Annotated in this window: 79 protein-coding genes and 1 pseudogene; 38 read left to right on the top strand and 42 right to left on the bottom strand. The window is 68.4% G+C overall.

Going from position 1 to position 81,101, the window contains the following annotated elements:
• From B0W80_RS16030 to B0W80_RS16020, 3 genes and pseudogenes are all read left to right on the top strand, one after another.
• Window positions 1-650 (top strand): annotated as a pseudogene (locus B0W80_RS16030) (oxidoreductase); the annotation flags it as partial.
• Between the two features lie 247 nt (window positions 651-897).
• Window positions 898-3,198, top strand: coding sequence for a catecholate siderophore receptor Fiu (locus B0W80_RS16025; protein WP_077000150.1), 2,301 nt, complete (start codon window positions 898-900; stop codon window positions 3,196-3,198).
• A 91-nt stretch (window positions 3,199-3,289) separates the two neighbouring features.
• A complete protein-coding gene (locus B0W80_RS16020) occupies window positions 3,290-3,970 on the top strand; it encodes a Fe2+-dependent dioxygenase (RefSeq protein ID WP_077000149.1) in 681 nt (226 codons plus the stop codon).
• 12 nt (window positions 3,971-3,982) lie between these two features.
• Here the strand turns inward: B0W80_RS16020 and B0W80_RS16015 are convergent, their stop codons facing one another.
• From B0W80_RS16015 to B0W80_RS16005, 3 genes are all read right to left on the bottom strand, one after another.
• The gene (locus tag B0W80_RS16015) at window positions 3,983-4,816 is read right to left on the bottom strand and encodes a metallophosphoesterase (RefSeq protein ID WP_077000148.1); all 834 of its coding nucleotides are present in this window, start codon (window positions 4,814-4,816) and stop codon (window positions 3,983-3,985) included.
• Window positions 4,813-5,805 (bottom strand): diacylglycerol kinase family protein, encoded by a 993-nt coding sequence (locus B0W80_RS16010; protein ID WP_077000147.1) that lies wholly within the window; start codon window positions 5,803-5,805, stop codon window positions 4,813-4,815. The genes B0W80_RS16015 and B0W80_RS16010 overlap by 4 nt, the downstream gene beginning before the upstream one ends.
• Before the next feature lie 116 nt (window positions 5,806-5,921).
• Complete coding sequence (locus B0W80_RS16005; protein WP_077000146.1) at window positions 5,922-6,602, bottom strand: alpha/beta family hydrolase; 681 nt, start codon at window positions 6,600-6,602, stop codon at window positions 5,922-5,924.
• Between the two features lie 177 nt (window positions 6,603-6,779).
• On the opposite strand from B0W80_RS16005, the gene xdhA reads away from it, so the two are divergent.
• From xdhA to B0W80_RS15965, 8 genes are all read left to right on the top strand, one after another.
• On the top strand, window positions 6,780-8,393 hold the full coding sequence (gene xdhA, locus B0W80_RS16000; RefSeq protein WP_077000145.1) for a xanthine dehydrogenase small subunit: 1,614 nt from the start codon (window positions 6,780-6,782) through the stop codon (window positions 8,391-8,393).
• A 2-nt stretch (window positions 8,394-8,395) separates the two neighbouring features.
• On the top strand, window positions 8,396-10,822 hold the full coding sequence (xdhB, locus tag B0W80_RS15995) for a xanthine dehydrogenase molybdopterin binding subunit (RefSeq protein ID WP_077000144.1): 2,427 nt from the start codon (window positions 8,396-8,398) through the stop codon (window positions 10,820-10,822).
• A gap of 61 nt (window positions 10,823-10,883) precedes the next feature.
• The gene (locus B0W80_RS15990; protein ID WP_077000143.1) at window positions 10,884-11,837 is read left to right on the top strand and encodes a LysR family transcriptional regulator; all 954 of its coding nucleotides are present in this window, start codon (window positions 10,884-10,886) and stop codon (window positions 11,835-11,837) included.
• 96 nt (window positions 11,838-11,933) lie between these two features.
• Window positions 11,934-13,277 carry an NCS2 family permease gene (locus B0W80_RS15985; protein WP_077000161.1) on the top strand — a complete coding sequence of 448 codons (1,344 nt, stop codon included), beginning with the start codon at window positions 11,934-11,936 and terminating at the stop codon, window positions 13,275-13,277.
• Window positions 13,278-13,364: 87 nt separating this feature from the next.
• Window positions 13,365-14,921, top strand: a complete 1,557-nt coding sequence (locus B0W80_RS15980) for an ABC transporter ATP-binding protein (protein ID WP_077000142.1) — start codon at window positions 13,365-13,367, stop codon at window positions 14,919-14,921.
• The gene (locus B0W80_RS15975) at window positions 14,914-16,068 is read left to right on the top strand and encodes an ABC transporter permease (RefSeq protein WP_077000141.1); all 1,155 of its coding nucleotides are present in this window, start codon (window positions 14,914-14,916) and stop codon (window positions 16,066-16,068) included. The genes B0W80_RS15980 and B0W80_RS15975 overlap by 8 nt, the downstream gene beginning before the upstream one ends.
• On the top strand, window positions 16,068-16,988 hold the full coding sequence (locus tag B0W80_RS15970; protein WP_077000140.1) for an ABC transporter permease: 921 nt from the start codon (window positions 16,068-16,070) through the stop codon (window positions 16,986-16,988). Before B0W80_RS15975 ends, B0W80_RS15970 begins: the two co-directional genes overlap by 1 nt.
• A gap of 64 nt (window positions 16,989-17,052) precedes the next feature.
• Window positions 17,053-18,219, top strand: coding sequence for a BMP family ABC transporter substrate-binding protein (locus B0W80_RS15965; protein WP_077000139.1), 1,167 nt, complete (start codon window positions 17,053-17,055; stop codon window positions 18,217-18,219).
• A 64-nt stretch (window positions 18,220-18,283) separates the two neighbouring features.
• Here the strand turns inward: B0W80_RS15965 and B0W80_RS15960 are convergent, their stop codons facing one another.
• On the bottom strand, window positions 18,284-20,434 hold the full coding sequence (locus B0W80_RS15960) for a bifunctional diguanylate cyclase/phosphodiesterase (RefSeq protein ID WP_077000138.1): 2,151 nt from the start codon (window positions 20,432-20,434) through the stop codon (window positions 18,284-18,286).
• A 125-nt stretch (window positions 20,435-20,559) separates the two neighbouring features.
• On the opposite strand from B0W80_RS15960, the gene B0W80_RS15955 reads away from it, so the two are divergent.
• Both B0W80_RS15955 and B0W80_RS15950 read left to right on the top strand, forming a co-directional pair.
• On the top strand, window positions 20,560-21,552 hold the full coding sequence (locus B0W80_RS15955) for an aromatic ring-hydroxylating dioxygenase subunit alpha (protein WP_077000137.1): 993 nt from the start codon (window positions 20,560-20,562) through the stop codon (window positions 21,550-21,552).
• A gap of 2 nt (window positions 21,553-21,554) precedes the next feature.
• Window positions 21,555-22,607, top strand: coding sequence for an adenosine deaminase (locus B0W80_RS15950; RefSeq protein ID WP_077000136.1), 1,053 nt, complete (start codon window positions 21,555-21,557; stop codon window positions 22,605-22,607).
• 19 nt (window positions 22,608-22,626) lie between these two features.
• On the opposite strand, the gene B0W80_RS15945 is transcribed toward B0W80_RS15950, so the two are convergent.
• A complete protein-coding gene (locus B0W80_RS15945; protein WP_179106942.1) occupies window positions 22,627-23,622 on the bottom strand; it encodes a helix-turn-helix domain-containing protein in 996 nt (331 codons plus the stop codon).
• Window positions 23,623-23,763: 141 nt separating this feature from the next.
• Here B0W80_RS15945 and B0W80_RS15940 point away from each other — a divergent pair, with 141 nt between their 5' ends.
• On the top strand, window positions 23,764-24,441 hold the full coding sequence (locus tag B0W80_RS15940; protein ID WP_256856595.1) for a hypothetical protein: 678 nt from the start codon (window positions 23,764-23,766) through the stop codon (window positions 24,439-24,441).
• A gap of 29 nt (window positions 24,442-24,470) precedes the next feature.
• On the opposite strand, the gene B0W80_RS15935 is transcribed toward B0W80_RS15940, so the two are convergent.
• Window positions 24,471-25,091, bottom strand: a complete 621-nt coding sequence (locus B0W80_RS15935; protein ID WP_077000134.1) for a pyridoxamine 5'-phosphate oxidase family protein — start codon at window positions 25,089-25,091, stop codon at window positions 24,471-24,473.
• The gene (locus B0W80_RS15930; RefSeq protein ID WP_077000133.1) at window positions 25,088-26,266 is read right to left on the bottom strand and encodes an MFS transporter; all 1,179 of its coding nucleotides are present in this window, start codon (window positions 26,264-26,266) and stop codon (window positions 25,088-25,090) included. The genes B0W80_RS15935 and B0W80_RS15930 overlap by 4 nt, the downstream gene beginning before the upstream one ends.
• An 80-nt stretch (window positions 26,267-26,346) precedes the next feature.
• On the opposite strand from B0W80_RS15930, the gene B0W80_RS15925 reads away from it, so the two are divergent.
• On the top strand, window positions 26,347-27,276 hold the full coding sequence (locus B0W80_RS15925; protein ID WP_077000159.1) for a LysR substrate-binding domain-containing protein: 930 nt from the start codon (window positions 26,347-26,349) through the stop codon (window positions 27,274-27,276).
• On the opposite strand, the gene B0W80_RS15920 is transcribed toward B0W80_RS15925, so the two are convergent.
• A complete protein-coding gene (locus B0W80_RS15920) occupies window positions 27,273-27,956 on the bottom strand; it encodes a GntR family transcriptional regulator (protein ID WP_077000132.1) in 684 nt (227 codons plus the stop codon). The two genes, B0W80_RS15925 and B0W80_RS15920, sit on opposite strands and share 4 nt — an antisense overlap.
• Before the next feature lie 126 nt (window positions 27,957-28,082).
• Between B0W80_RS15920 and B0W80_RS15915 the strand changes: the two genes are divergently transcribed.
• The 4 genes from B0W80_RS15915 to B0W80_RS15900 are packed head-to-tail and all read left to right on the top strand — an operon-like array spanning window position 28,083 to window position 32,866.
• A complete protein-coding gene (locus tag B0W80_RS15915) occupies window positions 28,083-29,090 on the top strand; it encodes a tripartite tricarboxylate transporter substrate binding protein (RefSeq protein ID WP_077000131.1) in 1,008 nt (335 codons plus the stop codon).
• A gap of 10 nt (window positions 29,091-29,100) precedes the next feature.
• Window positions 29,101-30,792, top strand: a complete 1,692-nt coding sequence (locus B0W80_RS15910) for a thiamine pyrophosphate-binding protein (protein ID WP_077000130.1) — start codon at window positions 29,101-29,103, stop codon at window positions 30,790-30,792.
• Window positions 30,789-32,435 (top strand): GMC family oxidoreductase, encoded by a 1,647-nt coding sequence (locus tag B0W80_RS15905; protein WP_077000129.1) that lies wholly within the window; start codon window positions 30,789-30,791, stop codon window positions 32,433-32,435. The genes B0W80_RS15910 and B0W80_RS15905 overlap by 4 nt, the downstream gene beginning before the upstream one ends.
• 14 nt (window positions 32,436-32,449) lie before the next feature.
• A complete protein-coding gene (locus B0W80_RS15900; protein ID WP_077000128.1) occupies window positions 32,450-32,866 on the top strand; it encodes a carboxymuconolactone decarboxylase family protein in 417 nt (138 codons plus the stop codon).
• Window positions 32,867-32,879: 13 nt separating this feature from the next.
• Here the strand turns inward: B0W80_RS15900 and B0W80_RS15895 are convergent, their stop codons facing one another.
• Window positions 32,880-33,263 (bottom strand): hypothetical protein, encoded by a 384-nt coding sequence (locus B0W80_RS15895; protein ID WP_077000127.1) that lies wholly within the window; start codon window positions 33,261-33,263, stop codon window positions 32,880-32,882.
• A gap of 335 nt (window positions 33,264-33,598) precedes the next feature.
• Here B0W80_RS15895 and B0W80_RS15890 point away from each other — a divergent pair, with 335 nt between their 5' ends.
• Window positions 33,599-34,435, top strand: coding sequence for an EamA family transporter (locus B0W80_RS15890; protein WP_077000126.1), 837 nt, complete (start codon window positions 33,599-33,601; stop codon window positions 34,433-34,435).
• 109 nt (window positions 34,436-34,544) lie between these two features.
• Entirely contained in the window at window positions 34,545-35,636 is a 1,092-nt protein-coding gene (locus B0W80_RS15885; RefSeq protein ID WP_077000125.1) for a BMP family ABC transporter substrate-binding protein, read from the top strand.
• Between the two features lie 18 nt (window positions 35,637-35,654).
• Here B0W80_RS15885 and B0W80_RS15880 read toward each other — a convergent pair whose 3' ends face one another.
• Both B0W80_RS15880 and B0W80_RS15875 read right to left on the bottom strand, forming a co-directional pair.
• Complete coding sequence (locus B0W80_RS15880; protein WP_077000124.1) at window positions 35,655-36,317, bottom strand: hypothetical protein; 663 nt, start codon at window positions 36,315-36,317, stop codon at window positions 35,655-35,657.
• The gene (locus tag B0W80_RS15875) at window positions 36,314-37,459 is read right to left on the bottom strand and encodes a glycosyltransferase family 1 protein (RefSeq protein ID WP_077000123.1); all 1,146 of its coding nucleotides are present in this window, start codon (window positions 37,457-37,459) and stop codon (window positions 36,314-36,316) included. Before B0W80_RS15875 ends, B0W80_RS15880 begins: the two co-directional genes overlap by 4 nt.
• Before the next feature lie 182 nt (window positions 37,460-37,641).
• On the opposite strand from B0W80_RS15875, the gene guaD reads away from it, so the two are divergent.
• The 5 genes from guaD to B0W80_RS15850 all read left to right on the top strand — a co-directional run bounded on the left by guaD (window position 37,642) and on the right by B0W80_RS15850 (window position 42,493).
• Window positions 37,642-38,931, top strand: coding sequence for a guanine deaminase (guaD, locus tag B0W80_RS15870; protein ID WP_077000122.1), 1,290 nt, complete (start codon window positions 37,642-37,644; stop codon window positions 38,929-38,931).
• Window positions 38,932-39,007: 76 nt separating this feature from the next.
• Entirely contained in the window at window positions 39,008-39,574 is a 567-nt protein-coding gene (dcd, locus tag B0W80_RS15865; protein ID WP_077000121.1) for a dCTP deaminase, read from the top strand.
• A 124-nt stretch (window positions 39,575-39,698) separates the two neighbouring features.
• The gene (locus B0W80_RS15860) at window positions 39,699-39,956 is read left to right on the top strand and encodes a hypothetical protein (protein WP_143684648.1); all 258 of its coding nucleotides are present in this window, start codon (window positions 39,699-39,701) and stop codon (window positions 39,954-39,956) included.
• 49 nt (window positions 39,957-40,005) lie between these two features.
• Window positions 40,006-40,887, top strand: a complete 882-nt coding sequence (locus B0W80_RS15855) for a neutral zinc metallopeptidase (RefSeq protein ID WP_077000119.1) — start codon at window positions 40,006-40,008, stop codon at window positions 40,885-40,887.
• Between the two features lie 139 nt (window positions 40,888-41,026).
• The gene (locus B0W80_RS15850) at window positions 41,027-42,493 is read left to right on the top strand and encodes a DEAD/DEAH box helicase (RefSeq protein WP_077000118.1); all 1,467 of its coding nucleotides are present in this window, start codon (window positions 41,027-41,029) and stop codon (window positions 42,491-42,493) included.
• A gap of 21 nt (window positions 42,494-42,514) precedes the next feature.
• Here the strand turns inward: B0W80_RS15850 and B0W80_RS15845 are convergent, their stop codons facing one another.
• Entirely contained in the window at window positions 42,515-43,357 is an 843-nt protein-coding gene (locus tag B0W80_RS15845) for a symmetrical bis(5'-nucleosyl)-tetraphosphatase (RefSeq protein WP_077000117.1), read from the bottom strand.
• Between the two features lie 23 nt (window positions 43,358-43,380).
• Here B0W80_RS15845 and B0W80_RS15840 point away from each other — a divergent pair, with 23 nt between their 5' ends.
• Window positions 43,381-44,697 (top strand): hemolysin family protein, encoded by a 1,317-nt coding sequence (locus tag B0W80_RS15840; RefSeq protein ID WP_077000116.1) that lies wholly within the window; start codon window positions 43,381-43,383, stop codon window positions 44,695-44,697.
• Between the two features lie 13 nt (window positions 44,698-44,710).
• On the opposite strand, the gene B0W80_RS15835 is transcribed toward B0W80_RS15840, so the two are convergent.
• The 5 genes from B0W80_RS15835 to B0W80_RS15815 are packed head-to-tail and all read right to left on the bottom strand — an operon-like array spanning window position 44,711 to window position 49,598.
• The gene (locus tag B0W80_RS15835) at window positions 44,711-46,048 is read right to left on the bottom strand and encodes an adenylosuccinate synthetase (protein ID WP_077000115.1); all 1,338 of its coding nucleotides are present in this window, start codon (window positions 46,046-46,048) and stop codon (window positions 44,711-44,713) included.
• 45 nt (window positions 46,049-46,093) lie between these two features.
• Window positions 46,094-47,071: a hypothetical protein gene (locus B0W80_RS15830; protein ID WP_077000114.1), complete on the bottom strand. Its 978-nt coding sequence runs from the start codon at window positions 47,069-47,071 to the stop codon at window positions 46,094-46,096.
• 39 nt (window positions 47,072-47,110) lie between these two features.
• Entirely contained in the window at window positions 47,111-48,082 is a 972-nt protein-coding gene (locus B0W80_RS15825) for a serine/threonine protein kinase (protein ID WP_077000113.1), read from the bottom strand.
• Window positions 48,083-48,112: 30 nt separating this feature from the next.
• On the bottom strand, window positions 48,113-48,601 hold the full coding sequence (locus tag B0W80_RS15820; RefSeq protein WP_077000158.1) for a thermonuclease family protein: 489 nt from the start codon (window positions 48,599-48,601) through the stop codon (window positions 48,113-48,115).
• A gap of 19 nt (window positions 48,602-48,620) precedes the next feature.
• Window positions 48,621-49,598, bottom strand: coding sequence for a LysR substrate-binding domain-containing protein (locus B0W80_RS15815; protein ID WP_077000112.1), 978 nt, complete (start codon window positions 49,596-49,598; stop codon window positions 48,621-48,623).
• 98 nt (window positions 49,599-49,696) lie between these two features.
• Here B0W80_RS15815 and B0W80_RS15810 point away from each other — a divergent pair, with 98 nt between their 5' ends.
• The 3 genes from B0W80_RS15810 to B0W80_RS15800 all read left to right on the top strand — a co-directional run bounded on the left by B0W80_RS15810 (window position 49,697) and on the right by B0W80_RS15800 (window position 52,442).
• Entirely contained in the window at window positions 49,697-50,686 is a 990-nt protein-coding gene (locus B0W80_RS15810; protein ID WP_256856594.1) for a tripartite tricarboxylate transporter substrate binding protein, read from the top strand.
• Window positions 50,687-50,712: 26 nt separating this feature from the next.
• Window positions 50,713-51,702 carry an alpha/beta hydrolase gene (locus B0W80_RS15805; RefSeq protein WP_077000111.1) on the top strand — a complete coding sequence of 330 codons (990 nt, stop codon included), beginning with the start codon at window positions 50,713-50,715 and terminating at the stop codon, window positions 51,700-51,702.
• Between the two features lie 92 nt (window positions 51,703-51,794).
• Window positions 51,795-52,442, top strand: a complete 648-nt coding sequence (locus B0W80_RS15800) for a hypothetical protein (protein WP_077000110.1) — start codon at window positions 51,795-51,797, stop codon at window positions 52,440-52,442.
• 15 nt (window positions 52,443-52,457) lie between these two features.
• Here the strand turns inward: B0W80_RS15800 and dmpH are convergent, their stop codons facing one another.
• The 14 genes from dmpH to B0W80_RS15730 all read right to left on the bottom strand — a co-directional run bounded on the left by dmpH (window position 52,458) and on the right by B0W80_RS15730 (window position 64,532).
• Window positions 52,458-53,246 (bottom strand): 2-oxo-3-hexenedioate decarboxylase, encoded by a 789-nt coding sequence (dmpH, locus tag B0W80_RS15795; protein WP_077000109.1) that lies wholly within the window; start codon window positions 53,244-53,246, stop codon window positions 52,458-52,460.
• Window positions 53,243-54,304: a 4-hydroxy-2-oxovalerate aldolase gene (dmpG, locus tag B0W80_RS15790; protein WP_077000108.1), complete on the bottom strand. Its 1,062-nt coding sequence runs from the start codon at window positions 54,302-54,304 to the stop codon at window positions 53,243-53,245. The genes dmpH and dmpG overlap by 4 nt, the downstream gene beginning before the upstream one ends.
• A gap of 9 nt (window positions 54,305-54,313) precedes the next feature.
• A complete protein-coding gene (locus tag B0W80_RS15785) occupies window positions 54,314-55,228 on the bottom strand; it encodes an acetaldehyde dehydrogenase (acetylating) (protein WP_077000107.1) in 915 nt (304 codons plus the stop codon).
• A gap of 13 nt (window positions 55,229-55,241) precedes the next feature.
• Window positions 55,242-56,024, bottom strand: coding sequence for a 2-oxopent-4-enoate hydratase (dmpE, locus tag B0W80_RS15780; protein ID WP_077000106.1), 783 nt, complete (start codon window positions 56,022-56,024; stop codon window positions 55,242-55,244).
• 24 nt (window positions 56,025-56,048) lie between these two features.
• Complete coding sequence (locus B0W80_RS15775) at window positions 56,049-56,873, bottom strand: alpha/beta fold hydrolase (protein WP_077000105.1); 825 nt, start codon at window positions 56,871-56,873, stop codon at window positions 56,049-56,051.
• A gap of 10 nt (window positions 56,874-56,883) precedes the next feature.
• Window positions 56,884-58,338: a 2-hydroxymuconic semialdehyde dehydrogenase gene (locus tag B0W80_RS15770; RefSeq protein ID WP_077000104.1), complete on the bottom strand. Its 1,455-nt coding sequence runs from the start codon at window positions 58,336-58,338 to the stop codon at window positions 56,884-56,886.
• 10 nt (window positions 58,339-58,348) lie between these two features.
• On the bottom strand, window positions 58,349-59,281 hold the full coding sequence (locus tag B0W80_RS15765) for a catechol 2,3-dioxygenase (protein WP_077000103.1): 933 nt from the start codon (window positions 59,279-59,281) through the stop codon (window positions 58,349-58,351).
• A 32-nt stretch (window positions 59,282-59,313) separates the two neighbouring features.
• Window positions 59,314-59,673 (bottom strand): 2Fe-2S iron-sulfur cluster binding domain-containing protein, encoded by a 360-nt coding sequence (locus tag B0W80_RS15760; protein WP_077000102.1) that lies wholly within the window; start codon window positions 59,671-59,673, stop codon window positions 59,314-59,316.
• Window positions 59,674-59,683: 10 nt separating this feature from the next.
• Entirely contained in the window at window positions 59,684-60,742 is a 1,059-nt protein-coding gene (locus B0W80_RS15755; protein ID WP_077000101.1) for an NADH:ubiquinone reductase (Na(+)-transporting) subunit F, read from the bottom strand.
• A 17-nt stretch (window positions 60,743-60,759) separates the two neighbouring features.
• Window positions 60,760-61,122: a phenol hydroxylase subunit P4 gene (locus tag B0W80_RS15750; protein WP_077000100.1), complete on the bottom strand. Its 363-nt coding sequence runs from the start codon at window positions 61,120-61,122 to the stop codon at window positions 60,760-60,762.
• Between the two features lie 167 nt (window positions 61,123-61,289).
• Complete coding sequence (locus B0W80_RS15745; RefSeq protein WP_077000156.1) at window positions 61,290-62,849, bottom strand: aromatic/alkene/methane monooxygenase hydroxylase/oxygenase subunit alpha; 1,560 nt, start codon at window positions 62,847-62,849, stop codon at window positions 61,290-61,292.
• A 23-nt stretch (window positions 62,850-62,872) separates the two neighbouring features.
• Window positions 62,873-63,172, bottom strand: a complete 300-nt coding sequence (locus B0W80_RS15740; protein WP_077000099.1) for an MmoB/DmpM family protein — start codon at window positions 63,170-63,172, stop codon at window positions 62,873-62,875.
• Between the two features lie 28 nt (window positions 63,173-63,200).
• Window positions 63,201-64,214, bottom strand: a complete 1,014-nt coding sequence (locus tag B0W80_RS15735) for an aromatic/alkene monooxygenase hydroxylase subunit beta (protein WP_077000098.1) — start codon at window positions 64,212-64,214, stop codon at window positions 63,201-63,203.
• Between the two features lie 39 nt (window positions 64,215-64,253).
• Window positions 64,254-64,532 carry a phenol hydroxylase subunit gene (locus tag B0W80_RS15730; RefSeq protein ID WP_256856593.1) on the bottom strand — a complete coding sequence of 93 codons (279 nt, stop codon included), beginning with the start codon at window positions 64,530-64,532 and terminating at the stop codon, window positions 64,254-64,256.
• 219 nt (window positions 64,533-64,751) lie between these two features.
• Between B0W80_RS15730 and B0W80_RS15725 the strand changes: the two genes are divergently transcribed.
• Window positions 64,752-65,894, top strand: coding sequence for a hypothetical protein (locus B0W80_RS15725; protein ID WP_077000097.1), 1,143 nt, complete (start codon window positions 64,752-64,754; stop codon window positions 65,892-65,894).
• Between the two features lie 22 nt (window positions 65,895-65,916).
• Window positions 65,917-66,840, top strand: coding sequence for a LysR family transcriptional regulator (locus B0W80_RS15720; RefSeq protein ID WP_077000096.1), 924 nt, complete (start codon window positions 65,917-65,919; stop codon window positions 66,838-66,840).
• Window positions 66,841-66,849: 9 nt separating this feature from the next.
• Here the strand turns inward: B0W80_RS15720 and B0W80_RS15715 are convergent, their stop codons facing one another.
• Complete coding sequence (locus B0W80_RS15715) at window positions 66,850-68,337, bottom strand: PLP-dependent aminotransferase family protein (protein WP_083745436.1); 1,488 nt, start codon at window positions 68,335-68,337, stop codon at window positions 66,850-66,852.
• 197 nt (window positions 68,338-68,534) lie between these two features.
• Between B0W80_RS15715 and B0W80_RS15710 the strand changes: the two genes are divergently transcribed.
• Together B0W80_RS15710 and B0W80_RS15705 are read left to right on the top strand one after the other, a co-directional pair.
• Window positions 68,535-69,146, top strand: coding sequence for a LysE family translocator (locus B0W80_RS15710; RefSeq protein ID WP_077000095.1), 612 nt, complete (start codon window positions 68,535-68,537; stop codon window positions 69,144-69,146).
• Between the two features lie 75 nt (window positions 69,147-69,221).
• Window positions 69,222-69,665, top strand: a complete 444-nt coding sequence (locus tag B0W80_RS15705) for a GFA family protein (protein ID WP_077000094.1) — start codon at window positions 69,222-69,224, stop codon at window positions 69,663-69,665.
• A gap of 4 nt (window positions 69,666-69,669) precedes the next feature.
• Here B0W80_RS15705 and B0W80_RS15700 read toward each other — a convergent pair whose 3' ends face one another.
• Window positions 69,670-71,373: a sigma-54-dependent Fis family transcriptional regulator gene (locus B0W80_RS15700; RefSeq protein WP_256856592.1), complete on the bottom strand. Its 1,704-nt coding sequence runs from the start codon at window positions 71,371-71,373 to the stop codon at window positions 69,670-69,672.
• Between the two features lie 145 nt (window positions 71,374-71,518).
• Between B0W80_RS15700 and B0W80_RS15695 the strand changes: the two genes are divergently transcribed.
• Window positions 71,519-72,565 carry a helix-turn-helix domain-containing protein gene (locus tag B0W80_RS15695; RefSeq protein WP_179106941.1) on the top strand — a complete coding sequence of 349 codons (1,047 nt, stop codon included), beginning with the start codon at window positions 71,519-71,521 and terminating at the stop codon, window positions 72,563-72,565.
• 24 nt (window positions 72,566-72,589) lie between these two features.
• On the opposite strand, the gene B0W80_RS15690 is transcribed toward B0W80_RS15695, so the two are convergent.
• Window positions 72,590-73,081 (bottom strand): hypothetical protein, encoded by a 492-nt coding sequence (locus B0W80_RS15690; RefSeq protein WP_077000092.1) that lies wholly within the window; start codon window positions 73,079-73,081, stop codon window positions 72,590-72,592.
• Between the two features lie 251 nt (window positions 73,082-73,332).
• Between B0W80_RS15690 and B0W80_RS15685 the strand changes: the two genes are divergently transcribed.
• Both B0W80_RS15685 and B0W80_RS15680 read left to right on the top strand, forming a co-directional pair.
• On the top strand, window positions 73,333-73,662 hold the full coding sequence (locus B0W80_RS15685) for a GCG_CRPN prefix-to-repeats domain-containing protein (RefSeq protein ID WP_179106940.1): 330 nt from the start codon (window positions 73,333-73,335) through the stop codon (window positions 73,660-73,662).
• A gap of 2 nt (window positions 73,663-73,664) precedes the next feature.
• Window positions 73,665-74,192, top strand: a complete 528-nt coding sequence (locus B0W80_RS15680) for a cupin domain-containing protein (protein ID WP_077000091.1) — start codon at window positions 73,665-73,667, stop codon at window positions 74,190-74,192.
• Window positions 74,193-74,203: 11 nt separating this feature from the next.
• Here B0W80_RS15680 and B0W80_RS15675 read toward each other — a convergent pair whose 3' ends face one another.
• Both B0W80_RS15675 and B0W80_RS35500 read right to left on the bottom strand, forming a co-directional pair.
• Window positions 74,204-75,391: a lipase family protein gene (locus B0W80_RS15675; RefSeq protein ID WP_077000090.1), complete on the bottom strand. Its 1,188-nt coding sequence runs from the start codon at window positions 75,389-75,391 to the stop codon at window positions 74,204-74,206.
• Window positions 75,388-75,552 carry a hypothetical protein gene (locus B0W80_RS35500; RefSeq protein ID WP_179106939.1) on the bottom strand — a complete coding sequence of 55 codons (165 nt, stop codon included), beginning with the start codon at window positions 75,550-75,552 and terminating at the stop codon, window positions 75,388-75,390. The genes B0W80_RS15675 and B0W80_RS35500 overlap by 4 nt, the downstream gene beginning before the upstream one ends.
• A 304-nt stretch (window positions 75,553-75,856) precedes the next feature.
• Here B0W80_RS35500 and B0W80_RS15670 point away from each other — a divergent pair, with 304 nt between their 5' ends.
• Complete coding sequence (locus tag B0W80_RS15670) at window positions 75,857-76,894, top strand: helix-turn-helix domain-containing protein (RefSeq protein ID WP_077000089.1); 1,038 nt, start codon at window positions 75,857-75,859, stop codon at window positions 76,892-76,894.
• 133 nt (window positions 76,895-77,027) lie between these two features.
• On the opposite strand, the gene B0W80_RS15665 is transcribed toward B0W80_RS15670, so the two are convergent.
• From B0W80_RS15665 to B0W80_RS34455, 6 genes are all read right to left on the bottom strand, one after another.
• On the bottom strand, window positions 77,028-77,372 hold the full coding sequence (locus B0W80_RS15665) for a hypothetical protein (protein WP_143684647.1): 345 nt from the start codon (window positions 77,370-77,372) through the stop codon (window positions 77,028-77,030).
• 190 nt (window positions 77,373-77,562) lie between these two features.
• Window positions 77,563-77,796 (bottom strand): hypothetical protein, encoded by a 234-nt coding sequence (locus B0W80_RS34950; protein ID WP_143684646.1) that lies wholly within the window; start codon window positions 77,794-77,796, stop codon window positions 77,563-77,565.
• A gap of 88 nt (window positions 77,797-77,884) precedes the next feature.
• Window positions 77,885-78,226, bottom strand: coding sequence for a hypothetical protein (locus tag B0W80_RS35495; protein WP_179106938.1), 342 nt, complete (start codon window positions 78,224-78,226; stop codon window positions 77,885-77,887).
• Between the two features lie 209 nt (window positions 78,227-78,435).
• Entirely contained in the window at window positions 78,436-78,780 is a 345-nt protein-coding gene (locus B0W80_RS34945; protein ID WP_143684645.1) for a hypothetical protein, read from the bottom strand.
• Between the two features lie 737 nt (window positions 78,781-79,517).
• Window positions 79,518-79,862, bottom strand: coding sequence for a hypothetical protein (locus B0W80_RS34940; RefSeq protein WP_143684644.1), 345 nt, complete (start codon window positions 79,860-79,862; stop codon window positions 79,518-79,520).
• A 9-nt stretch (window positions 79,863-79,871) separates the two neighbouring features.
• On the bottom strand, window positions 79,872-81,101 hold a 1,230-nt coding region (locus B0W80_RS34455), incomplete at its 5' end, for a VENN motif pre-toxin domain-containing protein (RefSeq protein WP_218668908.1).

Raw genomic sequence — 81,101 nt, 5'->3', positions numbered from 1 at the left:
ACTTGGTGCAGGTCGCGCTGGCCGGCGATCCGCAACGCCCGCGCGACTACTCCATCTCGTCCATCCCCGCCGATGGCGAAGTGGAGCTGCTGGTGCGGCAGGAGCGGCATGCGGACGGCACGCTGGGTGCTGCGTCCGGACTGCTCACCGCGACCCTCGTGCCAGGCGAAACGGTGGCGCTGCGCGTGCGGACGCATGCCAACTTTCGCCTCAACGGCAATGCGCGGCTGCCGCTGATCCTGATCGGCAACGGCACCGGGCTGGCCGGCCTGCGCAGTCACCTGCGCGAGCGCATCCCGCTTGGGCAGCACGACAACTGGCTGATCTTCGGCGAGCGCAGCGCGAGGCACGACTTCCTGTACCGCGACGAGCTCGAAGGCTGGCTGGCCGATGGCGCGCTCGCCCGCCTGGACATGGTGTTTTCGCGCGACGAGGAATCGCTGCACGGCGAACGCCGCTACGTGCAGCACAGGGTGCTGCAGGCCGCCGACGAGGTGAAGGCCTGGGTCGAGCGCGGCGCCGCGGTCTACGTCTGCGGCAGTCTACAGAACATGGCGGGCAGCGTCGACGCGGCGCTTCGGCAGGTGATCGGCACCGATCGCTTACTCGAAATCACCGCCGCCGGGCGCTATCGGCGCGACGTTTACTGAGTTTTTTCGCGCCTTTTCGGCAATTACGCACGGAATCGTTGCAGTCCTACAACGGACCGCAAGGAAGTGCATGCCGAACGTGAATGGTGTGTGAACTTTGTTATTGATAGTCGTTATCATTTGCGTCTCGTTCGCACATCCGCTGCGAATGGACTCACCCAGCCACTCCGGCCCCCTCTGCAACGAGGCGCGCAGCGCGGACCCGCCAGTGAAGTTCCCGTTTTTCTAAAACCCGGAGGAATCCTTCATGGCGTTCATCAAGAGCCGCAAGCACGCAGTCGCGCGCGGCATTCAGCCCCTGGGCACCGCTGCCGCGGCTGCCACCCTGGTCGCGTTCACATTGCCGGTCGCGGCACAGACGCCGCCCAGCTCTGGCACCACGCTGCGCGAAGTGCAGGTCGAATCGACGTCCGAGAGCTTCAAGGCCGACCAGGCCTCGTCGCCCAAGTTCACCGCGCCCCTGGTGGACACGCCGCAGACCATCACGGTCATCAAGAAGGAAGTGCTGCAGGAGCAGGGCGCCACCACGCTGACCGAAGCCTTGCGCAACACCCCCGGCATCACCTTCCAGATGGGTGAGAACGGCAACACGAGCACGGGCGACGCCGTGTTCCTGCGCGGCTTCGACACCTCCGGCAGCATCTTCATCGACGGCGCGCGCGACGTCGGCACCGTGACCCGCGACATGTACAACGTCGAGTCGGTCGAAGTGGTGAAGGGCCCGGCCAGCGCCGACATCGGCCGCACCGCGCCCACCGGCTACATCAACCTGGTCAGCAAGGTGCCGCTGGCGGAGAACTTCTTCGCCGGCTACGTCGGCATCGGCAGCGGCGACTACAAGCGAAGCACCATCGACATCAACCGCGTGCTCAACGAGTCGGGCAGCATGGCCTTCCGCCTGAACGCGATGGTGCAGGACAGCGGCGTCGCCGGCCGCGACTACGTCAAGAACAAGGGCTGGGCCGTCGCACCGTCGATCGCTTTCGGCCTGAACACGCCCACGCGCGTCATCCTGCAATACCAGCACGTCGACCAGAAGAACCGTCCCGACGGCGGCATCCCGACCGTCGGGCTCGACGGCTACTACCTCGCACAGCTGTCGGCGCGCGGCGGCAACGGCCCGATGCCCGACACCCGCAACTACTACGGCTACCTGTCGGACCACGACGACGTCAAGGGTGACATGTTCACCGCCCGCGTCGAGCACGACTTCGGCGATGGCGTCCGGTTGCGCAACCTGACCCGCTGGGGCCGCACGGAGCAGGACCTCGTGCTGACCGCGCCGTTCAGCAACGGCCTGCTCACGCCCAACGTGTTCAACCCGCTGACCTGGTCCACCCGCGTGATCCCGCAGGGCAAGCTGCAGCGCAACGAGATCCTGACCAACCACACCAACGTGACGGCCGAACTGGCCACCGGCTCGGTCAAGCACTCGCTGAGCGCCGGCATCGAACTCACGCGTGAAGAGCAGGACAACGGCACCCTGGCCGGCGTGTTCAACGCCGGCAACAGCCAGCTCGTGAGCGGCGCCTTCCAGGCCTACACCAACCTTTACCTGCCGAGCATCTACCGGCCCATCGTGCCGGTGCTGCCGACCGGCGCCTCCGTCGAAGGCAAGACCTCGAGCGCGGCGCTCTACGTGTTCGACACGATGAAGTTCAACGAGCAATGGCAGCTGACCGGCGGCCTGCGCGCAGAGCACTACCGCACCAGCTTCTTCAGCCTGAACGCGCCGACCACCATCGGCGGCGCGCAGACCGCGACCTCGCAGTCGAAGTCCGACACGCTGATCACCGGCAAGGTCGGGCTGGTCTACAAGCCCGCGCCGAACGGCAGCGTCTACGCCGCCTACGCCACCGGCGCGCAGCCTCCGGGCGGCAACTTCGCCTTCCAGACCACGGCCACGACGAGCATCAACAACCTGAACCTGGACCCGCAGAAGGCCAAGACGGCCGAAGTGGGCACCAAGTGGGACGTGATGGGCGGCCGCCTCGCGCTGGCAGGCGCCTTGTTCCGCACCACCAACGAGAACGAGCAGGTGCAGGTCGACAGCTTCGGCAACTTCGAGCAGTACGGCAAGACGCGCGTGCAAGGTGCCGAGCTGAGCGCCGTGGGCCAGATCACGCCGGCATGGCAGGTCATCGCGGGCCTCGCGCACATCAAGACCGAGATCCTCGAAGGCGCGCGCACCAGCACCACGCAGCAGGGCGCGCAGATCCGCTACTCGCCGAAGAACACGGCCACGCTGTGGACCAGCTACAAGTTCCCCTTCGGCGTGACGGTCGGCGGCGGCCTGCGCTACGTGTCGACGCAGCAGCGCGCGACCACCAACGCGCTGTCGACGGCCACGACCTTCTTCCCCGAGATCCCGAGCTACACGGTGTTCGACGCGATGATCGGCTACGAGGTCAACAAGAACGTGACGGTGCAGCTCAACCTGTACAACCTGAGCGACAAGTTCTACCTGGCGCGCGTCAACAACGCCGGCAACCGCCTGGTGATGGGCACGCCGCGCTCGGCCGTGCTGTCGGCGAACTTCAAGTTCTAGGCACCTGATCCGCTGCCGCCCGCGTGGGCGGTGCGACACTTCGAAGCTCGGCCGCGAGGCCGGGCTTCGTTTTTTGTGGAGACGCTTCCAGATGATGCTTCATGTCCCCGGCGTCCTGAGTGCCGAGCAGGTGCGGGAGATGCGGGCCGCGCTCGATGCGGCGGACTGGGTGGACGGCCGCGAAACGGTGGGCCCGCAGGGCGCGCAGGTCAAGCACAACCGGCAGTTGCCCGAGCTCTCGCCGGTCGGCCGTGAACTCGGCAAGACCGTTCTCGCGGCCCTGTCGAAGAACCCGCTGTTCTTCTCGGCCGCACTGCCGCTGCGCTTCGTGCCGCCGCTCTTCAATCGCTACGAGGGCGGCGAGAACTACGGTCTGCACATCGACGGCTCGGTGCGCTCGGTGCCCTTCACCAACGCGCAGCTGCGCACCGACCTGTCGTGCACGCTGTTCCTCTGCGAGCCGGAGGAATACGACGGCGGCGACCTGGAGGTGGTCGACACCTACGGCACGCACGAGGTCAAGCTGCCCGCGGGCGATCTCATCCTCTATCCGTCGAGCAGCCTGCACCGCGTGCACCCGGTGACGCGCGGCGCGCGCATCAGTTCGTTCTTCTGGCTGCAGAGCATGGTGCGCGACGACCAGCGCCGCAGCATGCTCTTCGACCTGGACCAGGCCATTCAAAAGCTGCGCGCCCGCTTGGGCGATGCGGAAGAAACCGTCGCGCTGACCGGGCACTATCACAACCTCTTGAGGATGTGGTCCGAGGTCTGATGCCGACCCGGCTCAGGCCGTCGCCGCATCGGGCTGCGCCGCATCGCCCAGCGGCAGCGTGTGCACGCGAGCACAGCGAAACGCGCCGTTGCGCATGCCGTAGTCCCACTGCTCCACGATGCAGCGGCGTTCGCTGCCCTGCGCCGAAAAACGGACCAGGTTCACCGAATTCGGCGCATCCGCCCGCAGCCGGGTCGACAGCGCCGTGCCCGCCTGCACGCACCACATCGGCCGCTCCAGCGCGAACTGCTCGTGCAGGGGCAGCACGAAGGGCAGGTGGATGTGCCCGCCGAGCACCAGGTCGGCGCCGGCGCGGCCCCAAGCGCGCACGGCCGGTGCGCGGCCGATCAGCAGGTTCTTGTGGTCTTCCTCGCGTGTGACCGCCACGGGCTGGTGCACCACCACGATCCGCAGTTTCTCGGGCCCGCTTCTGGCCAGCCGCCGCGCGACGCGCGCAGCCTGCGCTGCCGACACCGCGCCGTTCTCGTGCCGGTACCAGCGCGTGGTGTTGACGCCGATCATCAGCACGCCCGGCGCCTCCACCACCGGCTCCAGCTCGTTGCCGAAGGCCTGCCGGTAGCGCGCATAGGGTGCCAGAGTGCGGGTGAGCAGGGCGATCAACGGGATGTCGTGGTTGCCAGGCACCGTCAGCATCTGCGGCACGGCCAGCTTGTCGACGAAGGCGCGTGCCCGCGCGAACTGGCGGCGCGTGGCGCGCTGCGTGATGTCGCCCGACAGCACCGCCGCGCAGGGCCGCTCGGCCTCCACCAGCGCAGCCAGGGCGCGGGCCACGCCGGGCTGCTCGGTGCCGAAGTGCGGGTCGGACCAGTGCAGAAGGCATTTCACCGGCGCGCATCCCCTTCTTCGCCCGGCCGCGGCTTGACCAGCCACAGCGGCTCGGGCGCCACGCGGAAGTGCAGCGGCATCGCCATGCGCTGCACCTCGCCGTCGGTCGCGACCTTGGCGCGCCGCCGGCCCGGCCGCGCAGGGCTGACCGACATCGCGCGAAAGGACACGTGCATCACATCGTCGGCCTCGCCCAGCCGGGCCATCGCGCCGTGCAGCATCAGCCTGAACATCGACAGCCGGCCGACCGGCTTCAGCGCGATGGCGGCGAGCTCGCCCTGTTCGACCGCCTCGGGCCGCGGCATGCCGACCTGCTCGAGCTGCAGCGCGTTGTTGCCGACGAAGAGCGTGGGCGTGCGCACCAGCCGCTCTTCGCCGCGCACGTGGATGCGCAGGTCCCAGCCTGGATGGCGGCGCATCGCGGTCACAAATGCCGCCCACAAGGCTACCCAGCGGCTGCGGCCGTAGCGCGACTTGTAGACCTCGCGGTCTTCCAGCACGCGTGCGTACAGGCCCAGGCTGGCGTTGACCAGGAACACGCGCTCGTTCACCAGCCCGACCTGCACCGGCACCGGTGGCGCACGCAGCAGCACGGCCAACGCGCCCGCGGTGTCGGTAGGAATGGCGTGCGTGCGGCCGAAATAGTTGAAGGTGCCCTGCGGCAGCACGCCGAGCGCGCAGCCGCTGCCCAGCACCTGCTGTACCACCGCGTTGATCGTGCCGTCGCCCCCCGCGGCCACCACCAGCCCGGATTCGGCGCGCGCGGCAGCGACGGCCTCGCGGATCTGCTCGGTGAGCTTCGCCGGACGCGTGATCTCGAACATGCGGTAGTCGCGGCCCTGCTCGGCGCAGGCCTGGGCGATGGCCGCGCGAACGGCATCGGCGCGGCCGCGGCCGGAACGGACATTGAAGACGATGAAGAGCTTCGATCCTTCGTGCGAGCAGCAGGTCGACGTCGGGACGGAAGGCGGGCGGGTGGCTGTGAACACGGAGTCCGACCTTAGCCGCGCGGGCACGCCTTCGCAATCCGCGAAGGCCGACGCGTGCCGCCGCCGAATGCCTACAGGGCGCCTACGTGGCGTCTATGGGGCGACCTTCGATCGGCTCAGGCAGGGATCCAGGCCGCGATGCCGTCCAGCAGCTCTTGCAGCACCTCCGCATCGGTGCGGCCCGAGCGGCGCAGCACGTGGAAGGCGTGGTCCGCCTCCGCGATCTCGACCAGCGTGGCCGTGGTGCCCAGCTTCGACACCACGGTGCGCAGGTGGCCGATTTCGGCCAGTTCGTCGCGCGTGCCCTGCACGAAGAGCATCGGCACGCGCACCTCGGCCAGGTGGTCGGCGCGCTTGGTGGCCGGCGGCCCGGCCGGATGCAGCGGGAAGCCCACGAACACCAGCCCCTTCACGCCCGGCAGCGGCTGCAGCGCCTGGGCCTGCGATGTCATGCGCCCGCCGAAGGACTTGCCGCCCGCATAGAGCGGCAGCGCACCGAAGCGCTGCGCCGCCTGGGCCGCGGCAGCCCGCACGGTGGCGTGGGCCACGGGCGGTGGATCGGGCCGCTTCTTGCCCAGCTCCATCGACGGAAACTGGTAGCGCAGCGTGGCGATGCCGCGCGCCGCCAGCCCGTCGGCCACCGCGGCCATGAAGGCATGCCGCATGCCCGCGCCCGCGCCGTGGCCGAAGACATAGCAGGCGCGAGGCTCCGGTGGCGCCTGCACCAGGCCGGACACCGCCGCCTGCTCGCCGACGGCGAAGCGGATTTCCTGGATTTCCGTCGTGCTCGAACTCATGCCGTCTCCGAAAAAAGGTGCCGAACGGGCTGCAAGACCCCTCGAAGCAAGGGTTAACCCGGGCGTTATATAGCAACCCCACATAGGCCGTATGGGCACGTCCGTATGCATTCCGGCCCGTAAAGGAATAACTTCGCAGGCACGATTTTTGATCGCCACGAATACCGCCCCACGAGCATGAGCATGACACCGAGCACCCAACCCATCCGCTTTTTTCACCGCGGCCGGATCGTCGACGTGAGCGGCGTGCACCCGACGCGCTCGGTGCTCGACTGGCTGCGCGAGGACGTGCGCTGCACCGGCACCAAGGAAGGCTGCAACGAAGGCGACTGCGGCGCCTGCACCGTGGTCATCGGCGAACTGGCCGATCCCGGCGAGAAGGGCGCGGTGGGCGGGCTGCGGCTTCAGACCGTGAACGCCTGCATCCAGTTCATGCCGACGCTGCACGGCAAGGCGCTGTTCACCGTCGAAGACCTCAAGGCGCAGTGCACCCGCCACCGCGAGAAGGCGCCGCGCGAAAAGCAGAGCACCATCCAGCTGCACCCGGTGCAGCAGGCGCTGGTGGACTGTCACGGCTCGCAGTGCGGCTTCTGCACGCCCGGCTTCGTGATGTCTCTGTGGTCCACCTACGAGCACCACCAGGACGCCGGCACCCAACCCAGCCGCCAGCAACTGGCCGACGACCTGTCGGGCAACCTGTGCCGCTGCACCGGCTACCGGCCGATCCTCGACGCGGGCCAGCGCATGTTCGACCTGCCCGCGGTGCGACTGGACACCGAGCCGGTGGTGCTGGCGCTGACCAGCCTCAAGCACGAAGCCGCCTTCGAATACACCGCGCCGCTGGGGCAGCGCGTCGACCACTTCCATGCGCCGACCACGCTGGCCCAACTGGCCGCGCTGCGCGAGGCCAAGCCTGCTGCGCAGCTGCTGTCCGGCTCCACCGACGTGGGCCTGTGGGTCAACAAGCAGTTCCGCGACCTGGGCGACATCATCTACGTGGGTGACGTGGCCGAGATGAAGGTCGTGGAAGAGCGCGGCCAAGGTGCGAACGGCGAGCTCTACATCGGCGCGGGCGCCTCGCTCGAGAACGCCTTCAGCGCGCTCGCCAAGCGCGTGCCCAGCCTCACCGACCTGTGGCTGCGCTTCGCCTCGCCGCCCATCCGCAACGCCGGCACCATGGGCGGCAACGTGGCCAACGGCTCGCCCATCGGCGATTCGCCGCCCGTGCTGATGTCGCTGGACGCGCAGATCGAGCTGCGCCTGGGCGAGCGCGTGCGCCGCATGCCGCTGCCCGACTTCTACGTCGACTACATGAAGAACAAGCTGGAGCCCGGCGAGTTCGTGCAAGGCATGGCGGTGCCGCTGGCCGCGATGAAGCGCCAGGTGCGCGCATACAAGATCAGCAAGCGCTTCGACTGCGACATCTCGGCCCTGTGCGCGGGCTTCGCGATCGAGCTCGACGGCGACACGGTGAAGGAAGTGCGGCTGGCCTTCGGCGGCATGGCCGCCATCGTCAAGCGCGGCGCGCAGGCCGAGGCCGCGCTGCTCGGCAAGCCCTGGACGCAGGCCAGCGTCAACGCCGCCAAGCTCGCGCTCGCGCAGGACTTCAAGCCCATGACCGACATGCGCGCCAGCGCCGACTACCGCCTGCTGGTGGCGCAGAACCTGCTGCAGCGCCTGTGGCTGGAAACGCGCGCCAAAGACCCGCTGCCGCTGGAAGCCACCAGCGTCTGGAGCGTCATGCCGCACGTCACCGCGGCGTCCGGCGCAGTCGAAGCCGAAGGAGTCTGACCATGAACAAGCCCCTCGATCCCGCACTGCTCCAATCGGCCGAAGCCTTCGCCGACTACCTGAAGAACGCCGCCGCGCGCATCGACGTGAACGCCGAGGCCAAGGCCCACGGCGACGGCGCCCGCGTGGGCATCAGCCGGCCGCACGAATCGGCCCATCTGCACGTGGCCGGCGAGGCCACCTACATCGACGACATCCCCGAGCTGGCCGGCACGCTGCACTGCGCGCTGGGCCTGTCGCCGGTGGCCAACGGCCGGCTGAAGGACATGAAGCTCGAAGCCATCAGCGCCATGCCGGGCGTGGTGGCCGTGCTCACCGCGGCCGACATCCCGGGCACGAACGACTGCGGCTCGATCATCCACGACGACCCGATCCTGTGCAGCGGCGACATCCGCTACCTGGGCCAGCCGGTGTTCGCGGTGATCGCCGAGACGCGCGACGCCGCGCGCCGCGCCGCGGCCCGCGCCAAGGACGCGCTGGACATCGAAGCCGCGCCGCCGGTCATCACGCCCGAGGAGGCGCATGCCAAGGGCCAGTACGTGCTGCCGCCCATGCACCTGGTGCGCAGCACCAACGAAGGCGGCGCGCAGGCCGCCATCGCCAAGGCGCCGCACAGGCTCAAGTCCACGCTCAACGTCGGCGGGCAGGAGCAGTTCTACCTCGAAGGCCAGATCAGCTACGCCATTCCGAAGGAGGGCGGATCGATGCACGTGCATTGCTCCACCCAGCACCCGAGCGAGATGCAGCACCTGGTGGCGCATGCGCTGCACCTGCATGCGAACCAGGTGCAGGTCGAATGCCGCCGCATGGGCGGTGGCTTCGGCGGCAAGGAATCGCAGTCGGGCCTGTTCGCCTGCGTGGCGGCGGTGGCGGCCAACAAGCTGCAGCGCCCCATCAAGCTGCGGCTGGACCGCGACGACGACTTCATGATCACGGGCCGCCGCCACTGCTTCTGGTACGAGTACGAGGTGGGCTTCGACGACGAGGGCCGCATCCTCGGCGCCGAGATCACCATGGTTTCGCGCGCCGGCCACTCGGCCGACCTGTCCGGCCCGGTGATGACCCGCGCGCTGTGCCACTTCGACAACGCCTACTGGCTGCCCGACGTGTCCATGCACGGCTACTCCGGCCGCACCAACACGCAGAGCAACACGGCCTTCCGCGGTTTCGGCGGCCCGCAGGGCGCCATCGCGATCGAGAACATCATGGACTCGGTGGCCCGCGAGCTGGGCCGCGACCCGCTCGACGTGCGGCGCGTCAACTTCTACGGCAAGACGGAGAACAACGTCACGCCCTACCGCCAGACCGTCACCGACAACATCGTCCACGAGCTGGTCGCCGAGTTGGAAGACACCAGCGCCTACCGCGCCCGGCGCGAGGAAATCGCCGCCTTCAACACGACCAGCCCGGTGCTCAAGCGCGGCATCGCGCTGGCGCCGCTCAAGTTCGGCATCTCCTTCAACGTCAAGCACTTCAACCAGGCCGGTGCGCTGGTTCACGTCTACACCGACGGCTCGATCCTGGTGAACCACGGCGGCACGGAGATGGGGCAGGGCCTCAACACCAAGGTGGCGCAGGTGGTGGCGCACGAACTGGGCGTGAGCTTCGAGAGCGTGCGCGTCACCGCCACCGACACGCAGAAGGTCGCCAACACCTCGGCCACCGCGGCATCGACCGGCGCCGACCTCAACGGCAAGGCCGCACAGGATGCGGCGCGGCAGATCCGCGAACGGCTGGCCATCTGCGCCGCCACGCGCCACGGCGGCAAGCCGGAAGAAGTGCGCTTCGCCAACGACAAGGTGTTCGTGAACGGCCGCACCTTCCCCTTCAGCACGCTGGTCGGCGAGGCGTACCTCGACCGCGTGCAGCTCTGGTCCGACGGCTTCTACGCCACGCCGGGCCTGAGCTGGGACAAGGACAAGATGCAAGGGCGTCCCTTCTTCTACTACGCCTACGGCGCCGCCGTGAGCGAGGTGATCGTCGACACGCTGACCGGCGAATGGAAGCTGCTGCGCGCCGACATCCTGCACGACGCCGGCAAGTCGCTGAACCCGGCGGTCGACATCGGCCAGGTCGAAGGCGCCTTCATCCAGGGCATGGGCTGGCTCACCACCGAAGAACTGGTGTGGCACCCCAAGACCGGGTTGCTGACCACGCACGCGCCCAGCACCTACAAGATCCCGACGGCCAACGACTGCCCGCCGGTCTTCAACGTGCGGCTGTTCGAAGGCCAGAACTTCGAGGACTCGATCCACCGCAGCAAGGCGGTGGGCGAGCCGCCGCTCTTGCTGCCCTTCTCGGTGTTCTTCGCCATCCGCGACGCGGTGTCGGCGGTGGGGGACCACAAGGCCGATCCGCCGCTGCAGGCGCCGGCCACCAGCGAGTCGATCCTGCGCGCCGTGACGGCGGTGCAGAACGCCGCGAACTGAGAGCCTTGTATGTGAGCAGCGCTGTATAACTGCCCGCAAATTCGCAACCAGCGGGCAGTTCATGAGAGACCAAGCGCTCCTCGACAAGATCGACCTCCACCTCATTCGGGTACTTCACACCGTGCTGACCGACCGAAGCGTCTCGCGCGCAGCCATACGCCTGGGCATGTACCAGCCGGCCGTCTCGGCCGCGCTGAAGCGCCTGCGCGAGCTGTCGGGCGACCCGTTGCTGGTGCGCTCGGGCTCCGGCATGGTGCCGACCGATGCGGGGCTGCGCATGATCGATCCGGCGGCCAGCATCCTGCGGGCGGCGGAGATGCTGTTCTCGGACGCGCGCGGCTTCGATCCGCAGACCGCGCAGACCACCTTCCGCGTGGCCGCGTCGGACTACCTCGACCCGCTGTTCCTGCCGATGCTGGTGGCGCAGGTCAAGGCGCAGGCGCCGCTGTGCAGCATCGAGATCCATGCGCTGTCGTCCGATTCGGACTACCACGCGCACCTGTCGCTGGGCCAGGTCGACCTGGTCATCGGCAACTGGCTCAAGCCGCCGGAAGACCTGCACATGGCACGGCTCTTCGGCGACGAGATCGTCTGCATGGTCAACAAGGACCACCCCGCGGTGCGCCGCGGCTGGGACCTGGAGAGCTGGCTCGCTGCCGAGCACGTGGCGCCCACGCCGCTGCACCCCGGTGCGCGCGGCATCATCGACCAGATGCTCGACGAGATGGGCCGGCAGCGCCACATCACGGCGCGCTGCGCGCACTTCGGGCTGATCCCGGACATGGTCGCCTCGAGCCTGCTGGTGCTCACCACCGGCCGCCAGTACTGCGAGCGCTTCGCCGAACGGCTGCCGGTCGCGATCCTGCCGTGCCCGGTAGAGATGCCGCGGCTCATGTACTACCAGCTGTGGCACGAGCGCACGCATTCCTCCAGCTCCGCGCGCTGGCTGCGCGAGCGGACCAAATCGGTGGCGGCCTCGCTGAGGCCCGCCGCTTCCTCGACCGGCTCCGGATAGCCGTCCCTTCCCACCTCGCGCCCGGCGTCGCGAATTTCCGACACAACGCCAGTTTGAGAACTACTCGGAGACAACGCGATGAACCGTACAGAGCAGATGCTCGGGATGCCCGAGCACGATACACAGCAGCGGCCCGCGACCGGCTTGGCAGAACGCCTGTTCAAGCTCAGGGAGCACAACACCACGGTACGCACCGAAATCGTGGCAGGGCTCACCACCTTCTTGACGATGGCCTACATCATCTTCGTCAACCCGTCGATCCTGGGCGACGCGGGCATGCCCAAGGACGCCGTCTTCGTCGCCACCTGCCTGATCGCGGCGCTGGGCACCGGGATCATGGCCTTCTATGCCAACTACCCGATCGCGCTGGCGCCGGGCATGGGGCTCAACGCCTACTTCGCCTACGTGGTGGTGCTCCAGATGGGCTTCACCTGGCAGGCGGCGCTGGGCGCCGTGTTCGTGTCGGGTTGCCTGTTCCTGCTGGTCACGGTGTTCCGCTTGCGGGAGCTGATCATCAAGGGCATTCCGCAGTCGATACGGCTGGCCATCACGGTGGGCATCGGCCTCTTCCTGGCGATCATCGCGCTCAAGAGCGCGGGCATCGTCGCACCGTCGAAGGCCACCTACGTGACGCTGGGCGACCTGCACACGCCGCAGGCGGTGCTGGCCGTGATCGGCTTCTTCCTGATCGTGGTGCTCGACCGCCTGAAAGTGCCGGGCGCCATCCTGATCGGCATCGTGACGGTGACGGTGCTGTCCTTCTTCTTCGCCGGCAACACCTTCCACGGCATCTTCGCCGCGCCCCCCTCGATCGCGCCCACCTTCCTGCAGCTGGACATCAAGGCCGCGCTGACGGGCGGCATCCTCAACGTGATCCTGGTGTTCTTCCTGGTCGAGCTGTTCGACGCCACCGGCACGCTGATGGGCGTGGCGCGCCGCGCCGGGCTGCTGGTGCCGGGCCGCATGGAGCGGCTCAACAAATCGTTGTTGGCCGACAGCGGCGCGATCTTCGCGGGCTCGCTGCTGGGCACCTCCAGCACCACGGCCTACGTCGAGAGCGCGGCCGGCGTGCAAGCCGGCGGCCGCACCGGCCTCACCGCGTTGACGGTGGCGGTGCTGTTCCTGGCCGCACTGGCGATCTCGCCGCTGGCCGGCGCCGTGCCGGCCTATGCGACCGCGCCCGCCTTGTTCTTCGTGGCATGCCTCATGCTCAGGGACATCACCGAACTCGATTGGGACGACACCACCGAAGTGATTCCGGCCGCGGTGACCGCGCTGGCCATGCCCTTCACCTACTCGATCGCCAACGGCCTGGCCTTCGGCTTCATCACCTATGCGGTGCTCAAGCTGTTCACCGGGCGCGCCAAGCAGGTGCACTGGATGGTCTGGCTGATCGGCGGTGTGTTCCTTTTCAAGTTCATCTACATCGGCGGACATTGACGGACTGACGACACAATCGAAGCGACCGCCCCGGTGATGGCCGGGGACGGTTCAGGGCGATTCCGAACCCAGAGGCCAGGCATAGGCATGACAATCCACAGACTCCAGCTATCGAATATCACCAAGCGCTACCCCTCGGTCGTCGCCAACAGCGACGTCTCCTTGGTGGTGGCGCCCGGCGAGACCCACGCCGTGCTCGGCGAAAACGGCGCCGGCAAGTCCACGCTGATGAAGATCATCTACGGCTCGGTCAAGCCGGACGAAGGCAGCGTGATGTTCGACGGCCAGCCCGTCACCGTGCGCAACCCGCAGGAGGCGAGGGCGCTGGGCATCAGCATGGTGTTCCAGCACTTCAGCCTGTTCGACACGCTGACCGTGGCCGAGAACGTCTGGCTCGGGCTGGACAAGAGCCTGTCGCTGGCCGAAGTGACGCGACGCATCTCGGCCAAGGCCGGCGAATACGGACTCGACATCGACCCCTCGCGCCCGGTCCACACGCTGTCGGTGGGCGAGATGCAGCGGGTCGAGATCATCCGTGCCCTGCTGACCGACCCCAAGCTGCTGATCCTCGACGAGCCCACCTCGGTGCTGACCCCGCAGGCCGTCACCAAGCTCTTCGTGGTGCTCAAGAAGCTGGCCTCCGAAGGCTGCAGCATCCTCTACATCAGCCACAAGCTGCACGAGATCCGCGAGCTGTGCAACGCCTGCACGGTCCTGCGCGGCGGCAAGGTCACGGGCGTGTGCAACCCGCGCGAGGAAAGCAACGAGTCGCTGTCACGCCTGATGATCGGCGCGGAGCCGCCGCCGCTGCAGCACCGGCCGGTGCATGCGGGCGACGTGGCGCTGCGCGTCAAGGCGCTGTCGCTGGCGCGCGAGGACCAGTTCGGCGTCGACCTCGACGCCGTGTCGCTCGACGTGCGCGCGGGCGAGGTGGTGGGCATCGCCGGCGTGTCGGGCAACGGCCAGAAGGAACTGCTCTACGCGCTCTCGGGCGAAGACACGCGTGCCGAGGCCGGCATGATCGAGATCTTCGGCCAGGCGGCCGCGCGCTTCCGTCCGCGCAAGCGGCGCACGCTGGGCCTGCACTTCGTGCCCGAGGAACGCCTGGGCCGCGGCGCCGTGCCCACGCTGAGCCTGTCGCACAACATGCTGCTGACGCGCAGCAATGCGGTGGGGCAGGGCGGCTGGATCCGCACCGGCGCGCTGCAGCAGCACGCGGCGAAGATCATCGAGCGCTTCAAGGTCAAGGCCGGCGGCCCCGGTGCCGCGGCGCGCTCGCTGTCGGGCGGCAACCTGCAGAAGTTCATCGTCGGCCGCGAGATCGATGCGAACCCGAAGATCTTCGTCGTCTCGCAACCCACCTGGGGCGTGGACGTGGGCGCCGCGGCGCTGATCCGCGGCGAGATCCTGGCGCTGCGCGATGCCGGCTGCGCCGTGCTCGTGGTCAGCGAAGAACTCGACGAGCTGTTCGAGATCAGCGACCGGCTGCACGTGATCGCCAAGGGCCGGCTGTCGCCCTCGGTCGACCGCGCCGCCGCCACCGTGCCGCAGATCGGCGAGTGGATGAGCGGCCTGTGGGACGGCCATGCCGGAGCAGGCCACGCCGGCCAAGCCAAGAAGAACGAGGAGGTCGCCCATGCTTAAGCTCGAACCCCGCCCACAGCTGTCGCGCTTCTGGAGCTACGGCTCGCCGATCCTGGCGCTGCTGATCACGGTGCTGATCGGCATGGCGCTGTTCTCCGCGCTCGGCAAGGACCCGGTGAAGGGTCTGCTCGTCTTCTTCTGGGAGCCGATCAAGAGCGGCTATGCGATCGGCGAGCTGATGGTCAAGGCCACGCCGCTGCTGATCATCGCGCTGGGCCTGGCCGTGTGCTTTCGCTCGAACGTGTGGAACATCGGCGCCGAAGGGCAGTTCGTGTTCGGGGCCATCGCCGCGGGCGGCGTGGCGCTGATGGCCGACAAGACCACCGGGCCGTGGATCGTCGCCGCCATCCTGCTCGCGGGCATCCTGGGCGGCATGGTGTGGGCCGGCATCGTGGCGCTGCTGCGCGACAAGTTCAACGCGAGCGAGATCCTCGTCAGCCTGATGCTGGTGTACGTGGCCACGCTGCTGCTGGGCTACATGGTCTACGGGCCGTGGAAAGACCCGCTGGGCTACAACTTTCCGCAGACCAAGACCTTCGAGGCGGTGACGCAGATTCCGCGGCTCATGAAGGGCTCGCGCGTGACCATCGGCCTGGTGATCGCGCTGGTCGGCGCCGCTGCGCTGTGGGTGTTCCTGTTCCGCACGCGGGCCGGTTTCGCGCAGCAGGTCGGCGGGCTGGCGCCGGCGGCGGCCCGCTACGCGGGCTTCTCGGCGCGGCGTGCGATCTGGATCGCGCTGCTGACCTCGGGCGGCGCGGCTGGCCTGGCCGGGGCGCTCGAGGTGGCCGGCCCGATCGGCCAGCTCACGCCCTACGTGCCGGCCGGCTACGGCTTCGCGGCCATCATCGTGGCCTTCGTCGGGCGGCTGCATCCGGTGGGCATGATCTTCTCGGCCATCCTCATGAGCATGTTCTACATCGGCGGTGAGCTGGCGCAGTCGCGGCTGGGGCTGCCGAAGTCGCTGACCGGCGTGTTCCAGGGGCTGCTGCTCTTCACGCTGCTGGCCTGCGACACGCTGATCGCCTATCGCATCCGGCGCAAGGCCGCGGCGAAGGCGGCTGCGGCGCCTGCAGGTACTTCGTCGCTGCAAGCCAGCACGCCTTTGACGGCACCTGTTGCCGCACGCGCCACCGAGGGAGCACTCTGATGGAAAGCTACGCACTCCTGCTGGGTTCGACCCTCAGCGCCGGCACCGTGCTCGCGATCGCGGCGCTGGGCCTGCTGATCAACGAGAAGGCCGGCATCGTCAACCTCGGCGCCGAGGGCATGATGCTGTGCGCCGCGATCGCCGGCTTCGCCACCGTGGTGACCACGCACAACATGTGGCTGGGCTTCGCGGCAGGCATGGCGGCCGGTGCGCTGCTGGCGGCCTTCTTCGGCGTGCTGGTGATCTGGCTCAACACCAACCAGTACGCGACCGGCCTGGCGCTCAGCCTCTTCGGCGTGGGATTCTCGGCCTTCGCAGGCATCCGCTTCGTGCAGGCCAAGCTGCCAGAAAGCACCAGCTATGCGCTGCCGGTGCTGGGCGACATTCCGCTGGTCGGGCCGGCGCTGTTCCGCCATCACCCGATGGTGTACTTCGCGGTGCTGCTCACCATCGGCCTGATCTGGTTCCTTTACAAGACGCGCGCGGGCCTGGTGCTGCGCTCGGTGGGCGAATCGCCCGAGTCCTCGCATGCGCTCGGCTACCCGGTGCGGCGCATCCGTTTCCTGGCGGTGATCGCGGGCGGCGCGCTGTGCGGGCTGTCCGGGGCCTACCTGTCGACCGTGTACACGCCGCTGTGGGTCGAGGGCATGGTGGCCGGCCGCGGCTGGATCGCGCTGGCGCTCACCACCTTCGCCACCTGGCGGCCGGTGCGCGTGCTGCTGGGCGCCTACCTGTTCGGCGGCGTGTCGATGCTGGGCTTCCACCTGCAAAGCACCGGCGTCGACGTGCCGAGCCAGTTCCTGAGCATGCTGCAGTACATCGCGCCGATCGTGGTGCTGGCGCTGATCTCGCGCAACCCGGCCTTCATCCGCATCAACATGCCGGCTTCGATCGGGAAGCCCTTCTACCCCGGCTCATAATCGCGGCTGGTTTTTTCGTCTGGTTTTTTCTTCCGCCAACCCCGTTCCTTCGAGGATTCGAACAATGAATGATCTGAACAAGCGTTCCCTGCTCAAGCTGGCTGCCCTGTCCGCCGTGGCCTCGGCGGCCCTGATCGGCTGCGGCAAGAAGGAAGAGGCGCCGGCCCCCGCGCCCGCCGCGCCCGCGCCGGCCCCTGCAGCCGCCGCGCCCGCACCGGCCGCGCCGCTGAACGTCGCGTTCGCCTACGTGGGCCCGGTGGGAGACGGCGGCTGGTCCTTCGCGCACGACAACGGCCGCAAGGCCATCGAGAAGGAATTCGGCGACAAGATCAAGACCACCTTCGTCGAAAGCGTGCCTGAGTCGGCCGACGCCGAGCGCGTGTTCCGCGACATGGTGGGGCAGGGCAACAAGCTGATCTTCGGCACCACCTTCGGCTACATGGAGCCGATGCTCAAGGTGGCGAACGACAGCAAGGACGTGAAGTTCGAGCATGCCACCGGCTACAAGACGGCCGAGAACATGCGCACCTACGACAGCCGCACCTACGAGGGCGCGTACATGGCCGGCGTCATCGCCGGCGCCATGACCAAGAGCAACACGCTGGGCGTGGTCGGCTCGGTGCCGATTCCCGAAGTGCTGCGCAACATCAACTCCTTCACCATGGGCGCGCAGTCGGTCAACCCGAAGATCACCACCAAGGTGGTGTGGGTCAACGAATGGTTCAGCCCACCGAAGGAAACCGAAGCTGCCACCGCGCTGATCAACGGCGGCGCCGACGTGCTGTTCCAGAACACCGATTCGCCGGCCGTGCTCAAGACCGCGCAGGAAAAAGGCAAGCGCGCTTTCGGCTGGGATTCGGACATGACCGCCTACGGCCCCAAGGCCCACCTGGGCTCGGCCATCATCAACTGGACGCCCTACTACACCAAGGCCGTGCAAGACGCGCTGGACGGCAAGTGGGCCACCGGCCAGACTTGGTGGGGCGTGAAGGAAGGCGCGATCGACATCGTCTCGCTCGCCGAAGACGTGCCGGCCGAGACCAAGGCCAAGGTCGACGAGATCAAGAAGGGCCTGAAGGACGGCAGCTTCTCGATCTGGAAGGGCCCGATCGTCGGCCAGGACGGCAAGGAACTCGTGGCGGCCGGCGCGGTGGCCGACGACAAGTTCCTGTCGGGCGTGAACTTCTACGTCAAGGGCGTGGAAGGCAAGGTGCCTGGCGACAAGAAGTAAGACGTTCGCATGCGCGCTCTCCAGCGCCTTGCCGCGCATTGCCGCGCGGAGGGCGCGCTTGCAGTCAGTCCACGAGCGCCCGCACCTTCGAGGCCTGCAGCCAGGGGGTGACGGCCGCCGCCGGCATCGGCCGGGCGATGAAATAGCCTTGCAAGACGTCGCATCCCAGTTGCGTGAGCACGACCTGCTGCTCATGCGTTTCCACCCCTTCCGCGACCACCTCCATGCGCAGCGCATGGGCCAGCCGCACGATGGCGTCGAGCACGGCGCGGGCGTCCGAGTCCACCGCGAGGTCGACCACGAAGCTGCGGTCGATCTTGAGCTGGCGCGCCGGGATGCTGCGCAGGTGGGCCAGGCTCGAGTAGCCTGTGCCGAAGTCGTCGATCGACAGCCGCACGCCGAGCTTGGAGATCTGGTCGAGCACGTCGCTTTCCGCCCCGAGCGTTTCCATGAGCGCGGTTTCGGTGATCTCGCAGACCAGCCGCGACGGATGCACGCCGTGGCGCTCCAGGCAGTCGCGGATGTGCATCGGCAGGCCCGGGTGGCGCAGTTGGTAGGGCGACAGGTTGACGGCGATGCGGCAGTCGACGCCCTCGTCCTGCCATTGCGCCAACTGCCTGCAGGCCTCTTCGACCACCCAGTTGCCGATGGTCCCGATCAGCCCGAATCGTTCGGCCAAGGGAATGAAGATGCCCGGGCTCACCGGCCCGCGCTGCGGATGCTGCCAGCGCAGCAAGGCCTCGAAGCCGTGCACCTGGCCGTTTTTCGCGCTCACCTTCGGCTGGTAGTGCAGCGCGAGTTCGCTGCGCTCGATGGCGTGGCGCAGTGCCTGGTGCATCAGCAGCTGCTCGGTGGCGTCGCCTGCCATGCTTCGGTCGTACACCACCCACGTGCCGCCGCCTGCGCGCTTGGCGGTGTACATGGCGGCGTCGGCGCAGGCCAGCAGGCGCTGGCCCGTGTCGTCGTGGTCGGGGAACACGGCGATGCCGATCGAACAGGACATCTCCACGTCCTGGCCATTCATGCTCATAAGCCTGCGCAAGCCGCCGATGATGCGCTGCGCCAAGGCCTGGGCCGCCACCTCGGCATCGCGGGCCTCGATCATCACCACGAACTCGTCGCCGCCGAGCCGGGCGAGCGTGTCGCTCTCGCGCACGCTGTGCTGCAGGCGCTGGGCGATCTCGCGCAGCACGGCGTCGCCCTTTTCATGGCCGAAGGAATCGTTGACGGGCTTGAAGCCGTCCAGGTCGACGAACAGCACCGCGACCCGGTCGCCGGCGGACCCGCGGCCGGCGCTGCCGCCCCGCACGGTGCGCGCGACCCGCGACACCGCGTGGCCGAGCCGGTCGTCGAACAGGGCGCGGTTGGGCAGGCCGGTCAGCGGGTCTTCGAAGGCCTTGCGCTGCAGTGCGTCGTTGGCCACGCGCAGGTCCTGGTTGGCCTGGTGCAGCGACGTCGTGAGCTTCGATTCCCGGGCCTGCGCCATCGCGTCGATGGCCGACAGCAGCAGCGCACCCGCCAGGATGACGAGCGTCGCGATCGTCACGAGCGCCGCCAGCGGCGGGCCGGCCAGGCCATCGGCACTCAGGCAGACGGAGTCGAGCGGCAGCTGCGCCGCGCCCATGCCCGTGTAGTGCATGCCGCCGATGGCGCCGCCCATCACCAGCGCCGAGGCGACCTGCAGCTTGAGGCGGCGCGTGCCCCGCTGGGTGCGAAGAACGAAGAACAGCCCGAGCGCGACGGCGGAGGCGGTCCACGCGATGACGATCGATGCGACCACCATCGCGGGCCGCCACACGATGCCCGGTTCGAGCTCGACCGCGTGCATGCCCAGGTAGTGCATGGTGCAGATGCCCGCCGCCATGCTGGCACTGCCGCACAGCAGAAGGGCGGGCGTGAGCCGCGAGCGCGCCGCAATGCCCAGGGCGACGGCGGCCGCGGCGACGGCCGCGATCCAGCTCAACAGCGTGGGCTGCCAGCGGTAGCCCAATGGCAGGCCTGTTTCGAAGCCCAGCATGCCGACGAAGTGCATGGCCCAGATGCCCGTGCCCATGGCGAGCGAGCCGCCGAGCCACCACAGGCGGCGCGCACGGCCGCCGCGCGCGACGCGCCGGGCGAGGTCGAGCGTCACGTAGGACGCGAAGGTCGCCACCAGCAGCGATGCCGCGACGAACAACGGGTCGTGGCGCGTGGCCAGAAAAGCAGTCGGCTCCATCCGTGGCTTATCGGCGGGCTAGGCGACAGTTTTAGTTGCTTGGCAAACCGGTGGCATCCAGTTACGGTCGGCAGATCGGCCGATGGGCTTCTCGACCCGTCCCGCCTCTCCTTGTACCACCCACGATGATCGAGAAGCAACACTGGCATCCCGTCGCGCAGTCCGGGCAGGTCGCGGGCATGCCGCTTGCCGTGCGCTTGCTCGACGACGATCTCGTGCTCTGGCGCGATGCCCTCGGCGACGTGCAAGCCTGGGCCGATCGCTGTCCGCATCGCGGCGCGCAACTGTCCCTGGGCCGTGTCTGCGAAGGCGCCACCGCGCTCGAATGCCCATACCACGGCTGGCGCTTCGCAGCGGGCGGCCAGAGCGTCCACGTGCCGGCATTGCCCGGCTTCGTGCCGCCGGCCACGCACCGCGCCACCGTGCACGCGGCGCGCGAGGCGCATGGCCTGGTGTGGGTGCGATTGGCCGGCCAACGCGACGAGGACGATGCGCTGCCGGTGTTCGAGGCCGAGCACGACGCGCGGCTGCGCAAGCTCAACTGCGGCCCCTACGAAGTGCAGACCAGCGCGCCGCGCCTCGTCGAAAACTTTCTGGACATGGCGCACTTCGGCTTCGTGCACGAAGGCTGGCTCGGCGCGCGCGAGTTCGCGGCCATCGAGGACTACCGCGTCGAGGCCACGCCCGACGGCCTGCTGGCCACCGGCTGCAAGGCCTGGCAGCCGCAGTCGAGCATCAACGCGACGGCGCCCGCGCTGGTGGAGTACCGCTACGAAGTCACAGCGCCCTACACGGCCGTGCTGACCAAGGTGCCCGATGCGGCGAGCGTCGGCATCGAGGGCTACCGCGAGTTCATCGCGCTCTTCATCTGCCCCGTGTCGCCCGAGCACAGCCGCGTGTGGTTTCGGCTGGCCATGGCCGACTTCGAGCGCGACGATGCACAGCTGCGCGCTTTCCAGGACACCATCTTTCTGCAAGACAAGCCGGTGCTCGAATCGCAGCGGCCGCGCTGCCTGCCGCTGGACCTGGGCGCGGAGCTGCACACCGCTGCCGACAAGGCTTCATCCTTCTACCGCCGCCACCTCAAGGCGCGCGGCATCACCTTCGGAGTTTGCTGACGATGACCACCCCCGACTTTTCTTCCATTTCCGCCGAGCGCCTGCCCGCGCTGCTGGCCGCCATGCCCAAGGCCGAGCTGCACATGCACATCGAGGGCTCGCTGGAGCCCGAGCTGATCTTCGCGCTCGCGCAGCGCAACGGCGTCACCATTCCCTACGCCAGCGTGGAGGACCTGCGCCGCGCCTATGCCTTCACCGACCTGCAGAGCTTCCTGGACATCTACTACGCCGGCGCCAGCGTGCTGCTGAAGGAGCAGGACTTCTACGACATGGCCTGGGCCTACCTCGAACGTGCCGCCGCCGACAACGTGGTGCACACCGAGATGTTCTTCGACCCGCAGACCCACACGGCGCGCGGCGTCGCCATGCAGACGGTCGTCGACGGCCTGCACCGTGCATGCGTCGACGCGAAGGCGAAGCTCGGCGTGAGCGCTGCGCTGATCCTGTGCTTCCTGCGCCACCTGAGCGAAGAAGATGCCTTCGAGACCTTGGAGCAGGCGCTGCCCTTCCGCGACAAGTTCATCGGCATCGGCCTCGATTCGAGCGAGGTCGGCCACCCGCCGGAAAAGTTCGCGCGCGTCTTCGCCCGTTGCCGCGAGCTGGGCTTCCACCTCGTCGCCCATGCGGGTGAAGAAGGCCCACCTGCCTACGTCTGGAGCGCGCTCGACGTGCTCAAGGTCGAGCGCATCGACCACGGCGTGCAGAGCACCAAGGACCCGGCCCTGATGAAGCGCCTGGCCGACGAACGCATTCCACTGACCGTGTGCCCGCTGTCCAACCTGAAGCTCTGCGTCTTCCCCGACCTGGCGCAGCACAACCTGGGACAGCTGCTCGACGCCGGCCTGTGCGCGACCGTCAACTCGGACGACCCGGCCTACTTCGGCGGCTACATGAACGAGAACTTTCTTCAGACCTTCGCGGCGACGGGGCTCAGCGCGCAACAGGCGTGGCAACTGGCCGCGAACAGCTTCGAGGGAAGCTTCGTGGATGGAGAGACGAAGGCGCGGTGGATGGAGCGGCTGGACGCGTGCTTTGCGGAGTTCGGCAAGGCCTGAGCAGTGGCACCGTGCCGGGTTACCCCACAGTTTTCTTTTGTGTGGGGTCAATCCTCGACCCAGTCGGGTTCGAGCGGCCTCCTGCTTCCATCCTCGATGTCTCCGACGGCAATTCCCCGAACAGCGCCTTGTAGCGCTCGGCGAAATGACTGAGGTGCTCGAAGCCCTGGTCGGTCGCCGCCTGTGAGACGCTCAGCTGTGCGGCCGTGGTCGACATCAGGCGGCTGCGGACCAGGTTGAGCCGAAGGCCACGCAGGTAGTGCACGGGCGTCGTGTCGGCCACCTGCCTGAAGCTGTCCTGCAGGCTGCGGCGGCTGGTGCGAAGCCGTCGACACAGCGCTTCGACGCTGGGTGCAGCCCCGCTGCTGTTAACGACGATGCGATGGCATTGCGCGACGATGAACCCGGCCGATGCGCTGCCTACCGTGTCGTGTGCGCCGCCGGCGTCCGTCAGCACGCCGTGCAGCGATTCGAACAGAGCGTCGGGCGTCGCGGCATCGCCGCCGAAAGCCTGCGAACGTCGAAGCGCGTCGAGCAGGTGCGCGCGCAGCTGCTGCGTCGCATCCGGTGGTGCATCGAGGATCGGGCGGGACAGCAGCGCCCGCGCCGGCGCGGGGAGCGGCCGTTCGTCGAGCAGTTGCAGAAAGGTCTCGGTCCGGAACGTGAAGGCCAGAAGCTCCATGCCCCTGGGCCGCTGGATGGTGAACTCCTCGCCGCCACGCAGGATGAAAAGCCGGTCGTCCCGCAACTCGACGCCCTGCACCCGGGGCGTGCCCTGCGCGCTGCCGTTGAGCAAGGCGAAGCAGATGCTGCCGGGCGGCAGGCAGCCCTGCTGCACCACGCGCTCGCTCATCCACTTGCGGAACACGTGCACGTCGCCTGCGCTCGCTTCGGTCAGCGAACTGCGCATCGCGCCGGCCGACAACTGCAGGTAGCGCTGGTTCCACTCGGGCGCGGAGGCGCCGTGCAGGTGGAAGTCGTCGAACACGTCGACCTGGATCGGCATGCCGGTCATGCGATGGAGGGTGCGGGGCGGCTCGCCGTTTTGCCGATTCGGGATAGCGCCGCGCATGCCGCCGTCGCGATACTGCCCGTCGTGCCTTCGGCGCCGGCTGCCGGAGGCACCCGCCGTATCGCTGGATCAGAGAGGTGAACCTTGCGCATCGTCATCCCTTGCTGGCTTGTCCTGGCCGCCGCGCTCGCAGCGTGCACCACGGCACCCGATGCGGCGCGCCGTTCAGCACAGCCGCCAACCGAACGAAATTCTATGAGCCTGCAACAGATCAAACAGGGCCTCGCCGGAGAGTGGGCGAGCATCGCACCCGAAATCCGGCCCAGTGCCGTCAAGAACCCCGACGGCACGCTCAAGCCCTTCTACCTGAAGCGCAGCTTCAAATACCTCGAAGGCGACGTGTTCGAGCTGACCATCGACAACTCGGCGGACCCATACGGCGCAGTGCCCCTGGCACGCATCTTCATTCGCGGCCACATGGCGTGGCAAGGACCGCACCCAGTCGCAGAGGGCGCGCAGAAGGTCGACTTCGTGGCGGATGTCGCGTACGAGGTGACGCCGTTGAATCCCGCTTTCGCGGACCTGCTCGGCAAGGTGGCTGCGCAAGGGTACGGCCCGTGGCAAGTCGGCCAGGCACAGAGCATCTTCGGCAAGACCTTCGTCCCCTTCGGGCTGGTGGCCGGCACGAACTTCAAGGAATACGACCTGGTCTACCTGCGGGGCGACATGCTGTTCTGGGGCGCGCGCAATATCGACGGCCGCGGCTTCGATACCGAAGCCAACCGGCCGACGAACCTGCAGATTCCGCTGGCCAGGAAGTAGGGCGCCCGAGGCGAGCGCGGAATGTTCGCTCAGTAGAGGGTGTTCTTCTGCCGCTGCGGCAGCTCGCGGTCGTAGGTGTCGCCGTCGAAGGTGCCCGCGCTGAGTGCGGCCAGGATCGCGCCTGCCGTGGGCACCGTGCGTGGCGCATCGGCTGCGACCGGTGCCCACAGCTTCGACCGCTGGATCGCGCGTGCGCACTGGAAGTACACCGCCTCGACCGCGATGACGATCACGCACTGCGGCGGCTTGTCGTCGACCGCGAAGCGTGCGAGCAGGTCGGGCTCGATGCTGATGCGGGCGCGGCCCTTCACCCGCAGCGTTTCGCCGACACCGGGGATCAGGAACAGCAGCGCCACGCGCGGGTCGGCCACGATGTTGCGCAGGCTGTCGATGCGCTGGTTGCCGCGGCGGTCCGGCAGCAGCAGCGTTCGGTCGTCCTGCACCGCGACGAAGCCGGGCGCATCGCCGCGCGGCGAGGTGTCGAGCACGTGCTCGTTGCTGGTGGCGAGCACCGCGAAGGGCGAGGCCGCGATCATGGCCTGGTAGTGCGGGTGGAGGTGGTCGGCCACCTTCTTGAGCGATGCTTCGCCGGGGCTGCCGTACAGCGCCTCGAGCTGGCCGAGGGTGTCGATGGTGTGTCGATGGATCATGGTGCGCTCGCTTCGGTGGTTGTCGCAGGATGAGAGGGTGCGCGGGCGCAGGCCAGCGCGGCCACGGCCAGCAGCAGGGCCGGAATGCCGTAGAGCCAGGCCGGCGAGGCCAGCGGCAACAGCAGCCCGGCCAGCAGCGGCCCGGCGCCGGCGCCGATGTCGCGCCACACGGCGCGCGCGGCTAATGCCTGCACGCGGCCCGGCCCCGGCGTGCGCCGCATCACGATGGGCGGCAGCAGCGGCATCTGCAGCGCGCGCAGCACGACGATGGTCGCTGCGCACGACCACAGCCAGCCCGCGCCGAAGCCCACCAGTGCCACGGACGTCGACAGCGACAGCCACACCAGCAGGCGCTCGGCTCCGAAGCGCTCGGCCATGCGGCCGCCAGCGGGGCTCAGGATGATCTCCGCCAGGTAGCGCAGCGCCATCAGCAGGCCAGCCACCACCACGGCGCCGCCGGGCAGCAGGTCGCGGCCCAGGTACGACAGGCCGACGATGAAGAGGCCGTCGAGCGTCAGGCCTTCCATGAAGGACCAGGCGTCGAGGCTGTTGGGGCGATGGAAGCGGCGCCCTGGCGACGATGTCAGCGGATGCGGCAAGGCCGGCAGCCGGCGTGCGGCCGCCAAACCCAGCAGTGCGACGGCGCCCAGCACCCAGAAGATCGGCCTCGGCCCGGCCCACTGCGCGAGCAGGGCGCCCAGCGGCAGCGCGAGCACCGGCCCCATGGCGATGAAGGCACGCGAGCGTCCGCTGCGGCGCGATGCGCCGAGCGGGTCCGACGTGGCCAGCGCCTGCGTCGACAGGTTGAGCGCGGCGAAGCACAGGCCCCACAGGAGGCGCAGCGGCATCAAGGCCCAGAAGCCCGACAGCGTGGCGTAGCCGAGCGCGCAGACGGCCGCCGCGGCGACCGCGATCAGCGACGTGGCTCGGTCACCCCGGCGCGCGTAGAAGCGCGCCACGTAGCCGTAGCCGGCGATGCGAACGAGGCGGTTGGCGGCGAGCAGCAGGCCGGCTTCGGCCAGCGTGACGCCGAACTGCTCGGCGTACATCGGCAGCAGCAGGTAGAGCACGGTGTCGGCCGGCAGGGCCAGCGCCAGCGCGAAGGCGGCGTGTCGCGAGTGGCGGTCCGCCGTGACGGCGGCCTGAGAGGAAGACGGGGAAGAGGGTGCAGGCATCGAAGGCCGCGATGGTGCGCCGCCATCGCGTCTTCGACAAACGACATTCCTGCCGCGGCATGCGTGACAAAATCGCACGCATGCCATCCCGCGAGCCGCCATTGAACGCCGTCCGAGTCTTCGTGGCGGCGGCGCGGCAACTGAGCTTCACGCGGGCGGCGGCCGAACTGCACGTCACGCACAGCGCGGTGAGCCGCCAGGTCAAGGCGCTCGAGGAATTCCTGGGCGTGCCGCTCTTCGAGCGGCGCATCCGCCAGGTCGCGCTGACGGCCGAGGGCCAGCAGTTCTACGCGGAGGTCGAGCCCGCCATCGAGCAGATCGGCGCCGCCGCACGCGCGCTTGCAAAGCCGGCCACCGGGCGCGCCGCCGTGCGCATCAACGTCCGGCCATCTTTCGCGCTGCGCTGGCTGATCCCGCGCCTGCCCGACTTCGTCGAGCGCTACCCCGACATCGAGCCCCAGGTCGTCACCAGCACGCGCTGGCCGTCGCAGGAGATCGAGGGCTTCGACGTGGCGGTGCGTCGCGGGCTCGAAGGCTGGCCGCAAGCGATGCAGGTGCATCCTTTCCTCGAAGACGAGGTCATGGTGGTCGGCGCGCCCTCGCTGTTCGCCGCGCAGCCGCTGGCCGACCTGCGCGCGCTCTCGTCGCACGTGCTGCTGTCGGCCAAGACGCGCAAGGGTGACTGGGACGACTGGCGCAAGCGCTTCGGCGCGCCCCGCACCCGGCCGGCCGGGCGCCTGCAGTTCGACCACCTGCACTTCGTGATGCAGGCGGCGGTCGACGGGCTGGGATTGGCCTTGGCACCGGCCTCGCTGCTCGCGAACGACCTGGCGTCGCGGCGGCTGCAGGCGGGGCTGCCCGAACTGCGCATGCCGCTCACGCGCTACTACTACGGCGTCGCGCCGGCCGCGACGCCCGAGGCGCGCTGCGTGGTCGAGTGGTTCGAGGAGATGCGCCAGGCTCAGGCGCCGCAGGCGAAGCGAGCGACTGCGGCGGGCCGCAGGCGCTAGCTCGGCTTGTCGGACGTCGTCCGCCGGGCAAACTCGGTCAGCGCTGCCTGGCGATTCTCGAGCGCCAGGTTGCGGTGAATCGCTTCTGCGAGGTCGCCGTCCTGGGCCACGATGGCCTTGATGAGCTTGCGCCACGTCGCGATCGATTGCTGGCGACGGCGCGGCGTGGTGAGGCCGAGCCGCACGTAGCGCCCGATGCGCTGCGAGAAGTCGTCGATGTAGGCCGTGAGCGCGATGCTGCGCGAGACCTGCATGAGGTAGGACACGAGTTCACCGCTCAGGCGCACGTAGTTGTCGAGGTCGTCACGCTGCGCTTCCAGCTCTTGCAGGCGTGCCTGGAGCACGGCCACCTCGTCGTCGGACCGGTTCATTGCCGCGCGCCTGCTGCCATGGCCGAGCAACACGGCACGGATCTCGAAGAAGTCGTCGAGTTCCTTGGCAGACAGACGTGTCACCTGCGCGCCCCGTTGAGGCTGGATGGTCACGAGCCGGCGGCTTTCGAGAATGCGAAGCGCCTCGCGGATCGTCGCGCGGCTCACACCGAAAGTTTCTGCGAGCTCCGTCTCCTTGAGGCGCTCGCCGGGCTCGAACGATTCCTCGACGATGCTCAGCCCGATTCGGTCTGCAACCTGCAGCGGCAGCGTATGGGTGAGTTGCAGCGAGGAAAGTCGTGGGTCCATGGCGGCTCGATTCTAGGCAGCGGCATCGTGATGCCCGGCAGGCTCGACGCGGGAAGGCGGGTTGACCGAACCGCGTTGCGATGCCTACAATTTAAATGTCGACATTTATACATTCGGAGACTGCCGATGGAATACAGGATCATGCGCCGCGCTTTCGTCGCGGCGCTCGCCGCCGCCGGGCTCGGGGCGTCGCTGCCGGGCACGGCTCAATCGCAACAGGCACCGTCGCCTTCACCATGGATGCCCACCAAGCCGGTGCGCATCATCGTGCCGTTCACGGCGGGCGCGTTGACCGACATCATCGCGCGCATCTATGCCGACAAGCTGGCGCTGCCGCTGGGGCAGTCGGTGGTGGTGGAAAACCGGCCGGGCGCCGGTGGCGTGTCCGCATCGCAGATGTTGCTGAGCCAGCCGGCCGACGGCCATACGATGCTCTTCGTGTCGTCGGCCCACGCGGCGAATCCGGCGCTCAAGCTCAAGCTGCCCTACGACACCGAAAAGGACTTCTCGGGGCTGGCCTTGCTGGCGTCTTCACCCAGCCTCGTCGTGGTGCGCGACGACCATCCCGCGAAGACGCTGGCCGAATTCGTGGCGGCGGCCAAGAAGAAGCCGCGGGAGATGACCTACGGCTCCGCCGGCGTCGGCGCCGCCACCCACCTGACCGGCGCCTACTTCGCGGCGGAAGAAGGCGTGGAGTTGCTGCATATCCCGTACAAGGGCGTGCAGGAGGCGGTCAACGAGGTCGTCGCCGGCCGGCTCGACACGGCCTTTCCACCGATCGCGCTGGCGCAATCCTTCATCAAGTCGGGACGGCTGCGTGCGCTCGCGGTCACCAGTCCGCAGCGATCGCCCTCCATGCCCGACGTGCCGACGGTGGCCGAACAGGGCGTGCCCGGCTTCGACTCGAGCATCTGGTACGCGCTGGTGATGTCGTCGAAGACGCCCAAGCCCATCATGGAATCGCTGGCGGCCCAGTTCGTCAAGGTGACGGAGACGCCCGAGGTTGCCGACAAGCTCAAGTCGCAGGGACTCATCGCATCCCGGCTCACGCTCGGCGACTTCGACCGGATGATTTCCGCAGACATCAAGAAGACCGCCCGCCTCGTGCAGGCCAGCGGCATCCAGCCCGAATAGGAGAACCAGCATGCAAAGAATGACGGGTGGCCAGGCCATCGTCGAATCGCTCGAGGCCGAAAAGACCGGCCACGTCTTCGGCCTCATCGGCTCGGCCGGCATGGAGATCTTCGATGCGCTCTACGACGCGCGCTCGATCGACTTCATCGGCGTGCGCGACGAGCGCACCGGCGTGCACATGGCCGACGGCTACGCACGCGCCAAGGGCACGGCGGGCGTCTTCCTGGCCGGGCAGAACGGGCCGGGCGCGACCAACCTGGTCACCGGGCTGGCCCAGGCGCACGCGGCGTATTCGCCCGTGGTCGCGCTGGCAGGCTCGCTGTCGTCGGCGCACGTGTACCGCGATGCATTCCAGGAGGTCGACCAGCAGGCGCTCTTCCGTCCGGTCACCAAGAAGACGTGGACGCTGACGCAGACCGCACGCATTCCCGAGATGATGGGCGAGGCTTTTCGTACGGCGCTGTCGCCGCGTCGCGGGCCGGTGTTGCTGAACCTGCCGCGCGACCTGCTCGCAGAAAGCGCCGAGTTCGACTTCGCTGCGCGCGCCGGCAGCATGCACTTCGACGGGTCGTTCACCGCGAGCCGTGAAGCCATCGAGCAGGCAGCCGATTTGCTGCGCGGCGCGAAGAATCCGTTGATCCTCGCCGGCGGCGGCGTCAAGAACGGGCGCCACCATGCGGCGGTGCTTGCGCTGGCCGAGATGTTGAACGCACCAGTCGTCACGTCGCCAGGCCACGGCGACGCGATTCCCTGTACGCACCCGCTTTACGCGGGCCAGATGGGGCCGCGCGGCAACGTGGTTGCGTCCGAACTCGCGCGCACGGCCGACGTCATCCTCGCGCTCGGCACGCGGCTGGGCTTCAACACCACGTTCTATTCGTTCGACAACCTCAACCGCAACGCGCGGATCATCCAGGTGGAGAACGAGCCGACGGCCATCGGGCGCTTCTTCCCGGTCGCGCTCGGCCTCTTCGGCGAGGCAGGCGCGGTGGCGCGCGATCTGGGTGCGGCGCTCCGAGGCCATGACGGCAGCCTGGCGGGTGACTGGGCCACGACGTTCATGGACCGGCGCAAGGCCTTTCTCGAAAAGCAGGACGTCGACGCGGGACAGGGGACGGACCCGCTGCAACCCGGCTTCCTTTTCAAGACGCTGAGAGACGTGCTGCCCGACGACTGCATCTACACCATGGATGCCGGCACCCTGTGCCTGCAGGCCACCGACAAACTGCGCTACGCCCAGCCGCCGGCTCTTTTCACGCCGCTGGATTTCGGGCTGGTCGGTTTCTCTTACGCCTGCGGCCTGGGAGTGAAGCTCGCCACGCCGGATCGCACGGTGATCAGCCTGATGGGCGATGGCGGCTTCGGCATGACCGCGTCGGAGATCGGCACGGCGGTCGCTCACGGCATCAACACCGTCTGCATCGTCATGAACAACGGCTGCTGGGGTGCGGAAAAAGCATACCAGCGCGACTTCTTCGGCGAGCGCTACATCGGCGCCGACGTGCCGAACCCGCCCTACGATCAACTGGCTGAACTGTGGGGCGCGAAGGGCTTCCGGGTGGATCGCGCCGCGGACCTCGCCGGCACGGTCGCCGCTGCGGTGGCGTGCGGCAGGCCCGCGGTGGTGGACGTGAAGGTCGACCCGAACGCCCTCTACAGCTTTCGCCGGGATTCGTTCAAGCACCGGGACAAGTCCGCATGACCGGTGAACCATCTTCCGTGGAAACCTACGACTACATCGTGGTCGGCGCGGGTTCGGCCGGCTGCGTGCTGGCCTCGCGACTGACCGAAAGCGGCAGGCACCGCGTGCTGCTGCTCGAAGGAGGCGGCGCGGACAACCACATGTGGATCCATATCCCGCTGGGCGTGGGCAAGCTGCTCACCGACGAACGCTATGCCTGGAAGTTCCAGACCGAACCCCAGGCTTCGATGCAGGGCCAGTCGATCTACTGGCCGCGCGGCAAGGTGCTCGGTGGTTCGAGCGCGCTGAACGGCATGGCCTACGTGTGGGGCGACCCGCGCGAATACGACGGCTGGACGGACCGTGGCATCGAGGGATGGCGCTTCGAGCAACTGTTGCCGTACTTCAAGCGGCTCGAATCCAATCCGTTCACCGACAACCCGCTGCGTGGCCACGACGGTCCGGTGCGCATCACCGACCGCGCTGCGCGCGAGCGCGACACGATCTCCGAGGCCTTCGTGCACGCGTGCGGCGAGGCGGGCATCGAAAGCACGCCCGACTACAACGCGGTCAGCTACGAAGGCGTGCGCTACCTCGAGCAGACGGCCCACAACGGGCGCCGCTGGAGCGCCGCCGTCGCGTACCTGAAGCCGGCACGCCAGCGCAGCAACCTGGTGGTGCGCACCGGCGCGATCGTTCACCGCGTGCTGCTCGAGGGCCAGCGCTGCGTGGGCGTCGAGTTCGAACACGAAGGCCGCGTGCACACCGCACGTGCGCGCTGCGAGGTCGTGCTCAGTGCGGGTGCCGTTCAATCGCCGCAATTGCTCGAGCTGTCGGGCATCGGCGATGCGGCGCGGCTGCAGGCGCTCGGCATCGAAGTGCGGCGCGACCTGCCGTCGGTCGGCGAGCACATGAGCGACCACCTTCAGGTGCGGTGCACCTACCGCACCAGCGTGCCGGAAACCATCAACGACCTGATGCGAAGCCCGTACGTCAAGGTGAAGACCGCGCTGCAATACCTCTTCCAGCGCAAGGGGCTGCTCGCCAATACGTCGTCGACAGCGCATGCCATCACGCGCACCGCATCGGCCAACGGCCGTCCGGACGTGATGATCCGCGTGTACCACATCAGTGGGAAGGACCGCTACTCGCGCACGAAGGGTGCCGGCATCGACCCGTGGTCCGGCTTTTCGATCGGCGGCTTCGTGCTGTATCCGGCCTCGCGCGGCAGCATCCACTGCGCCAGCGCCGATCCGAAAGCGCCGCCGCGCATCCAGCCCAACTACCTGGCCGAGGAGGCCGATCGGCGCGCGACGGTCGACCTGCTGAAGCTGGTTCGCCGCATCGCGCACCAGAAGTCGCTCGGCAAGGTGGTGATCGCCGAGCAGCGGCCCGGCGCCGGCGCCACCGCCGACGGGGCCCTGCTGGATTACGCCCGCGAAAGCGGCCAGACGGCGTGGCACACGGTCGGCACCTGCCGCATGGGGAGGGATTCCACCGACTCGGTGCTCGACTCGCGCCTGCGCGTCCACGGCATCGCGGGCTTGCGCGTCGCGGATGCGTCCGTGATGCCGACCATCGCGTCGTCGAACACCAACGCACCGGCGCTGATGATCGGCGAGAAGGCATCCGAGATGCTGCTCGCGGATGCGGGCCGGTGGTAGCCAGGAGCGATCCGATGACCGCAAACCCGACCGACACCAAGACGGCCACGCCGCATTGCGACGACCACATCGCGCGCGGCGACTGGAACCCACTGTGGGACCAGTTGCGCGAGCTCGATCCCGAGTTCATGGAGGCCTACCTGGCTTTTCGCAGCGTTCCGCACCGCAACGGCCCGCTGCCGGCGAAGTTCAAGGAACTCGTGCTGGTGGCCATCAACGCTGCCACCACGCATCTCTATGCGCCGGGCGTGCGCCGGCACATGAAGAACGCGCTCAAGCTCGGCGCCACACCGGAGGAGGTGCTGGAAGTCATCCAGCTCACGACGGTGATGGGCATCCACGCCTGCAACCTGGCCGTGCCCATCCTGTGCGAGGAGATGCAGGCAATCGAAACGGCGAAGGCGACGGAAACCGTCTCGGGCGGGGACTGAGCCCGCCGGGCGCTCAGGGCCGGTTGCGACCGGTTCGCACCAGGCCCTGGCGGCTCTTCTGCAGCTCTTTGAGCTGGGCCAGCTGATTGGGGCAGTCCGCGTTGCTGGCCACCAGCACGAAGGGGCTGCGGCGCAGCGCTTCGACCGATTTTTCGACGTCGGCCGGCGGGCGGTTTTTATTGATGAGTCCGGCGCTGACGGCCGCGCGGGATTCCTTGTAGAAGGCCTTCTCGAAGGCCGGGGTCCCGCAGCGCGCGGCGATGACCCGCCAGTCGGCCTCCTGCTGTTCGGCGGCGGTCGGCGCTGCCGACTGCCGTGTGGTCTGCGCCTCGGCCGGCAGCCAGATGCCGAAGACGGATGCCGACAAGAGTGCTCCCAGTTCGATGCGCGCTTTCATGACCTGCCCGATTCCAACGAACGCCGAAGAGCGTTGTGCTTCTGCATCCTACTGCCGCGCCGTTGCGGCCGCATGGCGATGGCGTGAACAAAGTCACTGCTGCCATGGTGGCGTTGCAGATTCGCATCGGGGCGTGGTGCGCATGCCGCACCCGGTGTGCGAGCAGCCTCTGCGCGGAACACGCGTCCCCTAAGATCGCGAGCCGGCCAGGCGCCCAGTCGCCGGCAAGGAGACTCGAAGCGATGAACACACCCGCGCGCCCGTCCGCCGGCTCGCCGAGCCGTGGCAAGGGCAAGCCCGCGCGCCGGCCGGGCTGCTGAGGGTCGACAGCCCGCATGGACAAACTGATGGTCGGCGCCGCGCTGCTGAGCGCCGTGCTGCACGCGGCCTGGAACGCGGCGATCAAGGCCAACCCCCACCCGGCGCAGGCCATGCTGGCGCAGATGGCGGTATCGGCGCTGATCGCCATGCCGATGCTGGCATGGGCCGGCCTGCCGCCACTGGCCGCCTGGCCCTGGATCGTCGCCTCGGTGGCGCTGAACATGGGCGCGGTGGCGGCCTTGCTGCGCGGCTATTCGCATGCGGGCTTCGGCATGGTCTACCCGATGGCGCGGGCGTCATCGGTGCTGCTGGTGCTGCCGCTGGCGGCGGCCGTGGCGGGCGAGAAGCCGGCGCCGCTGGCCATCATCGGCGTCGGCCTGGTGAGCGCGGCCATGCTGATGCTGGCACTGGGCGGCGGGCGTGAAGGCGCGTTGAAGCGGCCGGCCTTGGGCTGGATCCTGGCGGCGGGCGCCTTCGGGGCCGGCTACGCGGTCTGCGATGCGCAGGGCGTGCGGCAGGCGCAGTCGCCGCTGGCCTACGGGGCGGCACTCACCGTCGTGAACGCCATCACCTTCGCCTGGCTGCAGCGTCGCGCGGGCGCACGCCTGGCCGGCCTCGCGGACCAGTGGCCGCAGGCCGTGCCGGCAGGCGTGGCGGCCATGGCGTCGTACCTGCTCATCCTTTGGGTCTTCCAGCACGCGCCCATCGCCCTGGGCGCGGCGCTGCGCGACACGAGCGCGATCTTCGCCGCGGTGATCGCGGTCGTGATCCTGAAGGAGCCGCTGGACCGCCGCGTGCCGCTGGCGGTGCTGATTGCGACGGCGGGGTCGGTGCTGATCCGGCTCGGCTGAGGCGCGCGGCCGGCGATGGAACGGTGCGACAGGCGCCCGCTAAAATGCCGCCTCGGCGCTGCTGCCCCGCAGCGCCGATTTTTTTGTCGGGGCCATGTAGAGGAACACCATGTACAAAAACCTCGCAGCCGCATTCGCGGCCGCTTGTTGTTGGATATCGCCGTCTTTTTCCCAGCCCGCGAAGCCCGCGGCCGATCCGCTCAAGATCGGCTTCGTCTACGTCGCGCCCATCACCGATGCCGGTTGGGTGCGCCAGCATGAGGACGGCCGCAAAGCCGTCGAGGCAGCGCTCGGCGGCAAGGTGAAGACCACCTTCGTCGAAAACGTGCCTGAGGGCGCCGATGCCGAGCGCGTGATCCGCGACCTCGCGCAACAGGGCAACAAATTGATCTTCACGCCGAGCTTCGGCTACATGGAGCCCACGCTCAAGGTGGCGCGCGACTTCCCCGACGTGAAGTTCGAGTCGATCACCGGCTACAAGGAAGCACCCAACGTCGCCACCGCGAACGCGCGCTACTACCAGGGCCGCTATTTGGCCGGCGTGGCGGCCGGGCGCATGACGAAGACGCACGTGGCCGGCTACGTGGCCGGCTTCCCCATCCCCGAGGTGCTGCAGGGCATCAACGCGTTCACGCTGGGCATGCGCTCGGTCGACCCGAAGGCGCAGGTGAAGGTGGTGTGGCTCGACGCCTGGTTCGACCCGCCCCGTGAGCGCGATGCGGCCATGACGCTGTTCAACCAGGACGTGGACGTGATCGCCTTCCACACCGGCTCCACCGCGGTCATGGCGGCGGCGCAGGAGCGCGGCAAGCTGGCGATTGCCTACCACTCCGACATGCGCAAGGTGGCGCCTGATGCGCAGATCGTCGCCGTCACCCACCAGTGGGGCGGCTATTACGCCCAGCGCGCCAAGGCCGTGCTCGACGGCAGCTGGAAGTCGTCGAAAGTCTGGGGCGGCGTCAAGGAAGGAATGATCCGCGTCGGCGACTTCGGCCCCAAGGTGCCGAAGGCCGTGCAGGACGAGGTGCTGGCGCGCCAGGCCGACATCGCGAGCGGCAAGCTGCAGGTGTTCCAGGCAGCCGAGGACGTGCGTGACAACGAGGGCCGGGTCGTTATCGCCAAGGGCGTAGTGCTGCCCGACGACAAGATCCTGTCGATGAACTGGCTGGCCGAGGGCGTGCAGGGGCGCATCCCGCGCTGAGGCGCCCGGCCCCGCGCCTCAGTGCACGAAGCCGCGGTCGCGGTGGAAGTAGGCGGCCTGGGGGTCGATGGGCTTCACGGCCACGGCCGGCGAGCCGGCGTACACCTGGTGGGGCTCGACATGAGCCTTGTTGAGCACCGACCCGGCGCCCAGCATCGAGCGGTCGGGCAGCGTCGCGCCACCGAGCACCGTGACGCGCGTGCCCACCAGGCAGTAGGCGCCGATGCGGATCGGCTTGCAGTCCTGCCGGTTGTCCACCACGTTGATGCCGTGCGTGATGATCTGCGAGTAGTAGCCGGCGATGGTGGTGAATGCGCCGATGTCGACCCGGTCGGTGCAGTCGATGATGTGCTTCTTGGTGATGGCCGCATGCGCGCCCAGCGTGAGCGTCGGGTCGCGGCCGGTGCGGTGCGTGAAGTGCGCGCCGGCGGGTGGGTGGCCCGTGATCCAGTTCGAGCGGTCGATGACCGAATGCGCCCCGCATTCGAGCCGCCCCAGGTGGATGGCGACGTTGAAGTGGCCGATGGTGGCGCCTTCGTCCATCACCAGCTCGCCCGGGAACACGTACGACAGCCCGATGCGCGCGTTGTCCGCGACCTGGTAGCCCCAGAAGCGGCGCAGCGCGCGGCGCTTGAGCGACCAGGGCAGCAGCACGACCAGCAGGCCCAGCAGCCGCTTCATCGGCTCGTTTTCCGCTCGTCGAGCACGCGGCGGTAGGTGGCCACGTAATTCGAGGCCATGCGCTGCGCCGTGTAGTGCGAGGCGTTCTCGATGCCCTGCGCACGCATCTGCTCGAAGCGCGGCGCGGCATCTTCGATGGCGGCGGCCATGGCCTCGGCATCGTTGGGGTCGGCGTAGACCGCGCCTTCGCCGCCGATCTCGTTCATCGGCGCCACGTCCGAGGTGATGACCGGGCAGCCGCAGGCCTGGGCCTCGATGACCGGCCAGCCGAAGCCTTCCTGCAGCGACGGGAAGAGCAGGGCGGTCGCACTCGCGTACAGGGCGCGCAGTTCGGCATGGGTGACGCCCATCACCGTCTTGACCCGATCGGCCACGCCGTGTTCGCGGGCCAGCTCGGCCATCTCGGGCACCAGCTCCGGGCCGACGAAGAGCAACTGGTCGACCGGGGCGGGCTTGCCGCTGGCCGCGGCGCGGGCCTGCAGCGCGATGAAGGTTTCCAGCACCTTGCGGCGGTTCTTGCGGGCCAGATCCCAGCCGACGTGCATCAGGTACTTGTCTTGCGTCGAGATGCCGAAGCGCGAGATGAGCGCCTGCGCCTCTTCGGCCGGCACCGGCCGGAAGTCGTCGTTGAGGCCGTTGAGCACCACCGTGACACGGGACTTGTCGGCCAGCCCCAGCCCCAGCAGCTCGCGCTTCGTCAGGTCGGAAACGCAGGCCACCAGGTCGGCCGCGGCCAAGCCCTTGACGATCAGCCGTTGGAACAGCCGGCCGGTCCAGCCCACGTTCCAGCCGTCGACCATGCCCTTGGCGGCCTGGACGGCGATGACGTCGTGGCAGGTGATCACGTTGGGCTTGTTCTTGACCCACGGGATGTACATGCCGTTGGAATGGTCGGCCACGTGGACCACGTCCGCCCAGCGCAACTGGCGGGCCAGCGTGGGCAGGAAGAGGATGAACTTGTCCACATAGCCCAGCCATTTCCACAGGCGGGAACTGGTGGGCACGTGCAGCACGCGCCGGGGGGGCGTGAGCACGCGCAGTTCGCAACCCACGTGGGGCAGCTCGCGTTCCAGGATGCGCTTGAAGGCCAGCATGCTGGTCTGGCCGTCGGGGACGTAGTTCCCGATGAGTAGCACTTTCATGTTGAACGGAGCGAGGCGTTTCGCGTCTCGGAAGGCATCGATGTTGGTGTTGGCGTAAAAAGGAATTATGTTCGACCGGCGACCCGGCCCCAAAACGGCCGGCGTGGCGGCCGGGTTGTCATATAGCGTCCATACGTACTCGCACATTCCGTACCGGCTGCGCTGACTTACCCTCCGAGTCCATGCAAGCCTACCGTGCCTCCCTATTGCGTTTCGATGCCGCCGGCCAGCCGGTGTACGACGAAGACGGCCTGCTCGTGGTCGGGCCCGACGAAGCCGGCCGCCAGCGCGTGATCGATGCCGGCCCCCACGGCGCGGTGGCCGCCCGCCATCCGGACGTGGCCGTCACCCACTGGCCGGGGCGCATCATCGCACCGGGCTTCGTGGACATGCACATTCATTTTCCGCAGACCGACATCATCGGTGCCCCGTCCGCAGGCTTGCTGCCCTGGCTCGAGAACTACACCTTCCCTGCCGAGGGGCGCTTTTCCGAGCCGGCCCATGCGGCCGAGGTGGCGGAGGTCTTCTTCGACGAGCTGATGCGCAACGGCGTCACCACCTCGCTGACCTTCGCGACCTCGCACCCGCAGTCGGTGCAGGCCTTTTTCGAGTCGGCACAGCGTCGCGGGCTGCGGATGATTTCGGGCAAGGTCTTGCAGGATCGTCATTCGCCCGACGGTGTACGCGACAAGACTGAACAGAGCCTGATCGACACCGAGGCGCTGATCCGGCAGTGGCACGACGTCGACCGCCTGGGCTATGCGATCACCCCGCGTTTCGCGCCCACGAGCACCGACGCCCAGCTGCGCGGCGCCGGCGAACTGGCGGCGAAGTACCCGGACACCTGGATCCATTCGCACGTGGCCGAGAACAAGGACGAGGTGAAGTGGGCGCGCGAGCTGTTTCCGGGCGCGCGCTCGTACCTCGATGTCTACACCGGCTTCGGCCTGATGCGGGAGCGGGCCGTCTACGCGCACTGCATCCACTTCGACGACACCGACCGCCTGCTGATGCGCGAAACCGGTACCGCCGCCGCGGTGAGCCCGACCAGCAACCTGTTCCTCGGCAGCGGCTTCTTCGACTTCGAGGGTGCCGACCGCATCGGCTGCGAATACGGCCTGGCGAGCGACGTGGGCGGCGGCACCAGCTTCAGCCCCTTCAGGACCATGCTGGCCGCGTACTACGTCGGCCGCGAGGGCCAGACCAAGCCGGGGCTGAGCATTCCACCGTCGCAGCTGTGGTGGCGGCATACCGGCGGCGCGGCGCACGCGCTGGGGCTGGAAGGCGTGATCGGCAATCTGCAGCCGGGTTGCGAGGCGGACTTCCTCGTGCTGAACCCCAAGGCGACGCCGCTGCTGGCGCGCAAGATTGAACGCGCGAACAACCTCGAAGAACTGCTCTTCTCGATGATCGTGCTGGGCGACGACCGGCTGGTCGAGCGCACCGTCATCTCGCAGGCGCCGTCGGCCTGATCCCTGGCGCGGTCGCAGCCCGAAAAAGGGCTGTGACCTTGCCTAGAATGGCGGCCCCAACGAAGGACGCCCCGACATGAGCATCAAGAGCGACAAGTGGATCCGGCGCATGGCCGAGAAGAACGGCATGATCGAGCCCTTCGAGCCGGGCCAGATCCGCGAGCGGGAGGGACACCGCATCATCAGCTACGGCACCTCGAGCTACGGCTACGACATCCGCTGCGCGCCCGAATTCAAGGTCTTCACCAACATCCACAGCACGGTGGTCGACCCGAAGAACTTCGACGAGAAGAGCTTCGTCGACATGCACGGCGAGTTCTGCATCATCCCGCCCAACAGCTTCGCGCTGGCGCGCACCGTCGAGTACTTCCGCATCCCGCGCAACGTGCTCACCATCTGCCTCGGCAAGAGCACCTATGCGCGCTGCGGCATCATCGTCAACGTCACGCCCTTCGAGCCCGAATGGGAAGGTTACGTCACGCTGGAATTCAGCAACACCACGCCGCTGCCGGCCAAGATCTACGCCGGCGAGGGCTGCGCCCAGGTGCTGTTCTTCGAAAGCGACGAGGTCTGCGAGACCAGCTACAAGGACCGCGGCGGCAAGTACCAGGGCCAGCGCGGCGTGACGTTGCCGAAGGCCTGATCCCGCGTTCAGGCGCCTTCCTACACGCGCTTGGGATTCGCACACCCTGCGGCAGCTCTGAAACATCGGCACGCTTCGTTACATGCCCGTCGCAGCCTCGCGACGGATTTTCGGGAGCGAAGCCATGTCGTCGATCACTCAATACCTGCGCGAGACGCACCCCTACCGCCTGCTGGTGATGGGTACCCTGCTGCTCGTGGTGCTGGCGCAGGTTGCACTGATGGTTTCCATCGTCCATTCGCAGGTGCTCAGGGCCGAGCAGCGCGAGCTGCAGGCACGCGCCGAGGCCAGCGCCAAGTCGGCCGCGCTGCAGGCACAGCAGATGCGATCGCAGCAACAGGTGGATGGCGTGGTGACGGTGGGATACGCCCCGTTCCGTTGAGCGCGTACCATCGCAGCACACAGCCGCCGCGGGCGGCCAGGAGCGCGCCATGAGATGGGAAGGCAACGAACAATCGGACAACGTCGAGGACCGTCGTGGCGGCGGGGGTGGGGGCTTCGGCGGCCTGCCGATCGGCGGGCGCAGCGTGGGCCTCGGCACGGTCGCCGTGGCGGTGATCGCCGGCTGGATCTTCGGCATCAACCCGCTTACGCTGCTGGGCCTCATGAGCGGGGGCGAGCCCGCGCCGCAAGTGCAGCAGCAAGGGCCTGCGCGCAAGCCGCCGGCCGAGGACAAGGAAGCCGCCTTCGTGTCGACTGTGCTGCGCAACACCGAAGTGGTGTGGACCGACATCTTTCGCCAGAACGGCGGTAACTACACGCCCACGCGCCTGGTGCTGTTTCGTGGGGCCACGCCCACTGCCTGCGGCACCGGCCAGTCGGCCATGGGGCCGTTCTACTGCCCGGGCGACAAGAAGGTCTACATCGACCTCGGCTTCTACGACACGCTCTCGCGCCAGCTGGGCGCCCCGGGCGAGTTCGCGCGGGCCTACGTCATCGCGCACGAGGTCGGCCACCACGTGCAGGACGAACTGGGCATCACCGGCAAGGTCGACCAGATGCGCGGACGGCTCAGCGAATCGCAGGGCAACGCGCTCAGCGTGCGCGTCGAGCTGCAGGCCGACTGCTTCGCCGGCGTGTGGGCGCACCACTCGCAGGAATCGAAGCAGTGGCTGGACCCGGGCGACATCGAGGCGGCCATGAATGCCGCTGCGAAGATCGGCGACGACGCGCTGCAGCGTTCGGCCGGCCGGGCGGTGGTGCCCGACAGCTTCACCCACGGCTCTAGTGCCCAGCGCCAGCGGTGGTTCGGTGCAGGCTACAAGACCGGGAAGATTCAGGACTGCGACACCTTTGCGGCGCGCAGCCTGTAGGGCGCGAGGGGCTCCAAGGTTGCTGCGAATCTCGCAGCGCCTGCGCAGCACAGATTCGGCGCTATCGATTCGGTAGCGAAACATCCAGTCACCGCACTGTCATCCCCGGTTTTTGCCGCAGTGCGACAATAGCCGGTTCATGACCAGTTCCTTCTCCAATCTTTCCCTGGCCGAACCATTGGCGCGCGCCGTGGCCGAAATGGGCTACGAAAGCATGACGCCGATCCAGGCGCAGGCCATCCCGGTGGTGCTCGCAGGCCAGGACGTGATGGGCGCGGCACAGACCGGCACCGGCAAGACGGCCGCCTTCTCCCTGCCCCTGTTGCAGCGCATGCTCAAGCACGAGAACAGCTCGACCTCGCCGGCCCGTCACCCGGTGCGCGCGCTGGTTTTGCTGCCCACGCGCGAGCTCGCCGACCAGGTCGCACAGCAGGTCAAGATGTACGCCAAGTACACCAACCTGCGCAGCACGGTGGTGTTCGGTGGCATCGACATGAAGCCGCAGACGCTGGAACTCAAGAAGGGCGTCGAAGTGCTGGTCGCCACGCCCGGCCGGCTGCTCGACCACATCGAGGCCAAGAACGCGGTGCTCAACCAGGTCGAGTACGTGGTGCTCGACGAGGCCGACCGCATGCTCGACATCGGCTTCCTGCCCGACCTGCAGCGCATCCTGTCGTACCTGCCGAAGCAGCGGACCACGCTGCTCTTCTCGGCAACCTTCTCGCCGGAAATCAAGCGCCTGGCCAGCAGCTACCTGCAGAACCCCGTCACCATCGAGGTGGCGCGGCCCAACGAAACGGCGTCCACCGTCGAGCAGCATTTCTACAGCGTGAGCGACGACGACAAGCGCCGCGCGCTGAAGCAGATCCTGCGGCAGCGCGGCCTCAAGCAGGCCTTCGTATTCGTCAACAGCAAGCTCGGCTGTGCGCGGCTCGCTCGCTCGCTCGAACGTGACGGCCTCAACACCACCGCGCTGCACGGCGACAAGAGCCAGGACGAGCGCCTGAAGTCGCTGGCCGCCTTCAAGGCCGGCGAGGTCGACCTGCTGGTCGCCACCGACGTCGCGGCGCGCGGCCTCGACATCAAGGACGTGCCCGCGGTCTTCAACTTCGACATCCCCTTCAACGCCGAAGACTACGTGCACCGCATCGGCCGCACGGGTCGCGCGGGCGCTTCGGGCCTGGCCGTGAGCTTCGCCAGCGGCGGCAACGATGTGCGGCTGGTGGCCGACATCGAGAAGCTGATCAAGAAAAAGATCGAGCTGGAGCCGGTGGAATTCGACGAAGACCGCCCGCGCGGACGGATCAACGACGGCCGCCGCCACTGGCGCGACGAGGGCGAAGCCGGCGATGCGCGCGACGTGCTCGACCAGCCGCGCGAACGCGCCGGTGATGCACGCTTCGGCCGCGGCGCCCGCCCGCACCGCGCACCGGCGGCACCGCGCGACCCCTTCTTCGAGAAGCCCTACGAGACGCCCGAACGCGAGGCAGCGCCGTCCTGGGAAGCAACGCCGAAGGCCCATGCGACGCGTGGCATCTCGAGCAACATCAAGACCAAGCGCAAGGTGGCGGCGCTGTTCAAGGCCGCGGCACCCGCGAGCTCTTGACGCGTCGCGTGACGAAGCCGGTCAGCCCGGCTTCTGCGCCTGCTTGCAACGCACCTGGATCAATTCGCGCTCGGCGGTCGTCGCACCCATGCGCACCGCGCTGAGGCATCCGCCCCAGACGCAGCCCGTGTCGGTCGACATCAGGTCGGGCCGCGACACCCAACCCAGCGTGGACCAGTGGCCGAAGGCGACGGTGACGTCGGCGGTGCGCCGCCCCGGCACGTCGAACCAGGGCATGTAGCCCTCCGGTGCGGCCGCCGTGCCGTCTTTCGCGTCGAATTCCATCACGCCTTCGGCGCTGCAGAAGCGCAGCCGCGTCAATGCGTTGACGATCACCCGCAGGCGCGCCGTGCCGGTCAGCGAGTCATGCCATTGCGCCGGCACGTTGCCGTACATCTCATGCAGGAACGCGCTCCAGCCCGGGCCGCGCAGCACCGATTCGAGTTCGGACGCCAGCGCCAGCGCGTCGCCCAGGCTCCACTGCGGCAGCACGCCCGCATGCACCATCAGCAGATCGGTATGGCCCAACGCGCGGTGCAGCGCCAGCGACTGGCGCCGCAGCCAGTCGAGCAGCGCTTCGCGGTCGGGCGCGTTCAGCAACTCGGCCAGCGTGTCCTTTCGGCCCGGCTTGCGCGCGCCCTGCGACACACCGAGCAGGTGCAGGTCGTGGTTGCCCAGCAATGACTGCGCGGCACCGTCCAAGCCCTGCACGCGACGCAGCACGGACAGCGAATCGGGACCTCGGTTGACCAGGTCGCCCAGCAGCACCAGGTGGTCTCGGCTGGGGGAGAAAGCGATGTCGTCGAGCAGGCGCGCCAGGGCTTCGTCGCAGCCCTGCACGTCACCGATCAGGTAGAGTGCCATGGTTCTCATTCTCCCCCGCATACATGGATGTTTTCCTGCTGGCCTTGCTGACCACGCTCAACGCAGTGTTCGCAATGTCCGAAATGGCCCTCTCCACGAGCCGCCGCGCCCGCCTGGCGGCACTGGCCGAAACCGGAGACGCGGGGGCTGCCGCCGCACTGAAGCTGATGGAGTCGCCGACCCAGTTTCTTTCGACCGTGCAGATCGGCATCACCTCTATCGGCATGCTGAGCGGCATCGTCGGCGAGGCCGCCTTCGCGGCACCCCTGGCCGTGTGGATGGAAGAAGCAGGCATGGGCGCAGGCACGGCCAGCGTCGCCTCGACCGCCGTGGTGGTGGTGTGCATCACCTTCTTCACGATCATCTTCGGCGAGCTGGTGCCCAAGCGCATCGGCCAGCTCTATCCCGAGCCCGTGGCGCGCTACGTCGCACGGCCGATGCACATGCTGGCAGCGGCGGCCAAGCCCTTCGTGCTGCTGCTGTCGGGCGCCACGGCCACGGTGCTCAAGCTGCTGCGCATCGACTCGAACGCGGCTCGCGTCGTCACCGAAGAAGAAATCTCGGCCAGCCTCGAAGAGGGCGTCGACGCCGGCGTGATCGAGATGCACGAGCACCAGATGGTGCGCAACGTGTTCCACCTCGACGACCGGCGCCTGAGTTCGCTGATGGTCACGCGTGCCGACATCGACTGGCTCGAGGCGTCTTCCAGCGTGGCCGAGGCCCTGCAACGCGTCGCGGCCGACGCGTCGCGCGACCAGACCCATTCGTGGTACGCCGTGTGCCGCCAGTCGCTCGACGACGTGGTGGGCATCATCAGCGTGGCGCGGCTGCTGGCGCTCGGCGCCACGCACGATGCCAGCCTCGAGACCGAAGTGCTGCCCGCCGTCTTCGTGCCCGAGACGTTGACCGGCATGGAACTGCTCGAGCAATTCCGCGCGCGCGCCGCGCGCATGGTCTTCGTGGTCGACGAATACGGCGTGGTGCAGGGCCTCATGACGCCCGGCGATCTGCTCGAAGCCATCACCGGCGAGCTGCAGACCGCCACCCAGGCCGACGCCTGGGCGCACAAGCGCGTCGACGGCGTGTGGGAGCTCGACGGCCTGATGCCGGTGGCCGAGTTGCGCGCACGCCTCGGCATCCGCGAACTGCCCGAGGAAGAACGCGGCCGCTACAACACGGTGGCGGGCCTGCTGATCTTCGTGGCGGGCCACCTGCCCGAGGTGGGCGAGCGCATCGACTGCGGCGACTGGCAGTTCGAGATCGTGGCGCTGGATGGCAAGCGCATCGACCGCGTGGTGGCCCGCACCGTGTTGCCGGTGGCGGCGCACAAGCCGGCCTGAGGGGCAGGCGCGATCAATCGGCCAGGGGCGTGAAGCTCTTCACCTGGCCCGCCACCGGGCCGAAGGCGCCGTAACGCACGCGGCAGCCGCCGGCAAGCGCCTCGATGCGCGCGATCCAATCGTCGGCCGATGCGATGGCGCGCCGGTCGTAGCAAGGGCGTGCGGCGTACAAGAGGCCTGTCAGGGCTTCCTGATGCGCCAGGTCGCGACCCGTGCTGCGCGGCAAGGTGTGGAGGGGACCGGCATCGCCAGCCAGCGAGTACGACTCGCACCAACGCAAGCTGCCGTCGACCGCATCGAGATGGCTCGCCGCCAGCCCGTCGAGTCGGCCCACCGCCGCCAGCGCATGGCGCCACAGAACCGCATCGGGATGCCCGCGCCTGAAGCGGCCTTGCCAACCATGGCTCGCGTTGTGCGGCTCGGCCAGGCGATCGAGTACTGCATCTTCCGTCGGCAGCGGCCCGGCGCCGTGGCGCGTGAAATAGCTGCGCAGCACGCCCAGATGCTGCACTCGCGCGTGTGCGGCGATGCCGGCATCCGCAAGCACCGCCTCGACTGCGGCCGTGGATACGGTGCTCCAGCTCGTATGCGGATGGAAGCCTTGCCATTCGTCGAGCAGCACGCCCTGTGCGCCTTCGAACAGCACCACGCCAGGCCGGGCGAGCCGCGCGCCGATGGCATCGCGGCTCGCAGGCGGTGCCTGTCGCACGCATGGCGCCGCGGCCGCGAGCCAACGCCGTGAGAGCGCGTCGTCGTCGAACATCGCCCGCTCCTGCGCGGCATCGCTGCCCGGCGTGAAGGGCAGTGCGTCGAGTTCGTTCCGCAGGCGCGCACGCAGCGCCTCCAGCTTGCCGAGGGCCAACGCAGGCTGCGCGAGGTCGCCGTAGTGCAGCGCCTCGTCCGGCGCAGCCAGCGCCTGCCGCACCGTCTCGCCGACGCCCACGCCGCAGCTGCCGTGCGCCGCCCCGCCGCGCGCCCATTCGCGCAGCCGTCCCATGGCCTGGTGAAAAGGCGTGGTGACGCGGCAGCGTGCATCGATCAGCAGGCGCGCCATGGCGTGATGCACACCGGCACGCCGCAGCACGTCGTGCTCGACAAGCAGCGCGGTCGGGTGCACCACCACCGGGCTCGCCAGCAGCGTGCCCGTCGCACCTTGGAAGCTGCCGGCACCGAACTGCGCGAAGGTGTGGTGGCGTCCATCGGCCAGCAGCACGTTGTGCCCGGCCTGCGCGCCGCCGTTGAAGCGCACCACCGTGTGGGCCTTCCAATCGCGCGCGAAGTGATCGACGAAGCGTCCCTTGCCGCAGTCGCCGAAGCCCAGCCCCAGCAGCGAGACGTAGCGCGTGGTCAATCGGCGCGAGCCATCAGTCAGCCTGCCAGCCCGCCAGCCGGCTCGTCAGCCGAACAGGCGCTTCCACCACGACGAACGTGCGGTGCCGGGCGCGGTGGCGCCGGTGTGCACGCGTCGCGGGGCGTTGGGGTCGAGCACTGCCGCATAGCCTTCGAGCGCATGCACCACGGCGTTGACCCGCTCGCGTGCCATGCCGTGCGAGCCCATCACCTGCGCCAGTCCGTCGAGGCTGGGCACGGCCTTCTCGGTCAACGCCACGATGCCGGCCGCCACCGCGCAGGCGTCGTCGGGCGACTCCATGCAGATCACGTGGTCGCCCAGCAGTTCACGCCAGCGCGGCTCGCAGGCGCGGCGGCGCTGCGCGTCGGGGATCAGGAAGAACAGGTGGCAAGTCTCGGCCGCCGCAGCGATCGCTTCTTCGATGGGGATGTCTTCGTCGAGCTTCTCGCCGATCAGCGCCTCGACCTGGTGGCGCGACACGGCGGGGTAGGGCAACTCGTCGCCCGTCATGAACAGGTAGCCGCGCTTGTTGCGCTTGGCCATGCAGTCGAAGTCGGTGTGCTGCGCGATCACGTAGAAGGCCAGCTCGTAGCTTTCCGAGCCGCTGCCGCCGCCACCGCCTTCCAGGTAACTCCAGGTCAGCCACTGGTCCATCAGTTCGGCCGTCGACTCGAACTGGCCCACCTGCAGCGGCGCCTGGTCGGACGTGGCGTCGCCGATCGCCATGAACATCAGCTGCGGATCGGCCACGCCGCAGTCGGTCATGAGCTTCATGAAGTTGGGCAGCTCGCGCCGCGCCAGGGTCTGCGGGATGTCGCCCATCGAGCCGGTCACGTCGAGCGCGAAGGCGATGGCCAGCGAGTTCGGGTGGTCGGCGTTGTCGCGCGACTCGCGCAGCTTCAGACCCTTGGGGTTCATCAGCGCATGCGTGGCGTCCTGCCGGAACACCTCGGCGCCCGAGCGGTGCGCGCGGTCGGCCACCAGGGCCGCGTGGGCGGCGTGCGAGTAGTTTCCGTAACCCATGCTCTGTGATCTCCTGTGTGGTGTCGGTGGTCTGAAGGCTCAGGCGCCGCGCGGCGCCGGATCGAAGTGGACGAACTCCGGCGCGCCGAAGGATGCACGCGCTGCATCGGACAGCGCCGCCTCGATGCCACGCGCGCCCAGCCGTTCGCAAGTGCCGGCACCGTCGCTGCAATCGCGCAGCAGGCTGGCCAGCGGCGCCGGCGTGTGCGGGCCCAAGCCCGGCGCCGCATCGCCAGCGCCCTGAAGCAGCGCGCGCAGCGTCCAGGCCGATTGGCGCAGGTCGCGCGCGGCCGCGGCGCGGCTTGCGTTCGGTCGGGCCTGCGACCAGCCGATCAGCAGCACGCCGTGGTTCCGTGGGTGTACCAGTGCGTGTTCGGGGGCGATGGCGCCGTGGCTCCAGCCGGCGTCATGCACGAAGGCCAGCACCTCGAGCATGCGGCGCCAGAGCCAGACGGCATGGCGTGGGTCGATGCCCTGGACCTGATTCGCGCGCACCGCTTCCAGGCTGCCCCAGAACCCGGTCGGATGGCGCAGCACGAGCGCATCGCGGCTGCCGTCGCTCCAGCCTTCCGCCAGGCCGGTGCCGACGGGTTGCGGCAGGCGCCGCGTGAAGTAGGCCGCACCCGGCACGCTCAGCGCCTGCAGCGCGTTCAACGCCGCCGCCTCCCGGACCAACACCCGGGCGCCATCGTCGTCGAGCGCGAGCTTGAGCGTCACCTGCTCGGGCAACGGCCCCAGCCGCTCGGCCAGCAGCACGTCGGCATGCTCGCCGCGTCCCAGCCTGGCGAGCACGCGGTAGGACGCGCCGCGCCAGCGCAGCACCTGCGCGCCGGCCGACGCCGCTTGCGACTGTGCGCGCTTCCATGCCGCGCGGTATTCCTCGCGCCGGACGGTCTGCTCGCCACGGACCACGGTCGTGCCGCAGTAGACGCATTCCACCGTGCGCCACCGCGCCGCGCGGGGCAGCGGGGCCGAGCACTGGGGGCAACTGAGGGCGACGAGTGCATTCATCGGGGCCGAGCCTATCCGATGCCGCGCGATTCAGCGAGGCCGCGGGTGCTGGGCGCGCCAGGTCCAGGGCGGCACCGCATCGCGATCGGCCCAGAGGCCGGCGCGCTTGCCCCTGGCCTCGCGTTCGGCAAACGCGTACTGCCCGCGTTCGCCGGCCGGCTGTTCGTCGGCATAGCCGCGCGCCCACCACGCCAGGCCGAGTGTGAGCATGCCCAGGCCGGCATCGAGCGTCTTTGCGCAGTTCGCTTCCACGCAACTGTCCGGCGCCACGCGCACACGGCAGACCCGACGCTGGTAGCGGTCGTCCTCGCCGCAATCCAGCCGCGCTTGCTTGCCGAACGCGATGCGCGACAAGGCCTGCTTGGCGCGCCGGCCGAAGGGCTGGTTCCACTCCGGCGCGTCGATCGCATGCAGCCGCACGCTGATCTGGCGATAGTGGCCGGGCTCGCCGCAGCGGACCTTGAGGGAGTCGCCGTCGCCGACGGCGACGACCAGGCAGAAGAGGGTGGCGGTAAGCATCGAGCCAAAGGCGTCGATGCTATCGCGTGCCTCGCACCGCCCGAGGCGCGGCGCGCGCATCGGGGCCGGGCGGACTTGCCTCGCGCAAGGCCTGAAGCACCTGCGTCAGCGCGGGGCTGGGTTCCTGCCGGTCCCACACCGTGCCGACCGGCCCCACGTCGGAGCTCAAGGTGAGCGGCAGGATCGACAGCAGCCCCAGGCGCTGGTAGTGGCGCGCCGCTTCGCCCGAAAGCACGCCGATGCACGGGCTCTCGCGCATCAGTGCCTGGTTCAAGGTCGGCGATGTCGATTCGACCCACGCGGCAGGCGGCGCCAGCCCCGCGTCGACGAAGGTCGCGTCGATCGCATCGCGCAGCGCGGTCTGCCGCGGCGGCAGGATCCACGGATAGGCGGCAGCTCGCGCCCAGGATGGCTTGGCCACGCGCAGCAGCGGATGCCTTCGGCCGGCGACGAGGCAGTGCGGGTCCTTGAAGAGCGCCTCGCTGTGCACCGTCGCGCCGAAGGCTCGAGCGTCCAGGCGACCCAGGATCAAGTCCAGCTCGCGGCGCTCGAAGCGTGCCCACAGGCCAGCGGCGGTGTCTTCCACCACTTCGATCCGCACGGGCTCGGCCTGCGCGGCCAGCGCCAGCAGCGCACGCGGCAGCAGCCCCGCGCTGCCGACCAGCATGCTGCCGATGCGCACTGCGCCCAGCGTGCCGGCGCCCACGGCGGCGAGTTCGTGTTCGAGCTGGCGCGAGTCTTCCACCATGCGCCGCGCGTGACGCAACGCCACCGGCAGATAGGGGCTGGGCCGGATCTGCCGACCGCGCTGGAACAGCGGCACGCCGAGGGCCGACTCGATCTCGGCCAGCCATTGCGACACGGCGGGCTGGGTGGCGCCCAGGCCCTCTGCAGCGGCCGTGAGGCTGCCGTGGCGGGCGACGGCCAGCAGAACTTCGAGGTGCCGCAGGCGCAGCCGACGGAGGTTGAGCGCCAACTGGAGCGAAGCATCTTGCATAAGAGATCGCGATGGATTCAGATGAAAGCAGGTGTAGATCATTATGGGATGCCGACCCATCATCCGGGCATCCGATTTCATTCCTGGCAGGAGCTGCAATGACGAAAGTGACGACCCGGCGCTCCGCGCTGATGCTGGGGCTGGCGGCAGGGCTGGCCCTCGGAGGCTTCGCGGGCCTCGTTCACGCGCAGGCCTATCCGGCCCGTCCGATCAAGCTGGTCGTGCCTTTCCCGGCCGGCGGCGGCACCGACATCGTGGCGCGCAAGCTGGCCGAGCACCTGCGCGAAGAACTCGGGCAGCCGGTCATCGTCGACAACAAGGCCGGCGCCAGCGGCAACATCGGCGCCGACAGCGTCGCGCGCTCGGCACCCGACGGCTACACGCTGATGCTGACCTCCGCGCCCTTCGCCATTGCGCCCGCCGTCTTCAAGAACCCGAGCTTCGACCCCGTCAAGGACTTCACGCCAGTGGCCCAGATCGCGAGCGTGCCGCTGCTGGTCGTGACGCGTGCCGAGTCTCCCCTGCGTAGCATCGCGGACCTGGTCGCCGTCGCCAAGAAGGACGGCAATGCCATCAGCTACGCCACCTTCGGCAACGGCGCGCCGCCGCACCTGGTGGGTGAGCGCATGAAGTCGCTGGGCGGCTTCGGCATGACCCACGTGCCCTACAAGGGCGGGCAGGCCGCGCTGCCGGACATCCTCTCGGGCCAGATCGGCGTGGCGATCATGGATGTGGTCTCCATGACGCCGCTGATCAAGGCCGGCCGTCTGCGCGCGCTCGCCATCACGGGGCCCGTGCGTTCGCCGGCCTTCCCCGATCTGCCCACGCTGTCGCAGGCCGGCATTCCCTTCGACACGGTGGGCTGGTATGCGGTCTTCGGTCCGGCGGGCATGGACGCGGCCGTCACGGCACGGCTCAACGGCGCACTCAACAAGGTGATGGCAAGGCCCGACATGCGCAGCCTGCTGATCGACAGCGGCTCGATGCCCGTCGAGCCTCAGACACCGGCGCAGTGGGCCGCCGCGTTCAAGGACAACGTGCAGGTCTGGGGCCGCGTTGCGCGCGAATCCGGCGCCTCCGTCGATTGACGTCGATTGACGTCGAAGGACGAACCGTGAACCTGGCTTCCGTCGCCCCCGAGGCGCCCGCGCACCAGATCGAGTGCGTGCGCAACCTGGTGTACGGCCGCGGCCGGGTCGGGCGTGAACGGCCGGGCGGTCCGGTCGAGCGCGAGCTGACCCTGGACCTCTACCGCCCCGTCGATCCGCTACCCGCCGGTCAGCTGATGCCGGCGCTGATCCTTGCCTTCGGCGGTGCCTTCCACCGGGGTTGCAAGGAAGACGATGCGTTCGAGGCGGAAGGCGGCAACACGGCCGTGGCCGAGTACTGCCGGCGCTTCGCCCGCCGCGGCTACGTGGCCTGCACGATCGACTATCGCCTCGTCCCCGAAGACCCGGAACCCGGCGACACGCCCGTGGTCGGCGCGCCGGAACGCATCCCGACCGCGCGCGTCGACGTGGTTCGCCAGCTGATGCAGCTGCCGCCTGCCACGCCCGACATGCTCTGGCGCGGCATCGAGGCCGCCAGCGACGACATGGCGGCCGCCACCCGCTTCGTGCGCCGGCAGGCCGATGCCTGGCAGGTCGACCCGGCGCGCATCGCGATCGGGGGGTTCTCCGCAGGCGCCCGCACGGCGCTCAACGTCGCGTTCGGAGAGCAGGTGCCGGTGGCGGCGGTGGTGGCCTTGTCCGGCTACGTCGACGACGACGATTTGCAGCGGCACCTCGCACGCTGTTCAGGCCAGGGGCCCGCGGTGCTGGTCGCCAGTGCCGAGCACGACCTCGACTACGTGGCTGCCGCCGCACCCGGTCTGGTCGCACGGCTGCGGCAGGCAGGGCTGAATTGCACGCAGGTCCGGGTGCCTGGCGCAGGGCACTTCTACCGCGCGGAAGCGGCGGTCCTGCGCGACGACGGCGGGCCCACCACCGTCGAAGGTGCCATGGCCGACTTTCTGCACCGCACGCTTGCTCCGGTCGGCTCAGCTTCGTCCTCAGGCGAGCCGCAATGGCCTGGCGCCAGGGCCGCCCTCGGCATCGGCCTGTAGCGCCGGCGCCCCGTCCGGGCAAAAGTCACTTGGGAAAGTAACCATTTGTGTGCTCCAATCGGCGGCGGAGTAGAGGCCCGTCGAGGACATCCATGAAAAGTCTGCTGAGCATCGTCTGCATCGCCGCCCTCGTAGCGGGCTGCGCCACCCGCCCCAACGAAGGCCCCGGTTCCGGTTCCGGCTCGGACTACGTTCCCGTGGTGCAGGCCCCCGCCGACAAGACCCCGGCGGCCTATGACGCCGATCTGGCCCGTTGCCGCACCGCCGCCGCCAGCATCCCCTTCCGCGCCAGCCAGCACGACGATGCGCTCGTGGTGCTCGACACGGGTGTCGTCGGTGCGGGGTGGATGGCCGGTATCCCGACGCTCAGCGGCGTGGCGGTGGTCGGCGGGCTGTACGCCTTCCAGCGCGCCGTCTACACCCCCGAGCGCCGCGTCTGGTACGCACGGCAGGAAACCTCCATGCTCAACTGCCTCGCACAGCGCGGCTACGTCAACCAGGACCCGAGCGTGCAAGTGACCTGGATGCCCCCGGGCCAGCGCCGCGCCGAGACAGCCTTGCGCGTCACGGGCCGCGACACGTACACCGCCGAGCAATTCGCCAAGTCCCGCAGCTGCGCCGCAGTGCCCATGGCCAACCTGGTCGACAAAGGGCCCGGCTTCGAGCGCTACAGCGTGGCCTGCAGCAACGGCCAGTCGCTGGCGGTGCGCTGCGAGTTCGGCAACTGCCGGGCGGGTTGAGGCTTCCCTGCTTCCTCAGACAAAACGCAGCCCGACGCTACCCATGCCCTGCACCCGCAGCGTGACCGCGTCGCCGGCCTCCACGGCCACGGCCTCGGTGATGCCGCCCGACAGGATGAGCGTGCCGGCCGGAATCTCCTCGCCGCGCGCGCCCAGGTGGTTGGCCAACATCGCGATGGCCGCGGCGGGGTGGCCCAGCACGGCCGCGCCGGCGCCGAAGGCCACGGGCACGCCGTTCTTCTCCAGCACGATGCCGGTGGTGCGCAGGTCCACCTCGGATGCGGCACGCGCCTGGCCGCCGACCACGAAGCGGGCGGCCGAGGTGTTGTCGGCGACGACGCTCTTCAGGTCGAACTTGAAGTCGCGGTAGCGGCTGTCGATCACCTCGATGCCGGGCAGCACGAAGTCGGTGGCGGCCAGCACCGCGCCGATGTGGCAGCCCGGGCCCTTGAGCGGGCGGCGCGTGACGAAGGCGATCTCGGGCTCGACCTTGGGATGGATCAGCTCGCTCACCTTGCATTCCGCACCTTCGGGCAGCGCATGCGGCTCGGCCAGGAAGCCGAAGACCGGGCTGGCCACGCCCATCTGCTTCATCTTCGCGTGCGAGGTCAGCCCCGCCTTGAGCCCGACGATGCGGAGGCCGCGCACCTGCTTTCGGGCGCGAATCGCGTCCTGGATCGCATAGGCGTCGTCCCAGTCCATCTGCGGATGCTCGTCGGTGATCTTGGGCGTGTCGCGCGCGCCCAGTTCGCAGCCTTCGAGATGCTCCGCCAGCGCGGCGATGGTGCGTGCGTCGAGCTTCATGCCGCCACCTCCTGCGCCGCTTGCGCGCCCAGCACCGCGCGGCGCGTGCGCGCCAGCGTGATCGCCGTGTCCTCGATCATGTCCTCCTGCCCGCCGACCATGCCGCGCCGCCCCAGCTCCACCAGGATCTCGCGCGCCGGCACGCCCCATTTCTTCTCGGCGCGCTTCGCGAACAGCAGAAAGCTGGAATACACGCCCGCATAGCCCAGCGTGAGCGAGTCGCGGTCCACGCGAATGGGCTGGTCCATGATCGGCACCACCCGGTCTTCGGCCACGTCCTGGATCTCGAACACGTCCACGCCGGTGTCGATGCCCATGCGCTCGCACACCGCGACGAATACCTCCAAGGGCGTGTTGCCCGCGCCGGCGCCCAGCCCGGCGGCTGCCGCGTCGATGCGGTTCGCGCCCGCTTCCACCGCGGCGATCGAGTTCGCCACGCCCATCGCCAGGTTGTGATGGCCATGAAAGCCCAGCTCGGTCTCGGGCTTCAGCGCCGCGCGCACCGCGCCCACGCGCGCCTTCACGTCCTCGGGCAGCATGAAGCCGGCTGAATCGGTGACGTAGATGCAGTTGGCGCCGTAGCCCTCCATCAGCAGGGCTTGCCGCACCAGCATGGCGGGGCCGGCCATGTGCGCCATCATCAGGAAGCCCACCGTGTCCAGCCCGAGCTTGCGCGCCATCGCGATGTGCTGCTCCGACACGTCGGCCTCGGTGCAATGGGTGGCCACGCGCACCGTGTGCACACCCAGGCCGTGCGCCATGCGCAGGTGGTCGACGGTGCCGATGCCCGGGATCAGCAGCGCCGACACCTTGGCCCGGCGCATGCGCGGGATCACCGCGCCGAGGTAGGCCTCGTCGCTGTGCGCCGGAAAGCCGTAGTTGACCGAGCTGCCGCCCAGGCCGTCGCCGTGCGTCACCTCGATCAGCGGCACGCCTGCTGCGTCGAGGCCGGTAGCGATGTCGATCATCTGCGCCAACGACATCTGGTGGCGCTGGGGATGCATGCCGTCGCGCAGCGTCATGTCGTGCACGGTCACTTTCGTTCCTTGAAGGCTCATGGGGTGCTCCTATGCGGCGAGGGCTTCGGTCTGGTAGCGGCCGGCGAGCATCGCCTCGGCGAACATCTCGGCGGTGCGCGCGGCGGCGGCGGTCATGATGTCGAGGTTGCCGGCGTATTTGGGCAGGTAGTCGCCCAGGCCTTCCACCTCCAGGTAGATCGACACGCGCCGGCCGTCGAACACCGGCCCGTTGACCAGGCGGTAGCCAGGCACGTACTTGCGCACCTCGGCGATCATGCGATGCACCGACGCGGTGATGGCTTCCTGGTCGGGCTCGCCTTCGGTCAGGCAATGCACGGTGTCGCGCATCATCAGCGGCGGCTCGGCCGGGTTGACGATGATGATCGCCTTGCCCTCCGCCGCACCGCCCACGCGTTCCACGGCGCCGGCCGTGGTGCGCGTGAACTCGTCGATGTTCTTGCGTGTACCGGGGCCGACCGATTTGCTGGACACGGTCGCCACGATCTCGCCGTAGGCCACCGGCTGCACGCGCGAGACGGCCGCCACCATCGGAATGGTGGCCTGGCCGCCGCAGGTGACCATGTTCACGTTCATCGGCCGCTCGCCGAGCTGCGCCGCCAGGTTGACCGGCGGCACGCAATAAGGCCCGATGGCCGCAGGCGTCAGGTCGATCATCAGCACGCCCAATGCATTGAGCTTGGCGCTGTTCTCGGCGTGCACGTAGGCGCTGGTGGCGTCGAAGGCGATCTGCACGCCGTCGGCCTCCACGTGGGGCAGCAGGCCGTCCACGCCTTCGGCGGTGGTCTTCAGGCCCATCTCGCGGGCGCGCTGCAGGCCGTCGGATTCGGGGTCGATGCCCACCATCCACACCGGCTCCAGCACGGGACTGCGCTGCAGCTTCGCGAGCAGGTCGGTGCCGATGTTGCCGGGGCCGATCAGCGCGCACTTGATCTTCTTGCTCATGGGGTTCGTTCCTTCAATGAAAGCGGACGGAGCAGCCACCGAGGCCGCCGATCGACACGCGGAAGTTATCGCCGGCCTTGGCCGGGAACATGGCAGCCAGCGCGCCCGAGAGCACCACCTCGCCGGCCTTGAGCCCGATGCCCAGGCCGCCCAGCGTGTTGGCCAGCCAGGCCACCGCGTTGAGCGGCGAGCCCAGCGCGGCCGCCCCCGCGCCGGTGGCGACGATCTCGCCGTTCTTCTCCAGCACCATGCCGCAGGTCGTGAGGTCCACGCGGCGCGGATCGACCGCGCTGTCGCCCAGCACGAAGACGCCGCAGGAGGCGTTGTCGGCCACGGTGTCGGCGATCTTGATCTTCCAGTCGCGGATGCGCGAATCGACGATCTCGAAGCAGGGCATCACGCATTCGGTGGCGGCCAGCACGTCGGCCGCGCCGATGCCCGGCCCCATCAGGTCGCGCTTCAGCACGAAGGCGATCTCGCCCTCGGCCTTGGGCTGGATCAGCGTCGTGCTGTCGATCGACTCGCCCTCGTTGACCACCATGCCGTCGAGCAGGTAGCCGAAGTCGGGCTGGTACACGCCCAGCATGTTCATCACGGCGCGCGAGGTCACGCCGACCTTCTTGCCGACGACGCGTTCGCCGGCTTCCAGGCGGCGAGCGATCATGCGCTGCTGGATGCGGTAGGCGTCCTCGATGCCGATGCCCTCGTGGCGCTCGGTCAGCGGGGCTATCGGCTGGCGCGCGGTGAGCGCGGCGTAGAGCTCGTCGCCGAGCTGTTCGATCAGTTGCGGTTCCATCTCATGGTCCTTCGTTGCGTTGAATCAGATGCCTTCGTCCAGGAAGTCGCGCACCAGCCGCACGAAGCGCGCGCCGTGCTCGATCTGCGTCCAGTGCCCGCAGCGGCCGAACACGTGCAGCTGGCTGTTCGGAATCCACTGGGCCAGCGTGAGCGAGGTGGAGAGCGGAATCACCTGGTCCTCGCGTCCGTGGAGCAGCAGCGTCTCGTGGGGCAGGGCGCGGATGGCGGCCTCGGGGCTGGCCATGGCATCCACCCATCTCTGCCGCGGCGCCGGGAACATCGCCGCGAAGGACGCCTGGAAGCCCGGCCGCACGCTGGCCTCGTAGCGCAGCTGCGCCAACTCGTCGGTGACCAGGCCGCGGTCGAAGGCGAACACGTCCATGATCCGGCGCATGTTCTCGAACGACGGCGTGTAGCCCCACACCGCATCCAGCCCCGGGGTGATGTCGAAGGGCACGCCCACGCTGCCCATCAGCACCAGCCGCCGCACGCGGTGCGGCGCGCGGATCGCCAGTGCCAGCGACAGCGCACCGCCGAACGAGTTGCCGACCAGGTCGGTGCGCTCGACGTCCAGCGCGTCCAGCAAGTCGATGGCCTGCTGGACCCAGCCGTCCATCGTGTACTGCGCATCCGGTACACGCTCGGTGAAGCCGAAGCCCGCCATGTCCGGCGCGATCACGCGGCGCGTCTTCGCGAGCTCGGGCAGCGCCAGCCGCCAGTTGGCCCACGCGCTCACGCCGGGGCCGGAGCCGTGGATGAAGAGCACCGGCGGCCCTTCGCCCAGGTCGTGCACGTTGGTGCGGAAGGCGCCGGTGCGCACCGTGCCGGCGATCTCGGGATTGCTCACGTCGGCCCCTTCACAGCTTCACGCAGACGTTGCGAAGCTCGGTGTAGAACTCCAGCGAATGCACGCCGCCTTCGCGGCCGATGCCCGAGGCCTTGGCGCCGCCGAAAGGCGTGCGCAGGTCGCGCAGGAACCAGCTGTTGATCCAGCAGATGCCCACCTCGACGCGCCGCGCCACGCGGTGCGCGCGGCCCAGGTCGCGGGTCCACACGGTGGTGGCGAGGCCGTAGTCGGTGGCGTTGGCCAACGCGATCGCCTCGTCCTCGGAGTCGAAGGGCGCGATGTGGCAGCAGGGGCCGAAGATCTCCTCGCGGATCACCGCGGCCGACTCGGGCAGGCCGGTCCAGATGGTCGGCTGCACCCAGTGGCCTTCCGCCAGGGCGCCGGCCATCTTGGGCACGCCGCCGCCGGTGACCACGGTGGCGCCGTCCTTCACGGCCTTGTCGTAGTAGCCCAGCACCTTCTGCTGATGCTCCCTGGAGATCAGCGGCCCGATGCCCACGCCGGGGTCTTCCGACGGCCCGGGCTTCAGCGCCTCGGCCTTCGCCTTCAGCGCGGACACGAAGCGTTCGAAGATCGGCCGCTCCACGTACACCCGCTCGGTGCCCAGGCAGACCTGGCCGCAGTTCTCGAAGGCGCTGCGCGTGATGCCGGCGACCGCCTGCTCGAAATCGGCGTCGGCGAACACGATGCCGGCGTTCTTGCCGCCCAACTCGAAGGACACCGGCCGCACGCCCTGCGCCGCGGCCGCCATGATGGCCTCGCCGGTGCGCGTCTCGCCGGTGAAGGTGATCGCGTTCACGCCCGCATGGCGCGTCAGGTACTCGCCGGCCGAGCCGGGCCCGAAGCCGTGCACCACGTTGTAGACGCCCGGCGGAATGCCCACCGCATTCATCACCTCGCCCAGCAGCGTGGCGGTCGCGGGCGTCTCTTCCGAGGGCTTGACGACCACCGTGTTGCCGCAGGCCAGCGCCGGGCCCACCTTCCAGGTCATCAGCAGCAACGGCAGGTTCCACGGGCACACCACGCCGATCACGCCCACGGGCGAGCGCAGCGCGTAGTTGAGCGCCTGGCCGCCGTCGGGCGTCGTCATCTCGAAGCTCTCGGTGGGAACGTTCTTCACCATGTCGGCGAAGACCTTGAAGTTGGCCGCGCCGCGCGGAATGTCCACGTGCGAGGCCAACGCATGCGGCTTGCCGGTGTCGGCCATCTCGGCCTGCAGGAAGTCGTCGAAGCGGCGGTTGATCTCGTCGGCCACCGCATGCAGCAGCTCGACGCGGCGCGCCACCGGCATGCGGCCCCATTCGCCGTCGAGCGCGGCGCGTGCGGCCCGCACCGCGGCATCGACCTCGGCCGCGCCGGCCTCGTGCACCTGGCCCAGCACGCGGTCGTCGACCGGCGCGCGGTTGTCGAAGGTGCGGCCGGTGGCGACGAACTCGCCGCCGATGAAGTTGAGGAACTGCTTCATCGCCACGCCCTCAGGTCAGCACCGACAGGAAGTTCTCGTTGAGCTTGCGGTCGTGATAGAAGATCGCGCGCCCCAGCTCGTCGTCGGTCCACACCAGCGGCGGCTTGTCCGGGTAGTAGATGTAGCCGCCCGAGAACACCTCGTTGCGGTTGCCGCTCGGGTCGAAGAAATAGATCGTCTCGCCGCGCGTGATGCCGTGGCGCGTCGGGCCGATGTCCAGCGACACCCGCTTCTTCGTGATGATGTCGGCCGCCTTCAGCACCTCGCCCCAGTTGTCGAGCATGAAGGAGGCGTGGTGGAACTTGTTCTTCTCCGCGTGGCGGATGAAGGCGATGTCGTGCGGCTTGGTGCTGCAGGTCAGGAAGGCCGCGATCAGCATCTTCTCGGGCCCGGCCACCACCTTCTCGGCCATCTCGAAGCCCAGCACCTCGGTGAAGAGCTTCACCGTGCCGTCGACGTCGTCGCCGTAGAGCAGGCAGTGGTCGAAGCGCGAGGGCGCCATGCCCTTCAAGTCGTCGGGCGAGACTTCGGGGTTTTCGTAAGGCATGCCGTTGCCGACCTTTTCCTTCTCGGCGAAGAGCTCGATCAGATGGCCGGTGGGCACGGTGAAGCGCAGGCGCTGGCCGGTCTTCAGCAGTTCGCCGGCTTCGATCCAGTGGATGTCGCTCGCGAGCCCGCTGGCCTTGACCTGCGCGGCCAGCCGCTCCAGCGTGGCCGGCGAATCGACGCGAAAGCCCATGAAGTCCATGCCGGCCGTGTCGGCTTCACGCAGCACCACGCTGTGGTGGTCGTGCTCGTCCCAGGCCTTGAAATAGACGCGGCCCTGCGCGTCGCGGCCGGTCTCGATGAGGCCGAGCACGTCGCGGTAGTGACGCAGCGAAGCGGTCATGTCGAGCACGCGCAGCTGGACGTGGCCGGGGCGAAGGACGCCTGTGAGTGCCATGGTGAGTCTCCTTGGTGGGGTGGGTGGGGGGTTCAGGGTTGGGAAAGGGGTTGCGAAGCGGATTGCAAGAAGGTCGGCGTGCGATGCCGCTCGATGCAGCGCGCCAGGCGCTCGACGGCCCGCAACGCCAGGTCGCTCTGCGGATAGGCGCGGCAGGCCAGCACGTAGCCCTGCGCCTCTTCGTCGGCGCTCACGTGACAGCGGCTCATGCGCTCGCAGCGGGTCGTGCCCGACTCGATGCGCACCTTGCACACGCCGCAGCCGCCGCCGCGGCAGCCGACCGGGATGCCCTTGCGGCCGAGCTGCTCCATGCCGCCCAGCAGGGTCTGGTCGGCGCGGCAGCGGTACTGCTCCTGCGTGTTGCCGATGGCGATCGCGTAGGTCATGGTCATGGAGCGAAGCTCAAAGGGCCTTGAAGAGCGGGCTGCGCGGTGCCGCGTTGGCTGCATCGGCGGCGGTGAAGAACTTCTCGGTGTAGATGTCGCGCTCGAAGAGCCGCCCCTGCATCAGCGTGGCGATGCAGGCCTCGGTCATCGGCGGCGGTCCGCACAGGTAGGCCTTGTGGCCGCGGAAGTCGTTCGCGAAATGCGCCTTGAGCGCTTCGTGCGCGAAGCCGCGTTCGCCGGCCCAGTCGTCGCCGGGCTGCAGGTCCGACAGCACCGGGATGTACGTGAAGTTCGGATGCAGTTCGGCCAGCGCTTCGAAGAGCTCGCGGTAGTACAGCTCGTCGCGGCTGCGCGCGCCCTGCACCAGCGTGATCGGCAGCTCGCAGCCTTCGGCCAGCAGGTCCTGCACCATCGACTTGGGGCTCGACAGGCCCGAGCCGCCGGCCACGAAGATCATCGGCAGCCCGGCCGACTTGCGCACGAAGAAGCGGCCGTTGGGTGCGGTGAATCGAAGCGCGTCGCCCGGCTGCAGCGACTCGTGCAACCAGCCCGTGGCGCGGCCGCCGGGCACGCGGCGGATGTGCAGTTCGATCAAGCCGTCCTGCGGCGCGTTGGCGATCGAGAAGGCCCGTGCGCCATCCACGCCCGGCACGTGCAGCATCAGGTACTGGCCGGCCTGGAAGGGCACCGGCTGAGCGGTGCGCAGCCACAGGCCGCGAATGGTGGGCGTGAGCATGCGCGCTTCGACCAACTCGGCCTCGAAGTCCTCGAGCGGAAGGAACTGCGCGTCGGGATCTTCGTCGATCTCGGCCTCGATGACGATGTCGCCCTGCGCCATCGCGCAGCAGGCGAGGATCTTGCCCTCGTCGCGTTCGAAGTCCATCAGCGCGAAGTTGGAGGCATCGCCGTGCTCGCATTCGCCTTCGAGCAGCTGCACCTTGCAGGTGCCGCAGACGCCGTGGCCGCAGGCATGGGGCAGCCACACGCCGGCACGCAGGCAGGCGTCGAGCACCGTCTGTCCGTCGGCCGCGGCGATGCCCTGGCCCAGCGGCTCGATCGTGATCTGGAAGCTCATGGCGTGCTCCCTGGCTCTCAGCTGCGCGAACCGCCGATGCCGGCGAGGCCGGGCGTGCGGAAGCGGATCACCGACTTGTGGACCAGGCCGTTGTCGGCGAGCGACTTCGCGGGGTCGGGTGTGAAGGGCTTGCCGGAATCGAGCCAGCGCACCTGCGTCCAGTCGATGCGCGCGAAATCCGGGTGGCTGCCGTAGACGCCGGGCAGCACGTCCTTCAGCAGTGCGCCGAAGGGCATGCCGGGCGGCAGCGGCAGGCACACCGGCGAGCAGAACAGCAGGTGGTCTTCCCAGCCGATGTAGAGCAGGCGGTTGCCGTGGAAGCGGTCTTCGGCATCGGCGACGGTGCCTTGGTAGTGGGGGGCGAGTGCGACGACGGGCATGGGAGTCTCCTTGTGTTCATGTTCAATCAGTTGCTGAGGCACGCACCCTCACCCCCGCCCTCTCCCGCAAGCGGGAGAGGGAGTTCCGGCCCACGCCGGAGGTTGGGGAAGGACGCTTGTCTTGCCCCCTCTCCCGCTGGCGGGAGAGGGTTGGGGCGAGGGCGACTTCAGGCCGCCTTGGGCTGCAGGTCTTGCCCGGTCCACCGCTCCCAGTTCGCCCGGTCCGGCGAGCTGTTGAACTCGCCGCTGTCGACGCCGGGTTCGATGTGGTAGTACTGCAGCACCGCCGCCAGCGGGTTAAAGCCCTCGACGGTCGGATCGGTGCCTTCAGGGAAGCAGTTGCCCTGGTAGATCTGATGCACCGGCAGCCACGCCTGCACGTACTTCTCGGGCTCGTCCTCGAAGATGTCCTTGCACCCGTCGGAGCAGAAGTGGTGCTTCATGCCGTGGTAGGTGGTCTCGCGGTAGCAGATCTTGGTGGGGTCGTCCGGCTCGGTGAAGGCCATCGGGATCTGGCAGGTCTGGCAGAGCATCGGCAGGGTGTTGTTGAACCAGCGCTGGCCCTGCCGCTCCTGCTCGGCCAGCCATTCGAAGCGCGGGCGATACAGGCGGTCGAAGGTGTCCGGGTACTTTTCCGACAGCCAGCTCATCTCGTCGGGCTGCGGCACCCACACGTTGATGTTGGCCGCGTGCCCGTAGTTGTTGAAGATGGCCCAGGCCTCGTGCGACAGCCGCGTCTTCTCCTTGCTCGCCACCTCGTGGTACTTCGGCATGCGGATGCCGTAGCGCGAGAGGTCCTCGAACAGCGCGCCGCCGTTCTTCTCGAAGTACATCTCCCAGGCTTCCTGCCAGCTCATCACGCGCTTGGGCAGCATGTAGTCCATCATCATCGCCACCAGCGTGAGCAGTCGGTAGCCGCGCCAGAACCACTTGTCGATCCACTTCTGCACGATCGGCACGTTGTCCGGGTCCTGCTCGAGGATGAACTTCACAACCTCCAGCCCCAGCGTCATGTGGCGCGATTCGTCGCTCTGGGCCGAGAAGCCGAAGGTGACGGTCGCCATGTCGCCGTTGTAGGCCGCGCCGCTCATGAAGGGCATGAAGAGCAGGTTGGTCAGCACGTATTCGAAGGAGAACGAGATCGCGGTGATGAACTCGAAGGGCCCCGCGCTCATCGCGTCTTCGAAGTAGCTCTTGGGCACCGAGAGGTACCACACGCGGTCGTGCATGTGCTGCGGGTCGTGCAGCCCGTGGAAGTACTTGTTGAAGTGGCTGATGGTGTGGAACTGCGTCTGACAGTGGCGCAGCTCGTCGATCGACTGCATCTGGCAGGCCACCCGCGCGCCCACGCCGCGCAGCGAGCGCCCGGCCATCGCATAGCCGCGGTGCGCCGCGTATTCGAGCGGCGACACGCCGGTGAGGAAGAGCTTGAGCGTGTTCAGATAGCGCGGGTCGCTGACGTTGAACTGCCCGTTGTTCTGCTGGAAGGCGTCGATGATCGCGTAGAGCTTCTTCTCCTTCTCGCCCTGGAACTTCCAGTAAGCGTCCATGGTGAGGCGGAAGGGGTCTTCCCAGCGGTCCCAGTCGTGGATCTTGATGCCTTCGAACTGGTCGTAGGGGAACACCTTGTCCATCGGCTGGTAGCTGGTCTCCCAGCCCAGGCCGCGGGTCATCATGGCGTAGCGCTCCTTCAGGCCGAGGCGCTTGGTGGTGTGGGTCGTGCTCATGTCGTGGTCCTCGTGTGCGGTGCTCAAGCGCCCCAGTGCAGGGTGAATTCGTCGTCGCTCTCGTCGATGTTCCCGGACAGCGAGATCAGGCTCAGGTGCAGCTCCTGCGTGTCCCAGGCCCGGCCGATGCGGGCTTCCACGGTTTCGCGGCGAATGGTCAGGCGGCCGGGCGCGTCGATCTTGACCATGGCCGGGTACTCGTTGACGCTGGCCTCCGGGTTGTCGTCGACGATCGCCTCGACGATGGCGCGCGCGGACTCGCTGGTCTGCAGCGCGATGAAGACGGGGGCGCGCGTCGCGGCCTGCGGGGTGGTGGTGCTCATGCGGGTCTCCTGTTGAATCGGGTGGGGCTCAGGCGGCGAGGCCCAAGTCAAGGCTCAGGCCAAGGCGTGCGGCGCGCGCGTCCAGCTCGGCACGCACCTCGGCCAGCACGTCGGCACCGGCAGCGCCGAAGGCCAGCGCAGCCAAAGGTTCGACGGCCGCGGCAAGTTCGTCGCGCCAGTGCGCGTACCACTGCGCGAGCAGCGCGGCATTCGCGGGCGATTCGCCGGCCGCGGTCTTGAGCGTGGCGTCGACCCAGCGCGCCGTCTCGTCGAACCACTCGTTCTGGAATTCGGTCAGCATCGCCAGCGCATGGCCGGTGGCGGCGCCCTGGGCGTTGGCGAAGCGGCGGTAGAGCAGGGGGTACACCAGCCCGTCGGCCACCAGGCATTGCGCGACGAACAGCTCGAACCAGTCTGCGGTGACGAACATCTGTTCCACCGAGCGGCGCAGCCCCTGCCAGGCCGGATGCTCGAGCCAGGCCTTCTTGCCGGCATCCAGCGCGGCGCCGGTGTTGCCGTCGAGCTGCAGGCCGACGCGCGACACGTACTGCGCGATGCCCAGCCGGTCCATGGCCGCGAAGATGAAGGGCTGGGTGATGGCCGTGCCGTAGCCATAGCCGCAGCAATAACTCATGTTCATGTTGGCACCCCACTCGTAGTGCCGCAGCGGCACCAGCACCTGCTCGAGCGCCTCGCGCACCGAGGGCCCGGCCGCGGCCAGCAGGCCGCGCTTGTCGGCGAATTCGAACTGGCGGTCGGCGCCTTCTTGCTGGCGAGCCCGCGTCATCGTGTACACGCCGTAGTAGTAGTGGCGCGGGTCCTTGAAGGTGTACCAGTCGGCCATCGCGATGGCCGTGCGGCGCTTGTCGTACAGCTCGCGCTCGGGCTGCCACAGCGGCCGGTAGTGGAAGTTGGCGGTGGGCTGCATGTCGAGCGTCGCTTCCTGGTAGCGCGAAGCGGGCTTGTCGCCGAGCCGCCGCGCGATGTGCGAGAAGGTCTGCCGGATCGGCCGGATGTCGGAGGTCTTGATGTCGACTTGCACGCGTGTCTCCTGAGTGGGGATGTCGGACGGGGAAAGGGTTCAGTGGTCGATGCCCGGTGCGCCGTAGCGCCACTTCATGCGCTCGTAGTCGAGCCGGGCGCCGTCCTCGGGCGTGAGCTGCTGCACCGCATGGCGCGCGCAGAATTCGCGGAACTGGTCGAAGCGCAGCACCAGCTCCACGGCGAGTTCGGGGTCTCCGATGGCGAACTCGAACTCGACGAAGCGCGCGTCGCGGGTGCCGGTGACGCGCACGTAGCAGGTCTGCCCCGTCATGGCCGCGGCGCTTCGGCAGTCGCTGATCTGGTTGGAGAGCTTCACTTGTTCAATCCATCACTTGCCGGGCAGCAACCGCGCTGCCCTGGCCTACAGGGGCAACGGGCGTGCCAGCGCGGCTAAGTGATTGATTTGCAAAGGGGCGATCGCCGCGCGGCGCGAAGTCGCGGGTTCTCCCGGATCATGGGTTGATCATTTGCTGCGCTGCAGCTTGATCAAATGGTGAAACCGCCGCGGCGGCAGCTGTCTGGTACAAGAAGCCCCATGACCGATCCGCTTGCGGCTTCCATCATCGATCTCGCCCTCGGCCTGGAACTCGGCGCGTCCGACCCGGCCGCCGGCAACCGCTGCTTCGTCGAGGGCCTGGCCTTGTCGTCGGGGCAGGACGGCGTGGTCGAAGTCCGCGCGAAGAAGCTCGAGGCGGCGGCGCTGCGGCTCGCCATGGGGCCGCTGGCGATGGACCTGGGCCGCATCGCCGTCCACGGCATGGTGGCCCGGCTGCGAACCGAGGCCGGGGCCATGCGCCTGGCCGGCGTCGAGGCCGCGGAGGTGGAGTTCTCGGGCCTCGTGCTGCACGGCCCGCTGGTCGTGCCGGACGCGATCCGCCACGTGTGGGATGCCACGCACAAGCCGGGCGGGGCGGCGTCGCCGGCACCCGGTGCGGCGCCCGCCGACGCCTGGTCGCTCGGCCCGCTGGGCCAGATCGACGGCACGATCCGCAGCGAGATCACCGACGCCCACCTGCTCTTCGACGCCGACGTGACCGTGCCGATCCGCTTCGGCCAGATCGACTTCAACGACGCGACCGTCGAGCACGTCGGCCCCGACTCGCGCATGGGCGTGAGCCGCATGGGCTTCTACGTCGACGCACCGAACGGACGCAGCTACCTGTACCAGTTCGCGTCGGCTCCGCTGGCCGGCGTGGAGTTCGAGCGCCGTGGAGCACTGCTGAGCCCGTGGGTCTCCGAGCGCGGCAAGCTGCTTCTGCAGCCTTTCGTCGAATCGATGCTGCGGCAGGGCCGCAGTGGCGCGGGCCAGGGGCTCACCGAACAGGCGCGCTTGCTGCTGGGTCGCACCGCGCTGTCGGGCGACGTTCAGCTCGGCGATGGTCGCCTGGCGGTGCCCGGCCTGCAGGCCGAACTGGAAGGGCGCAGCGAAGGCCGCAACGCATTGAAGCTGCATTCGAAGGCCGTGGGACGCGGCCTGAGCGTCGAGATGGCCGCGCTGTCGGCCCGCGACGCGGTCGCCACCTGGAAGAAGGCCAAGGTCGCCTGCGAACGAATCGCGGCAGGGCTCGAATTGCAGCTGATCGTCGACGGTCCGCGGCTGCGCTTCGTCCTCGAACTCGCCGACGGCAGGCTCACGCGGCCGCGGCTCGACCTTCAGCGCACGTCGCGAACCCCATGATCTTCCGGAACTGAGCACGACGATGGACCGCTTCGACGCAATGCTGGCCTTCGCGCGCGTGGTGGAGGCCGGCAGCTTCACCAAGGCGGCCGAGACGCTCCAGATGAGCAAGACCAGCGTGACGCAGCTGGTGCAGCAGCTCGAAGCGCGCCTGCGCGTGAAGCTGCTCAACCGCACCACGCGCAAGGTCAACGTCACGGCCGACGGCGCCGCCTACTACGAGCGCGTGCTGCGCCTGCTGGCCGACATGGACGACGCCGAGACCAGCCTCTCGGGCGCCTCGGCCTCGCCGCGCGGCCGCTTGCGCGTCGACGTGCCCAGCCCGCTGGCCCGCATGATCCTGGTGCCGGCCCTGCCGGCCTTCCACGCGCAATACCCGGACATCCAGCTCGACATGGGCGTGAGCGACCGCATGGTCGACCTGATCGGCGACCACGTGGACTGCGTGCTGCGCGGCGGTGAGCTGGCCGACCAGTCGCTCATGGCGCGCCGCGTGGCCGACTTGCAGCTCGGCGTGTTCGCGTCGCCGAGCTATCTGGCGCAAGCCGGCACCCCGCGTCACCCCCGCGAGCTGGAAGACTCGCACCATCGTGTCGTGGGCTTCATGCGGCTGAGCGACGACAGGGTGTCGCCCTATGCGATGCGGCGCGACGGCGAGAGCATCCGCGTGCAGGGCCGCTACGTGCTCGCGGTCGACGACGGCAATGCCTACCTGGCGGCCGGACTCGCGGGTTTGGGCGTGCTGTGGCTGCCGCAGTACATGGCGAAGGCGCACGTCGCGTCGGGCGAGCTGGTGCCCTTGTTCGAGTCATGGCAACTCGACCCGATGCCCTTGTACCTGGCCTATCCGCCCAACCGGCACGTGAGCGCCAAGCTGCGCGTGTTCATCGACTGGGTCGCCGAGCTGATGGCGCAGCACGCGCCGGTCGGTGCCGCAAGCGGCTGAGGCGCCCGCTCAGGCCGTGGTGACGGCCGCGAGGCGGTGCGCCAGCGTTCCCACGCGCCGCAGCGCCCGGCGGTGCGCATCGTCCCAGCTGCCGCCCACGCCGAGCCGCACGCAGTGGCCGAAGTTCTTCGTCACGCTGAACATGGTGCCGGGCGCGATGACGATGTTCTCGGCAAGGCAGGCCTGGAACAGCGCGAGGGCGTCGATGTCGTGCGGCAACTCGGCCCACAGGATCAGCCCGCCGGGCGGGTTGGTGACGCGCGTGCCTTCGGGAAAGTGCTCCGCGATCAGCCCGCGGGCCTCGTCGACGCGCGCCGCGAGGCTGGTGCGCAGCTGGCGGTAGCCGGCCACGATGCCGGGCTGCGTCAGCAGGTCGGCCATGGCGCGTTCGAGAACGGCGGGCTGGCTGCCGCTGGTCGCCTGTTTGAGCCTCGCGAGCTGCGTCCCCCAACGTCCGGCCTCGACCCAGCCCAGGCGCAGGCCGGGCGCCACGGTCTTCGAGAACGATCCGCAGACCATCACGTGCCCCGTGCCGTCGAAGGCGCGCACCGCGCGGCGCTGCTCTTCCTGCTCGGCCAGGTCGTTGTAGAGCACGTCTTCGATCAGCGGCACGCCGCGGCGCGCCACCATCCGGGCCAGACGTTCGCGGTCGGGCAGCGGCATCGTGGCGCCGAGCGGATTCGACAGCGTCGGAACCGCCAGCACGGCCTTCACCGGCTGCGTGTCGAAAGCCAGTTGCAGCGCATCGAGCGAGAGACCCGTGCGCGGATGGGTCGGTATTTCGAGCGCACGCAGGTGCAGGTTTTCAAGGATCTCCAGAAAGCTGAACAGCGTCGGCGACTCGAGCGCGACCACGTCGCCCGGCTGCGTGACCGAGCGCAGGCACAGCGTGATCGCCTCCAGGCAGCTGTTGGTGACGACGATGTCGCGCGCGTCGAACTGGCAACCCATGCGCAGGACATGGCGTGCGATGGCGCGCCGCAGGCTGTCGTCGCCCGGGCCGATGGTGTAGTGGGTCAGCGTGGCGCGATGGCGCTGCGCCGCGCGGCTGACGGCGCGACGCACGCGCTCTTCCGAGAACAGGTCGGAGCCGGGGCAGGCGGCACCGAAGGAAATGTAGCCCGGGTCGTGCGCCAGGCGCATCACACGCTCCGCCAGCGAGCTGACGTCCACCGCCATCGAGCCGGGAGGCGGGTTCGAGAGCTCGGGCTCGGGCAGGCGCGGCGGCCGCGCCGCGACGAAGTAGCCCGAGCGCGGCCGGGCCTCGATGAGCCGCGAATCCTCGAGCATGCGATAGGCCTGGACCACGGTGCCCAGCGATACGCCGTGCCGGCGCGCCAGTTCGCGCACCGACGGCACGCGGTCGCCGCGCGCCAGCGTGCCCGCGCGGATCGGGGAGGCGATGGAATCGGCGATGCGCAGGTACAGGGTGCGGTCATGAGCGAGGTCTTGCTCATGGTCGACCACGTGGATGTGCGCAGGGTCTTGCTCCGGCATGCGCGCCATTCTGTACCGATGGCGTGCCGGGCCACTGGTACAGATGCCCGTCGCAGCGACTGGTACAGGCGATGCGAGCGGGCATCTGTACCGCACAGCTTGCCCGCCGGCTGTGGCTGTGCGGAGCGGCCCGTCGCCGGTATCTTCACGTCCATCGAGTCTCTCCGGGCTCATCGTTGCAACGAAAGGACAAGCGCATGGACCTCCATACCTGGCTCATCTACGTCGCGGCCGTCACCGGCCTTTCGGCGTCTCCGGGCCCGAACGGCCTGTTGGCCCTGACGCACGGCGCCGTGTACGGCTGGCGCAAGGCCACGTACACCGTGACCGGCGGCGTGTTCGGCTTCGTCGTGGTCATCGCGCTGTCGATGTTCGGCATCGGCGCGCTGCTGGAGGCCTCGGCGGCCTGGCTCACGGCGATGAAGTGGATCGGCGGCGCCTACCTAGTCTGGCTCGGCATCCAGGTCTGGCGTTCGCCGCCGGCCAGCGCGCGGGTCGAGGCGGCGGCGATCGAGCGCTCGGGCGCATCGATGTTCAGGCAGGGCGCGCTGTCGGCGCTGACCAACCCGAAGGTGCTGCTCTTCTTCGCCGCCTTCCTGCCGCACTTCATCGACCCGGCCCGGAGCCTGCTGACGCAGTTCGCCGTGATGGCCGGCACCTTCGCGGTGCTGGAGTTCGCGACAGAGCTGGTGATCGTGGCGATGGCGCAGCGCATCGGCGCCTGGCTGGCGCGGGCCGGCAAGCGCTTCAACCAGGTCTGCGGCGGGCTCTTCATGGCGATCGGGGCGGCGCTGCCGCTTCGCGCCTGATCTTTTCAGCCCGATGCTCTTTTCGCTCGATCTTTTTCCGCTCGATTTGTTTTCAACCGTTACCAGGAGTCGAACATGCAGCAACAGGACAACGAAGAGGGCACGCCTTTCAAGGGCGGATGCGCCTGCGGAGCGATCCGCTTCGAGATCGCCGATGCGCCCATCGCGATGAACGACTGCCAGTGCCGCGACTGCCAGCGCCGCAGCGGCACCGGCCACGGCTCGTACATTAGCTTCGGGTCGCGCGCCAAGCTAACGCTGACCGGCGAGGCCAAGGAATGGAGCGTCACGGGAAGCGGCGGGCTGGTCAAGCAGCATGCCTTCTGCCCCGCCTGCGGCAGCCCGGTGTACCTGAGCTTCCCGGCGATGCCCGACGTGTTCGTCGTGCATGCGGGCAGCCTCGACGACCCGTCCAGGTACCAGCCGCAGCACGTGACCTACACCATCCGGGGCCACGCCTGGGATGCCATCGACCCGGCGCTGATGCGCTACGAGCGCATGCCCCCGGGCCAAGGCTGAAGCGCTACGACGCCGGCAGCCCTTCCTTCTTGAGCCGGTACGCGAGCTGCGGCCGCGTGATGCCCAGCAGCCGCGCCGCCTGCGACAGGTTGCCCTTGGCACGCTGCATGGCGGCACGCATCAGGCGCTGCTCGAGCCCGGCGATGTCGATGCGCTGCTCGAGCACCTGCTCGCACAGCGCGTCGAGCGTGTTGCCGGCACCGGCACCGGCACCGGCGCCGGCGCCGGCGTCATCGGCGCACAGCTGGCCGCTGGCGTCGACGTGGCTGCGCCCGGCTGCGTCGGCTGCCGCTGCGCCGGGCGGCGTGATCCACAGGTGCGCCGCCTCGATCTCGCCATGGTCCGGCGTCAGCAGCACCGCGCGTTCGATCACGTTTTCGAGCTCGCGGATGTTGCCGGGCCAGCCGTGGCGCAGCACCTCGCGCATCGCCTTGTCGGTCAGGCCGCGCAGCTTCTTGCTGTAGAGCGCGCTGAACTTCTCGACGAAGCGCGCCACGAGCGGCGGAATGTCGGCGGTGCGCTCGCGCAGCGGCGGGATGGTGATGGGGAAGGTGTTGAGCCGGTAGAACAGATCGCTGCGAAAGCGCCCGGCCTGCATGGCCTGCTGCAGGTCGACGTTGGTGGCGGCGACGATGCGCACGTCCACGCGCGTCGGCTGCTCGGCGCCCAGGCGCTCGATCTCGCCGGTCTGCAGCACGCGCAGCAGCTTGACCTGGGTGGCCGGTGGCAGGTCGCCGGCCTCGTCGAGGAACAGCGTGCCGCCGTGCGCGCGCTCGAAGCGGCCGGCGCGCGCATGGTGGGCGCCGGTGTAGGCGCCTTTTTCCACGCCGAACAGCTCGGCCTCGATCAGCTCGTGCGGAATGGCGGCGCAGTTCACCGCGATGAAAGGCTGCTTCGCGCGCGGCCCGTTGTCGTGCAGCCAGCGCGCGAACAGCTCCTTGCCCACGCCGGTTTCGCCCAGCAGCAGCACGGTGATGGCGCTGTTGGCGGCGTTGCGCAGCAGGTCGAAGGCGGCGCGGAAGCCGGGTGACACGCCTACCAGCTTCTGGTCGTACTCGCGGCGCGGCTGCAGCGCGCGGATGTGCTCCAGCCCCAGGTTGAACTCGATCAGCTTTTCTGCCACGTGGTGCTGGCGGAAGTAGTCGAGGTAGCGCGGGTCCTGCCAGTCCTCGGCCGGCTGGCCCAGGATGCGGCAGCGGCTGTCGCCCATGCTGGTGCACTCGATCTCCTTGAAGACGATCAGGCGGCCCATGAAGGCGCTGGTGTAGCCCGAGGCGTAGCCGATCTGCGACCAGCATTGCGGGTCTTCGCCGTAGCCGAACTCGGCCACGTGGGCCTCGCATTCCCAGGCGTTCTCCCAGATGAATTCGCCGTGGAAGTGGCGCGTGGCCAGGTCCATCTCGATGTGCACCTTCTCGACCCTGACGATGCCTTCGATGGAGTGCAGGCGCGGCCCGAGCATGAAGGCGTCTTCGGTGCGCAGGCCGTCCTGCGTGCGGGCCTTGGCGGCCATCTCGCCGTCGCGCTGGCCGGAGGCGAAGCCCATGCGCACCAGCAGGCTGCGGGCGCGCTCCACGCCGAGCGTGTCGAGCAGTTCCTTGCGCAGCTCGGCGAAGGCGCGCGCATGCAGCAGCAGCATGCGCTGCTCGTCCAGCCAGATGTGGCCCGAGCCGGCGCTGAAGCGCAGGAGCGAAAGCAGATCTCCCACGTCCGGTGTCTCCTGTTGGTTTGATCCTGGGGCGTGCCGGATGCTAGCAGCAAGGGGGCTGGAAGAGGGGCCGCAGGCGGCACGGCAAGCGGGGCTGGCACGGCCTTCGCTATCATGCCCCCGGCCTTTTTCCCGGGCCGTGCCCATGTCGACGATGCCATCCGGTGCCATTCCGCGGATCTCGTTCCGCTCGAGCGACCTTCCGTCGTCGGAGGTGCGCGACCACGTGCGCGGTCGCTTCGCTTCCTCGGGCAACTACGAGCTGCTGCTGCCCGAGCAGCCCATCGACCCGCAGGGCATCGAGCACCAGGGCTACATGCTGGGCGGCATGGTGATGATGACGCGCCGCAACGTGCCGCATGCGCTGGTGCGCGACGAGCGCCTGATCCGCACGAGCCAGGTCGACCACTACACGTTGAACCTGCCGCTGTCGCAGAGCGCGCCTTCGCGCTACACGATGGCCGAGGGCCGCACCATCGAATTCGGCATGGGCGCACCGCTCTTCGCCGACCTGGCCCATCCACTGCGCTTCGAGTTCGCGGCAGGCTCGGACCTGTCGCTGTTCATCCCGCGCGACGCGCTCGACGAAGTGTTGTCGCGCAAGGTCGACATCCGCGGCGTCGTGCCGCGCGGCGTAGCGGGTGCATTGCTGGGCGACCACCTGCGCATGCTGGCGGCCAGTGCCGAGACGATGACGCTGCCGGAGGCGCAGGCGGTCTCGCGCGCCACGCTGCACCTGATCGCGGCGAGCATCGCGCCCATGGCCGAATCGCTGGCGCTCGCGCGCGCCGATTTCGAGCACCTGCTGGCGCGGCGCATCGGCCGCTACATCGACGCCAACGTGCAAGACCCGGAGCTGTCGGCGCAGCACATCTGCGCCAAGTTCGCACTGTCGCGTTCGACGCTCTACCGGCTGCTGGAGCCCATGGGCGGCGTCACGTCGTACATCCGCGAACGCCGGCTCGCGCGCATCCACGCCGTGCTGGCCAAGCCGCACCAGCGCATTCACCTGGCCAGCCTGGCCGACGACTACGGCTTCAAGAGCGCGTCGCACTTCAGCCGCGCATTCCGCGACCAGTACGGCTACAGCCCCAAGGCCGTGCGCGCCATGGCGGTGCCGGCGGCCGACACGAAGCTCGCGCTGCCGACGGACAACGGCTTCTCGGACTGGCTCAACGCGATCCGGCTCTAAGCCGTCGCGGCCAGCGACGGCCGGTCAGAAGGTCGCCTGGATCACGCTGCCGCCGACGCCCTGGCATTCGCCCGTGCGGCCGCCGCCCATGCCTGCATCGGGTTGCGTCATCTGGAAGCGGCAGCGCAGCAGCGCGCCGCCCGGGCTCTTGAGGTTGGCGATGACGCGGCCGCTGTAGACGGTGCTGAACTGGGTCGCGTCCATCATGCCGGGCATGCCGCCCATGGGCCAGTCGCTCCAGGCATTGGGCCAGCCCGCCCACATGGGCGCGAGCGTGTCGCTGTCGACCTGGCGGGTGACCTGCATGAAGCGGCCCTGGTAGGTCGCGTCCGGCAGCTTGGCGGTCATGGTGCCGTCGATCGACCCGTCCTTGCTCTGCCAGGAGAACTGCACCGGGGTGGTGGCGCGGCCGTTGCGGACGACGTCGCCGCCGAAGGTGCCGGTGGTGGTGCAGGCGCCCAGCAGGGCGGCGGCGGCGAGGGCGCCGGTGATGGCGGCGAAACGAAGAGTGGTCATGGTGTGGCCTCGAAGAGAAAAGTGGTTCGATCTGAGGACACCGATGGTGCTGCGCGCCGCTTGCGCCGTGCTGCACCTGCGTCCCAGTTGTGGCATCGGCGTCCCGAAACGCCGGCCGAGCCGCGCAAGGTGACGAATCGGGCAGGCGATGCGACTTGGGACGGCCCGGCATGAAACGGGACGGCTCGGCAACAACGCCGAGGCTGCGATTCCTACGATTCCATCACCAACATCCACCAAGGAATTTCGACATGAGAACCCTGAACAAGTCCTTCAAGGCCCTGGTCGCCGCCACGCTGGCGGCCGCCGCGCTGGCCGCATCCGCCGCCGCGCCGTCGCCCGTCGTCGACGTCGACAGCGCGATGGTCGTGCCCGTTGCCGGCGGCTGCGGCCCCAACGGCTGGCGCGGCCCCTGGGGCGGCTGCCGCTCCACGCCGTATTACGGCCCGCTGCCTGGCGGCTACTACCAGGAGCGCCCGGTCATGGGCAACGGCTGCCCGCCCGGCTACTGGCGCGGCCCCTGGGGCCACTGCCGCAACACGCCGTACCACGGCCGCCTGCCGAACGGCGGCTGGAAGTGAGCATGCCTGCGGGAGTGAGCACGGCTCGCCCGCAGCGTGACGAGCCCATCATTCGCATCCCCGCGCTGGGCCTGACGGTCCGCGTGCGTTTCGCGCCCGATCCGCAGGGCGGCGGCTCGGCGATCGTGGAGACCACCAATGCGCCGGGCTTCGGCCCGCCGCTGCACAGGCGCCGCGAGGCCGAGATCTTCGAGATCGTCACCGGCCGCTACCTCTTCGAGATCGACGGCCGGCGCTTCATCGCGCGGCGCGGCGATCTGGTGCGCGTGCCGGGCGGCGCGGCACGGGCCTTCGTCAACGTGACGGGCACGGGCGCACGGCAGAAGGTGATCATCGAACCGGGCATCGACGCGGCCAACTTCTTCGCGGAGCTGGCCCTTGCGCTGGACCGCGGCGCTGCCCCTGTCGGCGACGACTTGCCGTTGGACGCGGGCGCACGGCTGCGTGCCTTCGGCGAACGCTGGGGCGTGGTGTTCCTGGGGCCGCCGCTCGACGCGGCCGAGGCCTCGCCTTTCGGCAGCGCGCTGTAAGCGCTGCGCCCTCAGCTTTCCGGCCCGCCGGCCGCGCCGCAGTCGCTCGGCGCGGGCTTGCCGGCGAGCCGGTCCGCCATCCAATCGACGGCCGTGCTCGCGCCGTCGCGGCCGGCGAAGCCGTGGTTTACCCCCGGCAGCATGACCATCCGCACAGGCCCGCCGGCGGCGCATTGGCGCGCGGCGTAGGCCTGCGTCACATCCGGCCGCACCAGTGTGTCGTCGCTGCCCTGCACCAGCAACAGCGGCAGCTCGCGCGGCAGCTGGCCTGGCGAGTTGTCCTGCAGCATGCGGCCCCAAGGCTCGAGCTGCGTGAGGTCGGGCACCGTCAGAAAGCCGTGCTGCAGCCCGCGCTGCGACACCATGCGCTCCACCATGTCGATGGCCGACTCGATGCATTCGCCGGCCAGCGCGTCCATCGCGGGCACCGCCCGGGGCAGCACCAGCCTGTCGATCGGCAAACCGTACACGCGGGTCCAGGACCACAGCGTCATCGCCGTCAGGTTGCGTCCGCCGTCGGTGGCGAAGTCGTCGTGCAGCAGCGTACGAAGGTCGGTGGCCGGCGCGGCCGCGGCCACGCCCACCAGGTCCAGGTCGGGCGCGTAGTCCCGCGCGATGAGCCCGGTGAAGAGCGCCGCCTGACCGCCCTGCGAATGGCCCCACACCGCGAAGCGCCTGCCAGCAGCGGCGCCGGGCAGGGCGCGCGCGGCGCGAACCGAATCGAGCACCGCCCGCGCCTCGCTGCGGCCGACCAGGTAGGGATGCGGGCCGGCCGTGCCCAGGCCGGCATAGTCGGTCGCCACCACCACCTCGCCACGCGCGAGCATGTCGCGCAAGCCCTGCACGCTGCGGAAGGCGCCCAGCGCGAGCGAGGGCGCGCAGCGCTGCACCACGCCGCTGGTGGGATGCGCCCACGCGACCATCGGCCGGCCGCCTTCGGGTGGTGGGCCCGCGGGCACCACCACGAAGCCCGACACCGCGATCGGCTCGCCGCGCTCGCCGACCGAGGTGTAAAGGATGCGCGTGGCCGTGGCGCCCAGCGGTGCGCCGAGCATCGGCTCTGCGCGCAGCAGGGTGCCGGGCCGCGTGTCGGGTCCATTCAGCACGGGCGGGTCGTAGAAGCCGGCGGCCTGCGACATCGCCACGCTCAGCGTCGTGGCGGCCGCCAGCACGAAGGTGCGTAGTGCCCTGAGTTTCATGTCTTGCTCCGCTGGATTGCCGGCGAAGGCGTGCGGTCGCGGGGGCGGGCAGCGGCTACGGTTGTGCGCCGCGCAGTGGTGGCGGTGGGCCGATACGGCGAACGGTCCGACACGCGGCCGGGCGCGCGCACCAGGATCGGGAACAGGAAGAAGCCATTCATGGGACAGCCTGGGACGGTGAGTACAGATCGGTGCAGCATGGGGGCTGCGGTGCAGGCGATTGTTCTTTCGCAGGGGGCGACGGGGTGTGCTGGGCGTCCCAGTTCTGCTCTTCGCATGCCAGGCGGCGGGACGATCTGGACACTCGGCCTGCGATCCGGGACGCGCAGGCAAGTACTGGAACGCAGAGTTCACACGCCGGCGCCACCAAAACCTACAGTTCACCCCGTCGGATCAGCGCCCTTGCTGCCCGGCTCGCCCAGTCGCCGGGCTTGCGGCGACACCCTCGATTCGATGATGACTGCCATGAACCCGCCTCTCTGCTCGCCGCATGCCCAACGCATCCCGTACCTGAACTTCGATTCGCGCGACTACGCGCCGGGCGAAGCCATGGGGGTCTGGCAGCAGTCGCTGGCCCGCAGCTGGGACCTGAGCCTGGACGACGAGGTGTCCGGCAAGCCCTTTCATGCCTACTCCGACATGTGGCACATGGACCGCCTGCTGGTCGGCACCGGCGCCTTCGGCCCGGTGCAGGTGCGCACCCGCCGCGAGCGCAACATCCGCGCCGACCAGCTCGACCACTACCGCCTGATCCTGCTGCGCGAAGGCCAGTTCGACTGCGACGCCGAAGGCCGCCGCACTGCCCTGACGCCCGGCCGCTTCGTCATCACCGACATGGCCCGTGCCGAGACCAACGAATCGTGCAGCGACAGCATGGTGATGTTCATTCCGCGCGAGCAGCTCGACGACGCGCTGCCGCGCCCCATGGACCTGCACGGCCTGTCCCCGGACAACGCCTGCTCGCGCCTCCTGGGCGAACACCTGGCGGCCCTGCTCGCCCAGCTGCCCGAGGCCACGGTCGAAGAAGTGCCCGGCCTGTCGCGCGCCACCGTCAACCTGGTGGCCGCCTGCATCGCCGCCACGCCCCAGAACGTGGAAGGCGCCCGCTCCGCCGTCGAACACGTGCTGCTGCGGCGCGGCCGCCGCTTCATCGAGCAGCAGTTGCAGGACGACGAGCTGGGCGCGCAGGCGCTGTGCGCGCACCTGGGCGTTGCGCGCTCCACGCTCTACCGGCTGTTCGAGCCCTTGGGCGGCGTGTCGCAGTTCATCAAGGAGCGCCGCCTGGCCCGCATCCACGAGCTGCTGAGCGGCGGCGAGCACCAGGCCTCCATCGCCAGCCTGGCAGAGCAGTTCGGCTTCAAGAGCGCAGCCCATTTCAGCAAGGCCTTTCGCGCGCAGTACGGCTACAGCGCCCGCGAGGTGGTGCGCGAGGCGGGTGGCCTGTCGCAGGTTGCGGCCGGGGCTGTTCGGTTGGATCGGTGGCTTGGGGCGTTGATGCACTGAGCTCACGACTCGGTCGAGATCCCAAAGTGCAGGTCAATCCATAGGGGGCTTGCGTCGACGTGTATGGGACACCGGGGATGTCGATGTCAGGTTTCTTCATGTAGTCATAGAGCGACACAGGGCCGCCCGGACATCACTTGTTTGGAGTGTTTGTCTGGTCGAGTTTGCGTTTTGCCTTGACGAAGTCCCAGAGGACGCCGAGGCCGTATACGGGGGCCCAAGGGACGCTCATGGCCCATGGAAGCCAGACGCCTTTTGCTCGACCGCTGTCGAAGCCGTTGCTGAGGCCAAGGCACACGAACATGGCCGAGAAGAATGCAGAGATTGCGAAGATCATCGAGAGGAAATAGAGGAGAGCAATCCTCGATTTGCGCCAGTGCACATCGTTTTCAAGACTCCAGAGGTTGGGCTCGATCCAGAGTGGAATCGCGTGGAAGTCATATGGGAAGCCAGGTACGTTGATTTCCGGCTTCCTCATTGAGTCCGCCCGGCTGGGCGATGTTGAACTTGATTGACCCGACTCCTCGTGCATTGCGCGCGGGCGATGACTATTGTTGTGTGTCTTCTGGAACTTCCGCATCGGCTTCCCGCTTAGCTATGAAATAGGCCCGGAGAGCAAGGAGTCCGTACGGAGGTGAGATCACTCCGATGCAGGCTGCGCAGACGATTCACACGCCCAGCGCCCTCGGGCTCGCAAAGCCACTCACAACGCCAAGCCAACGATAGAAGGGAGTGCAAGCAACTGCTGTAAACCCCGCCATCGATAGCGCGTACAGCAATGCCACGTTCGTCCGACGGAGTGGCACGTGTTTGGCGGTCTTCCAAAGGTCCGGCTCGAACCATTGCGGGATCGCGTCGACGTTGTACGGGTTTCCGGGGAGATTGAATTCCGGCTTGTTCATGCGCTGCAACCACCAACGCGCGCGGCACAAATGCCTGGAAGGAAGGCCGATTCGCCCGCCGCCACCGGGTGCACGAAGAATTCATGAATCACTCGTTCGCTATGTGGCGTGGTCGGCTTCGCGCTTTGCCTTGTTGAAGTCCCACAAGACGACAAGCGTACGGAGGCGCAAGGGAGATGGTCATGACCCATGGAAGCCAGACTCCCAGCGCTCTGGTGCTGTCGAACCCGCTGCTGACGCCCAAGTACAGAAAGATTGGCAAGAAGATCGCGGTTGCCATGCCGATCATCGAAAGGCCATAGAGAAGGACGAGCTTTGATCGTCTCCAATGCACGTTGACCTCGAGGTTCCAAAGGTCTGGCTCGATCCAAAGTGGGATCGCGTCGAAGTTGTAGGGAAAGCCGGGGACATTGAATTCGGGGTTCTTCATTCTTGCTTTGCATCAACATCTCGCTTAGCTTTCGCAAAGCCCCATAGAGCGATCAGCCCATACAGAGGTGCGGTGATGCCTATCCCAACGGCCCACAAGACCCAGATGCCAAGCGCCTTCGAACTGTAAATCCGCCATTCATGACGAGAGAAAGGTACAGGGGCCGATGCTTGAGCGGGAGGCGAGGCTCGGTGCGTTGGCTGTTGTCCTCACCCTTGATGCTCATCGGCTTTGACGGCTTCACGATTTGCTTTGGCGAAATCCCATAGGACAGTCAGTCCATAGGCCGGTGCAATTGCCACGCCGACAAGCCATAGAAACCAGATTCCAAGAGCCCTGCCGCTGGCAAATCCATTGCCTATGCCCAGAAAGAGGTAAATGGGTAAGCACACTGTCGTGCCCATGCCGATGCAGGAGAGCGCGTACAGCACTGCAATCTTGGTTCGGCGGTATCGCACGGGACTGGTGAGATTCCAGAGGTTCGGCTCTATCCATCGGGGGATGGCATCGAAGTCATACGGAACTCCCGGAACATTGATTTCAGGCTTATTCATTGGAAAGTTTTGTGCATCGACTTCCAGAGGCGAAGCTGCATTCCAACCTCGGGACTGGCGTCGTCCACCATTGGCCCATCGTTTGCGTGTTCATAGCCGCCTCCCCACCGTCGCGAACAGTGCGCCCTATTGCCTGCGAACTGAAAGCCCACGTGCCCAGGGTCGGCCAAGTTGTTGGAATCCATTGCGTTGGCGGCCAAGCTCACCGCAACGCGGCTGGCCAGCGAACTGGGCGATGCTGAACTTGATTGACCCGACTTCTCGTGCATTGCGCGCGGGCGATGACTATTCGTTTGTGTATTTTGGAATCTCCGCATCGACTTCCCGTTTAGCTATGAGATAGGCCCGGAGAGCAAGAAGTCCATACGGAGGTGAGATCTATATCTCGCTTGGCTTTCGCAAAGCCCCGGAGAGCGACCAGCCCATACGGAGGTGCGGTGACGCATATCCCAACGGCCCATAAGCCCCAGATGCCGAGGGCCCTCGAACTATTGAATCCACCACTCATGCCAAGCCATAAGTACAAGGGCAGGCATATGAGGGTGACTTGGCCGACGATCGAAAGTCCGCAGAGAAAGGCGATCGTGGTTTTTCGATACCGAACAGGTTTGGCCAAGTCCCACAGGTCCGGTTGGATCCAAAGCGGAATTGCATTGAAATGGTAGGGATTGCCTGGGACGTTGAACTCGAGCTTCTTCAAGGATTGCACCGACACCCTCGGTGGGCACCCAGGGTGTTCATTGGTCAAGCCTCGTGACTCGTTCGGCCTCGCGTTTCGCCTTCACGAAGTCCCAAAGCACGCCAAGCCCGTACACCGGTGTGAAGGCGATGGACATCGCCCATGGAAGCCATATGCCTAGCGCTCTTGTACTCGAAAATCCGTTGCTGATGCCAAGCCATAAATACATGGGAAGGCAGACCACCGTAGTTGCGGCGATACCAGACAAGCAATAGAACGCAGCAATCTTGGTGCGTCGAAAGCGAACAGCGGTGGCGATGTCCCACAAGGCGGGCTCGATCCATAGCGGGATGGCGTCGAAGTTGTATGGGACACCGGGAATATTCAGTTCAGGTTTCTTCATCGCTACCCATCAGCAATGGCTGCTATTGGTGAAGTGGCACTCGACTCTCGGGACAGGCGTTGTCCACCATGTGTTGCTAACTCGATCCTGGGTTGCCGTTTCACCTCCTTCTCGAACAACGCGCGCCGTTCCTTGCGAACTGATTGCCCAAGTACCTAGATTTGCCCAGGTTGTGGGAATCCACTGGTTTGCCAAGCCGAAATACGCGTTTGCTCCCAGCTTGACGGCCCCACCTGCTGCACCGCCTATTCCTCCCCACATCAAATCGAAGGGCGTCGCTTGCAGGTTGAAGCTGTACTCGACTGTTGCGCCCAGCGGGAAGCCGATGAGTAAGGCCCCAAACCACCGGCCGATGGTTAGACCGCCGACACCGCCCGATAGAGCAGTTGTTTGCGCAGCTACGCCCGCGGCGACTACTGCGGGAGCGCCATGCGCAGCCGCGAATGGCGCGCCTGCCAGCAGCGCCGCAGCAACCACCGTATTGAGTTGACGCTGATCCTCAGCTTGGTTGACTGCATTGGAGGGATTGCGATTCGCGCCGTAGACGATGCATGTGATGGTGGCGCAATCGAAGTACCGAGGGTTGTCTTCCGCGCGAGGGCTTGGTCCGTAGCGCATCGCGGTGCGATCGAACACGTAGGGTGAGTTGGTGCCACCCGTGTTTTGAACGATGAAGTTCATGAGGTCGGGCTGCGGGGCAGGTGGCAGGACCTCCGAGAGCACCTGATCTCTTGCCGTGAAGCGCAGACCTGCGTCGTAGTTCAGGTCGCCGATCACTGTACCGGTCGGAGATGCCGCTCCGACCGATGCGCCGCTTTCGCGGATGTACGACTGCTGGCTACCGGACCGTTCCACGATGTTGCCGTTGGAATCGCGCCTGCCCGCCCAACGCAGTGCGCTCTCGATTTCCTCGGCGGAGTAAGGGCCGAGTCGAGCGAGCTGCGCGGCGCGTGCGCGTTCGTCGGGATGGAGTATTCGGTTGTTCTCCACCGCGTTGGCTGCTGCACCTGCGGCGACATGAAGGGCACGCTCGTCTCCGCCCGCGATTGCTGCCGCGATACCGCCGATGAGCCGCGATGCTTCGATGGTCTCCAAGTTGCGGCTCTGGTCACCAGTCGGATTGAGATACTGGGCCGCGAGATGCCCGGCAACTGCACCGATGGCGCCCGGCGCGCAGCCATCGCCCGTGCCTGCCCGTCCCGCACCGACGGCGCAGCCGGCCATGGCGTGCGCCATCTC

The sequence above is a fragment of the Variovorax sp. KK3 genome (assembly GCF_001984055.1).
Classification (GTDB): Bacteria; Pseudomonadota; Gammaproteobacteria; order Burkholderiales; family Burkholderiaceae_C; genus Variovorax.
This window is presented reverse-complemented; position numbering and strand designations above follow the sequence as displayed.

Bases quoted from the DNA above. Each gene is read 5' to 3' on its own strand.
- B0W80_RS16025 (WP_077000150.1), top strand. From the start codon at position 898: ATGGCGTTCATCAAGAGCCGCAAGCACGCAGTCGCGCGCGGCATTCAG.
- B0W80_RS16020 (WP_077000149.1), top strand. From the start codon at position 3,290: ATGATGCTTCATGTCCCCGGCGTCCTGAGTGCCGAGCAGGTGCGGGAG.
- B0W80_RS16005 (WP_077000146.1), bottom strand. From the start codon at position 6,602: ATGAGTTCGAGCACGACGGAAATCCAGGAAATCCGCTTCGCCGTCGGC.
- xdhA (WP_077000145.1), top strand. From the start codon at position 6,780: ATGAGCATGACACCGAGCACCCAACCCATCCGCTTTTTTCACCGCGGC.
- xdhB (WP_077000144.1), top strand. From the start codon at position 8,396: ATGAACAAGCCCCTCGATCCCGCACTGCTCCAATCGGCCGAAGCCTTC.
- B0W80_RS15990 (WP_077000143.1), top strand. From the start codon at position 10,884: ATGAGAGACCAAGCGCTCCTCGACAAGATCGACCTCCACCTCATTCGG.
- B0W80_RS15985 (WP_077000161.1), top strand. From the start codon at position 11,934: ATGCTCGGGATGCCCGAGCACGATACACAGCAGCGGCCCGCGACCGGC.
- B0W80_RS15980 (WP_077000142.1), top strand. From the start codon at position 13,365: ATGACAATCCACAGACTCCAGCTATCGAATATCACCAAGCGCTACCCC.
- B0W80_RS15975 (WP_077000141.1), top strand. From the start codon at position 14,914: ATGCTTAAGCTCGAACCCCGCCCACAGCTGTCGCGCTTCTGGAGCTAC.
- B0W80_RS15970 (WP_077000140.1), top strand. From the start codon at position 16,068: ATGGAAAGCTACGCACTCCTGCTGGGTTCGACCCTCAGCGCCGGCACC.
- B0W80_RS15965 (WP_077000139.1), top strand. From the start codon at position 17,053: ATGAATGATCTGAACAAGCGTTCCCTGCTCAAGCTGGCTGCCCTGTCC.
- B0W80_RS15960 (WP_077000138.1), bottom strand. From the start codon at position 20,434: ATGGAGCCGACTGCTTTTCTGGCCACGCGCCACGACCCGTTGTTCGTC.
- B0W80_RS15955 (WP_077000137.1), top strand. From the start codon at position 20,560: ATGATCGAGAAGCAACACTGGCATCCCGTCGCGCAGTCCGGGCAGGTC.
- B0W80_RS15950 (WP_077000136.1), top strand. From the start codon at position 21,555: ATGACCACCCCCGACTTTTCTTCCATTTCCGCCGAGCGCCTGCCCGCG.
- B0W80_RS15945 (WP_179106942.1), bottom strand. From the start codon at position 23,622: ATGACCGGCATGCCGATCCAGGTCGACGTGTTCGACGACTTCCACCTG.
- B0W80_RS15935 (WP_077000134.1), bottom strand. From the start codon at position 25,091: ATGATCCATCGACACACCATCGACACCCTCGGCCAGCTCGAGGCGCTG.
- B0W80_RS15930 (WP_077000133.1), bottom strand. From the start codon at position 26,266: ATGCCTGCACCCTCTTCCCCGTCTTCCTCTCAGGCCGCCGTCACGGCG.
- B0W80_RS15925 (WP_077000159.1), top strand. From the start codon at position 26,347: ATGCCATCCCGCGAGCCGCCATTGAACGCCGTCCGAGTCTTCGTGGCG.
- B0W80_RS15920 (WP_077000132.1), bottom strand. From the start codon at position 27,956: ATGGACCCACGACTTTCCTCGCTGCAACTCACCCATACGCTGCCGCTG.
- B0W80_RS15915 (WP_077000131.1), top strand. From the start codon at position 28,083: ATGGAATACAGGATCATGCGCCGCGCTTTCGTCGCGGCGCTCGCCGCC.
- B0W80_RS15910 (WP_077000130.1), top strand. From the start codon at position 29,101: ATGCAAAGAATGACGGGTGGCCAGGCCATCGTCGAATCGCTCGAGGCC.
- B0W80_RS15905 (WP_077000129.1), top strand. From the start codon at position 30,789: ATGACCGGTGAACCATCTTCCGTGGAAACCTACGACTACATCGTGGTC.
- B0W80_RS15900 (WP_077000128.1), top strand. From the start codon at position 32,450: ATGACCGCAAACCCGACCGACACCAAGACGGCCACGCCGCATTGCGAC.
- B0W80_RS15895 (WP_077000127.1), bottom strand. From the start codon at position 33,263: ATGAAAGCGCGCATCGAACTGGGAGCACTCTTGTCGGCATCCGTCTTC.
- B0W80_RS15890 (WP_077000126.1), top strand. From the start codon at position 33,599: ATGGACAAACTGATGGTCGGCGCCGCGCTGCTGAGCGCCGTGCTGCAC.
- B0W80_RS15885 (WP_077000125.1), top strand. From the start codon at position 34,545: ATGTACAAAAACCTCGCAGCCGCATTCGCGGCCGCTTGTTGTTGGATA.
- B0W80_RS15880 (WP_077000124.1), bottom strand. From the start codon at position 36,317: ATGAAGCGGCTGCTGGGCCTGCTGGTCGTGCTGCTGCCCTGGTCGCTC.
- B0W80_RS15875 (WP_077000123.1), bottom strand. From the start codon at position 37,459: ATGAAAGTGCTACTCATCGGGAACTACGTCCCCGACGGCCAGACCAGC.
- guaD (WP_077000122.1), top strand. From the start codon at position 37,642: ATGCAAGCCTACCGTGCCTCCCTATTGCGTTTCGATGCCGCCGGCCAG.
- dcd (WP_077000121.1), top strand. From the start codon at position 39,008: ATGAGCATCAAGAGCGACAAGTGGATCCGGCGCATGGCCGAGAAGAAC.
- B0W80_RS15860 (WP_143684648.1), top strand. From the start codon at position 39,699: ATGTCGTCGATCACTCAATACCTGCGCGAGACGCACCCCTACCGCCTG.
- B0W80_RS15855 (WP_077000119.1), top strand. From the start codon at position 40,006: ATGAGATGGGAAGGCAACGAACAATCGGACAACGTCGAGGACCGTCGT.
- B0W80_RS15850 (WP_077000118.1), top strand. From the start codon at position 41,027: ATGACCAGTTCCTTCTCCAATCTTTCCCTGGCCGAACCATTGGCGCGC.
- B0W80_RS15845 (WP_077000117.1), bottom strand. From the start codon at position 43,357: ATGGCACTCTACCTGATCGGTGACGTGCAGGGCTGCGACGAAGCCCTG.
- B0W80_RS15840 (WP_077000116.1), top strand. From the start codon at position 43,381: ATGGATGTTTTCCTGCTGGCCTTGCTGACCACGCTCAACGCAGTGTTC.
- B0W80_RS15830 (WP_077000114.1), bottom strand. From the start codon at position 47,071: ATGGGTTACGGAAACTACTCGCACGCCGCCCACGCGGCCCTGGTGGCC.
- B0W80_RS15825 (WP_077000113.1), bottom strand. From the start codon at position 48,082: ATGAATGCACTCGTCGCCCTCAGTTGCCCCCAGTGCTCGGCCCCGCTG.
- B0W80_RS15820 (WP_077000158.1), bottom strand. From the start codon at position 48,601: ATGCTTACCGCCACCCTCTTCTGCCTGGTCGTCGCCGTCGGCGACGGC.
- B0W80_RS15815 (WP_077000112.1), bottom strand. From the start codon at position 49,598: ATGCAAGATGCTTCGCTCCAGTTGGCGCTCAACCTCCGTCGGCTGCGC.
- B0W80_RS15810 (WP_256856594.1), top strand. From the start codon at position 49,697: ATGACGAAAGTGACGACCCGGCGCTCCGCGCTGATGCTGGGGCTGGCG.
- B0W80_RS15800 (WP_077000110.1), top strand. From the start codon at position 51,795: ATGAAAAGTCTGCTGAGCATCGTCTGCATCGCCGCCCTCGTAGCGGGC.
- dmpH (WP_077000109.1), bottom strand. From the start codon at position 53,246: ATGAAGCTCGACGCACGCACCATCGCCGCGCTGGCGGAGCATCTCGAA.
- dmpG (WP_077000108.1), bottom strand. From the start codon at position 54,304: ATGAGCCTTCAAGGAACGAAAGTGACCGTGCACGACATGACGCTGCGC.
- B0W80_RS15785 (WP_077000107.1), bottom strand. From the start codon at position 55,228: ATGAGCAAGAAGATCAAGTGCGCGCTGATCGGCCCCGGCAACATCGGC.
- dmpE (WP_077000106.1), bottom strand. From the start codon at position 56,024: ATGGAACCGCAACTGATCGAACAGCTCGGCGACGAGCTCTACGCCGCG.
- B0W80_RS15770 (WP_077000104.1), bottom strand. From the start codon at position 58,338: ATGAAGCAGTTCCTCAACTTCATCGGCGGCGAGTTCGTCGCCACCGGC.
- B0W80_RS15765 (WP_077000103.1), bottom strand. From the start codon at position 59,281: ATGGCACTCACAGGCGTCCTTCGCCCCGGCCACGTCCAGCTGCGCGTG.
- B0W80_RS15760 (WP_077000102.1), bottom strand. From the start codon at position 59,673: ATGACCATGACCTACGCGATCGCCATCGGCAACACGCAGGAGCAGTAC.
- B0W80_RS15755 (WP_077000101.1), bottom strand. From the start codon at position 60,742: ATGAGCTTCCAGATCACGATCGAGCCGCTGGGCCAGGGCATCGCCGCG.
- B0W80_RS15750 (WP_077000100.1), bottom strand. From the start codon at position 61,122: ATGCCCGTCGTCGCACTCGCCCCCCACTACCAAGGCACCGTCGCCGAT.
- B0W80_RS15745 (WP_077000156.1), bottom strand. From the start codon at position 62,849: ATGAGCACGACCCACACCACCAAGCGCCTCGGCCTGAAGGAGCGCTAC.
- B0W80_RS15740 (WP_077000099.1), bottom strand. From the start codon at position 63,172: ATGAGCACCACCACCCCGCAGGCCGCGACGCGCGCCCCCGTCTTCATC.
- B0W80_RS15725 (WP_077000097.1), top strand. From the start codon at position 64,752: ATGACCGATCCGCTTGCGGCTTCCATCATCGATCTCGCCCTCGGCCTG.
- B0W80_RS15720 (WP_077000096.1), top strand. From the start codon at position 65,917: ATGGACCGCTTCGACGCAATGCTGGCCTTCGCGCGCGTGGTGGAGGCC.
- B0W80_RS15715 (WP_083745436.1), bottom strand. From the start codon at position 68,337: ATGCCGGAGCAAGACCCTGCGCACATCCACGTGGTCGACCATGAGCAA.
- B0W80_RS15710 (WP_077000095.1), top strand. From the start codon at position 68,535: ATGGACCTCCATACCTGGCTCATCTACGTCGCGGCCGTCACCGGCCTT.
- B0W80_RS15705 (WP_077000094.1), top strand. From the start codon at position 69,222: ATGCAGCAACAGGACAACGAAGAGGGCACGCCTTTCAAGGGCGGATGC.
- B0W80_RS15695 (WP_179106941.1), top strand. From the start codon at position 71,519: ATGTCGACGATGCCATCCGGTGCCATTCCGCGGATCTCGTTCCGCTCG.
- B0W80_RS15690 (WP_077000092.1), bottom strand. From the start codon at position 73,081: ATGACCACTCTTCGTTTCGCCGCCATCACCGGCGCCCTCGCCGCCGCC.
- B0W80_RS15685 (WP_179106940.1), top strand. From the start codon at position 73,333: ATGAGAACCCTGAACAAGTCCTTCAAGGCCCTGGTCGCCGCCACGCTG.
- B0W80_RS15680 (WP_077000091.1), top strand. From the start codon at position 73,665: ATGCCTGCGGGAGTGAGCACGGCTCGCCCGCAGCGTGACGAGCCCATC.
- B0W80_RS15675 (WP_077000090.1), bottom strand. From the start codon at position 75,391: ATGAAACTCAGGGCACTACGCACCTTCGTGCTGGCGGCCGCCACGACG.
- B0W80_RS35500 (WP_179106939.1), bottom strand. From the start codon at position 75,552: ATGAATGGCTTCTTCCTGTTCCCGATCCTGGTGCGCGCGCCCGGCCGC.
- B0W80_RS15670 (WP_077000089.1), top strand. From the start codon at position 75,857: ATGAACCCGCCTCTCTGCTCGCCGCATGCCCAACGCATCCCGTACCTG.
- B0W80_RS15665 (WP_143684647.1), bottom strand. From the start codon at position 77,372: ATGAGGAAGCCGGAAATCAACGTACCTGGCTTCCCATATGACTTCCAC.
- B0W80_RS34950 (WP_143684646.1), bottom strand. From the start codon at position 77,796: ATGAACAAGCCGGAATTCAATCTCCCCGGAAACCCGTACAACGTCGAC.
- B0W80_RS35495 (WP_179106938.1), bottom strand. From the start codon at position 78,226: ATGAAGAACCCCGAATTCAATGTCCCCGGCTTTCCCTACAACTTCGAC.
- B0W80_RS34945 (WP_143684645.1), bottom strand. From the start codon at position 78,780: ATGAATAAGCCTGAAATCAATGTTCCGGGAGTTCCGTATGACTTCGAT.
- B0W80_RS34940 (WP_143684644.1), bottom strand. From the start codon at position 79,862: ATGAAGAAACCTGAACTGAATATTCCCGGTGTCCCATACAACTTCGAC.